This window comes from Acinetobacter dispersus (assembly GCF_009884975.1).
Classification (GTDB): domain Bacteria; phylum Pseudomonadota; class Gammaproteobacteria; order Pseudomonadales; family Moraxellaceae; genus Acinetobacter; species Acinetobacter dispersus.
The window spans coordinates 1,326,441-1,441,783 of sequence record NZ_CP041970.1 but is presented as its reverse complement, the minus strand read 5'-3'; the positions used below and the strand labels follow the sequence as shown (position 1 = coordinate 1,441,783).

General features: G+C 39.7%; 114 protein-coding genes, 1 tRNA gene, 2 pseudogenes and 1 riboswitch (2 of these 118 cut by a window edge). Of the genes and pseudogenes, 70 read left to right on the top strand and 47 right to left on the bottom strand.

What is annotated here, in order from left to right; genetic code table 11:
* The 6 genes from FPL17_RS06560 to FPL17_RS06535 all read right to left on the bottom strand — a co-directional run.
* Positions 1-637: the 5' portion of a SulP family inorganic anion transporter gene (locus FPL17_RS06560; protein ID WP_159884066.1), read on the bottom strand. The gene continues 1,064 nt to the left of window position 1, outside the view; 637 of the gene's 1,701 nt are visible here — the first part of the coding sequence; its start codon is at positions 635-637; its stop codon lies off the left edge, out of view.
* Between the two features lie 83 nt (positions 638-720).
* On the bottom strand, positions 721-1,032 hold the full coding sequence (locus FPL17_RS06555) for an ArsR/SmtB family transcription factor (protein WP_005152449.1): 312 nt from the start codon (positions 1,030-1,032) through the stop codon (positions 721-723).
* 558 nt (positions 1,033-1,590) lie between these two features.
* The gene (locus FPL17_RS06550) at positions 1,591-2,157 is read right to left on the bottom strand and encodes a TetR/AcrR family transcriptional regulator (protein ID WP_005189184.1); all 567 of its coding nucleotides are present in this window, start codon (positions 2,155-2,157) and stop codon (positions 1,591-1,593) included.
* A 478-nt stretch (positions 2,158-2,635) separates the two neighbouring features.
* Positions 2,636-3,148, bottom strand: a complete 513-nt coding sequence (locus FPL17_RS06545; RefSeq protein WP_159884064.1) for a hypothetical protein — start codon at positions 3,146-3,148, stop codon at positions 2,636-2,638.
* A gap of 36 nt (positions 3,149-3,184) precedes the next feature.
* Positions 3,185-4,240, bottom strand: coding sequence for a linear amide C-N hydrolase (locus FPL17_RS06540; RefSeq protein ID WP_159884062.1), 1,056 nt, complete (start codon positions 4,238-4,240; stop codon positions 3,185-3,187).
* A 197-nt stretch (positions 4,241-4,437) separates the two neighbouring features.
* On the bottom strand, positions 4,438-5,604 hold the full coding sequence (locus FPL17_RS06535; RefSeq protein WP_159884060.1) for a cupin domain-containing protein: 1,167 nt from the start codon (positions 5,602-5,604) through the stop codon (positions 4,438-4,440).
* Between the two features lie 202 nt (positions 5,605-5,806).
* Here FPL17_RS06535 and dnaX point away from each other — a divergent pair, with 202 nt between their 5' ends.
* Positions 5,807-7,831, top strand: a complete 2,025-nt coding sequence (gene dnaX / locus FPL17_RS06530) for a DNA polymerase III subunit gamma/tau (RefSeq protein ID WP_159884058.1) — start codon at positions 5,807-5,809, stop codon at positions 7,829-7,831.
* Between the two features lie 50 nt (positions 7,832-7,881).
* Here the strand turns inward: dnaX and FPL17_RS06525 are convergent, their stop codons facing one another.
* Both FPL17_RS06525 and FPL17_RS06520 read right to left on the bottom strand, forming a co-directional pair.
* A complete protein-coding gene (locus tag FPL17_RS06525; protein ID WP_159884056.1) occupies positions 7,882-8,325 on the bottom strand; it encodes an acyl-CoA thioesterase in 444 nt (147 codons plus the stop codon).
* Positions 8,322-9,482, bottom strand: coding sequence for an iron-containing alcohol dehydrogenase (locus FPL17_RS06520; RefSeq protein ID WP_005189168.1), 1,161 nt, complete (start codon positions 9,480-9,482; stop codon positions 8,322-8,324). The genes FPL17_RS06525 and FPL17_RS06520 overlap by 4 nt, the downstream gene beginning before the upstream one ends.
* A gap of 301 nt (positions 9,483-9,783) precedes the next feature.
* Between FPL17_RS06520 and FPL17_RS06515 the strand changes: the two genes are divergently transcribed.
* From FPL17_RS06515 to FPL17_RS06495, 5 genes are all read left to right on the top strand, one after another.
* On the top strand, positions 9,784-10,005 hold the full coding sequence (locus FPL17_RS06515; protein ID WP_005189167.1) for a hypothetical protein: 222 nt from the start codon (positions 9,784-9,786) through the stop codon (positions 10,003-10,005).
* A 77-nt stretch (positions 10,006-10,082) separates the two neighbouring features.
* Positions 10,083-10,313: a hypothetical protein gene (locus FPL17_RS06510; RefSeq protein ID WP_159884054.1), complete on the top strand. Its 231-nt coding sequence runs from the start codon at positions 10,083-10,085 to the stop codon at positions 10,311-10,313.
* 106 nt (positions 10,314-10,419) lie between these two features.
* Entirely contained in the window at positions 10,420-10,620 is a 201-nt protein-coding gene (locus FPL17_RS06505; RefSeq protein ID WP_005189164.1) for a hypothetical protein, read from the top strand.
* 277 nt (positions 10,621-10,897) lie between these two features.
* Positions 10,898-11,311: a hypothetical protein gene (locus tag FPL17_RS06500; RefSeq protein ID WP_228277596.1), complete on the top strand. Its 414-nt coding sequence runs from the start codon at positions 10,898-10,900 to the stop codon at positions 11,309-11,311.
* A 45-nt stretch (positions 11,312-11,356) separates the two neighbouring features.
* A complete protein-coding gene (locus FPL17_RS06495) occupies positions 11,357-11,530 on the top strand; it encodes a hypothetical protein (protein ID WP_159884052.1) in 174 nt (57 codons plus the stop codon).
* Positions 11,531-11,677: 147 nt separating this feature from the next.
* On the opposite strand, the gene FPL17_RS06490 is transcribed toward FPL17_RS06495, so the two are convergent.
* A complete protein-coding gene (locus tag FPL17_RS06490; protein WP_159884050.1) occupies positions 11,678-12,310 on the bottom strand; it encodes a glutathione S-transferase family protein in 633 nt (210 codons plus the stop codon).
* Between the two features lie 227 nt (positions 12,311-12,537).
* Between FPL17_RS06490 and bla the strand changes: the two genes are divergently transcribed.
* The 4 genes and pseudogenes from bla (at position 12,538) to FPL17_RS06470 (ending at position 14,415) form a co-directional block, all read left to right on the top strand.
* Entirely contained in the window at positions 12,538-13,395 is an 858-nt protein-coding gene (gene bla / locus FPL17_RS06485; protein ID WP_159884048.1) for a class A beta-lactamase, read from the top strand.
* Between the two features lie 212 nt (positions 13,396-13,607).
* Positions 13,608-13,684, top strand: a tRNA-Met gene (locus FPL17_RS06480).
* 196 nt (positions 13,685-13,880) lie between these two features.
* Positions 13,881-14,101, top strand: a pseudogene (locus FPL17_RS06475) (transposase).
* A 104-nt stretch (positions 14,102-14,205) separates the two neighbouring features.
* The gene (locus FPL17_RS06470; RefSeq protein WP_005189149.1) at positions 14,206-14,415 is read left to right on the top strand and encodes a cold-shock protein; all 210 of its coding nucleotides are present in this window, start codon (positions 14,206-14,208) and stop codon (positions 14,413-14,415) included.
* 116 nt (positions 14,416-14,531) lie between these two features.
* On the opposite strand, the gene FPL17_RS18990 is transcribed toward FPL17_RS06470, so the two are convergent.
* Positions 14,532-14,867, bottom strand: coding sequence for a hypothetical protein (locus tag FPL17_RS18990; RefSeq protein WP_005203261.1), 336 nt, complete (start codon positions 14,865-14,867; stop codon positions 14,532-14,534).
* Between the two features lie 545 nt (positions 14,868-15,412).
* Here FPL17_RS18990 and FPL17_RS06465 point away from each other — a divergent pair.
* The 9 genes from FPL17_RS06465 (at position 15,413) to FPL17_RS06420 (ending at position 22,969) form a co-directional block, all read left to right on the top strand.
* Positions 15,413-15,862, top strand: coding sequence for a BLUF domain-containing protein (locus FPL17_RS06465; RefSeq protein ID WP_159884046.1), 450 nt, complete (start codon positions 15,413-15,415; stop codon positions 15,860-15,862).
* Between the two features lie 39 nt (positions 15,863-15,901).
* Positions 15,902-16,369, top strand: coding sequence for a BLUF domain-containing protein (locus FPL17_RS06460; protein WP_005189133.1), 468 nt, complete (start codon positions 15,902-15,904; stop codon positions 16,367-16,369).
* Positions 16,370-17,205: 836 nt separating this feature from the next.
* A complete protein-coding gene (locus FPL17_RS06450; RefSeq protein WP_159884044.1) occupies positions 17,206-17,715 on the top strand; it encodes a low molecular weight protein-tyrosine-phosphatase in 510 nt (169 codons plus the stop codon).
* Between the two features lie 13 nt (positions 17,716-17,728).
* Complete coding sequence (murB, locus tag FPL17_RS06445; RefSeq protein WP_159884042.1) at positions 17,729-18,763, top strand: UDP-N-acetylmuramate dehydrogenase; 1,035 nt, start codon at positions 17,729-17,731, stop codon at positions 18,761-18,763.
* Between the two features lie 8 nt (positions 18,764-18,771).
* Positions 18,772-19,908, top strand: coding sequence for a YdcF family protein (locus FPL17_RS06440; protein WP_159884040.1), 1,137 nt, complete (start codon positions 18,772-18,774; stop codon positions 19,906-19,908).
* Positions 19,908-20,936, top strand: a complete 1,029-nt coding sequence (locus FPL17_RS06435) for an alpha/beta hydrolase (RefSeq protein ID WP_159884038.1) — start codon at positions 19,908-19,910, stop codon at positions 20,934-20,936. The genes FPL17_RS06440 and FPL17_RS06435 overlap by 1 nt, the downstream gene beginning before the upstream one ends.
* A gap of 83 nt (positions 20,937-21,019) precedes the next feature.
* Complete coding sequence (locus FPL17_RS06430; protein ID WP_159884036.1) at positions 21,020-21,538, top strand: DUF4124 domain-containing protein; 519 nt, start codon at positions 21,020-21,022, stop codon at positions 21,536-21,538.
* 49 nt (positions 21,539-21,587) lie between these two features.
* Positions 21,588-22,316, top strand: coding sequence for a hypothetical protein (locus FPL17_RS06425; protein WP_159884034.1), 729 nt, complete (start codon positions 21,588-21,590; stop codon positions 22,314-22,316).
* A 71-nt stretch (positions 22,317-22,387) separates the two neighbouring features.
* Positions 22,388-22,969, top strand: coding sequence for a hypothetical protein (locus tag FPL17_RS06420; RefSeq protein ID WP_420867268.1), 582 nt, complete (start codon positions 22,388-22,390; stop codon positions 22,967-22,969).
* Between the two features lie 51 nt (positions 22,970-23,020).
* Here the strand turns inward: FPL17_RS06420 and FPL17_RS06415 are convergent, their stop codons facing one another.
* Complete coding sequence (locus FPL17_RS06415) at positions 23,021-24,691, bottom strand: FMN-binding glutamate synthase family protein (RefSeq protein WP_159884030.1); 1,671 nt, start codon at positions 24,689-24,691, stop codon at positions 23,021-23,023.
* A 272-nt stretch (positions 24,692-24,963) separates the two neighbouring features.
* Between FPL17_RS06415 and FPL17_RS06410 the strand changes: the two genes are divergently transcribed.
* Positions 24,964-25,713 (top strand): IclR family transcriptional regulator, encoded by a 750-nt coding sequence (locus FPL17_RS06410; RefSeq protein WP_005315942.1) that lies wholly within the window; start codon positions 24,964-24,966, stop codon positions 25,711-25,713.
* A 44-nt stretch (positions 25,714-25,757) separates the two neighbouring features.
* Here the strand turns inward: FPL17_RS06410 and FPL17_RS06405 are convergent, their stop codons facing one another.
* The 4 genes from FPL17_RS06405 to FPL17_RS18930 all read right to left on the bottom strand — a co-directional run bounded on the left by FPL17_RS06405 (position 25,758) and on the right by FPL17_RS18930 (position 30,557).
* Entirely contained in the window at positions 25,758-27,254 is a 1,497-nt protein-coding gene (locus FPL17_RS06405) for a CoA-acylating methylmalonate-semialdehyde dehydrogenase (RefSeq protein ID WP_159884028.1), read from the bottom strand.
* 35 nt (positions 27,255-27,289) lie between these two features.
* Positions 27,290-28,453, bottom strand: a complete 1,164-nt coding sequence (locus FPL17_RS06400; RefSeq protein WP_159884026.1) for an iron-containing alcohol dehydrogenase — start codon at positions 28,451-28,453, stop codon at positions 27,290-27,292.
* Between the two features lie 36 nt (positions 28,454-28,489).
* Positions 28,490-29,881 carry a GntP family permease gene (locus FPL17_RS06395; protein WP_159884024.1) on the bottom strand — a complete coding sequence of 464 codons (1,392 nt, stop codon included), beginning with the start codon at positions 29,879-29,881 and terminating at the stop codon, positions 28,490-28,492.
* Positions 29,882-30,323: 442 nt separating this feature from the next.
* The gene (locus tag FPL17_RS18930) at positions 30,324-30,557 is read right to left on the bottom strand and encodes a hypothetical protein (RefSeq protein WP_005189105.1); all 234 of its coding nucleotides are present in this window, start codon (positions 30,555-30,557) and stop codon (positions 30,324-30,326) included.
* 474 nt (positions 30,558-31,031) lie between these two features.
* Here FPL17_RS18930 and hppD point away from each other — a divergent pair, with 474 nt between their 5' ends.
* Entirely contained in the window at positions 31,032-32,087 is a 1,056-nt protein-coding gene (gene hppD / locus FPL17_RS06385) for a 4-hydroxyphenylpyruvate dioxygenase (protein WP_005189102.1), read from the top strand.
* Between the two features lie 69 nt (positions 32,088-32,156).
* Here the strand turns inward: hppD and FPL17_RS06380 are convergent, their stop codons facing one another.
* From FPL17_RS06380 to fahA, 4 genes are all read right to left on the bottom strand, one after another.
* Complete coding sequence (locus tag FPL17_RS06380; protein ID WP_159884022.1) at positions 32,157-32,936, bottom strand: IclR family transcriptional regulator; 780 nt, start codon at positions 32,934-32,936, stop codon at positions 32,157-32,159.
* Positions 32,937-33,218: 282 nt separating this feature from the next.
* A complete protein-coding gene (locus FPL17_RS06375; protein WP_004653219.1) occupies positions 33,219-33,767 on the bottom strand; it encodes a VOC family protein in 549 nt (182 codons plus the stop codon).
* Between the two features lie 19 nt (positions 33,768-33,786).
* Positions 33,787-34,419 (bottom strand): maleylacetoacetate isomerase, encoded by a 633-nt coding sequence (gene maiA, locus FPL17_RS06370; RefSeq protein ID WP_005189096.1) that lies wholly within the window; start codon positions 34,417-34,419, stop codon positions 33,787-33,789.
* Positions 34,406-35,710 carry a fumarylacetoacetase gene (gene fahA, locus FPL17_RS06365; protein ID WP_159884020.1) on the bottom strand — a complete coding sequence of 435 codons (1,305 nt, stop codon included), beginning with the start codon at positions 35,708-35,710 and terminating at the stop codon, positions 34,406-34,408. Before fahA ends, maiA begins: the two co-directional genes overlap by 14 nt.
* Before the next feature lie 356 nt (positions 35,711-36,066).
* Here fahA and FPL17_RS06360 point away from each other — a divergent pair, with 356 nt between their 5' ends.
* A complete protein-coding gene (locus FPL17_RS06360) occupies positions 36,067-37,455 on the top strand; it encodes an amino acid permease (protein ID WP_005189090.1) in 1,389 nt (462 codons plus the stop codon).
* Between the two features lie 180 nt (positions 37,456-37,635).
* Positions 37,636-38,808, top strand: a complete 1,173-nt coding sequence (locus tag FPL17_RS06355; protein WP_159884018.1) for an MFS transporter — start codon at positions 37,636-37,638, stop codon at positions 38,806-38,808.
* A gap of 1 nt (position 38,809) precedes the next feature.
* Here the strand turns inward: FPL17_RS06355 and FPL17_RS06350 are convergent, their stop codons facing one another.
* The gene (locus FPL17_RS06350; protein ID WP_159884016.1) at positions 38,810-40,300 is read right to left on the bottom strand and encodes an amidase; all 1,491 of its coding nucleotides are present in this window, start codon (positions 40,298-40,300) and stop codon (positions 38,810-38,812) included.
* A gap of 204 nt (positions 40,301-40,504) precedes the next feature.
* Here FPL17_RS06350 and FPL17_RS06345 point away from each other — a divergent pair, with 204 nt between their 5' ends.
* Entirely contained in the window at positions 40,505-40,984 is a 480-nt protein-coding gene (locus FPL17_RS06345; RefSeq protein WP_005189081.1) for a hypothetical protein, read from the top strand.
* Positions 40,985-41,034: 50 nt separating this feature from the next.
* On the opposite strand, the gene accC is transcribed toward FPL17_RS06345, so the two are convergent.
* The 5 genes from accC to FPL17_RS06320 all read right to left on the bottom strand — a co-directional run bounded on the left by accC (position 41,035) and on the right by FPL17_RS06320 (position 45,664).
* The gene (accC, locus tag FPL17_RS06340) at positions 41,035-42,399 is read right to left on the bottom strand and encodes an acetyl-CoA carboxylase biotin carboxylase subunit (protein WP_005189078.1); all 1,365 of its coding nucleotides are present in this window, start codon (positions 42,397-42,399) and stop codon (positions 41,035-41,037) included.
* A gap of 17 nt (positions 42,400-42,416) precedes the next feature.
* A complete protein-coding gene (accB, locus tag FPL17_RS06335; protein ID WP_004807532.1) occupies positions 42,417-42,836 on the bottom strand; it encodes an acetyl-CoA carboxylase biotin carboxyl carrier protein in 420 nt (139 codons plus the stop codon).
* Positions 42,837-42,862: 26 nt separating this feature from the next.
* Complete coding sequence (aroQ, locus tag FPL17_RS06330) at positions 42,863-43,312, bottom strand: type II 3-dehydroquinate dehydratase (RefSeq protein WP_005189076.1); 450 nt, start codon at positions 43,310-43,312, stop codon at positions 42,863-42,865.
* 726 nt (positions 43,313-44,038) lie between these two features.
* Positions 44,039-45,073: an ABC transporter substrate-binding protein gene (locus FPL17_RS06325; protein WP_159884014.1), complete on the bottom strand. Its 1,035-nt coding sequence runs from the start codon at positions 45,071-45,073 to the stop codon at positions 44,039-44,041.
* A complete protein-coding gene (locus FPL17_RS06320; protein WP_005189070.1) occupies positions 45,074-45,664 on the bottom strand; it encodes an ANTAR domain-containing response regulator in 591 nt (196 codons plus the stop codon).
* A gap of 533 nt (positions 45,665-46,197) precedes the next feature.
* Between FPL17_RS06320 and FPL17_RS06315 the strand changes: the two genes are divergently transcribed.
* From FPL17_RS06315 to mobA, 5 genes are all read left to right on the top strand, one after another.
* A complete protein-coding gene (locus FPL17_RS06315) occupies positions 46,198-47,550 on the top strand; it encodes an MFS transporter (protein ID WP_159884012.1) in 1,353 nt (450 codons plus the stop codon).
* 28 nt (positions 47,551-47,578) lie between these two features.
* On the top strand, positions 47,579-50,125 hold the full coding sequence (nirB, locus tag FPL17_RS06310; protein WP_159884010.1) for a nitrite reductase large subunit NirB: 2,547 nt from the start codon (positions 47,579-47,581) through the stop codon (positions 50,123-50,125).
* 11 nt (positions 50,126-50,136) lie between these two features.
* A complete protein-coding gene (nirD, locus tag FPL17_RS06305; RefSeq protein ID WP_159884008.1) occupies positions 50,137-51,756 on the top strand; it encodes a nitrite reductase small subunit NirD in 1,620 nt (539 codons plus the stop codon).
* Between the two features lie 183 nt (positions 51,757-51,939).
* Positions 51,940-54,720 (top strand): nitrate reductase, encoded by a 2,781-nt coding sequence (locus tag FPL17_RS06300; protein ID WP_159884007.1) that lies wholly within the window; start codon positions 51,940-51,942, stop codon positions 54,718-54,720.
* A complete protein-coding gene (mobA, locus tag FPL17_RS06295) occupies positions 54,717-55,328 on the top strand; it encodes a molybdenum cofactor guanylyltransferase (protein WP_159884005.1) in 612 nt (203 codons plus the stop codon). The genes FPL17_RS06300 and mobA overlap by 4 nt, the downstream gene beginning before the upstream one ends.
* 19 nt (positions 55,329-55,347) lie before the next feature.
* Here mobA and FPL17_RS06290 read toward each other — a convergent pair whose 3' ends face one another.
* The 3 genes from FPL17_RS06290 to FPL17_RS19065 form a co-directional block, all read right to left on the bottom strand.
* On the bottom strand, positions 55,348-55,692 hold the full coding sequence (locus tag FPL17_RS06290) for a hypothetical protein (RefSeq protein ID WP_159884003.1): 345 nt from the start codon (positions 55,690-55,692) through the stop codon (positions 55,348-55,350).
* Positions 55,693-56,644: 952 nt separating this feature from the next.
* The gene (locus tag FPL17_RS06285; RefSeq protein ID WP_159884001.1) at positions 56,645-57,790 is read right to left on the bottom strand and encodes a YbfB/YjiJ family MFS transporter; all 1,146 of its coding nucleotides are present in this window, start codon (positions 57,788-57,790) and stop codon (positions 56,645-56,647) included.
* 19 nt (positions 57,791-57,809) lie between these two features.
* Positions 57,810-57,935: a hypothetical protein gene (locus FPL17_RS19065; RefSeq protein WP_266095743.1), complete on the bottom strand. Its 126-nt coding sequence runs from the start codon at positions 57,933-57,935 to the stop codon at positions 57,810-57,812.
* 102 nt (positions 57,936-58,037) lie between these two features.
* On the opposite strand from FPL17_RS19065, the gene FPL17_RS06280 reads away from it, so the two are divergent.
* The 8 genes from FPL17_RS06280 to FPL17_RS06245 all read left to right on the top strand — a co-directional run bounded on the left by FPL17_RS06280 (position 58,038) and on the right by FPL17_RS06245 (position 65,482).
* Complete coding sequence (locus FPL17_RS06280; protein ID WP_159883999.1) at positions 58,038-58,946, top strand: LysR family transcriptional regulator; 909 nt, start codon at positions 58,038-58,040, stop codon at positions 58,944-58,946.
* Positions 58,947-59,091: 145 nt separating this feature from the next.
* Positions 59,092-60,078 carry a quinone oxidoreductase family protein gene (locus tag FPL17_RS06275; protein WP_159883997.1) on the top strand — a complete coding sequence of 329 codons (987 nt, stop codon included), beginning with the start codon at positions 59,092-59,094 and terminating at the stop codon, positions 60,076-60,078.
* Positions 60,079-60,089: 11 nt separating this feature from the next.
* Positions 60,090-60,938: a TauD/TfdA dioxygenase family protein gene (locus tag FPL17_RS06270; RefSeq protein ID WP_159883996.1), complete on the top strand. Its 849-nt coding sequence runs from the start codon at positions 60,090-60,092 to the stop codon at positions 60,936-60,938.
* Positions 60,939-60,998: 60 nt separating this feature from the next.
* Positions 60,999-62,051 (top strand): beta-keto acid cleavage family enzyme, encoded by a 1,053-nt coding sequence (locus FPL17_RS06265; protein ID WP_159883994.1) that lies wholly within the window; start codon positions 60,999-61,001, stop codon positions 62,049-62,051.
* Between the two features lie 117 nt (positions 62,052-62,168).
* Positions 62,169-63,509 (top strand): MFS transporter, encoded by a 1,341-nt coding sequence (locus FPL17_RS06260; RefSeq protein WP_159883992.1) that lies wholly within the window; start codon positions 62,169-62,171, stop codon positions 63,507-63,509.
* Entirely contained in the window at positions 63,506-64,153 is a 648-nt protein-coding gene (locus FPL17_RS06255; RefSeq protein ID WP_159883990.1) for a DsbA family oxidoreductase, read from the top strand. The genes FPL17_RS06260 and FPL17_RS06255 overlap by 4 nt, the downstream gene beginning before the upstream one ends.
* A 5-nt stretch (positions 64,154-64,158) precedes the next feature.
* On the top strand, positions 64,159-64,485 hold the full coding sequence (locus FPL17_RS06250) for a Rieske (2Fe-2S) protein (protein ID WP_005203339.1): 327 nt from the start codon (positions 64,159-64,161) through the stop codon (positions 64,483-64,485).
* Positions 64,478-65,482 (top strand): YeiH family protein, encoded by a 1,005-nt coding sequence (locus FPL17_RS06245; protein ID WP_159883988.1) that lies wholly within the window; start codon positions 64,478-64,480, stop codon positions 65,480-65,482. Before FPL17_RS06250 ends, FPL17_RS06245 begins: the two co-directional genes overlap by 8 nt.
* Positions 65,483-65,555: 73 nt before the next feature.
* Here FPL17_RS06245 and FPL17_RS06240 read toward each other — a convergent pair whose 3' ends face one another.
* A complete protein-coding gene (locus FPL17_RS06240) occupies positions 65,556-66,572 on the bottom strand; it encodes an AraC family transcriptional regulator (RefSeq protein WP_159883986.1) in 1,017 nt (338 codons plus the stop codon).
* 300 nt (positions 66,573-66,872) lie between these two features.
* On the opposite strand from FPL17_RS06240, the gene FPL17_RS06235 reads away from it, so the two are divergent.
* Together FPL17_RS06235 and FPL17_RS06230 are read left to right on the top strand one after the other, a co-directional pair.
* Positions 66,873-67,466, top strand: a complete 594-nt coding sequence (locus tag FPL17_RS06235) for an RBBP9/YdeN family alpha/beta hydrolase (RefSeq protein ID WP_159883984.1) — start codon at positions 66,873-66,875, stop codon at positions 67,464-67,466.
* 230 nt (positions 67,467-67,696) lie between these two features.
* The gene (locus FPL17_RS06230; RefSeq protein ID WP_159883982.1) at positions 67,697-69,529 is read left to right on the top strand and encodes a DUF1302 domain-containing protein; all 1,833 of its coding nucleotides are present in this window, start codon (positions 67,697-67,699) and stop codon (positions 69,527-69,529) included.
* A 73-nt stretch (positions 69,530-69,602) separates the two neighbouring features.
* Here FPL17_RS06230 and dsdA read toward each other — a convergent pair whose 3' ends face one another.
* A complete protein-coding gene (dsdA, locus tag FPL17_RS06225) occupies positions 69,603-70,928 on the bottom strand; it encodes a D-serine ammonia-lyase (RefSeq protein WP_159883980.1) in 1,326 nt (441 codons plus the stop codon).
* Positions 70,929-71,010: 82 nt separating this feature from the next.
* On the bottom strand, positions 71,011-71,463 hold the full coding sequence (locus tag FPL17_RS06220; RefSeq protein ID WP_159883978.1) for a hypothetical protein: 453 nt from the start codon (positions 71,461-71,463) through the stop codon (positions 71,011-71,013).
* Between the two features lie 344 nt (positions 71,464-71,807).
* Here FPL17_RS06220 and FPL17_RS06215 point away from each other — a divergent pair, with 344 nt between their 5' ends.
* The 7 genes from FPL17_RS06215 to FPL17_RS06190 all read left to right on the top strand — a co-directional run bounded on the left by FPL17_RS06215 (position 71,808) and on the right by FPL17_RS06190 (position 75,662).
* Positions 71,808-72,260, top strand: a complete 453-nt coding sequence (locus FPL17_RS06215; RefSeq protein ID WP_005189051.1) for a hypothetical protein — start codon at positions 71,808-71,810, stop codon at positions 72,258-72,260.
* Positions 72,261-72,343: 83 nt separating this feature from the next.
* Positions 72,344-72,823: a hemerythrin domain-containing protein gene (locus FPL17_RS06210; RefSeq protein ID WP_159883977.1), complete on the top strand. Its 480-nt coding sequence runs from the start codon at positions 72,344-72,346 to the stop codon at positions 72,821-72,823.
* 246 nt (positions 72,824-73,069) lie between these two features.
* Positions 73,070-73,612 carry a glycine zipper domain-containing protein gene (locus tag FPL17_RS06205; RefSeq protein WP_159883975.1) on the top strand — a complete coding sequence of 181 codons (543 nt, stop codon included), beginning with the start codon at positions 73,070-73,072 and terminating at the stop codon, positions 73,610-73,612.
* 464 nt (positions 73,613-74,076) lie between these two features.
* Positions 74,077-74,238: a hypothetical protein gene (locus tag FPL17_RS18735; protein ID WP_167515358.1), complete on the top strand. Its 162-nt coding sequence runs from the start codon at positions 74,077-74,079 to the stop codon at positions 74,236-74,238.
* A 185-nt stretch (positions 74,239-74,423) separates the two neighbouring features.
* A complete protein-coding gene (locus FPL17_RS06200; protein WP_159883973.1) occupies positions 74,424-74,678 on the top strand; it encodes a hypothetical protein in 255 nt (84 codons plus the stop codon).
* A 276-nt stretch (positions 74,679-74,954) separates the two neighbouring features.
* Complete coding sequence (locus FPL17_RS06195) at positions 74,955-75,383, top strand: hypothetical protein (protein ID WP_005212095.1); 429 nt, start codon at positions 74,955-74,957, stop codon at positions 75,381-75,383.
* A 51-nt stretch (positions 75,384-75,434) separates the two neighbouring features.
* Positions 75,435-75,662, top strand: a complete 228-nt coding sequence (locus FPL17_RS06190) for a hypothetical protein (RefSeq protein WP_151716440.1) — start codon at positions 75,435-75,437, stop codon at positions 75,660-75,662.
* A 30-nt stretch (positions 75,663-75,692) separates the two neighbouring features.
* Here the strand turns inward: FPL17_RS06190 and FPL17_RS06185 are convergent, their stop codons facing one another.
* The 3 genes from FPL17_RS06185 to FPL17_RS06175 form a co-directional block, all read right to left on the bottom strand.
* Positions 75,693-76,370 (bottom strand): DUF421 domain-containing protein, encoded by a 678-nt coding sequence (locus FPL17_RS06185; RefSeq protein ID WP_159883971.1) that lies wholly within the window; start codon positions 76,368-76,370, stop codon positions 75,693-75,695.
* A gap of 102 nt (positions 76,371-76,472) precedes the next feature.
* On the bottom strand, positions 76,473-76,793 hold the full coding sequence (locus FPL17_RS06180) for a hypothetical protein (protein ID WP_005212099.1): 321 nt from the start codon (positions 76,791-76,793) through the stop codon (positions 76,473-76,475).
* Between the two features lie 93 nt (positions 76,794-76,886).
* Positions 76,887-77,069: a hypothetical protein gene (locus FPL17_RS06175; RefSeq protein WP_005189018.1), complete on the bottom strand. Its 183-nt coding sequence runs from the start codon at positions 77,067-77,069 to the stop codon at positions 76,887-76,889.
* A gap of 442 nt (positions 77,070-77,511) precedes the next feature.
* Here FPL17_RS06175 and FPL17_RS06170 point away from each other — a divergent pair, with 442 nt between their 5' ends.
* Positions 77,512-78,921 carry an iron-containing redox enzyme family protein gene (locus FPL17_RS06170; protein WP_159883969.1) on the top strand — a complete coding sequence of 470 codons (1,410 nt, stop codon included), beginning with the start codon at positions 77,512-77,514 and terminating at the stop codon, positions 78,919-78,921.
* A gap of 49 nt (positions 78,922-78,970) precedes the next feature.
* Here the strand turns inward: FPL17_RS06170 and FPL17_RS06165 are convergent, their stop codons facing one another.
* Entirely contained in the window at positions 78,971-79,849 is an 879-nt protein-coding gene (locus FPL17_RS06165) for an SDR family oxidoreductase (protein ID WP_159883967.1), read from the bottom strand.
* A gap of 390 nt (positions 79,850-80,239) precedes the next feature.
* Between FPL17_RS06165 and FPL17_RS06160 the strand changes: the two genes are divergently transcribed.
* Positions 80,240-81,583: a hypothetical protein gene (locus FPL17_RS06160; protein WP_159883965.1), complete on the top strand. Its 1,344-nt coding sequence runs from the start codon at positions 80,240-80,242 to the stop codon at positions 81,581-81,583.
* A 17-nt stretch (positions 81,584-81,600) separates the two neighbouring features.
* On the opposite strand, the gene FPL17_RS06155 is transcribed toward FPL17_RS06160, so the two are convergent.
* Positions 81,601-82,563 (bottom strand): helix-turn-helix transcriptional regulator, encoded by a 963-nt coding sequence (locus tag FPL17_RS06155; protein ID WP_228277595.1) that lies wholly within the window; start codon positions 82,561-82,563, stop codon positions 81,601-81,603.
* 364 nt (positions 82,564-82,927) lie between these two features.
* Here FPL17_RS06155 and FPL17_RS06150 point away from each other — a divergent pair, with 364 nt between their 5' ends.
* The 8 genes from FPL17_RS06150 (at position 82,928) to FPL17_RS06115 (ending at position 91,079) form a co-directional block, all read left to right on the top strand.
* Positions 82,928-83,806 carry a MaoC family dehydratase gene (locus FPL17_RS06150; protein ID WP_159883961.1) on the top strand — a complete coding sequence of 293 codons (879 nt, stop codon included), beginning with the start codon at positions 82,928-82,930 and terminating at the stop codon, positions 83,804-83,806.
* A gap of 18 nt (positions 83,807-83,824) precedes the next feature.
* On the top strand, positions 83,825-86,104 hold the full coding sequence (locus FPL17_RS06145; protein ID WP_159883959.1) for a molybdopterin-dependent oxidoreductase: 2,280 nt from the start codon (positions 83,825-83,827) through the stop codon (positions 86,102-86,104).
* Positions 86,105-86,396: 292 nt separating this feature from the next.
* Positions 86,397-87,428 carry a GTP 3',8-cyclase MoaA gene (gene moaA, locus FPL17_RS06140; protein ID WP_159883958.1) on the top strand — a complete coding sequence of 344 codons (1,032 nt, stop codon included), beginning with the start codon at positions 86,397-86,399 and terminating at the stop codon, positions 87,426-87,428.
* Between the two features lie 24 nt (positions 87,429-87,452).
* Complete coding sequence (locus tag FPL17_RS06135) at positions 87,453-87,704, top strand: MoaD/ThiS family protein (protein WP_005188996.1); 252 nt, start codon at positions 87,453-87,455, stop codon at positions 87,702-87,704.
* 2 nt (positions 87,705-87,706) lie between these two features.
* Positions 87,707-88,171 (top strand): molybdenum cofactor biosynthesis protein MoaE, encoded by a 465-nt coding sequence (locus tag FPL17_RS06130; protein WP_159883957.1) that lies wholly within the window; start codon positions 87,707-87,709, stop codon positions 88,169-88,171.
* A gap of 91 nt (positions 88,172-88,262) precedes the next feature.
* Positions 88,263-89,186, top strand: a complete 924-nt coding sequence (gene moaCB / locus FPL17_RS06125) for a bifunctional molybdenum cofactor biosynthesis protein MoaC/MoaB (RefSeq protein ID WP_159883956.1) — start codon at positions 88,263-88,265, stop codon at positions 89,184-89,186.
* On the top strand, positions 89,186-90,415 hold the full coding sequence (locus FPL17_RS06120; RefSeq protein ID WP_159883955.1) for a molybdopterin molybdotransferase MoeA: 1,230 nt from the start codon (positions 89,186-89,188) through the stop codon (positions 90,413-90,415). Before moaCB ends, FPL17_RS06120 begins: the two co-directional genes overlap by 1 nt.
* A 181-nt stretch (positions 90,416-90,596) precedes the next feature.
* Positions 90,597-91,079: a winged helix-turn-helix transcriptional regulator gene (locus FPL17_RS06115; RefSeq protein WP_005188988.1), complete on the top strand. Its 483-nt coding sequence runs from the start codon at positions 90,597-90,599 to the stop codon at positions 91,077-91,079.
* 1 nt (position 91,080) lies between these two features.
* On the opposite strand, the gene FPL17_RS06110 is transcribed toward FPL17_RS06115, so the two are convergent.
* Entirely contained in the window at positions 91,081-92,478 is a 1,398-nt protein-coding gene (locus tag FPL17_RS06110) for an aminotransferase-like domain-containing protein (RefSeq protein WP_159883954.1), read from the bottom strand.
* A 125-nt stretch (positions 92,479-92,603) separates the two neighbouring features.
* Here FPL17_RS06110 and FPL17_RS06105 point away from each other — a divergent pair, with 125 nt between their 5' ends.
* Complete coding sequence (locus tag FPL17_RS06105; protein WP_159883953.1) at positions 92,604-93,467, top strand: DMT family transporter; 864 nt, start codon at positions 92,604-92,606, stop codon at positions 93,465-93,467.
* Between the two features lie 8 nt (positions 93,468-93,475).
* Here the strand turns inward: FPL17_RS06105 and FPL17_RS06100 are convergent, their stop codons facing one another.
* From FPL17_RS06100 to tusD, 4 genes are read right to left on the bottom strand one after another with little or no spacing between them, the layout of a single operon-like run.
* Positions 93,476-93,787 carry a TusE/DsrC/DsvC family sulfur relay protein gene (locus FPL17_RS06100; RefSeq protein ID WP_005188985.1) on the bottom strand — a complete coding sequence of 104 codons (312 nt, stop codon included), beginning with the start codon at positions 93,785-93,787 and terminating at the stop codon, positions 93,476-93,478.
* A 39-nt stretch (positions 93,788-93,826) separates the two neighbouring features.
* Entirely contained in the window at positions 93,827-94,102 is a 276-nt protein-coding gene (locus FPL17_RS06095) for a hypothetical protein (RefSeq protein ID WP_005212130.1), read from the bottom strand.
* Between the two features lie 11 nt (positions 94,103-94,113).
* On the bottom strand, positions 94,114-94,464 hold the full coding sequence (locus tag FPL17_RS06090) for a hypothetical protein (protein ID WP_005188979.1): 351 nt from the start codon (positions 94,462-94,464) through the stop codon (positions 94,114-94,116).
* 43 nt (positions 94,465-94,507) lie between these two features.
* Positions 94,508-94,876, bottom strand: coding sequence for a sulfurtransferase complex subunit TusD (gene tusD, locus FPL17_RS06085; protein WP_151716454.1), 369 nt, complete (start codon positions 94,874-94,876; stop codon positions 94,508-94,510).
* Between the two features lie 68 nt (positions 94,877-94,944).
* Between tusD and FPL17_RS06080 the strand changes: the two genes are divergently transcribed.
* From FPL17_RS06080 to FPL17_RS06065, 4 genes are all read left to right on the top strand, one after another.
* Complete coding sequence (locus FPL17_RS06080) at positions 94,945-95,952, top strand: SDR family NAD(P)-dependent oxidoreductase (protein ID WP_159883952.1); 1,008 nt, start codon at positions 94,945-94,947, stop codon at positions 95,950-95,952.
* Between the two features lie 115 nt (positions 95,953-96,067).
* A complete protein-coding gene (fumC, locus tag FPL17_RS06075; RefSeq protein ID WP_159883951.1) occupies positions 96,068-97,462 on the top strand; it encodes a class II fumarate hydratase in 1,395 nt (464 codons plus the stop codon).
* Positions 97,463-97,576: 114 nt separating this feature from the next.
* Entirely contained in the window at positions 97,577-98,068 is a 492-nt protein-coding gene (locus FPL17_RS06070; RefSeq protein ID WP_159886809.1) for a hypothetical protein, read from the top strand.
* A gap of 136 nt (positions 98,069-98,204) precedes the next feature.
* A riboswitch (glycine riboswitch) is annotated at positions 98,205-98,294 on the top strand.
* A gap of 179 nt (positions 98,295-98,473) precedes the next feature.
* Complete coding sequence (locus FPL17_RS06065) at positions 98,474-99,718, top strand: D-amino acid dehydrogenase (protein ID WP_005188968.1); 1,245 nt, start codon at positions 98,474-98,476, stop codon at positions 99,716-99,718.
* Positions 99,719-99,765: 47 nt separating this feature from the next.
* Here the strand turns inward: FPL17_RS06065 and FPL17_RS06060 are convergent, their stop codons facing one another.
* Positions 99,766-100,413 (bottom strand): A1S_1983 family putative colistin resistance protein, encoded by a 648-nt coding sequence (locus FPL17_RS06060; RefSeq protein ID WP_159883949.1) that lies wholly within the window; start codon positions 100,411-100,413, stop codon positions 99,766-99,768.
* 98 nt (positions 100,414-100,511) lie between these two features.
* Here FPL17_RS06060 and ispF point away from each other — a divergent pair, with 98 nt between their 5' ends.
* The gene (gene ispF, locus FPL17_RS06055; protein WP_159883947.1) at positions 100,512-101,003 is read left to right on the top strand and encodes a 2-C-methyl-D-erythritol 2,4-cyclodiphosphate synthase; all 492 of its coding nucleotides are present in this window, start codon (positions 100,512-100,514) and stop codon (positions 101,001-101,003) included.
* Here ispF and FPL17_RS06050 read toward each other — a convergent pair.
* The 5 genes from FPL17_RS06050 to glnL form a co-directional block, all read right to left on the bottom strand.
* Complete coding sequence (locus tag FPL17_RS06050) at positions 100,991-101,515, bottom strand: protein tyrosine phosphatase family protein (protein ID WP_005188959.1); 525 nt, start codon at positions 101,513-101,515, stop codon at positions 100,991-100,993. The genes ispF and FPL17_RS06050 overlap by 13 nt on opposite strands.
* A 144-nt stretch (positions 101,516-101,659) precedes the next feature.
* Complete coding sequence (gene argF, locus FPL17_RS06045) at positions 101,660-102,580, bottom strand: ornithine carbamoyltransferase (protein WP_005152630.1); 921 nt, start codon at positions 102,578-102,580, stop codon at positions 101,660-101,662.
* Between the two features lie 111 nt (positions 102,581-102,691).
* Entirely contained in the window at positions 102,692-103,333 is a 642-nt protein-coding gene (locus FPL17_RS06040) for a TetR/AcrR family transcriptional regulator (RefSeq protein ID WP_159883945.1), read from the bottom strand.
* A gap of 144 nt (positions 103,334-103,477) precedes the next feature.
* Positions 103,478-104,971 carry a nitrogen regulation protein NR(I) gene (gene glnG / locus FPL17_RS06035; RefSeq protein WP_033133060.1) on the bottom strand — a complete coding sequence of 498 codons (1,494 nt, stop codon included), beginning with the start codon at positions 104,969-104,971 and terminating at the stop codon, positions 103,478-103,480.
* A complete protein-coding gene (gene glnL / locus FPL17_RS06030; protein ID WP_005188946.1) occupies positions 104,958-106,067 on the bottom strand; it encodes a nitrogen regulation protein NR(II) in 1,110 nt (369 codons plus the stop codon). The genes glnG and glnL overlap by 14 nt, the downstream gene beginning before the upstream one ends.
* Positions 106,068-106,395: 328 nt before the next feature.
* Here glnL and rimO point away from each other — a divergent pair, with 328 nt between their 5' ends.
* The 8 genes and pseudogenes from rimO to bamA all read left to right on the top strand — a co-directional run.
* Positions 106,396-107,739 (top strand): 30S ribosomal protein S12 methylthiotransferase RimO, encoded by a 1,344-nt coding sequence (gene rimO / locus FPL17_RS06025; protein ID WP_159883943.1) that lies wholly within the window; start codon positions 106,396-106,398, stop codon positions 107,737-107,739.
* Positions 107,740-107,790: 51 nt separating this feature from the next.
* Positions 107,791-108,519, top strand: a complete 729-nt coding sequence (pyrH, locus tag FPL17_RS06020; protein ID WP_005152641.1) for a UMP kinase — start codon at positions 107,791-107,793, stop codon at positions 108,517-108,519.
* Between the two features lie 343 nt (positions 108,520-108,862).
* Positions 108,863-109,417, top strand: coding sequence for a ribosome recycling factor (frr, locus tag FPL17_RS06015; RefSeq protein WP_004807417.1), 555 nt, complete (start codon positions 108,863-108,865; stop codon positions 109,415-109,417).
* Between the two features lie 7 nt (positions 109,418-109,424).
* On the top strand, positions 109,425-110,174 hold the full coding sequence (uppS, locus tag FPL17_RS06010; protein ID WP_159883941.1) for a polyprenyl diphosphate synthase: 750 nt from the start codon (positions 109,425-109,427) through the stop codon (positions 110,172-110,174).
* A 2-nt stretch (positions 110,175-110,176) separates the two neighbouring features.
* Complete coding sequence (locus tag FPL17_RS06005) at positions 110,177-111,001, top strand: phosphatidate cytidylyltransferase (protein ID WP_005188935.1); 825 nt, start codon at positions 110,177-110,179, stop codon at positions 110,999-111,001.
* Entirely contained in the window at positions 111,002-112,198 is a 1,197-nt protein-coding gene (ispC, locus tag FPL17_RS06000; RefSeq protein ID WP_159883939.1) for a 1-deoxy-D-xylulose-5-phosphate reductoisomerase, read from the top strand.
* Between the two features lie 5 nt (positions 112,199-112,203).
* Positions 112,204-113,558, top strand: a pseudogene (gene rseP, locus FPL17_RS05995) (RIP metalloprotease RseP).
* A gap of 34 nt (positions 113,559-113,592) precedes the next feature.
* On the top strand, positions 113,593-115,343 hold the 5' portion of the coding sequence (gene bamA / locus FPL17_RS05990) for an outer membrane protein assembly factor BamA (RefSeq protein WP_159883937.1). It continues 817 nt past the right edge of the window; only the first 1,751 of its 2,568 coding nucleotides appear in the window; the start codon lies at positions 113,593-113,595; its stop codon lies beyond the right edge, outside the window.

The window sequence follows — 115,343 nt, the reverse complement described above, 5'->3', positions numbered from 1 at the left end:
TTTTATTCAGAAAATCTGATTGGATCAATTTGGGAAGGAAAAACAGTATTAAGACTGAAATAAATCCAAAGCTGATACCGGTAAGACTAATCGCATGAAAATTTTGAGAGAAACTTATAATAAATTCAGGGATATTACTTGTTTGCAGTGGAATATCGAGCAGGAATTTAAGCTGCCCTAGGGCAATCAGCAAAGCTGAAGCAATGATAAAGCTTTGAATAACGGGGTGGCTAATCAGTTGAATTAGAAAACCAAAACGGAATAATCCTAAAAGTAGGGAAATGATACCGACTAATAGTGCTAGTAAACAGGCTGCTTCAATATAGGCTGTCGAGCCCACAGCAAATAATGGGTTGAGTGCTGCGAAGACCATCATTGAGATAATGGCGACAGGTCCAATTGAAAGGGTGCTGCTGCTGCCAGTAAATGCATAGATAATCATAGGTAATATACTGGCGTATATTCCCATAATTGGTGGTAATCCTGCCAACATAGCATAAGCCATGCCTTGAGGTACGAGCATGGCCAATACGATACAAGCTGCAATAAGGTCAGACTTGAAACTCGAAAGTTGGTAATGACCTAACCATTTTCGTGCAGGAAATAGCTTAGCTAGGTTGAGGGGCAACAATTTCATGCACAATAGTCTAAATCATAAATTTATATATATTATGCAGAAAAAATGCTAAAGAAGGTATGGTTAAAACGTTTTCTGCAATATTATGCGTGGGGGCAATAATGCTCATATAAAGTATTTAAAACTACTTTCAATTTTGGATCCAAAATCGAGTAGAAAATTTGTTTGCCATCGCGTCGGGTAGAAACGGCATGGCTCTTTCTTAACATCATCAATTGTTGAGACAACGTTGGTTGAAAAATTTGGGTCAATTCTTCAATTTGTGAAACATTAAGTTCTTGTTTAGCCAAATGACACAAAATAATTAAACGATCAGTATTTGCCAGAGATTTTAGTACATTAACAATTGTACCAGCAGACTCTCTCATTGCTTCGATCTCGAAATCCTTTTGCATGCATATACTCACTAGGTTACAGCCGTGGCTAGTATAAAGTCAGACAACGAAAAAATTGTAGTAAAACTGAATAATTGCAATGGTTTTTAATGAAAATGTATATCAGTAAAAGTGATAAAATGGTGTGATAATGTGAAATATTCTGATTTATTTTAAATTAATGTGATTATATTTGCATTATTGCTATTTTGGCAAAGTTTTATCTAGTGCTATCATCTAGCAAGGGCATTTTAGAAATTTTATTATTTAAAAATACTACATAATAAAATTAAGTAGTTAATATATTTAATGAATATAAAAAAATTAAAAAAAAGATTGCGCTTTAGAAGAAAGCATATATAATGGAAAACAAGACAGAACGATCTGTCTGCATAAGAAGGATCGGAAGTGCGAAAGTACAACCGCCAGAGGGTAATAATATTTATTATTCTTTTTTACACTCAGACGCAAGCGTGAGCCACAATAATAACTATAAATCACGCTTTATTTTTTTATTCAATTATATCCAAATTCTATTTTTAAAAAATATCCCTTTATTATTAAAGGGATATTTTGTATTTATGCGAGCTCTTTTTCAAAATTAATCAAATGTTCAACACGTTTCCAATACTCATCCATCTCGACTGAGTGTTTGTTGACATGTGCTTGAATCGTCATACCATCCAAAATGCTCACAATCAGGGTCGCAAGATGGGTTGGGTTACGAATATCTAGATTTTTAAGTAAATTTTCGATGAGAGCGGTCAACCAAATTTTATATTGGGTAGCAGGCTGCAAAGTAGAAGGATAGATTTTAATCACTTCTTCTAAAGCTTTCTGGAACATACAGCCATTGAAGTCTTCGCTGTTAAACCAAGCAGCATACCAGCCAAAAATTGCTTTGAGTTGACCAAGATAATCGTCTTCATCACATTCTGCCAAAGTTGCATTCAGTGAGGTTTGAAGATTGGTATTACGTTGTATCAGGCATTCCTCAATTAATTTTTCCTTTGATGGAAAATATTTGTAGAACGTCATTTTTGCAACACCAGATTCACTGATGATCCGATCAACACCAATTGAATTATAGCTATGCGAATTAAAAAGTCTTAATGCAGTGCTAATAATATCTTCTTTTTTTGACATACAACGCCTCGAGTTCGCCCATCGCCAAGAGCATCATGTTGCATTTCATTATGCAATTTTGGCAGGGATTTTACATGGTATTTTGAAAATATCATAGGGGGAAATAATATTATTTATTTAAATGATTCTTTAGTCCGCATTTTCAAGTGCGGGGTTTGAAAATAGTGTTCTATATCTATAGAAAATAACTATTAATTAAATCTTAAAATACGATACAAGATTAGAATAATTTAACTTTATTTGATTGGTGATTATTCATCTAATTGTTTTCAAAGGATAACTGCTTTTTGTGATGATTTGGATTTAATAATGGTTTCTATCCTGAGATTTATTCTTGTTTGCAAGTTCGGGTATATTTAAGCAATGCTGTTACTTTTAATGCTTGCTCAGGAATCTATTTTTAAGGGTTGTATAATATAAAAAGTCAGTTAGTTATAGTTAAAATAAATAACTGACTTTAATCGTATAATTTTCTGTTTTAAGACTTGTTTTGTTGGGTTGGTAAGGTTGTGATGAGTTTCACAAAGTTGTGGTAAAGCATCGATTGTTGGCTTGGGGTATAGACCGAACGTTTAATATTACCTTTGTCAGTCTCGATCGAAAGTTCAACATTTTGGGCTTTTTTCAACTCGTAAAGGAATGTGCTTGGCAGAATAAAGCTATTTGATGAACGTCTTGGAATCAGTCGGTTAATGTTTTTTTGTTGTGTTGGACCGACGGGTTTGTAGGCAAAAGTTTTGTCATCAATTAAAAAGCTAATGCCTTTGATGTCATAGTAATCATAACTACTGTTTAATACCGTTTCTACTCGTAATTGCTCTTTGTGTTGTTTGTCCCATTCAACAAAAACATTCGGGCATAGTTCGTTTGCTTTGCAGGTCAAAGAGCCTGCGGTTGCTAGATTTTCTGTTGAAGCGGCAGATGAGTCTGGTAAGGTTGAGCAACCACTCATAACAATACAAAGGCTAAGTAAACATAAAGTTTTATTCATCTTTCAACTCTCTAGTATGTATTCAATATTTCAGTGTTAATGATGTAATTGCGGACCAAGAAATTCAAATGGTTTTGATATTTTAAATTGATCGGTTGCATCACCAGCAAAAGTATTTTGCTGATCTTTGCCAAGGTCAAGTTTACGTGTTAAACCATCTTTAAAGTTAATTTTCTTTAAATCTACCCAAAATACATTGGGTGAAACTGCCGATTCAAAGAAATAGAGCTGTTGTTTGTGATCGGCAACAGTTCTCCAGCGTGTAGAGGAGATATTCGGTTCCTCCGCTGTATTCAAGCCATAGGGTACAGATGCATTTCGAATAACGCTAAAAACAGAAGCTAAAGCATCTTTAGGATTATCATTTTTAGGAATGGCATTGATATAAAACGATGCGCGGGCAAATCGATCAGCTGCACGATTGGTTCCGGGTAACATCACGGTTCCACCAATTTGTTGCCAATAGGTATTGAGTGCAAGCTGTTGGTCGAAGGTAGGTGAATTGGTCATGACTTGGTATTTCTTATTATGATGAATGACTTGTTTGCCACCAATATATTCAATAATTGCACTGTCTCCAGTTTTATCTGAAATCGAGAGATGTAATGTTGCAAGTCTTTGCTCACCTGGAACACTATCAGTAATCAGGTCAAAAGGTTCTTTTTCTAACGCGCTGACTGCCTCTGCGACAGACGCATAATTATCCAGTACATATTGAGCCCAAGCCGAAATGCTCAGTTGAGGTTTTTTTGATTGTTTGGTATCTGGATATTGTGATTCAACTAGCCATAATACATTGGCAACTAATCCTGCTTCATTCATGCCATCAGTCGTTGAAATGTCATAGCCTGTGGCAATCACACTGCCGTATTTGGCTTTCCATTTCAAAGATTTTGGCCCAGCATTACTGTCGCGAAGTACACCACTTGGTAAAATCCATAGATTGGTTCCTACATCGACTTTCCAGTCCATGGAGCGTGCGGTGATGATATGGTCATTATTGCCTAAGTAGACTGTACGGGTACAGGCATGGCTAGTTTGAAGAATGAAAGACGATGCGAGAAATGAAAGGCATAATATTTTTTTAAACACAAGTCGTACTCCTTGTTGTTGTATGGAAATGATTTCTATTAAATATTTTTATAATGACGTCGTTTTAGTCTATTAAAAAACAATTCTTATTCAAGCATTAAAATGTAATCATTACAAAAAGTAGGGTTTTGTTTGAATTCTATATTTTAGATAACTATGGATAGAGAATAATCTCTATCCATATGAGAATGAAGGTTCTAGTTTTCGTTTGGTGGTAATAACATCACAACAGCTGTATTAAGCAGTGTTGTGATATCTTCTAGAATCTCTATTTGATTAAATCGTTCATCTAGCAATAAGCTCTCACCATCTGCAATTTGCTTCAAAAATGGAATAAATGCTTCTGATACGCAAATCGTATCGCCATTTGCCCAAAACTCAAGAGACCCGTCTTGTTTTCTGTAAAGCAATCTAGAGGCGGGCTCTAAAATGATTTGGTAATCAGCACCAATCACTTCAGCTACATCATTGGCATCAACTTCTTCAGGTTCTGGAATGTTATTCGGATAACTTGCTTCACTCATGTAGGCCATGATAGCTGCATCAAATTCAGGCGCTTGCGTGAGATAGTCTAATAATTGAGTTTTTAAGTAAGCAAATTCAGTACTATTAATTTCACCCAAGTGCGCAGTTTGTTGACGTACGATATCGATCAATGGGTTTTTGAGTGAAGTGTTTTCTGAAAATTTATCACTGACTTGATCAATCATTTCTGAAAGGTTTGGCATACGGAAGCCAAACGAAAAGGTTAAGCAATCATCTTCTGCTACACCGTAATGTGCAAGGCCAGGCGGTACATAAAGTAAATCACCAGGTGCAAGTACTTCATCAAATTGCACATCTATTTCAGGCAATAGTTTTAATGGCTGATCTGGAATGAACTGAGTTGATTCATCACACATTTGACCGAGTTGCCAGCGACGGTGACCATGACCTTGAACCAAGAACACATCATAAAAATCGAAGTGTTTTCCAACTGAGCCGCCTTGAGGTGCGTAAGACACCATAATGTCATCACGACGCCATTGTGGAATAAAAGGAAACTTTTTCCAAAGCTCTGAAATATCAAAGGAATAATGATCAACTGCTTGTACTAAAAGTGTCCAAAGATTCGGTAGTTTCTGGAAATCGCCTTTGGTGAGTGGTGATGATTTTACATGCCATTCGTTTGGATTTTTATTTTTTTGACGAATTAAGCGCGCAGTAACATGTTCTTCTAAAGCCAATTCCTGAACGTCAGTTGGCTCCAATAAGCCAATAATTTCTGGCATGGCATTACGGACCAATAATGGCTTTTTCTGCCAATATTCATTAAGAAATTGTTCTGCGGTTATGCCGCCGAGTACCGCTAAAGATTGAGACATGGGAAATGAAACCAACAACATAAAAATTGGTGCGTATTGTCCCTTGAGTTGAATGTTGGCGCAAGTCTTGTGTAATAGTGATGAAATGCTGAGAAATTTCAATTAAAAGTAATGGAATGTATTTAATCTTGATCAATTAGATACGTATTCGTTCACAGCCTTTCAAAAAAACAGTATCCTTAACATGCAAAAAGGAGCATACATGTATCAAGTACTGGCAAGAAAATACCGTCCACGTAATTTCAATGAGTTAGTGGGGCAAAACCATGTTTCTCGTGCTTTAACCAGCGCGTTAGAACGTGGTCGTTTGCATCATGCTTATTTGTTTACGGGAACGCGTGGGGTCGGAAAAACCACAATTGCCCGTATTTTAGCCAAATGCTTAAACTGTGAGACTGGGGTTACTTCGACGCCGTGTGAGGTATGTGCTACCTGTAAGGCGGTGAATGAAGGTCGTTTTATTGATTTGATTGAAATTGATGCGGCATCACGAACTAAAGTTGAAGATACCCGTGAGCTACTCGACAATGTTCCTTATGCACCGACTCAAGGCCGTTTTAAAGTTTATCTGATCGATGAAGTGCACATGCTTTCAACGCATTCGTTTAATGCGTTGTTAAAGACACTGGAAGAACCACCTGAGCATGTTAAGTTTCTATTTGCGACAACGGATCCACAAAAACTTCCAATTACCGTGATCTCACGTTGTTTGCAATTTACTTTACGCCCTTTGGCTGTTGATGAAATTACAGAGCATCTCACCGCGATTTTAAATAAAGAACATATCGAAGCCGATCAAAATGCTATTTGGCAAATTGCTGAATCTGCACAGGGATCATTGCGTGATGCATTATCTTTAACAGATCAAGCGATTGCTTATGGTCAGGGTGCCGTACATCATCAAGATGTCAAAGATATGTTGGGGCTGATTGACCGAACTATTATTTATGATTTGATTTTAGCAATTCATCAAAATCAGCAAGCCCACGTCAGTCAGTTGTTATTGCAATTTAGACAGCAAGCGCTAGACGTTTCTTTAGTGCTAGATCAGTTGGTTTCAACTTTGCATGAATTGGCGCTGTTGCAATATTTGCCAGATCTTGCTTTGAAATATAGTGAAGAAATCAATCAGAAAATTTTGCAACTTTCAAAACTTATTTCTGCTCAAGATTTACAGCTTTATTATCAAATTGCCTGTAAAGGACGTACCGAGTTGCAGCTGGCGGTCACTCAAGAGCAAGGTTTTGAAATGACGGTGTTACGCTTACTTGCGTTTAGACCGATGAGCTTAAATGAAGTTACTGTAAGTGCAACACCTGTTACACAGATTGCAGCACCTGAAGTGCGCCAGCCAATACAGGATTTAAGTACAGAAAATCAGTTTGCAGTTCAGCAAGAAGCGGTTAGTGTTGAACCTGAACCTGAACCTGAACCTGAACCTGAACCTGAACCTGAACCTGAACCTGAACCTGAACCTGAACCTGAACCTGAACCTGAACCTGTTAAGCAAAACCCAGATAGTAACTTGATGGTGTTTGATGCAGAAGCTGGGCAATTGATTGGATTGGAGGTTTCTGCGCAAGTAGAAATCACTCAGTCGAGTATTACAGATTCTGAAGACGTTCTGATTTTTCCTGTCGAGCAGCAGGTTGAAGTACAAGTTCAATTAGAACAGCAGCAGATTGAGCCAAGTTTTGTTGTCGTGTCAGAGCAACATAGTTCTGTTATGGAAGAACCGATTGCAAAAGCACAAGCTGAAGCTCCAGTTGCAACCATCTCATTGGCTCAAGAACCACCAAACAATCTCATGCCACAAGATATTTTAAAGTTACCTGAGCAAGTGTTGGAAGGCGAATGGAGTTTAGAGAAGTGGGAATACTGGTTTAGAACCAGCCAGCTTTCGCCTGCGGTGCAAGAGTTGGCACAACATGGCATTATGCAAGGCCAGATCAATGGCGCATCTATCTTCCTGATTCCTCAGGAATATGAAGGCATGCTGTCACAGTTACAACATGGTTTGGAAGATGCTTTAAAAGCACAATGGCCTCAAACCCATTTTAATGTGCAATATGGGGCGGTGGATTCAAACACGCCGTTGTTAATGCAGAATCAACGTAAGCAAAAAGCATTTAATCGTGCCGTCGAATTGCTACATCAGGAACCGACCATCAAGAGCTTGGTCGAAACCTTTGATGCAGAATTGCATAATATTCAATTGAAACCTTAAGTGTTAATAAAAAGGCAAAGCTTAATCGCTTTGCCTTTTTTATATTAACTTTATTCACTCGGCAGCAAATACTGTTCAAGAACTTCTCGCATCGCTTGCGGGATAGCGGTACTTTTTCGATTTTCTCTATCTACAAATACATGCACAAAATGTCCTTGCGCAGCAGCATGTTGTTGGTCTTGTTTAAAAATTGCTAACTCATATCTGAGTGATGAATTGCCAATTTTGCCAATCGCAACGCCGACCTCGACGACTTCTGGAAAAGACAATTCCTGTAAGAAGCTACAAGCCGAATCCACTACTAAGCCAATGACTTCACTATTATGAATATCAAATCCTGTTTTTTGGATCAATAAGGAATTGGCCGCCGTATCAAAATAACTATAGTAGGTCACGTTATTGACATGGCCATAAATATCGTTGTCTGCCCAACGAGTTTGGATCGGGAAAAAGAACCTAAATTGTTCTCGTTGTTTTAAAGTCGGTTTGCTCATGCATAAATCGCCTGATAAATCTGTAAAGCGTCTTGTTCTGTCATTTCTCTTGGATTATTTTGCAACAGTCGAGTTTGTAACATGGCATCTTTGGCAAGTTGCGGTAATTTCGACTCAGGGATATCCAAATCTTTTAATTTCAAAGTGAGTCCACTTTGGTCTAAATGATTTTGCATATGGTCAATGAAGAGATCACATAAACCATCGGTACAACCTGTACTGCGTGGGTCTAACAGTTGCATTAGCTCGGCATAATGTTGTTTGGCTTTGGGTGCATTAAACTTTAACACTTCAACCAGAACTAAAGCATTGGTATGGCCGTGTGAAAGGTGGAAATGTCCACCCAGTGGATAAGCGAGGGCATGTACTGCTGCGACAGGAGCATTGGCAAATGCTTGACCTGCAAGCATTGAACCGACCAGCATATTTTGGCGAGCTTCTAGATCAGCACCGTTTTTTAATACTTTAGCTAAGTTGTGATTCAATAGTTTCAGTGCATTTTTAGCTAACATATCTGCGTAGAAGTTCTTTTTTATACTTGATGTATAGGCTTCAATTGCATGCACCATTGCATCAATACCTGTTGCAGCAGTGATATGTGCAGGCAGGCCTTGCGTAAAAGTTGCATCTAAAATGGCAACATCAGCATATAAGATTGGCGAGACCACTCCCATTTTGGTGGTTGCACCTGTGGTGACAATCGATATAGGCGTAACTTCCGAGCCTGTTCCAGCTGTGGTTGGGATAAGAATGAGTGGCAAGCGAGGTGCTTTGGCTTGGTTTACCCCGTAGATTTCACTTAAGTTTTGTTGTTGTTCAGGATGGGCGAGTAGCGCGATGATTTTGGCAACATCCATTGAGCTGCCGCCACCAAAACCGATGATCACATCAATCTTTTCTTGTTTCGCAAAATCAACTGCTTCCAACACAATGTGTTCAGGGGGATCGGCTTGAATATCCGAGTAAATAATGCTGTTGAGATTGATCTCTTCTAAAATCTTTAAGATGGGCTGATGTAGTTGATGCTGGATCATTCCTGCATCTGTCACGATAAGTACCTTATGATAGTTTTGTTGAGTTAAAACATTTTTAAGTTCTTGTATCGAACCTAGTCCCGCAATGATGTTAGGGACAGTTTGAAATTGAAACGGGTTCATACATACATCCTTATTTTTTCATAATAAATACAACATTTTTATATCAAGTGACTATAAGTTTCACTGTCTCAATAAATTAGCATAAGACGCTATTAAAAAGTGTAGCTTTGAGGTGATTATGCGGTCCAAAATGCTCTATACGCCGTTGCTTAAGACTATACAAAACAGTTTGGAAGTTGAGGTCACTCTAATTTAAGAACTCGTTATCCTGTTTAGGGTACACAAGTTTTTTTAATGACTCATGAGAAGATGGGCTTTTTGCCATTCTGTGGTAGATTGTTTTTTTTAGAGGAGATTAACAATGAATAAATTTATTGGAGGGTCTTTGGATGAGACAGATTTCCATATTGAAAATTTTGAAGATGAAACATTTCATTTAACGAATATAGATACATTGCAACAAGAAAAATATTTGAAAATAAAGATACATACGAATGGTTTAGCTTACACATTCTGGGTGTATGAGGGACTAGATGAAAGCCTTAAAGCGCAAAGGATAACAGCATATCTCGGTAATGCTTAAGTTCAAATTTCATTCCTGAAAAATAGTTTCTGACTTTATGTGTTAAGCTGCGATTCATAATTATATGGATTATTAAGATGCACATTTGTATTGGCGGTGATTTAGATGGTGAAGTGGTTGCTAGCCGCGAAAGCACTTTTTTTGATGCAAGCGTAATAGATCCTAGCAAAACATCGACTTATAATCGACAAACTTATATTGTGGGTGAAGATACTTATCATTTTTGGCTTTGCGCTGAATTGCCATATTTTGAAACTACAAAGATCGCTAACCAACATCTAGCGAAAAAACATGTATATCTTTCTTAATTTAAAACTCTGAAGACTAAGCTCATCGAATGATGGGCTTTTTTGTTGTCTTGTTATTTTCATAATAGTTTGCTTTTATGGTTGTTCAGATTAATAGGAACTCATCATGAAAGAAGCAATAGAACAATATCGCCAAGAACGAGCAACATTAGAAAATGAGATTTCAGATTTCCTTGAGAAGAAATTTGCAGAATTCAAAGACAAGACTGGAGCAGAAGTCATTCATCTTGAAGTAGAGTTTGATTCAACTGATGATGAAGATGCAGAGTTCTTTATTTCTAGTGTGTTTATTGGAACTGATCTTTAATCAAATCAAGAAATTAAAACCTCCTTCGGGAGGTTTTTTGTTATTGGGTATTTACTTTATTTGTGAAGTAAAAATACTCCAAAATGTAGATATCATTAATAGTCGAGAAGTGGGGTTATGATTTTATTGAATAATCATAAGTTTTTGTTTTTAATATTTAATTTGAAATAATTGTGAAGAAATAATAAAATATACACTTGTCTTTATTTGTTTTGTGTTGAGTGTTTTTTGTGAAAAAATAGTAATTCTTCTTATAAGTACGGTAATTTGTGGTTCGGTGTATAGTGCAGATGATATCTTCAGCAAAGATAAATCACTTTTAATTCTAAATAATGAAGAGCATCACAAAGAGATCCAAAGTGGTGAGCAATTTGATTTCTTTGAGTCGATGAAGCAACAAGAACAAGATCGTATTAATCAACGCAATTATGAATTAGAGCAAGCGCAGGTAGCACAGCAGCATACATCCAATATGAGTCCTCATGATCGATCTCAATATTATCTGGAACATAGACATTTCGATGCTTTGAATGCACAAGGACATGAGCAACAGTTCAACTCAATTTTAAAGGCAAAAAATAGAGGGTTAATGTCTGAAAAAGACTACCAGCAAAGAATTGCCAAGCATAACCCAGTGCCATTGGATCAGAGAAGTAATCAACTTAAATTTTCAATCCCAATTGGAGAATAAGATCGTTAATGGCTAAAGCCTATCGAAAGATGGGCTTTGTATTTTATGGCAAAAATTTTCCCATTATTGGTATTGCTGATTAATTTGCTTGTTGGAGTAAGAATGGGGGCAGTTTCAGGTGGGCTTGTTCGCTGCCGTGCTGTAGAGCGTGAACTGTTCTTAAAAAAAGTAATTTATCAATGCAGGCGCTCGGTGATTCCATTATTTATTAGCACCTGAGGTTGTACAGGGCATATGATTAACAACAATATCCATGTCGGTATATGCGCAAAAGCTCTCTAAGGAGAGCTTTTACAAACATTCATCAGTCTTAAAAAATTGCTTAACTATTCTTCTCTATTCAATGAATTAAGAATATCTATTCTTTTAGGTCACTTTTCCGCCTTGTTCAATTTTTTCTGCAGCTTTCCAACTTGGTAGTAAACTTAAACGCTCTACATAACTTTGAATGTGTGGGAAATTTTTACCTTGTGCCATATTATGAATTAGGGCATGAAGTCCAAATCCCATCATAAAGTCTGCACCTGTCAAACGATTGTCCACCAAGTATTCTTTATCTTTTAGATAATTATTTAAATAACCAAAAACCTTATCAAATTCAACTTGGGTGTAGTTTTCTAGAAATACCAATTGCGTACCATGTTTAGTTTCTATTGCATTAAAAGTTTTCAATAAAAAAGGCAACATGGCAGAGCTTTCCGCGAAATGAATCCATTGCAAGTAATCTGCGTAAGTTGGATCATTGATGTCAGGTGCCAAAGAGGGTGCAAACTTCTGAATTAACAACTCTACAATTGCTCCAGACTCAGCAATGATTTTACCTTGAAATTCAATCACAGGAGATTTACCTAAGGGGTGAATCTCCTTTAAGGACTCAGGTGCCAAATGCGTTTTTAAATCTCTGTAATAGCGTTGCAACTGATACGGTTGTTTGATTTCCTCGAGTAACCACAAAATTCGAAAAGAGCGTGATTGGTCTAAATGAAATAATGTAATCATAATTAATCCTGTGTTTAAATTTTTATGGGAAAATTCCCCAAGTTTTTCGTCATGGTTCGAATGATAGTGAAGTTCTACATATAAATTACAAAAGATCAACTCCGAACTTGGTCTTGAGAGTTATTGCTTTACATTTATTTGAGTGAAAAACCAACAGGAGTGAAAGCTTGCCGTTTTTTACCATGCTACGCTTAATTGCTTTAATATTTTTAATATATGGATGCAATATGAAATCGTTATTGAAATCTGCCATGGCTGTGGTTTTGTTTGGTTCTTCGGTGTCAGTTAGCATGGCTGCCACCCTCGAAGAGCAGGTCAAAACACTATCCGAAAAGGGATGGCAGATTGGTGTATCTATATTAGATATGGATGATAAATTGATTTCTATTAATGGAGATAAACGCTTTCCATTAGACAGCACGGTAAAAGCACTTGCTTGTGCGAATGTTTTAGCAAAGGTTGATGCTAAAAAACTTAGCTTAGATCATTCAAAAACGATTCAGCAAAAAGACCTTGTTACTTATTCGCCAGTCGTCAAAGATTATGTAAATAAAAAACTGACGATCAAACAGGCTTGTGAAATTACAACTGCATATAGTGATAATACGGCAGCAAACTTTGCTATAGAGGCTGGTGGAGGACCAGCAGGTCTAACTTCATTTATGCGTTCAATTGGTGATGAAGTGACAAGATCCGATAGATATGAACCAGATCTTGTCATTAATCCCGAAGGTGATATGCAAGATACAACCAGTCCCAATGCTATGAATGCCAGTATGAAAAAGTTATTGATGGGCAATGTGTTATCTAAAAGCTCAAAAGCGCAATTAAAAGATTGGATGATAGGAAATAAAGTTGCAGACAATATGTTAAGAGCTGTTTTACCTAAAGGGTGGAAAATTGCAGATCGCACAGGCGCCAGTGATTATGGCATCAGAGGTTTAACATCAATGGTATGGTCGGAAAGCCATGCGCCTGTATTTATCAGTATTTATGTGAGAAAAAGTGAAACTTCTCTAGATGAACGCTCAGAAGTAATTAAACTTTTAAGTGATCATATTGTAAAAGAGCATTTGATTAAATAAAGAAGACTATTCATTAGATCAGTCAGATAGTCCTTATTAGAGGGCTATCTATTTCAATAATTGCTTTTGTGCGAACAGGAGCTGATTCTCAAATAAAAGCATATTTTATCCTAAAAAACGGATAAATAGGTTGTAAATTGAGCGTATGTCATTATTAATCCATATTAAACTTGCTTAATTAGCATAATGAGCCTATAAAGCTAACTCATCGGTGCGGGATGGAGCAGTCTGGTAGCTCGTCGGGCTCATAACCCGAAGGTCGTTGGTTCAAATCCAGCTCCCGCTACCAACCGATTTAATTAATTTTGCTCTTTGATGTATTTAAAGTTGCTATTCTGGAAAGAACAAATAGCAATTGAAATTAGCTTATATAATCCTAAATAAAGCTAAATATTATTAAATTCTAGAAACTCAGTTATCATCTCTTATCTGTCTAGCGTATAGTAAATAAAATCAATCATTTGAGCTCTTTAAAGAGTGATTGTGTGTTAAAAATTATTAATGAATGGCGTGTAGCCAAAGCCAGCAATGGCAATGAAATCTGTGTGCAAATTATCCCACTTAAACGTCAACAAAATACGTTGGAAGGTTTTAAATGGGTTGAGGTTGGAAAAAAATACTTTTAGATTCGGGTCTGGAAATTGATTTTAATTTAGATGGAAAAAGTTTCTATACTGATGTTAATCAGCTTTATCGATTGATATAAATAATTCACACATTTGTAGTATCTTTTTTTAAAAAGATTAAATGGATCAAGTCATTACTGAAACTTTGATTTGATCTTTAAGTAAAGTATAAAAGGTTTAAAATATGTCTAATACATCTACTGGTACAGTTAAGTGGTTCAACGAAACTAAAGGTTTTGGTTTTATTCAAGCTGATTCAGGTGAAGATTTATTCGCTCATTTCAGCGAAATTCAAAGCAGTGGCTTCAAAGTTTTGAGCGAAGGCCAACGTGTTTCTTATGTGCCTGGACAAGGTAAAAAAGGGCCACAAGCAACGCTGATCACTGTTATCTAACTCGTTTAGAACAGTAAAAAAAGCCTACTTCATGTGGGCTTTTTTTTTACTCAATTGATTCGAGCTTGAGTTTTCAATGCGTCTAGCAGCCTTGTATTCGAATATTGACTAAGAAATTAAAAAGCATCAGTTTTATAAAGTGGAATGACTACATTCTTTTTTAGCTTTGGCATAAGCGTTTCAATTAAAATGAGCGTAGATAATGAAGTCAAAAGCATCAACAAAACTTCTAGAGAATGACTTAATAGAAATAGTATCGTGTAAAACACAGAAAAGCATAGAAGACTGACCAAAAAATTTTTAAAATACAGTGTGATAAATACAGAGTATAAGAGTGAGGAAAAGAATAAATTAAAGTTTTGGTTCATTCCCATCTTGTCAAACACGATTATAACTAGAGAAATAATTATTACAGAAAGAGCAAAAATAAAAAAATTCTTGATGATATTCATTGTTTTTCCTCTAATTCAAGTTGAAAAGAAAATCCCCACCTTTAAGGGCCTCATCTCAAAGGTGGGGATTTGTATGTACACCATTTTTAAAGTAAGCCTATCTATTGGTTTTGTCGTCTAAAATAATCATGGCTAGAATTTTAAACTCAATAAAAATAATGGATTATCGAAATACTGGTGTATGAGAAAATTATAGTTATTCAAAAATCTAACGGTATAATCTTTGGCTTACATGATCATAAGAAATTTCGTACATTTGATTATTATTTAATCAATAAGTAATTCGAATTAAAATTTAATATTTATTTATATCAAATGCTTAATTTTAATTACTCTGGAGTTGCCAAAATTCCATTAATATTTTTTAACAGAAGTATGGCAGAAGGCATATGTAATGAAGTAAAAAATTAAAATAGTATTAAAAAACAAATGCATGTATTGTATTAGACAGTTTTATTGTAGTCGCTGATCCTATAGACTTTTAACTTTAGTCGGTAGGTTTAGCTTTTCCCTATTATATAATTTTATAGCTGGAAGTGATCAAAATGGAGTTCGTGAGAGTTTTATACGCAAGCAAGGCCACCAATATCTATCCAGATCTTAAACAGGATTTGATAAAAATCTTGGATACAGCTGTAGATTTCAATTCTAGAAATGAAATTACAGGCGTTCTTTACTATGGGCATGGATACTTTGTTCAGTGTTTAGAAGGGCGTAAGAGTAAAATTGACGAGCTTTTCTATGAAAAAATTTTAAAAGATGATCGTCATAAAAACTGCGAAATTTTATTTTATGAAAAATGTGATTTTGGACTTTTTAAACATTGGAACATGAAGTTTGCACCAATTAATAAAAGATTAGGGGATTTCTTCTTAGAAAACCATAGAGATGATTTTAATCCTTTCTTACTTACTACAAATTCAATCCCATCATTCATTGAGCTTCTAGCTTCAGAGTATGCGACAGAGCCATATGTTTTTGAAGTAAATGGCTAGTATCCAATTTTAACCGTGCATCGTACATAAGAGAAGAAAATGAAGATTCAGTTGTGCTATGCAAGTTCACGACAAGGTCTTGCTGACGATCTGATTGATGATCTAAGCAATATCCTGACTGTAGCAAGAGACTTTAATTCCAAGAATGCTGTATTTGGAGTTTTGTATTATGCAAATAATGCATTCTTCCAATGTTTAGAAGGGGAAGACTTTATTGTTTTACCTTTATTCGAAAGTATCAAAAAAGACGCTAGACATAACAGTATTATTGAATTTGAAGTTAAAAAAATTCAGAAATATAGTTTTAAAAACTGGTCTATGAAGTATGTTCAAAAAAGCTCGAAAGTCGATATTTTCTTTAATCGGTTAGGCTGTGAAGAATTTATCCCATCTGTTTTGAATGATCAAAATTTGAATGGATTGCTTGAAGCATTATTGAATGAAAATCAAACTCGCGTTCGTAAAAGAGTGGGTCTAAATCAAAGAGGTATTCACCCATATCTTTGAAAAATTGATTGAAGCTATGAGAGGATAGATTTTAGGTAAATGTGCAGTGTTTAAGTGGTTCAGGAATATCTAATTTTACCTATAGAGTTAATTTCAATGACCTTGTAAAGCTTGTTCTTATAATGAATTACTTTATTGACGTAGGCATTGTCTAGCTCATCCCATATATCAAAGTTAAAAAACTCGGCTGTTTCAGCATAAATCCATAGCCAATTTGAGACTCTATTCTTGTGGGTTGAATCGTACACGGAGTCTTGAACTTTTTGGAGCTTATGTAACTTTAAGTCTTCATCCTGAAGAACCACTGCATTAATCTTCAAAAAAATGCCTCTTAAAAAAGATTGGTAGTGGTAATTTTATACAATTCGAGGATAGAGTCACATTTCAGAATGTAAAATAATTTTTAAGATAAATTAGAAGATGTAACTGTCTATATCGAATTCTTATTTAAGCGCAGCTTTGTACTGTAAGTCTATAATTTGAAAGATCTTAATTTTTAGGAATCTCACATTTCCTCGGTTTCCTTACATTTGAGCTTTGTATACCTAAACTTTAAAATTAAGTTTCTTTATCAATCTGATTGTTCAGTAAGGTTTCTTGCAACGGTTGTGCGTGGTACACATTGTTAATTCCAAAAAAGTACATATTCATACAGAATATTCAAAAGAGACAAACACTATTTCCTTTCAAATCAAAGCAATTTTTGACAAAATAGCTGATGTCAGAAAGGTCAATTCAGGCATAATGACATTTAATCATTTTGCGTTTATTTTGCAGGAATTTTGCATGCAATATTTTAATCTCCTTATAAAACAAAATATTGGGACTTTTCTCTGATGACAGCACAATATAAGGTGTTATGTGTCTGTTTAGGGAATATTTGCCGTTCTCCAACTGCGGAAGCGATTCTCAGACATTATTGTGATGCACATGGCCTAAATGTCATAGTCGACTCTGCTGGAACAAGCAATTACCATCCAAATAAAGCACCAGATACACGCAGTCAGGCGCATGCGGTAAAACGTGGTTATGATTTGTCTACGTTACGTGCCAGACAGATTGTTTTAGCAGACTTTGTTGAATTTGATTTGATTTTAGCAATGGATCATGAAAACTTTGATGATATTCAAACACTCATGTCAAAGGCTGTGCAACAGTTTGGTAGGCATCAGATTCGCGCCAAGTTGGCATTGATGAGTGAACATGATCCGCAGTTTAGTCAACAAGCTGTACCAGATCCTTATTATGGTGGTGCAGATGGATTTAATCGAGTACTTGATCAGTGTGAATCCAGCAGCCAAGCATGGGTCGATATTTTTAAAAAGCAAATGAAAGTAGGGCAATAGGATTTAATTTAATATGCAGCTACAAGCGCAGGTTCAGCTTAAAAACTTAAATACATTAAATTTGAATGCGATTGCTTCACATTATGTGCAAATCAATCATCCAGATGATGTGATTGCGGCATTAGCATTTGCGGAACAGCAGCATTTAAACGTTTTGGTGCTCTCGGGTGGCAGTAATGTTTTATTGCCGCAGCAAGTACAAGCCTTGGTAATGCATTTAAATATTCAGGGCATTGAAGTCCTTTCTGAAGATGAAAATACCATTACAGTTAAAGTGGGTGCTGGGCAAGTATGGCATGACTTTGTTTTGTATAGTACGCAACAGCAATGGTTTGGATTGCAAAATCTTGCTTTGATACCAGGGTTAGTCGGCGCTTCACCTGTACAGAATATTGGTGCTTATGGCGTGGAAGCGGGTGAGTTTATTGAATCGGTACAAGTTTATGATCGTGAACTAAAACAGTTTGATTCGATCTCTGCGCAAGATTGCCATTTTGCTTATCGCCATAGTATTTTCAAAGATCATCCCAATCGTTACATCATTGTCAGTGTGACTTTTAAACTATTGAAACAAGCTGAGCTTAAACTGAATTATGGTGATCTTAAGCAAGCAGTAGGCGATACATTGACCGCAGAAAACTTACAAAATCAGGTGATACAAATTCGCCAAAGTAAATTGCCAGACCCGAAAGAATTCCCAAATGTTGGAAGCTTTTTTAAGAATCCAATTTTGGCACAAGTTGAATTTGATAAAATTACTCAACAATTTCCAAACATTCCGCATTATCCGCAGGCAAATAGCAGTGTTAAAGTGGCTGCAGGCTGGTTAATTGATCAAGCAGGTTGGAAGGGTAAGCAATTAGGTTCGGTTGGAATGTTTCATAAGCAAGCTTTGGTTTTGGTGAATTATGCTGAGGCGACTCTAGCGGATGTACAAAATACCTATCAGGCTGTACAAAGTGATGTAAAACAAAAGTTTAGTATTCTATTGGAACCTGAACCTGTGTTATACAGTGAACAAGGTTTGATTCAAGCGCATAGTGGGTGAAGAAATCTATGGCGAAAGTACATTGGATGGTCAGTTTAGTACGGGTAATTACCATATTATTCGTGCTATTAGGCTGTTTTGTACTTTTTTTATATTCACCTTTTTACTCACAGTTTGTTGTAAAAGGTTTGAATCGTTTTGTCCCTGTCGATGTCAATGAAGTGGCGGCACAAAGTCAACGGCCTGCAGCTTTAAGTGAACATGAAACGCTTGAACCAGGTTCTAATTTGTGGATTGCTCGTCAGGCCTATTTGAAGCTTATGGAAAAAACCTTTCAATCTGAAAAATCAGAGGATTTAAGGTTAATTCAAGCGCGTTATAAATTGCTGCAAGAATTGATTGCTGAAGAGCAAGAAAAAGAAAACCAATATGAGAAAAAGCAACCGAATATTCCATTAATGAGTGAACAGCAGCCTGATCAGGATCAGGAGAGTTCTGCAGTTGTGATCAATACACCATTGGACTTTTTGCAATGGAATACACCTGATAATCAGGCACTCATGGGGAAGTATATTGCCTTTTTAGAAACTTATCCGATCGCATTGCCTGTGAGCGAGGATGACAAAGATCAGACCAATAAAGACTTGATTGAACTCAAAAAAAACAAAGATAGTGCGGCCGAGCAACAAAGTATTTCGCAACCAAATGCAATCGTCGTATTGGGTGGCGGCTTGACGCTTGGGGCAAATGGTAAAGATATTGTTGTGAATAACTACACTCGCTTGCGCTTGGAAAAAACATTACAAGTCGAGAAGAAATATGCATTACCAATTGTACTGAGTGGTGTTGAAGCACCTTATATGCAAGCATGGTTAAAAGAACGTGGTGTTGAAGCGAAGCTACTTGAGAATCGCAGTATGAATACTTGTGAAAACTCTCGATTCAGTTCTTTATTGCTGCAAAAGAAAGGCGGTGCACCAACAGTGATCCTCATTACTGATGAATACCACATGCCGCGTACTCGTCGTTTGTTTGCCTTGAATGGAATTGAAACGATTCCTGTGGTTGCTCCGATGCCAACAACATTAACTCAATGGCGTCCAAGTGAACAAAACTATGATCATAGCCGCCGTGCGAACTATGAAATGCTGGCAACGATACGTGATATGTTATTTGGCTCAAGTGATTGTCGAGAGATACCATAATGTCCGATCTTCCATTTTTAAATCCGACAATTTTAAAACAACTGGATTTACCTGTACCCAATCGAGAGACAACGCCACAGGTGCTTGAACCTCTGGACTTATCTAGTGTCACTGAAATCTCGAAACCATTGCAAGCCTATCGTAAATTATATGGCTTACATTTATTGGATTGTGAGCATTGGCAGGGTTATGTAGAAATGCCATTGTTTCGCTTACATGTCCAAGTATTTCAGCCGAAACAACAAAAAATCCAAGGTAGCGTGTGTTTGCTACATGGTTATTTGGAACATAGTGGTATTTACCAGCCGATTATTAAAGAGATTCTAGATCAGGGTTTTAGCATCGTCACTTACGATCTGCCTGGACATGGTTTAAGCAATGGCTCACCAGCCAGTATTCAGAATTTTGATCATTATCAGCAAGTGTTACATGCAGTTTATGATGCCGTGCGTGGTGCGAAACAATTACCAAAGCCGTGGCTAGGGATTGGACAGAGTACGGGTGGTGCTATTTGGATGCATCACTTACTTGAATATGCAGAACGTAGAGAAGATCCTATTGTTGACCGTGTATTATTGTTGTCGCCTTTGATCCGGCCTGCGAAAACGGCTTGGTGGCATAACTCAGTTGGTCTAGGCATTATTCGTCGGATCAAAAGCCAAGTACCACGACATTTCCGCCGTAATAACCATAATCCAGAGTTTCTACGTTTTGTTCGTTTAAAAGATCCTTTACAACCTCGAATGATGGGCATGGACTGGATTTTGGCGATGTCAAAATGGATGCTGGAAATGGAACAACGACCTGCATGTCGTATTCCTGTGTGGCTCGCACAAGGTGCTTTAGATCAAACTGTAGATTGGCGTTATAACATTGAATATATTCGCCGTAAGTTTAGATTGCAGACGTTATTGATGCTGGAAGAGGGCTCGCATCAATTAATTAATGAACGTGCAGATATTCGTGCGGCATTGACGGGTTTAATTCCTGCTTTCCTGCATGCAAAACCAAATCACCATTACTATTAATTGTGCTTTTTTCGTTATTATTTAAATGATAGAATTTCTCATATCTTAAAAAAATATCAATAAATTAGATGTTTGGGGTAATAATGAAAATAGATACATTAAGGGTTTTTTGTGTCTTTATTTTGTTATGTTTTTCTTTTCCTGTTTTCGCACAAGAGTTATATAAGTGCGTAACCAGTCAGGGAACAACATATCAAAGTAGACCATGTGCAACAAAGACAGCACAAAGAACAGCATGCACAGGCTCAGTTGCGGACGGCTTTTCGGGTGATTGTCGTTCTATGGAACAGCAAAGGCAGCAAGGAATGTCTTATGAAAAAAATGCTTATACACAGGATTTAGCAAATAATAAAACTAGAACAGAAACGAGACAATCCGAGTTTCAACGAGCAATTGTTGAATTCCCTGAATGTAAACAGCGCATTATGGCTTTACAAAGATTTGCTCGTTATTCTGATCGTCGCTCTCAGTTAGTTGAAAATAACAGTCGATTTTATGCCGCAAGAGTTTGTACGGATGATGGCAGCGTATATGTGAGTTGTAATGCAGCCACCAATACATTGTTGACTCAGACTAGTCCGACTTGCCCATTGAAAAGGTAGATGTTTTTAAAGACATACATTGATAAATATTAAAAAATGGTAATTAGTCGTGAAAGCAGCATTTATTGTAATTGGGGTTATTTTTGCAACTTTTTTCTTGTTAAATCGTTGTTCTCATCGCGATGCAACATCAGATCAGTCCATTAATCATAATCCAATTGAACAAAGACAACAGGCTTTAGATCAAATCTCTTTATTGCAGCCGTTAAAGCAACACTTGCCCAAGGATTATGAAACACTACAGCAAACCGCGAATGCTTCAGTACAGCCAGAAGAAATGCTTGCTGCTGTAAGTAGCACATTGTGGTGGAAATTACGTGATATTGTCGAAAAACAAGCGGATGATGAAGGGCAAAGGTTATGGACAAAAGCTTATTTACAACAGCTTTATGATGCCAAACGTAAAGGGAATTGTTTTCCAATTGCTTTCCCTCTCTATGGTAAAACCAGTATAGATGAGCGAAAGGCATTACTGAGTTCAGCTACACAGCAGCAAACTGTAGCGGCATTAACATATATTCTAATGCATCAAGGAGCTCATTCTTCCATTGATCGTATGCAAGCTCCGCAGGCATGGGGACAGATTGCTGATAAATTACGTCAAGATTATGGTCAGGATGCTGACTTACTCAATGCTGGGGAAACAGCACAAGACAAGAATAAACAGTGTGAGGTGGTCATACGGACTTTTGAATATATTTTGTCTCTCCCCCCAGAAGAACAAGCTCCTGTGATTCGTTGGATGTTAAATAGGCATATTTCAGTGAGTGTTTTTTAAATGAAGGTTTTGATAAAAAAATGTATATAAATTTAAAAAACCAATTGGGTACGTTCACACTTCTATTATTCATGATGTTTAGCTTGGCTGCGTGTGGAAAAGTAGCCCATGAGCCTAAAGTTGGTGAATACGGGGAAAGTTTAGTTAATTCCGTTCTTTTAACGTCAAGTGAAATTGATGCATTGAATAAAGCTGTTATTGAAAAGCCAAAGGACACTTTTAAAAGGCCGAACATAGGTATTAGTTTTCAAGCAGATCACAGCAAAAATCCATATCGTTTTGTTATTGTTGCAAAAGGAGCGACTCAGCAACAGGGTAAAGTCGAGTTAAAATGGATCGGGGGTGTGCAGAGTGAATCCTCTAATGGTTATCACCCTGAGGTTTTTCAAAGTGATGATAAGCACTCCTATGATTTAAATGAGTCTCTATTATTGGTCGTTAGTTCCGATCCATTCTCGGTAAATGAACAAAATAACGGCATGATCTACAGTATTCATGCGGAACTAATGGAAGCTTCAAACATTCAGTTTAAGTCCGTTGAGGTTCAGGTCTGGCAGGGTAAAGGCTCGCAATATAATTGGACCTCTTATCTCAAATTTTTAGTGATTTTAATGGTTGTGATTTTCGGTATTTATCGTCTGGTAAGTCGCTAACTTGTAGGTATTAGATTAAAAACAAGCCACCTTGTGGTGGCTTGTTTTTCATTAAAATTGATTGGCATTTGCCATTTTCCACATACGATAGTAGAAATTCTCGTCATCATTTAAATCGCTGTGCAACAATTCATTTTCTTTTAAGAAGAAGTGGATCTGTGCATAGTTTTTGATTTCACGATCATTCATCCGCTGTGCCAAATGATGTGCTTTAATGTCGGATGGATGATGCAAACCTGCAGCAGCAATCATTTCAGATAAGGCGTGTAACGTGTTTTTATGGAAATTAAACACACGTTCTGCTTTGCTTGGAACATCAATCGCTTTTTGGCGATCTTTATCCTGCGTTGCAACGCCAACAGGACATTGGTTGGTATGACAGCTTTGAGCTTGGATACAACCTACCGCAAACATAAAGCCACGTGCGGAATTGACCCAATCCGCACCTAAGGCAAAGGTGCTGGCAATATCAAAGGCACTGATCATTTTACCACTGGCACCAATTTTGACTTGATTGCGAAGTCCTGCACCCACCAGTGTATTATGTACAAAGCGCAAACCTTCTCTGAGTGGTGTACCAATATAGTCACTAAACTCGATTGGCGCTGCACCAGTTCCGCCTTCAGAGCCATCAACCACCACAAAGTCAGGCACAATTTTGGTTTCGAGCATGGCTTTGACAATGCTCATAAATTGCCATGGTTGGCCAATACATAATTTAAAGCCAACAGGTTTACCGCCTGAAAGCTCTCTGAGTTTTTGGATGAAATGCATCATTTCAATTGGGGTGTTAAAACTTGGGTGCTTAGAAGGGGAAACACAGTCATGGTCTCTGGAAATGCCACGAATACGAGCAATTTCTTCAGTGATTTTATGCTTGGGCAAAATACCGCCGTGACCTGGTTTCGCGCCTTGGGAAAGCTTGACCTCAATCATTTTAATATTCGGATTTTTGGCTTGCTGTGCAAACTTGTCTGGATCAAATAAGCCTTCAGCGGTACGGCAACCAAAATAACCACTAGCAATTTGCCAGACAATATCGCCACCATGCTCTAGATGGTAGGGGCTTAGACTACCTTCACCTGTATCGTGGTAAAAGTTGCCTAAATGTGCACCTTTGTTCAATGCGCGAATTGCATTCGCACTCAGGCTACCAAAACTCATGGCAGAGATATTCATGATCGATGCACTATAAGGCTGGCTACATTGCGCATTACCAATCAGGACGCGAAAAGATTCTGGGTTCGCAGGTGGGCAAGGGGCAATTGAATGCACAATAAAGCGATAGTTTGGATCATAGACATCAATAATTGAACCGAACGGTTTATCAGCATTTTCATTTTTTGCACGTTGATAAACAAGGCTGCGTTGCATGCGTGAAAAAGGCAGGGCATCTTGATCTGATTCTATGAAATATTGACGAATTTCAGGGCGAACATCTTCAAAAAGAAAACGAAAATGTCCCAAAATTGGATAGTTTCTTAAAATGGCATGTTTCTTTTGCAGTAAATCGCGTAAACCAACAATGCTGAGTAATCCAGTGACTAACCAAAGACCGTTTAAAAGCGTATCGGATATAAAATAATAAATAGTATGTGGGGTATAGGTAAATTTAAACCAAGTAATGGTTAAAGCAGTAAAAATACAAAGAAACCAAACAGAATGTCTTGAAAAGAAAGTGTTAAGTAATTTATGTCTTATAGCTTGCGCTGGACTAGCCATCGGCAGGAGATTCCCATAATGAAGCAACTGACAAACGATGCCAAGAAGCTCACACAAGCTCAAGTAATGAATTGTTAGATATGAGAATTATTCTCTTATAAGCCTACTTATTTGATTCTTTATTGGAAAGTAACTTTCCTGTTTACAGCGGAAGATTTACTTGAATCCATGTTCCTAACACGATTACTATCTTGAATATTGGTAACTTTCATAAATATAGATGTACTGTATTCGAAAAGAAATTAGCGATATGCAGGTTTTAGGACTTAAAAATGAATAAAAAAGGTTCATCAATTACTCGAGTTTTAGACATTATTGAGGCAATTTCAACTGCAAAACATCCACCATCACCTTTAGATCTTTCGGTAGAGTTAGATATCCCAAAGCCAAGTATCCATCGTTTATTGCAAACTTTAGAACAAGAAAAGTTTGTGAAGACGGATATGTATGGTGGTTATATTTTAGGTGATCGCACCTATAAGCTGCTGATGAATGCTTGGGAGCAGGAACCTCGAAAGATGGAACGCTTGGCAATCCTGCAAAAACTATCTGATCAGATTAATGAAACCTGTGGTATCGCAATACTCAGTGATAATCAAATGCTCTATACCGACAGGGTTCAGGCGAATTGGCCGCTACAGGTTTATTTACCCGTTGGTGCGACAGTACCTTTGTGGTGTACATCGAGTGGAAAATTATTTTTAAGTTTTCAGCCTGTGAATCGCAGGAAAAATATATTAGAACATCTCCCGATTGTGCAACTCACCAAAAATACCATTACCGATCCAGTATTACTTGAAGAAAATCTGGAGCGAATTTTTTTGAATAAACTTGGAACTGATAATGAAGAGTTTATTTCAGGTATGGTGGCGTGTTCAGTCCCGATTCAAAGAGCAGGTACCATTGTCGCATGCCTATATGTGCATGCACCCACAATAAGAAAGTCTCTTGAAGATCTAGTGGCGTATGAGCCTTTGTTACGTCAGGCGGCAAGTGATTTAAATAAACTGATCGATGTATAAAAAGAGTGAGCTGAATGCTCACTCTTTTCTAGTAAGTAAATAAATTAGTTGAGTGTCGGCATTGAAAATTGAGCGCCTTCACGAACATTGGTACTTGGCCAGCGTTGAGTAATGGTTTTACGACGTGTATAGAAACGAGCACCATCTGGTCCGTAGGCATGTAAATCACCAAACAGTGAACGCTTCCAACCGCCAAAACTATGATAAGCGACAGGGACAGGAAGCGGAATATTGATACCTACCATTCCTACTTTAATATTATCGCTAAAATAGCGTGCGGCTTCTCCATCACGGGTATAAATACAGGTGCCGTTTCCATATTCATGATTGTCGATCAGGTCCATTGCCTCCTGCATGGTTTTTACACGGATGACTTGCAGTACGGGACCAAAGATCTCTTCTTTATAGCTGGTCATATTTGGTGTTACTTGATCAATTAGCGTTGCACCAACATAAAAACCATTTTCATAGCCTTCAGGCGCTGCATTTCGACCATCGACAATCACGCTGGCGCCTTGTTGTTCTGCACTATCAATATAGTTGACTACTTTGGCTTTATGTTGCGCCGTAATCACTGGACCAAAATCATTGTCTTTATTGGAATATGGACCATATTTGAGCAAATCGATTTCTTTGGATAATTTTGCAATCATTTGATCGGCAATGTCATCACCTACCGCGACTGCGACTGAAAGTGCCATGCAGCGTTCGCCAGATGAACCAAATGCTGCACCTAATAAAGAGCTGACTACATTATCTAAATCTGCATCAGGCATGACAATGGCATGGTTTTTTGCGCCCCCCAGTGCCTGACAGCGTTTACCTGCCGCAGTCGCGGTTTGATAGATATATTCTGCAATGGGTGTAGAACCGACAAAGCTAACAGCTTGAACACGTGGATCATGCAGCAAGGTATCAACTGCTTCTTTGTCTCCATTCACGACATTCAGTACGCCATCTGGGAGTCCTGCTTCTTTGAGCAGTTGGGCAATAAACAACGTTGATGAAGGATCACGCTCGGAAGGTTTAAGCACGAAAGTGTTTCCACACACAATGGCCATTGGGAACATCCACAATGGAACCATAACTGGAAAGTTAAATGGGGTAATCCCTGCAACAACCCCTAAAGGTTGAAACTCACTCCATGAGTCGATTGCAGGTCCGACATTCTTACTAAATTCACCTTTTAAAAATTCAGGGGCACTACAAGCATACTCAACATTTTCGATGCCACGTTGTAATTCGCCTGCGGCATCATGTCCGATTTTGCCATGCTCTTCACCAATCAGCTGGCAGATTTTTTCAGCATTGTTTTCCAGCAATTCCTTAAATTTAAACATGACGCGAGCCCGTTTGATCACTGGGGTATTGCGCCATTCTGGGAAAGCCGCTTCTGCCGCTGCAATTGCTTCCTCCACGGTTGTTTTGCTGGCAAGTGCGACTTCTTTTGTTTGTATGCCTAATGACGGGTTATAGATGGCTTGCGTGCGTGTATGTGCTGTATTGATTGCACCCTGAATAAAATGTCCAATGAGTTCCATGTGAATTTTTCCTCTGTTATAAAAAATGAAAGCGTTTATGCTGACCAAAGTTGTTGATACAAGCTGACCATTTGCTCAATCGTCGGCACAATAGGGTTATTGGATGGTGAACCTGAGGCAAGTGCTTGCTCGGCCATGGTCTGAACAACTTCATCAAAATATTGTTTGTCTACACCGAACTCAGCCAATGTGGGGACTTTCAAATCTTGATTAATCGCGATTAAGGTTTTTATGAGTTTTTGATTGGCGACCTCAATCGGATCATCTGCATGTGCACAACCTATTGCCTTGGCACAATCGGCATAGCGTTCTGGTGCTGCCTGAATAGAAAACTCTGTGATAAGAGGAAGCAGCATTGCATTAGATAAGCCATGCGGAACATGAAAGAAAGCACCAATGGGTCGGCTCATACCATGTACCAGTGCAACAGAGGCGTTTGAAAAAGCGATACCTGCCAAAGTAGAGCCGAGCATCATTTTTTCTCGTGCTAGTTCATTGTTGGGTTGGTGATAAACGATCTGTAAATTTGGACCAATCAGTTTCATCGCTGCAAGCGCTTGTGCATCGCTATATGGGCTGGCTTTCTTGCTGACATAAGCTTCGATGGCATGGGTAAGCGCATCAATGCCTGTATCTGCGGTTGTACGTGGAGGCAGAGATAGGGTGAGTTCGTAGTCGATAATCGCCGCGATTGGTAGAAAACCGAGCCCAGCACACAGCATTTTCTCACTGGTTTTATCATTGGTAATAATGGTAAAACGCGTGCATTCGGAGCCTGTTCCTGCTGTGGTTGGAATGGCAATGATGGGCAGACCTAGCTCATTGACTTGTCTAGGGAATTTATAATCAGAGATGTCCCCGCCATGTTTGCTTAAGATACTAATCGCTTTGGCACTATCAATCGGGCTGCCACCGCCAATCGCAATAATGGCATCATACTGCTGCGCCTGAATATATTTTACACCTGCTTCGATGGAGCTAGAGGTCGGCTCTGGAATGGTTTCAGCAAAATAGTCACTGTCTATATGTGCTGCTTTGAGTAGGTCTTGAATCTGCTGGATATAGCCAAGTGAAACCATCATTTTATCGGTAATAATCAGTGGCTTGCTTGCACCTAAGCTTTCTAGAATCATCGGAAGCTTAGCTCTCGCATTTTTTCCAATTTCCATAATCCTTGGAAGGTGAGTTGAAAATGACATTTTAATTCTCCGTATTAAAGTCAAAATTGATTGTTTTTAAAATGAACCGAATATTGTTCCCAATGTGATCACGCCACTTAGCGCAATCAATGGAATGATGACGGCGACAATGAACATGTCGTAATAAGATTGTTTATGGGTTAAACCACACAAGGTAATAATGGTAATGACAGCACCATTGTGAGGAAGTGAATCCAGTGCACCAGAAGCCATAGAGGCAACTCGATGCATCAGTTCCAATGAAATACCATGTTGAAAGGCCAAATCCTTATAGGTTTCTCCCATTGTATTCAGCGCAATACTCAAACCACCCGAAGCAGAACCCGTGATACCTGCTAATACATTGATCACGATTGCTTCTGAGATAAGTGGGTTGTTAGGGGCAATGCCGACAAGAAAGTCTCGTAAAATAATAAAGCCTGCCAAAGACGCAATCACTGAGCCATAACCGACTTCTGAGGCGGTATTAAAAATAGGTAAAAAAGATGAGGAAACACCTTGTTGAATTGAGTTTTTGATATCAACAATAGACTTCCAGTTGAGAACAATGATGCTTAAACAAGCCAGAACCAAGGCGCATATAATTGCCCATAATCCAATCACTGAATTAAGTGAGGTATTCCCAAATTGATCCGTTGCTAAATAGGCGGTATCCAGTGAAGGTAAGATCAGTTTAGTGAGGACTAAGTTGCTCACAATCACAATGAAAATTGGAATAAACGCGACCATAAGACTTGGTTTGGCACTCGTTGGATTTTGTTCAAGATGACTTTCGAGATGGTTGCCATATCCTTCGAGACTTAAATCCGCTTTTTTAACTCGCTGATTGAGCCACCACATGCCTGTGATCAAGATAAAGATAGATGCTAAAACACCTAAACCAGGTGCAGCATAGAGATCAGTATCAAAAAAAGGCATTGGAATTGCATTCTGAATAGCGGGTGTGCCTGGTAATGCGGTCATGGTAAAGGTGAGTGCACCTAGCATAATCGCTGCGGGGATCAGGCGTTTAGGAATGCCGAGTTCTTTAAATAATGCCGAAGCAATCGGAAAAACTGCAAAACCGACAACAAAAAGTGAAACGCCTCCATAGGTTAAAATTGCACAAGACAGCACGATTGAAAGCATCGCTCTATGATGACCAAGCTTTTCAACAAAGAAATTGGCTATGGTTTGTGCTGAGCCAGAATCTTCCATTAATTTTCCAAATACTGCACCTAGTAAAAATAGAGGGAAGTATTTGATGATATAACCGCCTAAACCTGTCATAAACACTTGGGAATAAAACCCAAGTAGTTGATCGCTGAGACCGCTCCATGCGACAGCAAATAATGCCAGTAAGGGTGCAAGTACGATTACGCTAAATCCTTTATATGCTAAATACATCAACAATATTAAGGACAAGACTATTCCAATTAGTCCTACCATTTTATACACCTGTTCTTGTAGTTTTGTATAATGATACGAAACGTATCATTATTAATGTATATAATTTAATCTAACTGAAGTCAAGTATCGAAATTAGCCTAAAGTAATTGGAAGGTTGGCTGATTTTATAAAAATAATTTTCGGGAGATGATGAATAGAAAACTTAGAAAAAGATAAAAATGAACTAATCATGTTTCTTTGGTGAGTTTTAGATTGCATGCGGTTTTTTTTCTTAAAAATAAATTAAAAACAAAGCCCTATAAGAAAATTATTGAGGAATCGTGTTTTAAAACTAGGAGTAAAAGAGAGTGATCAAGACCTTAGTGCTGATATGATCTAATTCAATATTTATTATTCACCCCACAACTTTTAATTGTTGTTTTGGTGGGGTGTTATGCTTTATGAAAGAATGTAGGAAAAAGTATTTCTCAAGGCAAAAAAATTACTCTAGCTCAAGCTGATAGTCATCTTTGGTGACTTTTATTTTAATCTTTTTATACTTTCTTTTATTCGGGTTCAAAGCCGAGTCAGTGACCTCCGTGGCAAAACTCGAATTTCCCATCAAGTCATAATAGGCCTTATAACCAATCAAGATCTTTTGCGGTCTACCACCATGTTCATGGCTATAGCTTTCAATGAGTTGAGTTAACTGTTCGAAAATCGAAGTTTGCGTCATGTCTAAAATATCTCATTCGCCTTTGTAAATCACAGGTTTAAGCTAATCGAACTTTGTTAAGGAAATAAGACAAGTAGTCTAATCACAATACATTTATTCGTATCAGCTTGAGACCATGGTCTGATTTAGTGATATTGCCAATTATTCTTTAATAGCGACCTTTATTGGCAGAGCCAAACAGCAATAAAATTACACATAACATAATTTAATTATGTATTGCATAAATTTAGACTTTCTTGTAGCATGAATTTATAGCTGAGAGCCAAGATTAAGAACGATGATTTCTTCATTTGGCTGACTCATGGACGGAAAGGGCTTAAACACGGATGCTTTTACATACTTATAAAAACACCTGTCGCCTTTTCTGATAACGCATGTATAGGTTGATGCTTTTAGACAGCTTTTTAAGCAATTGAAGAATAGGACCTATGCAGAGCATTAAACGGATGAATTTATCTAAATAAGGGAAACTAGATGGACATTTTAGATAACCCATTAGAATTATGTGGTTTTGCTTTTATTGAATTTGTTTCGACGGAAAACGGATTAGATCAGATCTTTGAGACCATCGGTTTTTCTAAAGTCGCAAAGCATAAGTCTAAAAAAGTTTATTTATGGCGTCAGGGTAATATCAACATTATCTTGAACTACCAGCCTGAATCTTATGCTTCATTCTTCTTTAAAGAACATGGTCCTTCAGCCTGTGCAATGGGTTTCAGAACTCGTGATGCAGCCAAAGCATTTAGCAAAGCTGTGGAGCTTGGCGCAGAGCCAATGTATTCACAAGCTGGGCCGATGGAATTAAATATCCCTGCGATTAAAGGGATTGGAGGCATGCCAATTTTCCTTGTGGATCGTGATATCTATGAAAATGACTTCGTTTTCTTTGATGATGCAGACAGAAATCCAAAAGGTGCAGGCCTGAACGAAATCGACCATTTAACCCATAACGTCTATAAAGGACGTATGGAGTATTGGGCGAACTTCTACGAGAAAATCTTTAACTTCCAAGAAATCCGCTACTTTGATATCAAAGGCGAATATACAGGTTTAACCTCGAAAGCCTTGACTGCGCCAGATGGCATGATTCGTATTCCATTGAATGAAGATTCAGACAAAGGTAATGGTCAAATTGCAGAGTTCCTGGCAGATTTCAATGGTGAAGGCATTCAGCATATCGCGTTTATTACCGATGACTTGCTTTCAACATGGGATAAATTAAAAGGGATCGGCATGCAGTTTATGACAGCACCGCCTGAAACCTATTATGAAATGTTGAAAGAGCGTTTACCTAATCATGGTGAGCCAACGGAAGAATTGCAAAAACGCGGTATCTTGTTAGATGGCAATACCAAAGATGGTCAGAAAAAACTGTTATTACAGATTTTCTCGCAAAACATGCTTGGACCTGTGTTCTTTGAATTTATTCAACGTAAAGATGATGATGGTTTTGGTGAAGGAAACTTTAAGGCATTGTTTGAATCCATCGAACGTGACCAGATCCGCCGTGGTGTACTAGAAGCAAAATAATTCAGCTCAACGCTTGAAATTAAAAAAGCCAAGAAGTTCGCTTCTTGGCTTTTTTATATGGATGAAAAATTAACGGGTTTGAATATATTGATTGATTGCTGCAACTTCACGTTTAAACAGTTCTAAGTTCTCGCTGCCTTCATGAACCGAGAAAAACATTTCACTGTCCAATGCCACAATACAAAACTCCATTGAATGATGCGCATTAAAGATCGGTAAGCCAACCGCATTAATCCCGACCAAAAGATCACCCTGAGCAATCGACATGCCATGTTGCAGAACATTTTCTTTTAATACTAAGAACTCATCCCAATCGGTCGGTCTAATCGGGTAATGGTTATGTGCTGCTTTTTCCCATTCCGCTTGCATGAGTGGTTTGATCATTGCTTCAGGCATATAAGAAGCGAACACACGACCCGCTGCTGAATTGACCAATGGCATGATCGAACCGACTTTAGTCACAATCGATATCGGATGATTGGATTCAATCGATTGAACCACTAAAGGTCCTTTAGGCGACCATTTACTGATTTGAATACCACAGCCAATCTTGTTTTGTAATTCATAAATCAGGTGCTGAACCAGCTGTAATACATCAGTATGCTGGATACAGTTCAAGCCTAAACGCCAAGCTTGATCGCCTAATGCATACTGACCATCAGTGAGTTGCTTGGCGTAATTCATGCGAATCAGACTGACCAGATAGCGGTGTACCTTGGCAGGATGCATATCCAGTTTGCTGGATAGGTCTTTTAATATAATGGGCTTGTTATGTTCCAAAAGGGCATTGAGCACGGCTAAGCCGACCTCAAGTGATTGAACCCCACCAGATAACTTTTCTTCAATCATTCAATAACCCTTAAGCTGCGTGCTTTCACGCCGTATTTGTTGCTGTCAATCATGGACAATTTACATCCAGCACATAATGCCTGAGCATTGGGCAAAATAGAAATCATCTTTTTAAATGAATCAAATCGGTGAATTGCATAAGCATACAATTGTTTTTAGAGCGATTGCACACTATTTTGCTGAGCCTACTATGCCTTAAAAACATACAGAATGCTTTAAATTCAGACCATAAAAAAGGCATTAGCATTTTACAATGCTAATGCCAAATTCATTGATGTGGATTTATGCACCGAGTTCATCTTCGTGTAAGAAGTGGGTATGGTGCGGTGCACGTTTGGTGCGACTCCACTCATCCAGCATTTCTAATTTCATTTCTTCAGTAATTCGTGCAATTTTAGCATCGGCATGGACATCATTATAGGTCAATTCCAGACGGTGACCATTTGGATCGAAGAAGTAAATCGAATGGAAGATACCATGGTTGGTGACTCCTAATACCTTCACATCATTGGCTTCGAGATGTGCTTTTGCTGCCATCAGTGCATCTAAGTCTTCTACTTCAAAAGCAATATGTTGCACCCATTGCGGTGTGTTTTCATCACGGCCCATATCTGGTTGAGTCGGCAGTTCAAAAAATGCCAATACATTGCCTTGGCCCGCATCTAAAAACAAATGCATGTACGGATCAAAGGCTTTGGTGGATGGCACATGGTCTTCTGCAAAGGCCAGAATGAAATCCATATGCAGCATTTTTTTGTACCATTCGACGGTTTCTTTAGCATCTTTACAGCGATAAGCCACATGATGAATTTTTTTAATTGCAAAGCTCATGATAAAACTCCTTTTATCTCTATTCCCAATCTGGTTGTTGTTCTGGGGTCGCATTTAAGAATGCGGGAAGGGTTAAGCAATGTTGATATATCGACTCAATCTTCGGAAAAGCACTTAAATCAATTTTAAAGCGCTTGGCGTTGTAGACTTGAGGAATCAAACAGCAGTCTGCAAAAGTCGGCTGTGAGCCAAAACAGAATTGCCCATTGGAATGCTGTAATTGCATTTCTAAGCTGTGAAAGCCTTCTAAAATCCAGTGTCGGTACCACAGCGTTTTTTGCTCGTTACTGATCGCAAGATCATTTTGCAGGTACTTCAACACTCTCAGGTTATTGATCGGATGAATATCGCAGGCAATGCTTTGTGCAAAGGCACGGACTTTGGCACGTTCAACTAGATCTTTAGGTAGCAGCGCTTTGGCTGGATAACGTTCTTCCAGATATTCCAAAATACTAAGCGACTGAGTAAAGGTCTGATCTTGGTCAAGCAGCGTTGGCACCAACTGACTTGGATTGAGGGCACGATAACTTGCCAGTTGCTGCTCATTTTTAACGAGATGCACTGCTTCAGTTTCATAGGGCAATGTTTTCAGGTTAAGTGCAATACGTACCCGATAAGCCGCGGAGCTACGAAAGTAACTATACAGTTTCATAGCGTTCGTCCTTTTGTTCATTAAAACGAAAGTGACGTGCTGGTAAAATGGTATTGGCAACTTCACCAAAGCCAACGCGAATTCCATCTTTTTCACAGTAGCCTTTCATCACAACACGGTCACCATCTTCCAAGAAGCCACGCTTTTCGCCGTTGGAAAGGTTGAGCGGTTTGGTGGTATTCCAAGTCAGTTCCAGTAAGCTGCCATAAGAGTCTTCAGTTGGGCCTGAAATCGTGCCTGAACCCATTAAATCACCCACTTGAACATTACAGCCTGCGATGGTGTGGTGAGTCAGTTGCTGTGACATTGACCAATACATATATTTGAAGTTGGTTTGGCAAATCACATCGGCTTGTTCTGACTGAGGTGTTTGCACTTCAACACTAAGGTGAATGTCATAGCTGTTTGCAGTGTTTTCTTGTAGGTAGCCCAATGGTTTTGGTTGTTGCTCTGGACCTTTAACTTTAAATGGTTCGAGTGCCTCCATCGTCACTACCCATGGTGAAATGGCACTAGCAAAAGTTTTGGCGTTGAAAGGGCCTAAAGGGACATATTCCCATTGTTGAATATCACGAGCTGACCAATCATTCAGCAACACCATGCCAAAGATATGTTCCCATGCGTTTTCAATGGCAATCGGCTCGCCCAATTCAGTTGCTTTACCCACTACAAAAGCGGTTTCTAATTCGAAGTCGAGTTTACGGGTTGCCGAGAACACAGGACGTTCTTCATTGGGTAATTTGATTTGGCCTGACGGGCGCACAATGTCTTTACCACTCACAATCACAGAACTGGCACGACCGTTATAGCCTACAGGAAGTTCACTCCAGTTCGGCAATAGCGCATTTTTAGGATCTCTAAACATGGTACCGACATTGGTGGCATGTTCTTTAGATGAATAGAAGTCGGTATAGCCAGGAACATGAATCGGTAAATGTAAAACTACATCTTTTTGTTTAAACAACACTTGCTGACGTAAATCGGCATGATCACGTAAGGTCGGGTTTTCTGCGGACAATAAGCTTTGCAAAGTGCTGCGAACCGTATGCCAATTCTGTTTGCCTGTTTTGATGAATTTATTCAGTGTTGGCTGATTAAAGCAGTTCGCTGTTGTGAGCTGTAATAAGCCTTTTTGTTCTAATGCCGCAAGGTCAAGCACCCATTCACCAATTGCAACGCCAACGCGTTTTTCACCTTGTGCGGTCTCGCTGAAAATGCCGTATGGCAAATTATGTATTGTGAAATCTGATTGGGCATCAATCTCAAGAAAAGAAGTTAAATGATGTGCCATGATTCGCTTTCCTTGTCTTTAATTCTGTTGGTCTAATCTGGTTGTTTAGGGATTATTTTATCTAAGCGATTGAAAGATAAAATGATGTATAGGTTTTTATCGGCCAATTCTAGTTTGCTTAGAGCAAAAATCCCTGTGTCTTAATTTCTATCATACTGAAAATAATTAATTACGCAATACATAATTTAATTACATTATTCATAATATTTGTTATTTATTGAATTTTCTGTTTATATGCGCGGTTATTCGAAAAGTGAATTAATTATTTTTCGAGTTAGATATAGGCATTTGTGATTAACTTATGATATACGTAATTTTAGACAGAAAAATTACGCGACACGGATGAGAATAATCATATGTCAAAACAGGAGCAAGGAAACCTGAACCCAGGTTTAAGCAATCGGCATATCCAGCTTATTGCGCTAGGTGGTGCGATTGGCACAGGTTTGTTTCTAGGTATCTCACAATCGATTAAGCTGGCGGGCCCATCGGTCATTCTAGGTTATGCGATTGCAGGGCTTATTGCATTTTTAATGATGCGACAGCTAGGCGAAATGGTGGTACAAGAGCCAGTCAGTGGTTCATTTAGCCATTTTGCTTACAAATACTGGGGCTCATTTGCAGGTTTCATGTCAGGTTGGAACTATTGGGTACTCAATGTGCTGGTCTGTATGGCTGAGCTCACAGCGATTGGGTTATATATTCAATACTGGTGGCCTGAAATCCCGACATGGGTTTCGGCATTGGCCTTTTTTATCTTAATTAACGGTATCAACCTTTTGCATGTCAAGTTTTTTGGTGAAATGGAGTTTTGGTTCTCTATCATCAAAATTTTAGCAATCTTGGCCATGATTGGTTTTGGTTCGTATTTACTTGCAACAGGAACAGCAGGGCCACAGGCTGGTATCAGTAACCTTTGGGCATTGGGTGGATTCTTTCCATTTGGTGTAGAAGGTCTGGTCATGGCAATGGCGGTGATCATCTTTGCTTTTGGTGGCATCGAGTTATTTGGTATTACTGCGGCAGAAGCACGTGATCCTGATAAAACTTTGCCGAAAGCAGTGAATCAAATTATCTATCGTATTTTGATTTTCTATATTGCAACGCTTTTCATCTTATTCGCACTGTTCCCTTGGAACCAAATGGCGCAAGGTGGTAGCCCATTCGTGATGGTCTTCGCATCATTGGATAGCCAAGGCGTGGCAACAATGTTGAACTTTGTGATCTTAACTGCGGCTGTATCTGTTTATAACGGAACCAGCTATTGCAGTAGCCGTATGTTATTGGGCTTGGCTCAACAAGGTAATGCACCTAAGTTCCTTAAGAAAATCAATAAACGTGGTATTCCAACCAATGCGGTTTATATATCTGCATTTGTCACTGTACTGTGTGTGTTGTTGAACTATGCATTCCCTGAGAAAGCATTTGGTTTGTTAATGATGCTGGTAGTTGCTGCGATTGTGATTAACTGGGTGGTGATTTCATGGACGCATTTAAAGTTCCGTAAAGCCATGCAAGCACAAGGGCTAACCACCAAATTCCCAAGTATTGCTTATCCATTCAGTAATTATCTATGCATTATTTTTATGCTTAGTATTCTTGTGGTGATGTCAATGACTGCAGATATGCGTATCGCAGTCATGATGATTCCTGCATGGATTCTGTGTTTGATGCTGGCCTATTTTTTGAAACAGCGAAAATTAAGAAATGCTCAGCCGAGTGTAGCTTTAAATACGGATGTTTAACCTTCAAAGCGATATTTAAAAACAGGGCTGAATTTTCAGCCCTGTTTTTTACATATCGGCTTTGATATTCATGCTGATATTTGGCGAATTGTTTGGTGAAATGAGCTAAAATTCACTTATATCAATCGAGTTTCCTTTCTCTGTTTATTCTTATTTGACACCTTAAAAAAGGCATTTGAATTGCTTCAATCATTAAGTATCCAAACACGATTGGGTGGTTTCTACCTGTTCTACTATGCCATAGTTGGAACTTTCATGCCGTATTGGAACCTGTATCTACAAGATCAGGGGTTCAATTACCAAGAGATCGGCATTCTTTCGTCAATTGCGATTATCACGCGTTTTTTTGCACCGCTGATTTGGGGCTGGATTGCCGATAAATCAGGTAAACGAATGCTTTTGGTTCGAATTGCAACATGGATGGAAGCCTGTATCTGGTTCGCCATCTTCGTCATTCCGAATAGTTTCCAATCGGTGGCTTTACTGATGCTGATTTTTAGCTTTTTCCAAAATGCTATCTTGGCGCAATTTGAGGGCGTGACTTTATTTTGGCTAGGTGAAAAGCGTGCGGAACTCTATGGCAAAGTGCGTAAATGGGGATCTGTTGGTTTTATTGTCGGTGTATTTGTAATTGGGGCTTTGTTGGAGGTTATTCCAATTTCAATGCTGCCAATCTTACTTCTCTCTGTTTCATTTTTGGCTTTTCTTTGGTCATTTAGTATTAAAGAACCTGAACACGCACCGAGCTCTCAGAAAAGGCTTGAACCGCTACTCCCGATTTTAAAACGGCCCATCGTTGCTGCATTTTTTAGTATTGAATTTATTTTGCTGTTTTCATTGGCTCCGTTTTATAGCTTCTATAGTAACTTCCTTAAAGAGATTGGATTTAGTACCACACAAATCGGTAGTTTATGGGCAATGGGAGTGATTGCTGAAATCGTCATGTTTGCTGTGGCACAAAAGCTATTCTTCACTCGCTTTTCATGGCGAACATTGGTGGTGATTTGCTTAGTCTTGACCAGTTTACGTTGGTTCTTGGTTGGTATCTTAGAAACCAATTACATTGGACAGTTGCTTGCTCAGTGTTTACATGCTTTTAGTTTTGGCCTGTTCCACCTGATTGCCATGAAAGTGATTTTCCAAAACTTTACACCAGAGCAGCAAGGCCGAGGACAGGCATTGTATAGCACCATGTGGGGCTTGGGGGTGGCATCTGGAAGTTTGTTGGCAGGGCACTATTGGCAAGTTTTTTCAGGTGCGACCATTTTTTACTGTGCCAGTGTGGTGGTCTTGTTTGGTTTATTACTGGTGCTATGGCTGCCGAATCAAGTGGAAACAGCAGCCAAAACTTAGACTAGATTTGGATGTGTTTATATTGCGGCAACCATGGTTGTGCTTGTTCAAGTTGAGCCGCAAGTTGCAACAAACGATCCTCACGTCCAAACGGTGCAATAAACTGGCTACCGAGTGGCATACCATGTTTGTTCCAATAAAGTGGCACCGACATGGCAGGTAGGCCCGTTACATTGGCCAATTGGGTAAATGGTACCCAGCTTAAATTGTCCTGTACCATTTTTTCAACTAACTTGCCTTGCGCTAAATAATGCGCTTTACCAACTTTTAACAAGCCTTTTAGGATTGGCTTCTGCCAAGCAGGTGTAGCAACTTCACCATTTTTAGGCGCGACTGAGGCCGTGGTTGGGGTGAGGTATAAGTCATATTTTTCAAAGAAAATATTCATCTGGGTGCTGTACAGCCCCCAATTATTGAGCGTATGAATATATTCTGTCGCGGTGGTCTTCGCTCCAAAGGCAGCCAAAGCAATTGAATCGAGTTCGAAATCACCATCTGTTGCACCCGCCATTTGTTTGATTTGTGCCTGCATATAAGAGAATTGGCTAAACCATGTGGTGACAAAATCTTTTGCCAGTTCGAGGCCATCAATTTTAGGTCGGTCTTCAACCACGATATGACCCAATGACTCCAATAGCTTCGCGGTTTGTTGCACAGCTTGGATAGCATCTTTAGAAATTTTGGTACCAATTGGTGATTGGGTACTGAAGGCAATGCGGAGTTTTTTCGGAGTCTGTTGAATCACGTCTAAATAGTTTTGTTCAGGAGCTTCAATACGAAATAGTGAGGTTTGTTCAGGACCTTGTACGGCATCAAGCATTGCTGCACTATCCCGAACGGTTTTGGTCAATACGTGTTGCATCGCTGCGCCGTGCATGGCTTCGCTAAATTGTGGTCCCCATGGTGTACGCCCACGACTCGGTTTAAGCCCAAATAGACCACAATAGGAGGCAGGAATACGAATTGATCCACCACCATCACCAGCACCAGCAATCGGGACTAAGCCGCCTGCAACAGCTGAAGCAGAACCGCCTGAAGATCCACCGCTGTTATATTTTAAATTCCAAGGATTATGGCATGCTCCCCAAGCGTCAGGCTCAGTAATCCCTTTAATACCAAATTCAGGCGTGTTGGTACGACCAAAGGTGACAATACCAGTTTGTTCCCAGCGATTGACAATTTCTGCATTAAAGTCTGGCGTGTAATTGATTTTCTTTAATGCTTGACTGCCATAAGAGGTTGGTACACCGCGGTATTCTTGGAATAGATCTTTGACTAAGAATGGAACACCAGCGAATGGACCTGATAAAGCGTGTTGAGCGCGTTGTTTGGCTTGCTCATACATTGGGATAATGATGGCATTTAGCTTTGGATTGACCTGATTGCTTCGTTCTAATGCGATTTCGAGTAACTCTGATGGGTGAACTTCTTTGTTTTTGACTAACTCAGCTAACCCCAAACCATCGTACTGTACGTATTCTGAAAATTTCATGGCTTTTATCCCTAAAGCGAAAATCTTTATAAAGTAAAAAGTTAAATACAATTTGAAAAATAGGATACCTGAAAAAGTGGCAAAACAAGCAATTAAATTACATGGTAAAAATATTGTGTTTATATGGTTATGAATGCATGCTTTTATCAAAAAATATGCTAATTTAAGCCTATGCACCGTTAAGATGACGACTTAATTAAATCTATGAAAAATATTTATATTATTGGATTATTATGGGCTTGCTCAACATGGACTATGGCAGAGACGGTCGTAAATGACAAAGCAGCAGTAACACCTCAACAAATAGCTAAAGCCAATGCGATTCGGGTCACAACTCGCCCTGAAATTATGGGTCTGTGGGGAATGGAAATTCCGAACAATAAGAAGTGTGTCGAATACTATAACTTCCGTGGTGCAAGTGATGTGGTGATTAAAAGTGGTCAAGAATGGTCGTATGGTTTATATGATTATCAGCCATCAGAAGATCATAAAGAGCGTTTGCCTGCATTGGTTCTGCAAATCAAATATGACAATAATGAAATGGACTGTTCAGGTCAAAAGCAGGATCAAACGGGTGAAGTTTCCCAATACTTTGTAAAATGGGCCAATGATTCAACCATCGATTTTTGTGCCAGCGAGAAAGGTGATAAGTGTTTTGCGACTTTGCGTCGTGTTTTACCTTAATAAGATTGAGTTAGACATAAAAAAGCCTCTTGAGTAAGAGGCTTTTTTATTTATGCTGTTTCAGCTTTTGGTTCAAGCTGCTTTAGCAAATGTTTTTCAAGATAATGAATATCCATTGCCTGTTCACAGAAATTTTTGTCTTTTAAGATCAAATCTTTATGCAAAGGAATATTGGTTTTGATCCCTGTCAAAATCATTTCATCTAATGCTTGGCGCATGCGAGCTAATGATGTTTCACGGTCTTTACCATGAGAAATCAATTTTGCAATCATTGAGTCATAGTAAGGCGGGATGTTATAGCCCTGATAGATGTGTGAATCCAAACGGATACCTGCACCGCCTGGCGCATAGAAACTTTCAATTTTGCCTGGAGAAGGCAAGAACGTGGTTGGATCTTCAGCATTGATACGGCATTCAATCGCATGACCTTTAACTTCGATCTGCTCTTGTTCAAGTTCAAGACCTAAACCAGCTGCAATACGAAGTTGCTGTTCAATGATATCAACCCCAGTCACCATTTCAGTGACAGGATGTTCAACTTGCACACGAGTATTCATTTCGATGAAGAAGAATTCACCATCTTCAAATAAGAACTCAAATGTACCCGCACCACGATACTGCATCAACTTACAAGCATTCACACACGCTTCTAAAATATCAGCGCGCGCTTGTTCAGGTAGGTTTGGGGCAGGTGCTTCTTCTAATACCTTTTGATGGCGACGTTGTAAAGAACAGTCACGATCATAGAGGTGAATCGCATGGCCATTACCATCACCAAGAACCTGTACTTCGACATGGCGAGGCTTTTGTAAGAAACGTTCCATATAAACGGTATCGTCACCGAACCACATTTCAGCATCACGCTGAGCAGCTTGAACAGATTCAAGTAGGGTGTCGACACGTTCTACAATACGCATACCACGACCGCCGCCGCCAGAAGCAGCTTTCACGATCAATGGAAAGCCGATTTCTTTTGCTTCCGCAAGCGCATTGTTAATGGTTACTGCATGGTCACAGCCCGGTACTGTTGGTACGCCTGATTTTTTCATGGCAATAATCGCTGATACTTTATTCCCCATCAGGCGAATATGTTCAGGGCGAGGGCCAATAAAAATAAAGCCAGAACTTTCTACAATTTCCGCAAATTCCGCATTCTCGGACAAGAAACCATAGCCAGGATGGATTGCATCTGCACCTGTGATTTCTGCAGCAGTAATAATTGCAGGAATATTTAAATAGCTTTCGCTACTTGCACCCGGTCCGATACACACTGCTTCATCAACGAAGCGTAAGTGCATTAAGTCTTTATCAGCATCTGAATAGATACCAACTGTTTTAATGCCAAGAGTTTTACAAGCCCGAGTAATTCGTAAAGCGATTTCGCCACGGTTTGCAATTAATACTTTTTGCAACATAGGAATCCCCAAACTGATTAAGCACGGTAGCGGAAAAGTGGTTGACCGAATTGGATCACTTCACCATTTTTCACTAGAATTTCTTCAATTACGCCGCTTTTTGTTGCTTCAATTGGGTTCATGATTTTCATTGCCTCAATGATCCCCAATGTTTCACCCGCAGATACTGTTTGACCTACATTTACAAATGGTGCTTCACCTGGACTTGGCGCTGCATAGAACACACCAACCATTGGTGATGATTCAACTGCACCACGTGGTGTTTTTGCTGCTGGTGCTGGAGCAGCAACCGTTGGAGCTGCAGCTACAGCAGCCGCGGCATAAACAGGAGTAGGGCGAGTTAATGAGATGGATTGGTCGCCTTCCTTAACTTCAATCGCTTGTAAGTCAGATTCAATCATCAAGTCGATGAGCTTCTTGATTTTACGGATATCCATGAGTGAGCATTCCTAAAAAGTCTAAATTAGTTAGAAGATTGAATTTTTTCGATAGCGTAATCGAGAGCAAAGGAATAACCCTTTGCACCTAAGCCACAAATTACGCCAATGGCTTTATCTGATAAATATGAGTGATGACGGAATGATTCACGAGCGTGAACATTTGACAAATGAACCTCAATAAATGGAATGGCAACACCAAGTAAAGCATCGCGTAAAGCAACTGAGGTATGGGTCAAGGCAGCAGGGTTGATAATGATAAATTTCACACCCTCGTTTTGTGCTTGATGGATACGATCGACAATCGCACCTTCCCAGTTGCTTTGAAAAGTATCTAGTGTATGTGATGCATGTTGGGCTTGAGCGATGAGTTGCTGGTTAACATCATCTAGCGTCAGATAACCATATACCTCTGGTTCGCGTTTTCCTAGCAAGTTCAAATTCGGTCCATGAATTACCAAAATGGTTGAGCTCATTCAGCCTGCTCCAATTCTAAATCTGCAAAAGTTTTTTGCAAGATGTCTGCAAAGTTTGCTTATTATGGCACAAAATTCTGCAATTTTTTTATAATTTGTTTTAATCGATGAAGAAATTTGCATGCCAAGCATGGTGCATATAATGAAAACTTTGCAAGGAATTGGCAATGTTAAAATATGACAAAATTTAGCGTAATTTTATTTTTAAACATTCTAAACTGAATTACCCCATTTCGTTCATGGGATTTGTGTAACTCAGCAGTCAAACTATATATATTTTCGTATTTTAGCGCGATTTAAATCCTTAGAAAGGAATCGATTAGAGCGTATTTTGATGAGACTCATTAGGGTAATGGTTTTATACTAACATATTGTTTTTATGTGCTTAAATTATTATTTGTGAAGATCTTAAACCTGTAGTTGCTAAAATATAAATATTGAACATTTTCTGATGCTACTTGGTGATTGCGTGACATTGTGAAGCGCTTGATAACAGCAATGTAAGATGATTAGAGATTGAACACTGTTATCGCTTATTCAGTTGGCAGAAATGATAAAAATTCGCATTCTAGATGGCAGTTAATGACATAAAAATGTCCGAAAAAGATATCTCTGCTTTCAATATGATAGTTATTACTTAAGGGGTTACTTTTGATTGGCGTAATCCCTTTTGGGTCTTTCAAAAGCTGTCTTGATACTTAAAGACAGCTTTTTTTGTCCTTTGTTTTATGTGGGATTCGCAGCAGCTTTATAGGTTTCAAGCAGTAGGCAATTCTGTGCTTGAGTCATATAAGTGTCTCGTTCAAGTTCTACAGCATTCCATTTATGCATTTGTTGAAATAGCCATTCAAAATCTTGGGCTTTCGGTTCAGCATTGTTCTGTACAAAATTACGAATGATATTCTGGATGGTAAAGTATTTTTCAACATGAATGTCTGGCGAGCAATGGAACTGAATCACATCAAATTCAATCAGAAGTTGCCATACAGGTGCAAAATCTTCGAGTTGACGTAATTCTTGTTGCGCTTTGAGAATGGCACTGGTTAAGGCAATCAAGCTGTGTGGATGTTGTTGCGCCCATTCTTGCGTGACCGCTAAGACTTTGTCGGCAACATTCGGGATAATGTGCTGACTTGAACAGACAATTTGGCTTAGACCTTGTAACTCAGCTTGAGTATTCCAAGGTTCTCCGACACAAAACCCATCTATTAAATGATTACTGATCGCTTCAACCATATAGGGAGGTGGCAGGGTTTTCATTTGAATGGATTGCGCTAGTTGAGGGTCGGCCAAAGCAAGCCATTCTCTTAAGCAATAGTGATGAATTGAGTGTTGAAACACATGCGCCAAAGAGATGTTTTGATCTTGCTGGATATAATTCGTCAGTTTCTTGGCTGAACTTTCTGCAGTATCTTGTTTTTGAATATTCAGCGCATAACAGAGCTTTTGGCTTAAGCTAATAAAGGCTCGATTTTCACTCAGCACGAGAGGGGTTTGTAGTGGAATGCCAATTTGATCTGTGCCGGCCGCTGCTGCTGGCAGCATAGCAGACAGGCAATGTGCAGCATCGAGTGAGCCAAAAGCTAAACGATCACGTAAACTGGCCCAAGAAGCTTCCTTGACTAAATTGACATTTAAACCGACTTCTTCAAAAAAACCACGCTGTTTTGCCCAGAGTAATGCGACACAATCAAGTAAGGGAATATAGCCCAGTTGTAATTCGGTTTTTTCTACTTTTGCTAATTCGACTAAATGGCTCATCTATTCATCCTTTAGTTGATTATTTAAAAGTTGTTGGGCATCCAGTAAGCGCCGTGCCATTTCTCCAATGGTCATGCGATGGCTCATGGCATTTTTTCTGAGTAATTGAAACGCAGTGTCTTCAGTTAAGCCATGCAGTTGCATCAGCAACACTTTGGCTTTTTCGACATCTTTACGATCTGCAAGCTTTGTCTTGGCATCTTTCAGGTCACATTCCAGTTTTTTATGCTTTTTATACTGCTCAATCGAAATATCTAAAATTGTGTGTAAGCGGCTTGGGTCGATACCATCAACGATATAGGCGGTAATCCCTGCATCGATGGCTTGTTTGATGGTGTCTTTATCGGTGTTCTTGGTAAATAAGACCGTAGGCAGATCAAAATTACTGACACAACTTTCAATCACATCGCGATGTGGATGATCCATATCAAGCAGAATGACATCGGCTTGAAGATGTTCGAGTTTAAAAATATTGAGATGATCGAGGGTAAAACAAGCCACTACATCAAAGTCATGTTCAATCAAACAGGTTTTTATGTATTCAGCCCGAGCCTGGTCGTCATCAATAAGTGCGATCTTGAGTTTCGGCATAAGTATATAGGTCAAACGGTGGGGTTATGCACAGAGATTAAAGTGCTGTGCGTATTGTTTTTGAAGCAAAAATAGTGCCAGTGAAGCTATTTTGATTTCTTATTCGGTGCAATCGCTCCATGGGGCGTATTGTTTATGCGCTTTATTGTATCGCTGTGACCAAGTAGAAGAAATGAAAAATTTGAATTATATCCTCTAGAATAAAAACTGCACTTTTTAAGTGCATAAAAAGAGTTGTTTTGAAGCAGTACGAATTATGCTTTAAAACAGGTCGTTGTACTGAACTTGCTCTCTTCAAATGAAGTGGTATTTATTTAAAGTAAAGAATAAGTTAATAAAATCAATATAAAACAATAACTAATGTTTTGTTGGTGTGATTGTGATTAGAACTTGGCATAACATTTGCTAACTATTCCTTGAGTCAAAGATGACTTGCAAAATTGTAAGACGGCCAACGATGTCCGATCTGATCGGTTTGTTGATACAGCGTGCTGTATGAACAACACATGATACGTTCAGTATGGGAGATGGCAATGTCTTTAGATTTATCGGCGAAAAAAGCCACATCAATTAAGTTATTCAACTTTTCTGCACCAGCGATGCGGGCATTCCACATGAGTTGGCTTGCTTTCTTCGTTTGTTTCTTTGCTTGGTTTGCTTGTGCACCGTTAATGCCAGTGATCGCAGGCGAGTTCCATCTCACCAAAGATCAGATCGCCAATATCAATATTGCTGCTGTTGCAATCACGATTGTGGTTCGATTAATCGTTGGCCCACTGTGTGATAAATATGGCCCACGTAAAACGTATACTGCATTGTTATTGCTGGGCAGTATTCCTGTATTTGGTGTTGCTGCAGCCAATAGTTATGAATCCTTCCTATTTTTCCGTTTATTGATAGGTGCAATTGGCGCCAGCTTTGTGATCACGCAATACCATACCAGCATTATGTTTGCGCCAAATGTTGTAGGCACCGCCAATGCCGCTTCAGCGGGTTGGGGGAATGCAGGTGGTGGTGCAACACAAGCCTTGATGCCTTTACTGTTGTCTGCCTTGGTGATGTTCGGTGTTGAACAAGCCATGGGGTGGAGAATTGCATTGCTTGTACCTGGTGTGATGATGCTGATCGTGGGTGTGCTTTATTGGAAGCTGACTCAAGACTGCCCGCAAGGTGATTTTAAAGAACTGCGTGCCCAAGGTGTTGTAGTTGGAAGCGACAAAAAAGGTGGCTTAGCCATCCTAATGCACGCAGCGCGTAACTATCGGGTCTGGATTCTATTCTGCTCTTATGCGGCATGTTTCGGCATTGAAATCTTCATGCACAACATCATTGCGATGTATTACGTCGAGCACTTTAACTTTGGTTTAAAAGAAGCAGGACTGGCAGCAGGGGTTTTTGGTTTGCTGGCACTGTTTGCCCGTGCGCTTGGCGGGATTGTTTCAGACAAAGTGGCGCTGAAAAAAGGTTTGGATGGTCGTACCAAAATCTTGTTTCTGTTGATCTTGGGTGAAGGACTGTTCCTGATGTTATTCGCGCATATGAATAGTGCCGTTCTTGCAATCCTCAGTATGACCATCTTCGCACTGTTTACCCATATGGCATGTGGTGCGACCTATGCATTGGTTCCATTTATTGATCGTGAAGCACTCGGTGGTGTGGCAGGCATTATTGGTGCAGGTGGCAATGTCGGGGCAGTCGCAGCAGGATTCTTGCTGAAAGGAATGGTCGATTTTCAAACTTGTTTAATGGTTTTAGGTGGCTTGGTAGTGATTGCTGCAAGCTCAGTAATGCTTATCCGATTCTCGGTGGAGCATAAAGAAAAAGAACAACAGCTGTTCGAACAAGCCATGTTGGAACGTAGCTCAGAACAAAGTAGCGCAGCTTAATCAAAGATTCGATTTGAGGAGAAACACAATGAAATTAGTGATGATTGGTCACGGTATGGTAGGGCATAAATTCATCGAAGCCATCTTGGAGAAAGCTGATGATGAATTAGAAATTACCATCCTTGCAGAAGAACCACGTATTGCCTATGACCGCGTACATTTGACTGAATACTTCTCTGGTAAAACAGCAAAAGACTTATCACTGGCTCGCTTTGATTTTGCAGACGCGCACGGTATTGATTTAAGACTGAATACCAAAGCGGTAGAAATTAATGCAGCTGAGCAAACGGTGACCACCAACTTTGGCGATGTGATTCATTATGACAAATTGGTCTTAGCAACAGGGTCGTATGCCTTTGTTCCGCCAATCTCAGGCAATGATCGTGAAAACTGTTTTGTCTATCGAACCATTGAAGATTTAGATGCCATCCGTGCTGCAAGCTTAAATGCCAAAACAGGTGTGGTGATTGGTGGCGGCTTATTAGGTTTGGAAGCGGCTAAAGCATTGCGAGATTTAAATCTGGAAACGCATGTGGTGGAGTTTGCACCACGTTTGATGGCGGTACAGATTGATGATCTTGGTGGCAAGGTATTGCGCCGTAAAATTGAAAATCTTGGGGTGAAAGTCCACACCCAAAAAGCCACACAATGTATTGAAGCCGGTGATAACACAACGCACATCATGAAGTTTGCTGATGGTAGCGAGCTGGAAACAGATATCATTTTATTCTCTGCGGGGATTCGTCCACGTGATGAATTAGCGCGGGTGAGTGGTTTAGCGTTGGGTGAGCGTGGCGGGATTAAAATCAACGATTATTGCCAAACCTCAGATCAACATATCTATGCGATTGGTGAATGTGCGCTGTGGGATAACAAAATCTACGGTCTGGTCGCGCCCGGTTATGACATGGCACGTATTGCCGCAAAACATATCTTAGCCGAAGAAACCCATTGTTTCGCGGGTGCAGATATGAGCACCAAGTTGAAGTTGATGGGCGTTGATGTGGCATCAGTCGGTGATGCGCATGGGATGACACCAAACTCACTTAGCTATTTTTATGCCGATGAAGATAGCCTTGTGTATAAAAAGATCGTGGTCGATGCAGATAAAACCAAGTTGCTCGGTGCGGTCTTGGTCGGTGATGCCAAAGAATATAACGACCTGCTACAAATGATGTTGAACGGTCTGGCATTACCAGAAACGCCTGAAAGTTTGATCATGCCAGGTTTTGCCGATTCAGGTGCCAAAGCTGGTGGCAGCGGTGTCGATTTACTACCTGATAGTGCAACCATTTGTTCATGTAATAACGTGTCTAAAGCCGATATTTGCCAAGCAATTTGTGATGGTTCAACCTCACTCGGTGCTTTGAAAAAATGTACCAAAGCGGCGACAGCCTGTGGTGGTTGTGCACCTTTAGTCACGCAAGTGTTGAAGTCTGAACTACAACGCCAAGGCGTAACGGTCAATAACCATGTGTGTGAGCACTTCCCGTACTCACGCCAAGAAATTTATCACTTGGTTCGTGTCAATGAAATCAAGACCTTTGATGATTTGATTCACCAACATGGTCATGGTCTAGGCTGTGATATTTGTAAGCCGATGGCGGCCAATATTTTGGCATCCTGCTGGAATGATTTCGTACTAGAACCTAGCCATGCAGGCCTACAAGACAGTAACGATTACTACTTAGGTAATATCCAAAAAGATGGTTCTTACTCGGTTGTGCCGCGTATGGCAGGTGGTGAAGTCACACCAGATGGCTTAATTGCTGTCGGTCAAATTGCCAAAAAATATAACCTGTATACCAAAATTACCGGTGGACAACGTGTCGACTTATTTGGTGCGCAAATCCATCAACTCCCGTTTATCTGGGAAGAGCTCAACGCAGCAGGTTTTGAATCAGGTCATGCTTACGGGAAATCTTTGCGTACCGTGAAATCATGTGTTGGTAGTACATGGTGCCGTTATGGAGTGGACGATTCTGTTGGCTTGGCGATTGAACTTGAGAACCGCTATAAAGGCTTACGTTCGCCACATAAATTGAAAATGGCGGTGTCGGGCTGTACCCGTGAATGTGCCGAAGCGCAAGGTAAAGATGTTGGGGTAATTGCAACTGAGAAAGGCTGGAACTTATATGTCTGTGGAAATGGCGGTATGAAACCACGCCATGCAGAATTATTGGCTTCTGACCTCAATACTGAAACCTTGATTCGTTATATTGACCGTTTCTTTATGTTCTATATCCAAACGGCAGATCGTTTACAACGTACCAGCGTATGGCGTGACAATATGGAAGGTGGTTTGGATTATCTCAAATCAGTGATTGTCGATGATTCTCTAGGGCTAGCTGAAGAGCTTGAAAGCCGTATGAGCCATGTGATTGGCACTTATCAAGATGAATGGCGTACTGCGGTTGAAGACCCTGAGATTCGTAAACGTTTCCAAACCTATATCAATGCCCGTGCGGAAGAGCAAGCTGACCCACATATTCAATTTACCCAAGTACGTGATCAGATTCGTCCTTTGAATGACGCTGAACGTTCAGTCGATCGTATCCCAATGGTTGAAGCATAAGGAGAACTCAAATGACCAGTTTAAAGAACATCGATATGCTGCCAGAAAATCAATGGGTCGAGGTGTGTGCTTTGGAAGACATCACACCAAATACGGGTGTGGGCGCACTGATCGAAGGTCAATCCGTTGCACTGTTTCGTGTCGGTTATGAAAAGCGGATCTATGCCTTAAGTAATAAAGATCCATTCAGCCAAGCCAATGTGATGTGTCGCGGCATCATTGGCGATTTACAAGGTGAGCGCGTGATCGCATCGCCGATTTATAAACAGCATTTTAGTTTAGCGACGGGTCGTTGTTTGGAAGATAAAGATCAAAAGCTCTTGGTTTTTCCAACCAAAATTGAAAATGGTCGGGTGTGGGTCGGGTCTGTTCCGCAAAAGACTTATATTACCAACAATGGCGCTGCGCAAGAAAAGCTGAAACTGGTGCTGATTGGCAATGGTCTGGCGGGGATGCGTTGTCTTGAGGACTTACTGGATATGGCCCCAGATCGTTATGACGTCACCGTAATCGGAGAGGAGCCATGGGGCAATTACAACCGAATCATGTTGTCGCCAGTACTTTCAGGTGAAAAAACCATTGATGACATCATGTTGCATCCACATGCGTGGTATCGCGATAAAGGGATTCAATTTATTGCTGATGATCCTGCGATCAAGATTGATCGTACCCGTAAAGTGGTGCATACCGAGAAAGGCGAAAGTGTTGATTATGATCGATTGATCATCGCAACAGGCTCATCACCATTTATTCCACCTGTTCAAGGTGTAGATCTAAAAGGTGTGATCAGCTTCCGTGATATTTATGATGTAAACACCATGATCAAATATTGCGAAACCAAAAAGAATGCGGTGGTGATTGGTGGCGGTTTGTTGGGTTTGGAAGCGGCCTACGGACTGAAACAACGTGGTATGAATGTCACGGTTCTGCACCTGATGGATCGAATTATGGAGCGTCAGTTGGATGGACGTGCCAGCCGCATGTTGCGTCATAGTATCGAACAAAAGGGGATCAATATTATTACCGAGGCCAATACTGAAGCGTTGATTGGCGAAGAGGGGCATGTCAGTCAAGTCCGTCTTAAAGATGGAACGGTACTGGACGCGGATTTAGTGATTTTTGCGGTCGGGATTCGCCCAAATATTGCTTTAGCTCAAAGTGCTGGACTGCGTTGTAACCGAGGTATTTTAGTTAATGACACCATGCAAACTTTTGATCCAAGTATCTATGCGGTTGGTGAATGCATCGAACATCGTAATCAAACCTTTGGTCTAGTTGAACCACTTTGGGGACAAGCCTTCATCTGTGCAACGCATTTGGCTGAACATGGCAGCTTAACCTTTAAATCACCGACCGTACCAACACAGTTAAAAGTCAGTGGGGTTGATGTATTCTCAGCTGGGAACTTTGAACCAAAAGAAGATTATGAAGACATCATTCTCAATGATGATAAACGTCAGATTTACAAACGTATCATTATCCAGAAAGACAAAGTGATTGGTGCGGTTCTATTTGGTGATACGGAAGATGGGATGTGGTATGCCGAGTTGATTGCAGATCAAACGCCTGTTTCTACTTTTAGAAATAAGCTGTTATTTGGTAAGGATTTTGCAATGAAAAAGGCAGGGTGATGAATCTCCCCCTAACCCCCTCTTTATGAAAGCGGGGGAATGCCACGAATTTAAGCAATGACGATGGTTCGTGGCTTCCTTCCTATATGAAAGAGGGACTGTTTTTCAATTATATTTAAGATATGAATTCGCGCTACTCCTCCCTTGATAAAGGGAGGCTGGGTGGGATTCAAAGGGGCAGTCATGAACAGTATTCAAAATTTAGAACACAGTCGCTCCGATCAAGCAGAAACAATCATTACAAAAACAACATGTCCTTATTGTGGCGTGGGTTGTGGCGTTGATGTTAGTGTCCAACATAAAGCGCATGGTACAACGGTAAAAGTTGCAGGAGATCTGGATCATCCTTCAAACTTTGGACGACTCTGCATTAAAGGCAGTAATTTAGCCGATACTTTAGGCTTGGAAACTCGAGTCTTGCATCCGATGTTTGGCCGTAAAAACCATCGTCAAGTCACGACATGGGATCAGGCGATTGAGAAAATTGCAGACCAGTTTCAAGCCTGTATTGATCAATATGGCGCTGACAGCGTTGCATTTTATGTCTCAGGACAGTTGCTGACTGAAGACTACTATGTGGTGAATAAGTTTGTAAAAGGCTATTTAGGCACTGCCAATATTGATACCAATTCACGCCTATGTATGTCATCTGCGGTTGCTGCGCATAAACGTGCCTTCGGTGAAGATATCGTACCTGCCAGTTATGAAGACTTTGAACATACCGATATGGTGATTCTCGTTGGCTCTAATACAGCATGGTGTCATCCCGTATTGTATCAACGTATCATGCAAGCCAAGAGCAAGAATCCAGATTTATTTGTAGTGGTGGTCGATCCTCGTTTTACCAGTACCTGCGAGCAAGCGGATTTACATTTGCCGATCTTACCCGGTCAGGATGTGGCTTTATTTAATGGTCTGTTTCAGTATCTTTACCATCATGATTATATCGACCATCATTTTGTAGAGACCTATACCGAAGGTTTAGCAGCACTGTTAGCTGCGAGTGAAAGCGAGCAAGATTTTAATACTTTGGTGAAACGTACAGGAATTTCTGCAGAAAAATTACAACTGTTTTTTGATAAGTTTGCTCAAACAGAAAAAGTAATCACCTTGTTTTCGATGGGGGTTAATCAATCCTCTCAAGGTGTAAATAAAGCCAATAGTATTATCAACTGCCATTTACTCACTGGAAAAATTGGCAAATTAGGTGCAGCACCATTTTCAATGACGGGTCAACCCAATGCCATGGGCGGTCGTGAGGTGGGTGGATTGGCCAATATGCTGGCAGCACATCTGGATTTAGATAATCCGTCACATCAACATCTGGTGCAAAGCTTTTGGAACAGTCCTGTGATTGCCAAGCAAGCAGGTTTAAAAGCAGTTGATTTATTCCAAGCGGTGGAAAGCGGCAAAATCAAAGCCATCTGGATTATGGCAACCAATCCTGTAGTGAGTTTGCCCGATGCAGATCAAGTCAAACGCGCCTTGGAAAAATGTGAATTTGTGGTGGTTTCTGATATTTGTGCGGATACTGATACCACAGCCTATGCAGATGTGTTGTTGCCTGCATTAGGTTGGGGAGAGAAAGATGGTACGGTCACCAATTCTGAACGCCGTATTTCACGGCAACGTGCCTTTTTAAATTCGCCAAAGCAAGCCAAAGCGGATTGGTGGGCGGTGGCAGAGGTTGCAAAAAAACTCGGCTTTACTGGTTTTGATTTTAATCATGCCTGTGATATTTTTAATGAACACGCGGCTTTATCGGCCTATCAAAATGCCAGTATTGATCAACGTGATCATGTTGAAAATTTCCGTTATTTCAATTTAAAAGGGCTAATGAATTTAAGTCTGGATGAATATAACCATTTACGCCCAACTCAATGGCCTGTGTGGGAGAAAGGGCAAAGTATTGCTGTTGAACGGTTATTTGATCGTGGCAGTTTTAGCCATAAAAACAAAAAAGCCAAGCTGATTCCTACCATTGCCATTGATCCAGTGCATGCCATCTCTGAAGATTATCCATTGGTGTTGAATACAGGACGTATCCGTGATCAATGGCATACCATGACTCGTACGGGTTTATCGGCAAACCTCACCACGCATCGTGCTGAACCATTTTGTGAGATTCATCCGAATGATGCATTAAAATTTGGTATCCGTGATAAAGCTTTGGTGGAAGTCCGCTCACAATGGGGGCGTTGTATATTGCGTGTGACGCTGGCACAAGGTGTGCGTCGTGGCCAAATCTTTGCACCGATTCACTGGACTGAGCAAGTCGCTTCTGATGCGCGGATTGGTAAAGTGGTTAATCCAGTGGTGGATGCGATCTCAGGCGAACCTGAATTTAAACATACACCCGTTGCGATTCAGCCATTCCATACCACTTGGCAAGGCGTGCTTTATGTACGTGAAGGCTTTGAACATCATATCAAAACATCTTTACAAAGTTGTGCATGGTGGACCAAGATCAAAACCGCAAAAGCGATGCGTTATGAAATTGCCGATCGTCATAGTATTGATGAGACCCAAAAGAATCTGAAAAGCTTCCTGCCTTTTGTCGATGAAACCTATGAATGGTTAAGTCTTGAAGATATTTCATCACAGCTCAGCCATAGTGTAATTTTAAAAGATGGTATCCTGATTGCCAGTTTATATATTGCACCTGTCGATTTATTGCCAAATCGCGATTGGGTAGCGAGTCTGTTTAAACGTGAACGACTAAGTGCTTTGCATCGTAAAGCTTTGCTGGCAGGGATGCCAATGTCTGCTGCAAATAACGATGGACCTCTGGTTTGTAGTTGTTTTAAAGTGGGTAAGAATAAAATTATCGAAGCCATCAAAACGCAAAATATCACCCATGAAAAACAAGTCACGGCTTGTTTAAAAGCAGGTGGCAATTGTGGTTCTTGTTTACCTGAGATTCGTGGTCTGATTAAAACCTGTCAATTGGAGGCAGAAGCATGAATACAGAATATCCCGCTACAGATCTAGTGATCTTGGCGGGAGGGCAAGCGCGTCGTATGAACGGGACCAACAAACTGCTACAACAGTTTGATGACCAGATTCAGCTGTCAAAAATATGTGAAAGTTTTAAGGCCCAGGTTCAACACATTTGGGTGAATAGCCACCGTGATAACTCGATCTATAAACAGATTGAACCTGATATTCGATGCTATGCAGATGATCAAAATGGTTTCCTTGGCCCGTTGATGGGGATGAAGAGTGCTTGGTCACATCTGCAAGCTGACTATGCTTTATTTATTCCCTGTGATGTGACTTATATTCCTAGTCAGGTTGTGCTTAAACTGCATCGCGCTTTGCAAAAGCAGCCGTTGGCGCAAGTGGCTTATGTCAATATCAATGGTGAAGCTTTATATCCATTTTGTTTACTTAAGCGAGAAAGTTTATCTGTGTTGGAGCAAGCGATTGCTGAGAATAAACTGAGTTTGCGAGATTGTTTTAAACAATTGGATGCACAGGTGGTGGCATTTCAAAAGCAAGGCCTGTTTTGTCATAGTATTAACTCATTAGATGAACTGCAACAATACAAGCAGATGAAGGTTTGTAGATAAGCATTATTCGTATATATTTTTAATTAAAATCTTGAAAAATATATAGAATCTCTTTTTGCCCATCTGTTGCGCAATCAGTTTTTACACGAATAGTTATTGGCTTGTTTGAGATTGCAGCGGATAATACTAATGCATAATATGATTTGGCTAGAGGATTCGTGGCTGAAAACGTATAATATTCGTTTTTTGCGTTTTTTGCGCAAGTATCAGGTCCCTGTAAACGAATAAAGTAGTTATCACCAAAAAGATAAATACGCTGAACTAAACCAATCGCATCTTGATTAGTATTTTGCGCAGCAAAAACATTTGAGATACTTGTTAGAATCAAAAGATTGATTAAGATGATTTTTTTTAATCTTTGCATACTGGTATCCTACTAATATAACGATTGTAACTATTATGGGGAATAATATTCTACATTAAAAAATAAGATCATCGCTACACAAATGATCAAATGGTTTTTATAACTGTTAATACGGCTGAAAAGTACGCTTTTCTAAAAAAAGCGGTTTTAGATGATGGAGCAAGTGATAGCCGAGAAAAAACTGAGTTTGCGAGATTGTTTTAAACAATTGAATGTAGAGAAGACGGAGGTATTTCAAAAGTAAAACCTGTTTTGTCATAGTATTCATTAGATGAACTGCAAAAATACAAGCAGATGAAGGTTTGTAGATAAGCATTATTCGTATATCTTTTAAATTAAGATATTGAAAAATATATAGAATCTCTTTTTGCGCATCTGTTGCGCAATCAGTTTTTACACGAATAGTTATTGGCTTGTTTGAGATTGCAGCGGATAATACTAATGCATAATATGATTTGGCTAGAGGAGTTGGGGCTGAGAAAGAATAATATTCGTTATAGCCATTTGTACTTTTAGCGCATGTGTCTGGGCCTTGCAAACGGATAAAATAGTTGTCACCTGAAAGAATAAATACGTTGAACTAAGCCAGTAGTTGATTGATTAGTATTTTGTGCAGCAAAGATATTTGGAATTCATGTTAAAAAAATGAGGTTTATTACAATAAATTTTTTTAACGAAAGCATTTAAATATTCTAACTCACACTACAATAAGAGAAGTAAGATTTTATACTAAAAATTAGAATATCATTTAAATATATATGATTTATGGATGTTTAAAGTATATTTAACACCCAAATTATTAGTTTTTTACTTCAATTTCTCACATTAAATATAAATATTTATTTTGTGATTTCCTCTGTATCTAACTTTTATAAAATTAGGATAATTCAATGCGGATGAACAACTGAAAATTTCTAGTATATTTGACAAGTATCTAAGTAAAAACAAAAAATTAGGTTGATTTCAGACTAATCACTGCTGCAATTAATAATGCTGTAGCCGCGGTAATCAGTGAGCTATTGAGCGTATGATAGATCGTGAATAGGGCATTCACTACGATTGGGCCGATGATCTGACCTAGGCCATATACCACGGTCATTATGGCAATTAAATTACTTTTGCTTTGACCTGCGATTTGCTGTGCAACTGGCATTGCAATGGTCACTGTTCCCATAAAGGTTGCACCGACCAACAATGCACTGAGCAAATAACACAAAGTTGTTGGCAGAGGGATCGGTAATACAACACCGAAAGCCTGTAAACCTAAATTAGAGGATAAGGCGACTTGTGTGCCGAAGCTGCGGTGGATACGATGCCAGAAAAAACACGAAGGAATCGCACCTAAACCAAAGATTGCCCAGATCTGTGCCGCATCAATATTCGGTAAGGCCTGTTTCACCAATAAAGGTAAATAGGTTGCGGTAATGATGTAGCCAAAACCTGCCAAGGCATAAATCAGAATCAGGGCGTAGGCATGGGGAGCTTTGCGATTTGTGCTTGATATCTCATGAGTTGAAACAGCATTTGGTTGAGCTTGCGATAAACCAAACATTGCAATGCAACCAAGGACTAGACTGGATAGACCGAGTGATAACCAAAGCATTTTGCTGTGCCAACTGAGATGCGTACCGAAAACCAAAAGCTCGGCAGAGAGCGCAATCCCGAGACCAACGCCTGCATACAAGATAGGGGCTTGTTGCGTTTGTTTCTGCTGTTCAAGCAGCCATAATGAAGCAGATACCATGGCAAAAGCACTAAAAACCCCAGCGAAACCCCGAATCAAGATGATCAGGCCAATCGTGTTAATACAACTGAGCAGGATCAGACAAAGTATGGTACCCACAGTGGCAACAATACTACCGAGATAACTCTGCTGGGATTTCATCTTGATCGCAAATAAAGCACCCAACAGATAGCCCGCATAGTTTGCAGAAGCAGCCAAACTGGCATGCTGTAGATTGATGATGCCTTCATCAATCATATGTGGGTAGACAGCAGTAAATGCAAAGCGTCCGAAACCCATGCCAATTGCCATAATCAAGGTGGCACTGATCGCTGATTGCATGGCGTTGTTGCTGTTTTTTGCTAGCTCAGTCATGGCCTGTTCACTCCAACAATTAGTCGCTATGACTCATATGTGCGAGAGGTTGTGCTTTGGCAATAAATTTGTAGTCAAATAAATAAAGTGCATAGCTGAAGAAGCTTAAAATACAGATTAAAAATAACAGCTTAGTACCAGACATTGTTTGAACCATCTTTGGGTGTTGAAATATGAATAAGTATTTAAGCAAGCACTATTAATCATGTAAAATGATTTGAATTGATACAAACTATCTCTAATAGTGATGGTGATGCAGATTAAGTCTTTAGAAATTTTTATGATGGTTGTGAAGTTAAGAAGTTTTTCCGAGGCGGCAAAAACGCTCTATACCGTACAATCCAATGTCACCAGTCATATCAAAAAACTGGAAACAGAATTGAATGTCGAATTGCTACATCGGCAGAATCCAATTCAACCGACCAGAGCTGGGGTGCAGTTGTATGGTTATGCTGAAAAAATGCTGCATCTACAAAAAGAGCTGTTAGACACGTTTTCCCATAGTCAGCTGACAGCCAATTTCTCTTTAGAGATTGGTAGTATGGAAACTACGGCTGCAGTTCGACTGCCATCGTTGTTCCGCGATTTACAACAGCATAGCCCGGATTTTCCTTTTGCGTTATCGACAGCACCCACACGAGATTTAATTGATTTAGTCCATGCATCCAAGCTGGATTGTGCATTTGTAGCACATCATGCACCAATCGACGGGATGTTTAATTTACATGTCTGGACTGAGCAATTGGTACTTATTTCTTCAAAGCATGTGCCTGAACGACTTACAAATGACGATCTGATTCAAAAGAAATTTATTGCTTTTAAGCAAGGCTGTAGTTACCGCAAAGCCATTGATCAGTTTTTATCTGCCCATCATTTACCCGCAGCCAACGTGATTGAAATGGGCAGCCTAGATGGCATTATCAGCTGTGTCAGTTTAGATGTTGGCCTTGCAATTTTGCCGATGAGCTATGTACAGCAATCTCATTTTGCCCAAAGTGTGAAGATTCATCCCATTGACTCGGCTACAGCGCAGATCAATACCTATCTGATTGCACATCGTGATATGAGCACATGGGCAACCAATATGCATCATTTTGTTGAGCATGTGAAAGGTATGAATCAGCAGCTTGAGGAGGAATCCAGCGGCCTTATGTAATCCTATAAAACAATTATGCCGATTGTGTATTTGTCGCCAAAGGTGATGTGCGTGTCGTGTTAAGTAAAGTCGACATTCTCCTGAGTATTGTATTTTTTAGTCATATTGCTTCGGCACTGAATAAAAATACAAGATGGACAGGAAAATGACGTTGAATAAAGCGATACGGTTCTACAGAACAGGGACACCAGAGGTGATGCGTTATGAGGATATCGAAGTCGGCGCACCTGCGGTTGGACAAGTACGTCTACGCCACGTAGCGGTGGGTCTCAATTATGCAGATACCTATTTCCGCGATGGGACTTATCCGATTACATTACCGAATGGAATGGGTGTCGAAGCCTCTGGCATTATCGAAGCGGTGGGTGATGGCGTAACCGATTTTGTGGTGGGTGATCGCGTCACCTATACAGGATTTCTGAATACGCTTGGCGCTTATAGCACCGAACGCCTTATAGCCGCAGATGCATTAATCAAACTCCCTGAAGATATTTCCTGTGAAACTGCGGCTGCAATGACCATGCGTGGTTTAACTGCAGCGTATCTGATGCGTCGTATCTATGACTTTAAAGCAGGCGATCACATTTTATTACATGCAGCCGCAGGTGGTGTGGGGCTGATTGTATCGCAGTGGGCCAAATTGTTGGGCCTAACTGTGATTGGGACCACCTCGACGGATGAAAAAGCAGCCGTCGCACGTGCCTATGGCTGTGATCATGTGATTAATTATAGCCATGAGAATGTGGCTGAACGGGTGCGTGAGTTGACCGATGGTATCGGGGTCAACGTGGTCTTTGATAGTGTGGGTAAAAATACCTTTATGGCCTCATTAGACTCGCTCAAACGCCGTGGCTTATTGGTTTGTGTAGGTACCGCATCAGGGCCAATTCCTGACTTTAACCCTGTGTTACTGGCAATGAAAGGTTCTTTGTTTATCACCCGCCCAGCTTTAGCCGATTATATTGCCGATCCAGAAGAAAAAAGAGCTTTAGCCAAGGAACTGTTTGATCATGTGAGCAGTGGACGCATCAAGATCGAGATCAATCATCGCTATGCACTTGAAGATGCCGTACAAGCACATCGTGATCTGGAAGCACGTAAAACCATAGGTTCATCCATTTTTGTAATTTGAAGGGATTTCTGATGCAAATTGAACAGCTAACTTGCAATATTGGCGCAGAACTGCGTGGTGTCCACTTAGCCGATGCGATTCATGATGACGGGTTATTCGCGGAAATTCGGATGCAATTGCTTAAGCACCGCGTGGTGTTCTTGCGTAATCAGCAGATGACGCGGGCTGAACATGTGGCTTTTGCCGAACGCTTTGGGCCGTTGGAGGATCATCCTGCGGTGGGGAGTCATCCAGATCATCCAGGCTTGGTGCAAATTTATAAACATCCTGACAGTCCGATTGACCGGTATGAAAATGCGTGGCATAGCGATGCCAGCTGGCGCAAAATTCCACCGATGGGATGTGTACTGCGTTGTGTGGAATGTCCACCTGTTGGCGGCGATACCATGTGGACCAATATGGTGATGGCCTATGAAAATCTGCCTGAAGATATCAAGGAAAAGATTGCGCCTTTACGTGCCTATCACAGTATCGAAGCCAGTTTTGGCGCTGCCATGCCTATCGAAAAACGTTTGGCATTGAAGGCACAGTTTCCAGATGCTGAACATCCTGTCGTACGAACACATCCAGAGACAGGTGAGCAGATTCTCTACGTCAATGCATTCACTACCCATTTTAGTAATTACCACACCAAAGACCGCGTACGGTTTGGGCAAGATGCCAATCCAGGTGCAGGAGATCTACTGCGTTACTTAATCACCCAAGCTGCGATTCCTGAATATCAGGTGCGTTGGAGTTGGGAGCCGAATAGCATCGCTATTTGGGATAATCGAAGTACCCAACATTATGCAGTGATGGATTACCCGCCATGCCATCGCAAAATGGAGCGGGCAGGTATCGTCGGTGATGCAACCTATTAAATTCCAAATCCAAGCTTTTTAATTCAATACCGTTTTATAAAATACAAACAGGAGATGCACATGCAATTCTTTGACGATTCTTTGCACCCAGAAAATATGGAAAAAGTGGTCATTACCGTTGCGCCCTATGGCCCAGAGTGGATGCCAGAAGACTTTCCCGAGGATATTCCAGTGACCATGGATGAGCAGATTCAGAAAGCGGTGGAATGCTATGAGGCTGGTGCAACAGTGCTGCATTTGCATGTGCGTGAACTGGATGGTAAGGGTTCTAAACGGTTGTCCAAGTTTAATGAACTGATTGCAGGGGTGCGTGAAGCCGTACCCGAGATGATCATTCAAGTCGGTGGCTCGATCTCCTTTGCACCTGAAAGCGAAGGTGAGGCAGCTTTGTGGCTGAGTGATGATACCCGTCATATGCTGGCTGAATTAACACCAAAACCTGATCAGGTCACGGTCGCAATTAACACCACACAAATGAATATTATGGAGTTGCTCTATCCAGAATATTTGGAAGGCACATCTTTGGCACATCCTGCAATTCAGGAAGCTTATGCTGAAATGACGGTTCCGGCTGGACCTGCGTGGGTTACAGAGCATTTAAAACGTCTTTGCCAAAATAATATTCAACCGCATTTTCAACTGACTGGAATGCATGGCCTAGAGACCCTAGAACGGATGGTACGTAAGGGCCTATACATGGGGCCACTGAATTTGACTTGGATTGGAATTGGCGGCGGATTCGATGGGCCAAATCCATTTAATTTCTTTAATTTTATTCATCGTGTACCAGATGGTTGCACCCTGACTTCGGAGTCATTGCTTAAAAATGTATTGCCATTCAATACCATGTCGATGGCGATGGGTTTTCATGCACGGGTTGGTAATGAAGATACCATTATCGATCATCGTGGTCAGCGCTTCTCATCTGTACAACAAATTCAGCAAACTGTACGTATTGCACATGAATTAGGTCGTGAAGTGGCAACAGGCCCAGAGGCACGAGAAATCTATCGGATTGGTGTGCAATATCAAAGTATTGAAGAAACTTTGCAGGCTAATGGTATGTCACCAAACCGCCAACCAAAACAAAAAGGTGTACCTCAGCGCCATTAAGTCTGAGCAGCAATGGATTGAATGTCACAATAAATGCAGTACGCAGCAAGCGTATTCAAATAGCAAGCCACGTACTGCAATCAAAAATATAAATCATAACAATACAAGGAGGTTGCTATGGGTGCTCATCCATATACCGTACATACGGATCATGTTGATACCTCAACGAATGTCCCGCGCAGTTATGCGTGGCTGGTATTTGCACTGACATTTGGCTTGTTGATTTCAGACTATATGTCTCGGCAAGTGTTAAATGCCGTATTTCCATTGATTAAAACTGAATGGGCCTTGACCGATAGTCAGCTCGGCTTATTAAGCGGTATTGTCGCGCTGATGGTCGGGATATTAACTTTGCCCTTATCCTTACTGGCCGACCGTTTTGGACGCGTGAAAAGCCTAGTCATTATGGCGGTGCTATGGAGTTTAGCGACTTTGGGTTGTGCTGTTGCTGAAAACTATCAGCAAATGTTTGTGGCCCGTTTTATGGTCGGTGTGGGTGAGGCTGCTTATGGCAGTGTTGGCATTGCAGTGGTAGTGGCGATTTTTCCACGCGAAATGCGAGCTACGCTGGCCAGTGCATTTATGGCAGGTGGGGTATTCGGCTCATTTCTCGGGATGGCACTGGGCGGTGTGATGGCAGAGCATTTTGGCTGGCGTTGGGCATTTGGTGGTATGGCATTGTTTGGTTTGATCTTGGCTTTGCTCTATCCCATGGTGGTTAAAGAAAAAAGAGTCAATCTAAGCAGCAAAACATCCCACAACACTCAGAAACAGCAACAGAGCAAACAATGTTTAAGCACGATTTATTCAAGTCGATCAGTGATCGCAACCTATATCGGTAGTGGCTTTCAACTGTTTGTTGGCGGCACCGTCATTGTGTGGATGCCGAGTTATTTAAATCGTTATTACGGCATGAATACTGATTCTGCAGGTGTGCTAGCCGCCGTGATTGTACTGTGTAGTGCGGTCGGGAGCATTCTATGCGGCATGCTCAGTGATCGCTTTGGTCAAAACTGCCCAGACCGTAAGGTGAGTTTAGCAATTGGCTACTGTCTCGGGAGTTGCGTACTACTTTCGATTGCGTTTGCAATGCCTGCAGGAAAATCCCAATTGTTGCTGATATGCATGGGGATGTTTATTGCGCTGGGAACCAATGGCCCATCCAGTGCAATGGTGGCCAATCTCACCCATAACAGCGTCCACAGTACAGCTTTCGCGACCTTAACCTTAGCCAATAATTTGTTGGGATTGGCACTTGGCCCTCTAGTTATAGGCAAGCTCTCCGATGTGATTGGTTTAGATCATGCCTTTCAATGGATGCCTTTGGTCAGTATGGTCGCAGCAGCCGTGTTTCTCTATGCCAAAAACTACTACCACCAAGATATTGCACGGTTAACTGAGCAAGCAGTTTTACCCAATCTAGACAGCACTGGTTCAAGTGGTGCGGAAGAAAAATGATGATGCGTGAATTAAATATCGATGTCTTTTTTGATTTTATTTGTCCGTGGTGCCTAATCGGAAAACGTCAGTTACAGGCTGCAATTGCGCAATTACAGCAAAGTGATCCTGAAGTTGAAGTCATTGTACATTGGCATGGTATGCAGTTACTCCCTGAGATTCCGATAGCGGGTGTCGATTTCAAACTGTTCTATGAAAAACGATTGGGCAGTTTAGACGCTGTAAAACAACGCCAAACCCAAGTGCGTCAGGCAGCCAAGACAGTTAGTGTCGAGCTGCATTTTGAAAAAATCAAATGGATGCCAAATACGGCTCAAGCGCATCATCTGTTTCAAAGCGTTTTAAAACTGGGAACAGCGCAGCAAGCAGAGCATTTATTGGAACAGCTTTTTGCTGCCTATTTTGAAGCAGGTGAAAACTTGGGAGATAGCGCTGTGTTGCAAAGGATTCTCAAGCAATGTGGTTACTCGGTGAATGAACAGGGCCGTGGATGGTCGGAAGTCAACCCGTCTTTTCAGTCGACCTATACAGGAGCAAATGGCGTGCCTTATTTTATTTTTGATGGTTACCTGAACTTGGCTGGTGCACATTCAGTCGATGTGCTCTATCAAGCCATGTTAGAAGCCTTGGTGGTACAAGGATAAGGGCAATGACTATTCGTTTTCAGGTTCCACAAGAAAAAATCCCTGTATCAGGTGCGAGAGCTTTTCTCCAAATTGAGGGGAAAAATATTGCACTGTTTCATATTGGTACACAGTTTTATGCGATTGAGGATCGCTGCCCACATCAAGGTGCGTCTTTATTTAGCGGCAAATTAGAAGGGCAAGCGATTCGTTGTTGTGCCCATGGTTTGGTTTTTGATCTGGCGACGGGATATATGTTGAATTCAAAGCATTTAAAAGTGGCGACCTATCCGGTTGAAGTCGATGCAGCGCAGCTATTTATCCTGATAGATACAGGAGAAAACAATGACTAAATTCATGGATTTTCGTCTGCGTACCCGTGAGTTGATGCCAGGTCTTATTGTCAGTACCGTTGTTGCAGCAGCAGCCTGTTTTCTTTCAGAGCATTATGGTGCACCTGTGATGTTATTTGCTTTGCTGTTGGGAATGGGTTTGAACTTTCTTTCTAGTGAAAGTCAATGTAAAGCAGGCATCGAATTTACGGCACGAACAGTGTTACGCATCGGGATTGCCTTGTTGGGGATGCGGATTACGCTAGGACAAATTACCGCGTTGGGCTGGCAACCGATTGTACTGGTAATGACATTGGTGATCGTTACGATTTCAGTTTCAGTGATCACGGCTAAAATTCTAGGTTTTAAAAAACTTTTTGGAATGCTGACCGGCGGTGCAACTGCAATTTGTGGTGCATCAGCAGCCTTGGCGCTTTCCGCTGCATTTCCTCAACATCCTCAAAAAGAAAAAGCCACTTTATTCACTGTCATTGGTGTTTCTGCATTGTCCACTTTGGCTATGATTGTTTATCCGATGATTGCACGATGGTTAGAACTATCGCCACAGCAGGCAGGTGTGTTTTTAGGGGCAACTATCCATGACGTCGCACAAGTTGTAGGCGCGGGTTATAGCATGTCGCCAGAAACAGGTGATACTGCAACTGTAGTTAAATTGATGCGGGTTGCCATGTTATTGCCTGTCATTATTTGTGCGGCAATGATCACGCGTATGCAAGGTGGAGACGCTACAGGCAAACATCCACCTTTATTGCCTTGGTTTGCCGTTGGTTTTTTAGTTCTTGCCTGTATCAATAGCACGGGTTGGGTTCCAAGCATGCTACAGCAAGGGGTGAATGAATTATCGAAATGGTGTTTAGTGATTGCAATTAGTGCCTTAGGCATGAAAACACAACTGAAGGAACTGGCTTCTGTTGGAATCAAGCCGATTTTACTGATGCTGGGTGAAACCATTTTCTTGGTGGTATTGGTCTTACTATTGATGCATTGGATGTTTTAGAGGGCAATACCTCATCATCATATGCTGTCGAGATCAAAGACAAGTAGTCGGCTTTGATCTCTAAACCTTGTGTTTAGGACTTCATAACTGTCTTGTTATTATTCCGCCAAGTGGTGGGTGACATACCAAATTCGCTGCTAAACCAACGGGTAAATGAACTTGGCATTGAATAACCTAAAATATCCGAGACCTGTCCTAGAGAGTAATTCAGGTTTTTTAGATAGCGAAAAACCAAATTACGACGTACATCGTTGATCAACACACTGAAGTTGGTATGTGCAGCTTCCAGTCGGCGCTGTAGGGTACGGACGTTGATGCCATGAGTATGGGCGACTTGATCAATCGTGGCCCGTCCCATCGGTAACAGCAGATGAATACTTTTACGAATATCAAAAATAATTGAAGATTCACTTTCACGATGCAATAGATCCGTTTCAAGAAAACGTTTGGCATGTGCCAGCATCGTGGTATTGGCATGTGGATTGGTTTTATCTAATTCTGTTGCATTGCAAACAATACCGTTAAATTCGCTGCCAAACTCTAACGAACAACCAAACATACGTTGATGCATCGCCGTATCATGCGGGGCATCATGGGTAAAATGAATACTCAAAGGATGCCATTTCTGCAAAAAAGCAGCACAGAAGCGGTGGGTGATGCCTAAAGCAAGCTCGATGGCTTGACGACTGTACTCTGTTGCTGTCGTAATCACCTCGACTCGAATAATGACGGTATGACCGACTTCTTCAATATACATTTCCAATGCGTTATTGATTAGATTTCGATACTGCACAAGGGTGTATAAGCCATCACGCAAGGTATGTTGATAACTCAATAATAAACTCAGCTCACCAAAATCTGCGAGTTGGCGTTGTTCTGCCATATGTAACCCGAAGTATTCACAACCACTTAACTGTGCTGATTGTTCCAGTAGCGTCACCGCTTTGTCTACGGGAATACGCTGTGCACTATCTTGTAGCTGTGCAGGATAGATGCCTGCATCGGACAACAGTTGGTATGGATTCAGGTCTAATTGCTGGCTGACAGCTAAATAATTTTTAAGCACAGCAGTATGGGCGAGTGGCACCATGCTGATCTCCCGATTTTTTAAAATAACCTTCCTAGTTATGCATTATTTATAACTAAAATATGCTGTTTAGAAAAGCACTAAGGCTTATATAAATTGATGTTGGCATGATGATTATTGTTTTTGAAGCGACTTTTTCTGCTAAGCATATTGATATATATGAGATCGTTTGAAGCGTGCTGTCATCAAATGAAAAGTGCCTGTCGTGCCATGTATATCGGACATTCTATTGGCCCTCTATGTTGAATATGACGTGATGCGTCCCCGTTATTTTTATCAAAACAAGGGTTGATTGGTGTAAAGATGGAAAAAATACAAACAGAGGCGACGGTTTTAATTATCCCTGGTTTGCGTGACCATATGGCTTCGCATTGGCAAACCATTTTAGAAACACGCTTAGCCAAGGTCCGTTCAGTGCCTCCTTTGCAAGAAGATAAGCTCAACTGTGCAAAACGTGTTGCTGCGATACAGGCTGAACTGGAAAAAATACAAGGTCCAGTGATTCTGGTGGCGCATAGCGCAGGGGTACTGATGGCGATACATTGGGCCGCGCGATATCAACACGCTATTCAAGGGGCATTGTTGGTGACACCACCTGACTTGAATGACGTTTGGCCAGAACATTATCCTTCGCCCAAAATGCTCAGACAAGCAGGATGGTCGCCATTGCCTAATCAAGTGCTGCCATTTCCAAGTATTGTGGCTGCTAGTGTTAATGATCCATTAGCGCATTTTAATGCCGTGGCGGCAATGGCGAAAACATGGGGCAGTGTATTGATTAATTTAGGTTCTGTCGGGCATCTCAATCCTGTATCTGGGTTTGGTCCATGGCCTCAGGCAGAACAATTAATTCAGCAACTGGATTGTAAGGTCGATCAACCGAGCCTGATTGCATAATTAATCTTGCTACAAATCAACCTAAAACATTGTCTTATGCCGAACCATGTTTGGCTAGATTTTCTTGATTTCGTATGTAAGTACAGCACGCCTTAAAGCATAAAGACCCATCGGAAGGCGGGGTTTTAGCTTGTGTGCTTAAAACAAAAATAGAATGACCTGAAATGATTGCATTTTGCTGAATGGGTCAGGTGTCAATTATTCATACATCATATCGATATGGAGATGATATGGTTTGTCATGTTAAACATTCAAATGAACAAATAATCGCCAGTGTCTTAGCCCCAATAACTGTGTTGCTGGGACTGCTGTGTTCACTTTCAGATGCTTCAGCAGCCAGTTATCAAATCAATGAAGACTGGCGTTTAGAGAGTAATACCACGATTGCTCTGGGGGCAAGTTGGAGTACCCAAGCGCCATCAGCTGCATTGTTATATAAACCCGATGCCAATCATATTGGCAAAAATGGCATGAGTGTAGATATTAACGGTGATGATGGACGTGCCAACTTCGATCGCGGTGATGCCATTTCACAAATGGTTAAAGGTTTAACCGAATTGCGTTTAAACGGAGCGCAGCAAGGTGCGGTGTTGAGCGTGAAATACTGGTATGACCATGCCTATGAAACTGGGGAAGGTGATTTAAAGCCTTTCGATGATGCTGAGTGGCCTAGTCTGGTTAAGTTTAAGGGGATTGAACTATGGGATGCCTATCTCTGGAAAAATATCGAATTTGATTCCAAGCAGTCTCTCAACCTAAAACTGGGTAAACATCGCTTGAATTGGGGGAAATCCCAATTTTTCCAAAATGGCTTGAACTCGGTCAGCGCCTTTGATTTTGCAGCCATCAATCGACCTGCCAGTGAAGCCAAGGAACGGGTGATTCCGGTCGAGATGTTGTCTTTTGAAGCCGTGATTCAGCCGAACTTAAAATTAGAAGGATTCTATCAATTCAAATTTAGACCGTCGGTGGTAGATGGCTGTGGGACGTTTTTTGCAATTTCAGATTTTGTTCCCGAAAATTGTGGACCGATTATGTTAACCGTGACACCGGGTGACAAGTTAACTGAAACTGCTGCCAAGGCGCAAACTTATATCCCTCGTTCAGCCAGTCATTATGCAAAAGACAGTGGGCAATATGGTGTTGCACTGAAACGAAATTTATCGAGCCTGAATCAAGCTGAATTGGGTGTTTATTTCGCCAATTATCATCATCGTAATGCAAACTTCAATGGGACCGCCGTGACTGCTGCTGGCGTTGATAACTTTAAAACGGCACGGTTTTTCTCTATTTATCCTGAAAATATCAAAATGTACGGTCTAAGCCTGAGTGGAAAAGTAGGCACAACGCAGCTGTTTGGTGAATTGAGCTACAAGCCCAATCAACCCTTACAGCTGAATGGAACTGATATTGTCTATGCTCAGGTACTCTCAAAAGAAACGCCACTCAAACCTGCGGGTGTTGCTGCTGAATTGGGCGAGTATTTGCAAGGTTATGTACGGCTGCCTGTCACACAATTCTCCATCGGCGCCAGTGATTCTATGACAGATATTTTAAAAGCAAATCGCTTGTCTTGGAGTGCTGAATTTGCTGTGAATCATATCGCCAATATTGGCAATCATCGTTTTGGGCGGGTTGGGGTTTTTGGTCGCAGTGAGCTATCAACAGGCTCTTATGATCCGGAAACAGGAAACTTTAAGTGTACGCCTTATGGAACAGCAAACCTGCCTAATGGTGCAGTTGATCGTTTGAATGAACGTTATTGTAATAAAGACGGTTTTTTTAGTGAATGGTCCTATGGTTATCGCCTACGCGCGGCCTTAAGTTATCAAGACCTTTTACCTGCAACAGTAATTAGCCCCAGTTTAACTTTCCGCCATGATCTATCTGGCTATAGCCAGAACTTTCAGCAAGGGCAAATGAGTCTGGCAGCGGCAGTCTCAGCCAATTTTCGACAAAAATATTCAGCAGAAGTGATCTATCAAAACTTTTTTGGCTCAAATGAGTTTAGTACCATTGATGATAGAGACTTTATATCGCTTGCCTTTAAATATAGTTTTTAATTCATTTAAATAGATCATATCAGGATTCCAACAACGCGGCTTTTCACGCTGTTGGAATGCTTTAAAGAGGGCTCTAAGCCTTTGCCAGATAATTTTGCATTTCTTCTGCGGGTACCATCCCGCCACCTGTTCCCCATACAATATGATTAGCGTGCTGTAACTGCTGTTCAGTCAATTGATGTAGATTCTTATAATCTTGATACTTACTGACTAAAACTGGCCCTAGCATACCTGCCAGTGCAGACGGTTCAAGTTTTAGGTTTTCGGACTGGTTAAGCATGCCGAGTAAGCGATACATAGTTTGATCATCCAGCGTATAAAAACCATCTAACAATCGTTGCATGGCACGGCCGACAAAGCCTGACGCACGGCCCACTGCGAGACCATCTGCCGCAGTAATATTGTCAATGCCAATATCCTGAACTGAAATTTCATCGTGTAGGCCAGTCGCGACACCAAGTAACATACACGGAGAATGGGTAGGTTCAGCAAAGATACAATGGACATGATCGCCAAAGGCCATTTTTAGACCAAATGCAACACCACCAGGCCCGCCACCCACACCACAAGGCAAATAAACAAATAAAGGATGATCTTCATCCACAACAATACGCTGTTGATCCAACTGTTTCTTTAAACGTTCACCTGCAACGGCATAACCTAAGAACAGGGTTTTAGAGTTTTCATCATCAATAAAAAAGCACTTTGGATTTCCTAATGCTGCTTTTCGGCCTGCTTCTACTGCAACACCATAGTCTTGCTCGTACTCAATGACCGTTACGCCATGAGCACGTAACTTATCTTTCTTCCATTGTCTTGCATCCGCTGACATATGCACGGTCACATCAAAGCCGAGCTTTGCACTCATGATACCAATCGAGAGGCCGAGATTACCTGTTGAGCCGACCGCGATGCTGTATTGACTAAAAAACTTTCTAAATTCTGGGCTATTCAGTTTGGAGTAATCATCGTGAATACTGAGCAGATTGGCTTGTAGAGCAAGTTGCTCGGCTCGAAAAAGCACTTCATAGATACCACCACGGGCCTTAATTGATCCAGAAATGGGGAGATGGCTGTCTTTTTTCAACCATAGTTTGCCTGTGATTTTCTGATAGAAGCGCGTTTCAAGTGCCTGCTGCATATTCGGAATATCGATCAGCTCTGATTCGATAATGCCTTTGCTTACACTCGTTTCTGGGAAAACCGCCATGAGGTAGGGTGCAAAACGCTGTAAACGGTCCCGTGCATCATCAATATCGGCTTGTGTCAGCCTAACATAGGGCAAGCCTTGCTCAAGTGTAGTGAATGACGGGTTAAACCAGATCGTCTCTTTTAGTTCAATTAAGTCTTTAACAATAGGATATTCTGCTGCAAGTTGTTTGATCTGTTCATATTGCATAAGCGTACTCAAAAAAACTAAAGAAAGTTAATGCTTGACGATATACAGCCTAAAGTAATTTGTCTTTTGGATGTACTGTTTTTCACACTTTAGCCTGTAAAACTTTTATAACCTGCTTGTAAATAGATTCCAAATAATCATTCAATGGCACCAGTGTTTGACCAGACTTACTACGGACGTACTTAAAATAAGGAATCAGGGGATATTCATTACTTTCACATACAATCACTTTGGCAAACCACTCTTGATGAAATTGGTCAGCAGTAATATCAACTATAATGCCATTCACAAGCAGATAGCAGTGAGCAATTTCAGGCGTTTGAGGTGAAATTTGAACCTTGCCAACCCGATAGTCTGATTTGATCGCGTGAACATTGAGTAAGTAGTACTGCAAGAGATCACAAGCATCTGCGCCGCATTCTTTTGGAAACTTGTTAAATGCTCCAGTGATAAAACCATGAGTGACCTGATCTAAAGCTTCGCGAAATGCATGGGCAATATTTGTCAGGGTTTGAATATCATTTTGATAAGCCATTTGCTTTAATTCTTTGCTAATAAGTATTCTTTCAAGTTAATGGTATTAAATGTAAGATTTAACTTAATTTATTTACTGAATTGTTAAAATTATTAGCTGATGTAAGCTAAAATTGTTTTAATTAAATGATTGTTTTACAAATGAAATTTTAGGTGTATTTTTTGTTGTTTGTCGAGTCGAAAATCTGGAATTTAAAAGAGAGTTGCTGATCGTTTATTATTACGAAATGTTAAAAAATTGCATAATGATCATACTTTTTACAAGTTTAAAGTGAATCATTACAAATAAGAATAATTTCCATTTCATAATAAAACTAAGTACATAACTTGAGAGGATGGAAAGAAATGCCTCAATATCTGAAAATTGCTGAAAACATCTATCGAAAATTTGAGCAAAATGATCAGTTTATGATTGATAAACAAGACTGTTTAAATCTGATCATTAAGCAAATTCGTAAAGAGTTGATCGATACGGATCTAAAGTTGATTTATAACTACATCGATTTTGTTGATGGATTTAAAGAACCTGTTAAAGATGGGCGGATCAGTCTAGATATTAGTCTTATTCCTAGTTATAAGCACAAGGATGAGTTTGTTCTATGGCTTGCTGGATTTATTGAAAAAATAACAGAAGGTGGGGTGAAGCGTTTACCACCTATACATAAGGATATCCCTCCAGAATTTACTTTTCAAAGTGACCCAAATGTTATTTTGGATATGCGAAATGAGCATAGCGGGGAAAGAATTATTTCTTACTTTAGAAGTGATGATTTTGCTGATGAAATTAAAGGTATTTGAAATCTATAAAAGATTTCATTACGACTTAACTAAAAACTATCTTAATGAGAAGAAAAAACGTCTTTCAAATCAAGGTGTAGGATATGCCAAAGAGCGATAATGCATTGACAATATTTGATGTTTTACGTGAGAGCCATGAAAAACAAAGAAGTTTTTCAGAAAAGTTAATTAAAACCTCAGGTGATAGCCCAGAAAGAAGAGAACTTTTTGAGCGTCTGAAAAATGAGCTGTTCGCCCATGCTGTCGCAGAAGATCGATATTTATACATTCCATTGATGATGTCAGATGCTGGATTGAATATTACGCGGCATGCTTTGTCAGAGCATCATGAAATGGATGAGCTGCTGGAAAAACTTACAGAAACGGAATTTAGTCATACTGGCTGGTTGAGTATCGCTAAAAAGTTATCACATGTCGTTCATCATCATTTAGAGGAAGAAGAGCATCGTTTTTTTCAACAAGCAGGAAAAATTTTACCTGATCAGCAGAAAAAAGAATTAGCTCAACAGTATCATGCAGAATATATAAAATATTTAAATAAAGACAAAGACAGTCTTACTTAAATCATCAAAGTTTATAAAAATATTCACCCTTCAATATGAGGGGTTTTTATTTTAAAAGGTTCGAAAATTTATCCTATTTCAAAATATTTCTCTATTTACCATAAGTGATAAACATTAACTTAAAAAAATTTGTTATCACTGTTTTTAACAAGAAACTTGCTTATGGTGGAAGTACACAATTCATTTATTCAAATTCCGATCGAGAATTATGTTTCGAGTGAATTATTTTTTTAAAGGAGAATAAAGATGATAAACAATGATGATTATGATCGTGAACGTATTAGAAATGCACCAGATGAAGTTAAACAAGATCTAAATGCAGATCCCATTACAGGAGAGCCTGGTTCACATCCTATTGGGACTGGCATTGGAGCTGCGGGTGGTGCAGCAACAGGTGCTGTAGTAGGGAGTGTAGGTGGTCCAGTGGGTACTTTGGTTGGTGGTGCCGTAGGTGCAGTTGTAGGTGGTCTCGCTGGAAAGGCTGTAGGAGAAGCAATAGACCCTACCATTGAAGATGCCTACTGGCGTGAAAACTACCTGAATCAGCCTTATTATCGCGATGCAAACACCAAATATCCAAATCTAGATTATGATCGAGATTATCGTGATGCCTATAGAGTGGGTTATGAAAAACGTTATGGTTATGACCCAGATGTGGCGTTTGAAGAGGTTGAACCAGAATTGAGAACCAACTGGGAACAGGCTAAAGCTGAATCACGCTTATCTTGGGATGAGGCGAGACATGCTTCACGTGATGCTTGGGATAGAAATCGAAAGCATAGCAAATAGAGATTGCTATTCCTAATACTTGGAACCCTATTCTAAAATGAATAGGGTTTTTTTATGGAAGGGATATTCGCTGTTATTTGTTTTTCTAGAGGCTGATCGTTTTGATAAAGCCAAATAAACCGAATATGAATTTTACCTTCATCTTGTAGTAGATATTTTATTTTAATGAGTGAGATTTAAAATCTATGTCAAAGTCTATGAGTGAAAATGGTTGCACTTTAAGTTTAATACACGTTAATCGCTTGGTTTTTATTTAGATTGAACTTGTTTCCAGATGTTTGTTAAGAAATGTGTTAAAAATATAAGGCCTTATTTTTAAAGCCGTTGCTTCTTTTTTGTTGTGTTTAAGTTTTTAAATTAATTACATAAAATTTCATTATTTAAGAAAATTAAAATAAATGGAAGAGAATGTTACATGAAAAATGGGCAGTATAGGGTTTTTGAAATATATTATGAGGTGTCACATGTTAAAGACAATTATTACTTTAGGAACAGGTGTTGCTTTAGGCTGCTATTATAAGTCTCATAAGGATAAAACTAAATTGTCTGATGAGAAAAGAGAAGAGGATATTCATGTTGCTGATGATGTGAAAGGTAAAAAGGTACTGAGTAAGTTTCTCAAATAGATTAGAAAAAAGAAGCTTGGTTACAAGCTTCTTTTATACTAGCCATAGCCATGCAATATAAATAAATGGAACTAAGCAGAGATAATCGAAAAAATAGTGATGAAATAGCATCAAATAATAATTTTGATGGCGCATAATTTTCTATCTATTTTAGTGAAATCTTAAAAAAGCGAGAGGTAATGAAAATGAAGAATTTACTTTTGAAAAGTATAGCATTAAGTTTTGTTTTCACACTTGCAGCATGTGAAAAGAACAAAACAGCAGATAATTCAGCGCTTAGACAGGAAACAACAACACCTCATTCGATGGAAGCTGAACCTGTGCCAAACAGTAATCAGTTACACGATGATATGCAGCATAATGCTTCAGCACCTGTAACAAACGAACATGGCACATCCGATGCACATACTGGCAGCGCTACCACGCAGCAAACCCCTTAACTGTTAATACTCAATACAAAAGTCTATAGGAAAAGGTTGAAGTTTTGACAATAACTTCAGCTTTTTCAGTCGTTTTAGGCAAAAAAATATAAAGCTAAATTTTGTTTTTTGTGACATGGTTCTCATTATTTCTTATAACCGATATTCTTGGCACTTATCTTGTAATTTTTATGTATACAAATTTTTATTTTAGTAGCATAAGTCAAAACAATATTAACAATTGATTACTTTAAATAGAGCAAAATCGCATAATAGAAAAATTAAAGGAATAATCTCATGCCTCAATATTTAAAATTAGCAGAAAAAATATATTTGAATGTTAAAAATTCAAAAGGCTTTGTAGATGAACCTTTAGAAGATCTAAATAATTTAATGATTGAACTACGGATTGAAATAAAAGAAACAGATTTTAAGATACTTTATAATTATATAAATTTTGAAGATCTACTCATGAATTCAAAAGACTTACCTTTGAGCTTGGATATTAGTATTTTACCGAAAAGTAAAAATAGAACCGAATATATTCTATGGCTTGCCAGTTTTATTGAGAAAGTAACAATATCCAAGAATAAAAAAGCAGCTCACTTAAACAGTAAAGTGATTGTGCCAGACTACCACTATGATGACGTTGGAAACATTGTGAATCGATCAAAAAATAATGGTGAAGCAATTGTTTCATATTTTAAGGATAAGCAGTCAGTCTGATATATGAAATTTTACCCAAACTTTACTAATTTATATTGAAGGGGTTTAAAAATGGGAAAACAATATATGTTGAAAGAAGTCGATGCCAGAAGTGACACAGGTGATAAAATTATTGTCGAGCAAATTTATGAAAAGGAACCTGATACTGATTTAGAAATCAGCAACTTATCATGGTCACCATTGTCAAAAGTGGTCATTAGAGATACGGTGATTCAACTCAATGATGACTTAACATTTATCCATCCACGCACTGGAAAAATTTTTAAAATAGGAACTTAAAGGTGTAGTCGTGAGTGGATCAAATGAGATTTAGCTCGTGTGTGGTGTATGCAGTGATTCAGCCCAGTTTTTGCTTTTGCAACGAGCGCATTCTTGCTCTAAATGATGTAAATGCTCAGTCATACCACAATACATGCAAGAGTATAAAAGCTGAGAATTTAATTTTTCTGCTTTTTGATAATGTTGAGGAAATAAGGGTAAGCCCCATTTGGTTTCTTCTTTGTTATAAAACAGAATACTTAAACAACCATCGGTTTCTAGTAAGGCAACTTTAACTTGCCCCAAATGTTCAACACTTTTCTGACGCATTTCAGCAAAGAATTCATCGTGTGAATATTTTTCTTTCTGCATATCTTGTATCACTAATAACCCATTTTCTACGATGCACAGGGGTTTTCCCTCCAAAAGGATTTCCACGCTTTTACTCTTCATCATTGCCCAAGTGACAAAGCGATATAAAATAATGATTGTGCACATCACTACAAAAGCTTGAGCAATCGGCGCATCATCAATAAACATAGGGTCGCCAGCTGCACTACCAAGACTAAGAATGATGGCAACTTCAAAGATTGATAATTGTCTAATCCCGCGCTTACCAGAAAGTTTTAGAAAAATCAGGATTAGGAGGAACATCACACAACATCGAATGATTATTTCAAGAACCAGAGTCCATGTTGTGTCGTGGAGGAAAATACCTATTAAATCCATTAATTAGATACTCTTTATTATATTTGGTAAGTCTATATATTCTACGCAATAAAAATGAGCTTATGTTTCCAATAAGCTCATTTTTTTGTCGCATTATTGACTTTATATTCGGTCCCAAGCATCTTTGATGGCTTGCTTCGCCTGTTCCCATTTCAATCTCGATTCGGCTTTCAGTTCTTCCCAAGATTCTTTGAGGCTTCCTTCAACATCTTCAAACTGAGTGTTACGGTCGTGTTCAGAACGTGCACGACTGCCCAGCTCATAAGCCTTAGAAAAATCTCGATCATAATCAAGGTCTGGTGTATCAAGTGAAGCTTCTTGATAATAAGGGCGGGTTACATAACTTTGGCGCCAATGATCATTGGGATCGATATTTACACGCGAAGCTTGAGTATTCGTATTGGTTAAATTGGGGTTTGTCATGATAACTCTCCAGCTAACTTTGCAGATTAGATAAAATTTAGGAGAATATTGTTATTATTCTCCTAAATATCTGTGGATCAAAATAATCAGAAGTTATTTCTGTTGATTATTTTGGTTTGATCCTTGGCTGTTAGAATCTTTTTGATGAGATCCTTGTTGCTGACGATTGTCATTTTGCTGTTGTTGCTGCTGTTGACGATTGTCATTGTTTTGGTTCTGCTGTTGTTGCTGTGGATTATTACGCTCATCATTGCGTTGATTATTTGTATTACTCATGATCGTACACCTCATTTGGTTTTAGATATTATCTGAGTAAATCAGATGATTTAATTAAAACATATTTTTTTATTTTAAGAAGAGCTGGGCTGTTTCACTATATTTAAATGTAACTTAATTAAAGTTGGTAGATATTGTTTTTTAAGAACTTATCTTGGTTTTTATTTTTAAATTAAAACAGTATTAATATAACTTTATATATTAATTACATGTTGCAACAGATTGGTTTTATTTATCGTTATTTTAGATATTTTATGATTTATTTTTAAATGATTAATTCAAAACATGAGAATGTAAAGCGTTGCAAAAGATATGGTGTTGATATGGATGGTTTTTTTAGAAAAAATGCTGTTGCAATATTAACCGAAATTAACAAAATTAAAGTAGGAGTAAGGGGGGGAGAAGGTAATGTGATTTTATATTTTCGATTCGGAGAAGGAAAATGCCAGTCGTCGTAAAGAAAAGATTACTTGATTTATTACAGGACGATCATAAAAATTATTACGATTTTGTTAGTTTCTTTTTGGATGGAGATATATCTAATTTTGAAAAAGAAAAGAAAGCCGTTAACTTTTTAACTCATGAATTAGAAGCGGTTAACGTAAATAAATCACAGATACCCAATAATATTGAGGAAATAAAAAATTGGTATCAATCTGAAAATAGAAAAGTATGTCAAAGCTATCAAGAATATTTATCTAAGAGAAAGTCTGGAGAAGAACGTCAGTACTTTAAAAATATAGGACAGGCTTTTGAGTTTCTGGTTAAAGTGGCACCGACCAAAAAAGTAGATGGTTCTTGGTTATATAGTATAGTCAATTATTGGAATGATCCGATATTTCATGATCTTATTGTGATTTATTTGGAAGAATTAGGGCTAGGGCAGGCGAGATCAAATCATGTGTGTATATATGATGATTTGCTTCGTAATTTAGGTTTAGATGACTTTGAATTTTTTCTTCATGATGAATATTACCATCAAGCCGCAATTCAATTGGCTTTAGGATACGCACCACCTGAGTATATTCCTGAGATCATTGGGTTTAATCTAGGATATGAACAACTCCCTTTGCATCTTTTAATTAGCAATTATGAACTCAAAGAGTTAGCTATCGATGCCAAATACTTCAATTTGCACATTACGATTGATAATCTCGCCAATGGTCATGCGTATAAATCCTTGAATATATTGGAAAATATCTATAGGAAATATAAAGATAAAACGTTTTTTATGGAAAAGGTGAAACGTGGTTATGCCTTAAATCAAAATGGCATTTCATCCACACAGGTCATTCAAAATCTGGATCTAGAAAGCTTCGTTCATAAAATCTTAAAGCACAAAGCAATAATTGGCCAATTGGTGCATAACCAGAAGCAATTGTTCGGATGTAAGTCTATTAATCAGTGGTTAGCAAATCCACAGGAAATTAGTCAATTTATTCAGCAACTGGTTGAGAAAAAATGGATTAAATTCGACCTTGATCCTGAAGAAAGTATATTTTGGCGAATGATTAGTCATGAAGATGGAAAGATGTACGGTGTTTTTACTCCCGCAGAAAGACAGATTATTCATGATTGGATTGCTGGCGATCAATACTCGACAACGGTTCTTCCTTATCATCAGAGTATAAATAAAGATCAACCTTTACATGATTTTCTATTTAGCTATGTTTCAGATGGTGAGCTGGAAAATCTACAGAAAATGATCAATCAAACAGATAATTTGGGACTGAAGTTGTGTAAGTTGGCTCCATTCTTGGCACCAGAATCTCATCATAAAAGTATTGGTTTGTGGAGTACCCAAAAATACGTAGAGTTGCTATTTCCCTATTTAAAAAACGCTTTCCCTTAGCCAGTTTTGACCAAAATAAAAAACCTCCTTTTGGAGGCTTTTTATTTGCTTATCCATTGACAATTTCACCGCCATTGACATGAATAACCTGTCCTGTGATGTAACTGGCATCATCAGAGGCCAAAAATAAATATGCCGGAGCAACTTCACTTGGTTGTCCCATTCTGCCCATAGGTGTGTCTTGACCAAATTTGGCGACGGTTTCAGCATCAAAACTACTTGGAATCAAAGGTGTCCAAATTGGACCTGGGGCCACACCATTTACACGAATTCCTTTTTTTTGCTTCATGAGATTATTGGATAAACTACGGGTAAATGTCGTGATTGCACCCTTTGTACTGGCGTAATCGATTAGTTCATCGTGGCCGTGATAACTGGTAATACTTGTCGTATTAATAATATTGTCGCCTTCTTTTAAATGGGGAAGCACAGCTTTAGTTAAATAGAATATGGAGAAGATATTTGTTTGAAAGGTTTTTTCGAGTTGTTCCGTACTGATATTTACAATTTCTTTTTGCTGAAATTGCACAGCAACATTATTGATCAAAATATTAATCTTTTCAAAAGCTTTTATTGTTTCTTCAGCACACTTTTTTGCCACTTTGGGATCGGTAATATCGTGTTTTAACAGTAAACATTGTTGGCCTTCTTGTTCTACAAGCTGTTTGGTTGTTTTAGCATCTTCATCTTCTTCTAAATAGATAATAGCGATATCCGCACCTTCACGCGCAAAGAGTACAGCGATAGAGCGACCTATACCGCTATCTCCTCCACTAATTAGGGCAACTTTATTCTTGAGTTTGTTGCTCCCTTGATGCGTGCTCTTAATAATTTCAGGTTCTGGATGCATTACTGCTTGGCAGCCAGGTTGGTGCTGTTGATGTTGCGCTGGAGCGGAAGTAGGATAATGATTCAATTTATTGTTCATTTTTTAGCGTCCTTTAAACTTAAACACAATAAGTTCAATCATCTTTTAAAAACTTGTTAACTTGAGTAAGGACTATGTTCTGATTGGTTTTATTTGTATTTTTTAGGTAGAGGAAGTAAAGCAGTATAAATTTTCTGGTTATAAAGTTGAGCACAACTTATTAATAAAAAATCTTTATATAATAATCTGCATAATTAAAAATTTTTGATTCATTGCAGCATGTTTTACTGGTTCTCATTTGCTCCCTCAAAATATCTAAAAATGTTTAAGCCTTATTATTTTGTCGTTAAATGCGACCTTAACAAGGAAAAGTGTCGTCAATAACGTCTTATCTACAAAATGTGCCGCTTTATCATTGCTTAGGTCGATAGCAAAATGTTAGGAGGACATATGTTTAAGACCATTAATTTTATTGCATGCCTTAGTTTGATGACATTTGGTTTAAGTGCTTGTGGAAATAACTCAAATGAAGAAGTTGGATTGGTCACGCCACCAGTTGCAGAAACAAGTGACTGTTTTTGGCAAGGACCTTATGTCATAGAAAATCCTGAAACGAATTTTGCTTATCCTGATACGGGAAGCAGCTATTGGAGTGCAAAATACACCCTACCTGAAGGTGCCACGCTTAGAATCAAAGGCGATTTCCCTTATGCACGATATATGTCGATTAACAGCTATAAAACAGATGCATCACCAGCCGATGCGATTAGCGATAGCAGCATTATTCCAAATAAAAATGCAGTAAATCCATTTGTTGATGGGAATATCAGAAATAGTCCAAATCGCGCATATACTTTAACTATTGCTGCAGGTGATGTACCCACAACTCGAACAGCCAATACACTTTATGATGCAGCAAAAGACGGTGAGGCGGCAGTGCTAGCATATCGTGTATATGTACCCAACAAAGGGAAAGATCTTCTCGGTGGAGTGAGTTTACCTAAAATTGAACTTACCACCAGACAAGGGCAAGTCCTAAATGGTGAAGCTGCATGTATGGCATTAAATACCGAGAATAAAATACTCATTATTCCGCTGGTTCCAGCAGATACCTATGCTCAAGCCAGAAAGAACAACCCTGCGAAAGAAATTCCAATTTGGCGATCAAGTTATAATATGGCATATACCTTGCAGTGTGACTTTTACGGTATTTGTGATACCAACCCTGTTCGTAGAGTAGCTTTTTATGCAAATCTTGATAATCAATATATCGCCACTTTCTTAGATCGTAGTATTAAACCGATTGTTGTCATTCGCGGTAAAATTCCTACTGTACCAAAGACATTAAATGGAGAGGAACGTTTTGATAGTAAAAATACGCAGCTTCGTTATTGGTCGATGTGTCAGAATGAGTTCTATTCGCAGAAAGTAACAGATTGTTTGTATGATGAAAATATTACGATTAATCCTGATGGTAAATATACTATTGTGACGGGTTTAGAACGTGATCGTCCAAGTAATGCAACAAAAGCATGTGGTGTTGAATTCTTAAAATGGCCTGAGAATGGTGATGGTTTTTCTATAGTTCAAGGTCATACGGATCATAAAAATGATGCCCGAGTGATTGTTCGCAATATGTTGTCATCAAGTCATTTTCACAATGCAGTTCAAAATACTCAAACACCTGGAGATGAGCAGGCAATCATGGGTGAATATTTACCGCAGGCACAATATTACACTCAAGCAGAATTCGAAGCACTGGGTTGTAATCCGTATCAAAAATTAAATTTCTGATGCGATAAAAAAACGAATTATGGGGTGGGGTTACATAGCCTCGCCCTATATTGTTTTGGAGTCATTCCAAACCAGACTTGAAATGCTCTTAAAAATTGGCTTTTTGCCTTATAACCCAATAGTGCACTGATTTGCTGTGAGGTAAATTGTTGTACTACAAGATATTCAATCACTCGCTTTTTACGGACCTCGAGCAAGATATCATTGAAGGTCGTATTTTCACTGTTTAATCGCCTTTGTAAGGTTTTAACACTCATACTCAATGAGTTTGCTATGGTTTTTATGTTCGGATTCAGGAAACCTAGTGTCGTACAAATGACGAGGTTTATTTTCTCTTTATAAGAGATTTCAGGAAATTGTTTTTCAATAGAATTGATGAACGGATTGATTAAGATGGTTGCATCTAAGGCTGTATATTCAGTGCAATTGTAGATTAATTGATTATTTGCTTGCTCAAAAAGTGGATAAGTCCTAAATGTTTTTAAATAAATTCCAAGATCAATAAGATCAGGCTTATGCTCAAACTCAATTTGATTCGGCCAATGGTTTTGTAAATGGGCGATCATGCGTGTAACGGCAAGCATTGCGCCTTCAACTTGGTGGTAACTGAAAAGCTCGGGGAGGTTTGGTCTAAAAATAATGTGAATACTATGTCCTGTTTCTTGTAGATCAATATCGACAACTTCGGTCAAGATTTTGAAATAATGAACAATTAGTCGTATTAAAAAAGCACTAGGTAAAGGAATATTTTTATTTAAAGCTGGCCCTAAAGAAAGTGTGACGATTTTATAAAAAGGTGAGAGCTTAATATCACCACTATCGATGACTTTCAGACCTAAGTTTGGCTCATTAGCAAGAGTAACAATGGTTTTAATTTCTTGGCTTACAATTTCAAGTGGGATGCGTTCTCCTGAAAAATTTTCGAGTACGACCCAATCTTTTGAAATTGACTCATACAGTGCTAGTTGATCATTTTTCATCGCCCATAAATAGAATCCCTTTCTATTATTCAAAACAACATATTTATGAACGCTAAATCCCTTTTTCATTTTTTGAATATATTTTGGCTAAAAAAGATATATTAGCGATTAAGGGAATTAAAGAGAAGGCATATCAGTTTTCTTTATCAAATTGCTTTTTCAATAGATCTAGCTAACAACGGAATAGAAGTTCTAGGCATCTATTTATTGTTAAATTTATGATGGGTGCACTTGACCTTTATTAAAATGAGTTCTATTTTGGAACTTAATTGATTTTCGACCATGTCAGGCTTGTCTAATCAAGACTCGAATTAACCCAGCTATGGTTTGAAACTGAGAAAAATAAAAGGAACAGGAGTTTCATATGTTTGCGATTCGTTACCAACAGATTCCATTGCAATTTTTATTTGAACATCAGGCAACTTTAACAGGGCTTGGGAAAATCTGTTTGCGTAGTCTCAAAAAGCATAAGCACACGCAACAAGCCGATTGGCACTCATTAGCATCGATGAATGAAGTGATTGACCCACCAAGCCTTGAATTGATAGACCATTATGTACGTTGGAGTGGTGCTGAACTGACTAAATATCAAGACACCATCCCACCACATATGGTGTCACAATGGGGACTGTCATTTGCAACACGATTATTGCTCCAAACTCATTACCCATTGAGTCAAGTCATCAATCAAGGCGTCAGCCTGAAAATTCATGGCAAGCTTCCACGAGATCAAAAGTTGCTGATCCAAGCCAAGATTGCCAATGTCGATGAACGTAATGGACTAGCACGTGTTTCTGTGCAAATTACCACAGGTATAATCACACAACCTGAGTTAGTCGAAACAGTGCTGCATATGGCATTTATTCTGCCGCATTTTGAGAAAACTAAACGTGTAGAAACAGTAGATCATAAAACTTGGCAGCATTTAGGTGAATGGTCTGCGACAGCAGATGATGGTTTTAAGTTTGCCTTATTAACAGGTGACTTTAATCCGATTCATTGGATTACACCATTAGCTAAATTATCAAGCTTTGGTCAAAAAGTGCTGCATGGCTTTGGCGTATTCGCACGTAGTTTTGAATTACTGCCAGAACCAATTCAGCAAATCGATGTCCGATTCCTAAAACCTGTCAAACTTCCTTCAGAACATAATCGAGTGGAAACCTGTACTGAGCAGATGCAAAAGTATGTCCGTGTTGTCGGCTCGGCAGGGCAAATCTGTTTAATGGGTCAATATTCATAAAATAATAAGGTGAGAAAAATGACGACTGCCACAGCAATCAAACAGGATGTAACCGCTTGTATTCTATGTTCACGTAATTGTGGACTCAGTGTAGAAATTGAAGACAATCAGTTCAAGAAAATTAAAGGCGATGAACATCATCCTTTCTCGCAGGGATATATCTGTCAAAAAGCCGCACGTTTACAGCATTACCAACAACATGCTGATCGTTTAACTTCACCGTTAAAACGTCAGTCAGATGGTTCCTATCAAGAGATTAGTTGGGATCAAGCTATTCAGGAAATTGCTGAGCAGCTTGTACAGATTCGAAATACCCATGGTGGAACTGCATTTGCATCGGTTGGTGGTGGTGGACAGGGCAATCACTTGGGTGCAGCCTATGGCCGTCAGTTGCTCTACGCTATGAAAAGCTTCTATGCCTACAACTCTTTGGCGCAGGAAAAAACAGGTGATTTCTGGGTGAATGGACGTCTGTTTGGCAGTCAAGCTTGTCATACCACCGAAGATGTGGAATATGCAGATTATGTGTTGTTTATCGGAACCAATCCTTTTCAGGCGCACGGTATTCCAAATGCCAGAGATACCTTAAAACATATCAAAAAAGATTCAAACCGAACCATGGTGGTGTTTGATCCACGCGTGACCGAAACGGCTAAACAAGCCGATATTCATGTGCAATTAAAACCAGGTACGGATGCTTATCTGATGTCGGCTATGATCGCGATCATGCTGCAAGAAGGGTTATACGATCAACAATTTATTCAGCAGCATACCCATGGTTTCGATCAGGTTAAACAAGCTTTCTTGGCTGTTCCAATTGACGAATATATTCAAAAAGCCGATGTTTCAGTTGAACTGATATACCAGATTGTCCGCGATTTTGCTCAAGCGCAACATGCTTGTGTCCGGATTGACCTTGGTATTCAACACACCTTAAACACCACTTTAAATGGTTATTTGGAAAAGCTTTTATATTTGCTGACAGGAAATTTTGGTAAACAGGGTGGCAATAATCTACATACCATGTTTATTCCGATTTTGACCAACACTGATGAGCGCAACCCAAAGTATCGCCGTACGGTTTATCATAAAATGTTCCCGATTTCGGGTTTCTTTCCACCGAATATCTTGCCCGATGAAATTCTAAAAGCAGGGGAAAAGCGAATTCGTGCGGTGTTTGTGGACAGCTGTAATCCTTTGTTGACCTATCCAGATACCGCAGCATATGAGCAAGCATTCCAGTCGCTTGAGCTATTGGTGGTGGTCGATGTGGCAATGACTGAAACAGCACGTTTAGCGCATTATGTGTTACCTGCACATAGCCAATTTGAAAAGTGGGAATTCACAGGGTTTAATTTGGAATTTCCTAAAAATGGTTTTCACTTACGCCATCCACTTTTCAAAGCCCAAGGCAATAGTTTACCTGAGGCCGAGATCTACACACGTTTGCTTGAAGCTATGCAAGTGATGCCGAAACAGTTTCCTATCCTAAGTAAAATTGCAGAAAAAGATTCGGCCAATACCGCGTATCTTGCTTATTTTGCTGCACTTGGTGCAAACTTTGCGAAAAATAAAAAGCTAATTCCTTATGCGGCATCGATTGTATATCGCACCTTGGGTAAGACTTTGCCAAATGATGCAGCCTCTACAGCCTTATTACTTCCATTGTGTATGCAATATGCGGTTCAGCACTATAAAGCGGTTAAGCAAGCAGGATACGAAGGTAATCGATTTAATCTAGGCGTTAAGTTATTCCAGACCATTTTGCAGCGACGGTCGGGTGTGGTGTTGTCGCAACATGACTATGCTGATGTGTGGAGCCTGATTGCTTATAAAGACAAAAAAATTCGGTTGGCAATTCCTGAAATGTTTATCGAGTTAGCACAGTTAAAACAACAGTCTTTGACCTTAACCGATGCCTATCCCTTTATTTTGCTTGCAGGCGAGCGCCGTAGTTATAACGCCAATCAAATTTATCGTGATCCTGCATGGCGTAAAGTTGATGCCGAAGGTCGCTTGAGAATGAATCCTGATGATGCATTGAGTTTTGGCGTTGAAACAGGTCATGTGCTGCAATGTATTTCTGAGCATGGCAAGATTCAGGTCACGGTTGAACTCGATGAAGGAATGCGCAAGGGCGTGGTGTCTTTACCACATGGTTATGGCTTACGTTATCGCGGTGGCGAGCCAATAGGGCCGCAATTGAATCGTCTAACCTCTACCCAGCATTGTGATCCTCTGTCAAAGACGCCATATCATAAATATGTACCCGTTCGATTGGAACGCTTGAGTACTTAGACGATCGGTGGGTTGATTTAATCAGATATTTGCACCATCTTATTGCATATGAAATAAAACATGCCATGGGATGGTGCAAAGTAATTTGAACAAAAATACTCAGGACAAAACCTATTTTTGTTTATAGATTGAAAGAGTTGCTTGTTTTATTGAATAAGCAGCATCGGCAACACGGATAGGGTAAAACTGGAATAATTATTGCTGTAATAAAAACAATTCACTGTGATGAGTAAAACAAGGACGCACAGAACTTGTGCTAAACCCAGTTCAAAGATTCACAATATGAGTGCATATGATGAAGCATGAAATAGACGACACGAGTATAGCGATCTTACAAGATCAGTATGGTCGTATTAAGCGCAAGTTACGGATTTCCGTGACGGACCGTTGCAATTTCAAATGCATTTACTGTATGCCTGAACATCCTGAATGGATGAAAAAACAAGATCTACTCAGTTTCGAGGCATTGTTTGTTTTCTGTCAATATATGGTTGGACAGGGCATTGAAAATATCCGTATCACCGGTGGTGAGCCTTTGATGCGTCAAGGTGTGGTGCATTTTATCCGTGATTTGCAAAGTTTAAGAGCTTTGGGGCTAAAACGTATTTCAATCACAACCAATGGTCATTATTTGGCGAAGTATGCTGAGCCATTGAAGCAGGCAGGTTTGGATGATCTCAATATTAGTTTGGATAGCCTTGATCCGCTTCAATTTAAACAACTGACTAAAAAAGAGCTTGCCCCTGTATTTGCTGGTATTGAAGCCGCAACAAAAGTTGGTCTGCCATTCAAAATTAATTGTGTACTGATGCAAGGTCAGAATGATGACCAAATTGTGCCGATGGTGAAATGGGCCAAACAGCATAATATTCCGTTGCGTTTTATCGAATTTATGCCGCTGGATGGTGATCAGCACTGGACAGATCAAGCCGTGGTCAGTGAAGCGGAAATCTTAAAGCAGCTCTCAGCGCATTATGATATTCAGGTCTTAGAACAACAGCATGAACCTGCACGCCTTTATCAGCTTGATGGCCAATATAAACTCGGTATTATTTCAACCATTACCCATTCATTTTGTGGGGACTGTGACCGAATTCGATTGACGGCTCAAGGTGAGTTATATAATTGTTTATTTGCAAGACAAGGTCTAAATATAAAACCTGATCTGCAACAGGCAATCAAACAAAAAGCTGAACTCAAGCCGTTAGCATTTCATCAACTTGATCAAAAAATTAAGCCTTATATTTGGAATAAGGCGCAGGGTTATCAGGCAATACAACATCAGCAAGCACGTAAAATTAGTATGCATATGCTTGGTGGTTAGTGAGGAAAGTTGTTTGGAGAAAATATGCAAACCATTGAGATAAAAATAGAAGCCTTTGGCGCAATTGAACGGTTATTACCCAAGGCGCTGGCATTTGAGTTTGCAAAAGATCAAATGGTCAAAGATGTACTGTCACATATTACCAATCTTTATCCAGATGCCAGCCCAGCGATGGAAAAATGTGCTTGTGCGATTGGTGAGGATATCGTGACACGTCAAACCGCATTAGAAACATCCTGTACTTTAGTTTTGTTGTCACCAGTGGCGGGAGGATAAATATGCGTGAATTTGCCCGCGTCCAAGATCAGGCTTTAAGCCTCGATCACTTTGATCCGATTCAATCATTTCCTGAATGCGGTGGGGTTGATATTTTTATTGGAACTGTGCGTAATCACCACGAAGGAAAAGCGGTTAAAGCACTGAAATATACCTCTTATACGCCTGTCGCAGAAAAGATGATTCGCGCAATTGAACAGGAAATCAAAGATAAATATCAGGTTTCTTATGTACGTGTCATGCATCGGATAGGTTACTTGGATGTCAGTGAAACCGCGATTATCGCGATTGCCTATGCAGCACATCGCCGTGAAGCCTTTCAAGCCTGTGAAGAGGCAGTAGAGCGGGTCAAACATGAAGTGCCGATCTGGAAAGAAGAGTTTTTTATGGATGGCACCAGTCAATATGTAGAAGGCTGTTGTATTCGTAAAGATCAAACCGATGATGTTCAAGCGACCCCCCCCTAAGTCCCCCTTTATTAAAGAGGGATTTACCCGTGCATCACCATGAAAATTGTAGCCATGAGCATACACACGAATAAAGCGTCAGGAAGTTAAAATGAAAAATGTTGGGATGAAACCCGAGAGTTATCGTGTTGCAGAAGCGCAAGCGATTTTACATGCACCCGCACATTGCATTCAGTTATTGCGAGACGGTAATACCGAAAAAGGTGATGCTTTAAAAACTGCACGTATCGCAGGTATTTTAGCCGCTAAACGTACCGATGAGCTGATTCCACTCTGCCATCCATTACCGATTTATCGTGCCGATGTCGATTATGATCTACATGACGACCATGTGGTGATTCTGACCACAGTTGAAACCATTGGCCCAACAGGTGTGGAAATGGAAGCTCTAACGGCTGCGAGCTTAGCGGGCTTAACCTTATATGACATGCTTAAACCGCATTGTGAGCCAGAAGAGCTGTGTTTAGATCAGTGTAAATTGCTGAAGAAGAAGGGTGGAAAATCACACTTTAAACGTACTTTACGCCAACCTGTTTCAGCGGCTGTAATTGTACTGTCAGATACAGTTGCAGCGGGACGTAAACCCGATACCGCAGGTAAGTCCGTGGTTGAGACTTTGACTGAAGCAGGCTTTGATCCGATTCATTATCAAATTTTGCCCGATGAAGCTGATCAGCTCAAAGATTTAGTCTTAGAGCTGACCAAATCTTATGCATGCATTATGACGGTCGGAGGTACTGGTATTGGTCAGCGTGATATCACTGTGGATACCCTGGAACCACTATTAGAACGCAAACTCGACGGCTTAATGGAAGCGGCACGTTCATTTGGACAAAAACGCACGCCATATGCAGCCATGTCACGCGGTGTTGCAGGCTTTATTGACCGTTCATTGCTGGTGACCTTACCGGGAAGCCGTGGTGGTGCGAGCGAATCGATGGCGGCAATCCTACCAGCCTTAGTTCATATTTTTGATGTCTGTCGTGATTTACCACATCCGGGAGGTTATGAATAATGTCAGGGTGTGGTGCTGAAAAAGGCTTGATCAGTATTGATGAGGCATTAGCGTTGGTGCAAACCCAACCGAAAGCTTTAAAAGTTGAGACATTGGCTTTATCCGATGGTCTGAATCGCTATTTAGCCAAAGCTGTCTGTTCAAATGTGGATCTACCGAGTTTTTCACAAAGTGCCGTCGATGGTTATGCACTGAATAGTGCTGCTGATCAACTGCAAGATGCAGTCTTTGACGTGATTGGTGAAATTAAAGCGGGTAGTGAATCTGAATATCAGCTCAAAGATGGGCAAGCGATTCGTATTTTTACAGGCGGGAAAACACCTGAGGGCACAACGCATGTTGCTCGACAAGAAATTGTCGTCGTTGAAGCCAATCAAACCATTCGCTTGACTGAACACATTCAGCCTCAAGCGGATATTCGTTTTGTCGGTGAGGAAGTGCAACGGGGGCAGCAATTGGCGGATGTTGGACAAAGAATCAATATTGGTGCACTGGCAGCCCTAAGTATGGCGGGTGTGCAAAGTATTGATGTTTTTCAATTACCTAAAGTGGTTGTGGTCATTACAGGGGATGAAGTTGCTGAAACCCCTGAGGACTTGCAGGCAGGGAAAGTTTTTGATGCCAATGGCCCATTACTGAAAGCTTGGTTGCAAGACTATGGCATAGATGCGGAAATCTTACATATCGCAGATCAAGCTGCTGAGGTGACGCAGTGTTTTGAGCGCTTAAAACAACAATATGATCTGATCATAACCACGGGTGGTGTTTCCGTCGGTGATTATGATTTTGTTCGTCCATGTGCATTTGAAACAGGTTTTGAGCAAATCTTTTGGAAGGTAAAACAAAAACCCGGCAAGCCATTATTCTTTGCCGAATACACACAGCAAGATCATCGTTGCTATTTGTTAGGCTTACCCGGTAATCCTGCCGCCGTGTATGTGTGTATGCAAGTCTATGGCAAAGCTTTGCTTGATGCCTTGCAGAACCAACGCCAACCTTTGCAGTGGTTGAGTGGCGTACTGACCCATGATTTAAAATCGGATGCACGTGAACGTTTCTTAAGAATGCAGGCTTATTTTGATCAAGGGCAGCTCAAGCTACAAAGCTTGGCGAAGCAGCAATCGCATATGCTGAGCAATTTAATGCAAGCAGATAGTCTGGTACGTATCCCAGCCAATACAAAATTGGAAGCAGGACAAATCCTTTCTGGGCTATTCATTTACAACTAAATTGTTTTGATGAATTTATGTAAAATGACTGAATATTGGTATTTTTAGCCAAGTGCCAATATTGCATCTGATGGATAAGGTAGTTTAGTGTATATTTTATATTGTTTAGGTTCTAAACATGACGGTTCAAGACATAGATGTCTTTTAAATAAAACTTTAAAAAAATGACTAGGTGATAATAATGAAATGGGACGAAATTGGCGACCAGCCATGTTCAGTGGCGAGGACGCTTTCAGTATTAGGTGATCGTTGGACAATGCTCATCTTACGTAACGCATTTATGGGTATACGCCGTTTTGATGATTTTCAGCGTAGTTTAGGGCTTACACGCCATGTACTTTCAGAGCGTTTAAAGCGTTTGGTTGAGCATGGAATTTTGACTAAAGTGCCGTATGTTGATCGTCAGGAGCGTTTTGAATATCAACTGACCGATAAAGGTTTAGATCTCTATCCAATCATTCTCTCAATGGTGCAATGGGCCGATAAATGGATGGATTTAGGACTAGGTAAACCTGTTGAATTTACCCATAAAAGTTGTGGTCGGAAAATCAATCCCAAAGTGGTGTGTTCTGAGTGTGATGAACCAATCAAAGCCAAAGATGTTCGTGTCGCGGCTGGGCCCGGTTATTTCGCTTTTATCGAGCAAAAAAAGCAAAGTGCCTGAGTTATAAATTTTGTTGTTCTGTCTCTTGTTGAATGGCATGAGATAGAACCTCAAAAACTTTGGGTTGCAGTGATTGCGCTACATTAAAACGAATAAAGTTTTTGAAATTTTGGCTCTGGCTAAATGCATTTCCTGGCGCCAAAATCACGCCATTGTCTAAGCAGCGTTGTGCAATACGCGCTGTATCGAAGTGGTGCGGTAATTCACACCATACAAATACCCCAGCAGTGGGCTTAACCCAGATTTTGATTTCCAGCTTTTCAAGTTGTTTGATTGTTGCATCCATTGCTTTAGATAAACGGACTTTCAATTCTTCTAGGTATTTACGATAATTTCCATCAGTTAATGCAGCATACAAAATTTCTGAAGATAAATTACTCCCTCCAAAGCAAGTCGCGATTTTGATATCCGTTAAATCCTCAATCCATTCTGTTTTGGTTGCAATATATCCTGTACGGACTGAGCCAGATAAAGTTTTAGAAAAACTGCCGATGTGAATGACACGAGATAAACCATCCAAAGCTGCGAGACGCGGGGCACTATGCAGTTCTAAATCTGCAAAAATATCATCTTCAATCACGATCAAATTAGATTGCTCAACCAGTTTTAACACCTGATAAGCCGTTGATGCCGTTAACACAGCACCAGTCGGGTTATGAATGCCTGAGTTGGTAATGTAGAGGCGTGGATTGTAGTTTTGGATCGCCTGCGAAAATGCTTCAAGATCAGGTCCAGTCGGCGTATAAGGGACACCGATGATTTGTATCTGATGAACTTTGAGTAGGGCATGAAAGTTGAAATAACATGGATCATCAACCAGAACCACATCGTTCGGTTTAAGAAAATAACGACAAATTAAATCGATCGCCTGCGTACCTGAATCTGTCAATAAGATCTGATTTGGACGCGCTTCAATGCCTTTGCTCAAGATTCTTCTTGAAAGTAATTCACGTAGAGGTGCTAGTCCTAAAGGTGTTGAGTAATCAGTCAAAATGTTGGAAGGGGCTTTAGATACCTTGCGAATGGCTTTGCGGATATTTTCGTGTGGCATCCAGTCATCAGGTAACCAACCACATCCTGGTTTTAAAACATCTGGCTTTGCTTCCAAGGCTTGTCTAGAAATCCAGAGTGGATCAATACTGCGATCAATCTTTGGGTGGATTTCAGAGATAGACAAGGGTGCAAGTGGTCCTGCAACAAAAAAGCCCGAACCTGTTTTGGCTTCAATAATCCCTTGAGAGGCAAGACGTTCATAAGCTTCAACAATGGTTGAAATAGATAAATGCAGCAAGCCAGCTAAAGCGCGAACTGAAGGTAGACGAGAACCTGGCAGTAAAGAGCGGGTTTTGATTTGTTCATGAATGTGCTGGATCACGAAATCAATTTTTGTACTTTTCATCTCGATCTATCTTTAAACTGTATGGGTTAGTAAGCCAATACAGTTATTTAGAATTGTACTGTACTGTGTATGGTGCTTAAACCATAGCACAGTTTAAATTCTTCATATAGATTTGGAGAATTTAAATGAAAACTTTCAGTAGTGGTTGGATGAATGGTTTGATCGGTGTGATTATTTTTGCCGGTTCACTACCAGCCACACGCGTTGCGGTTATGGATTTCAGCCCTACCTTTTTAACTGCTGCTCGTGCCGCAATAGCGGGTCTTCTTGGTTTGGCTTTGATTCTATTATCACGTCAGCAATTACCAACGAGAAAAGATTGGTTGCCCTTATTTTATGTTGCGATAGGGGTTGTAGTTGGCTTTCCGCTATTTACAGCCTTAGCACTTCAATATGTCAGTGCTGCACACACTATTGTCTTTGTCGGTTTATTGCCTTTGGCGACTGCTATTTTTGGTGTGCTACGAGGTGGAGAAAGACCGAATTCAGTTTTTTGGTTATTCGCAGTTTTAGGTGCTTCACTGGTTTTTGGGTATATGTTAGTCCAAACGGGGAGTTGGGCCTTTAACTATGGTGATATTTTCATGTTATTGGCCATTATATTCTGTGGTTTTGGTTATGCCGAAGGTGGAAAACTCTCCAAGCATTTGGGAGGTTGGCAGGTGATTTGCTGGGCATTGATTATTACATTGCCGATCATGCTGCTCATTTCATATCTATATATGCCTGTGAGCTTTGATCAAATTTCAACATCGGCAAAACTTGGTCTGGCTTATGTGTCTTTATTTAGTATGCTGATTGGTTTTTTCTTTTGGTATAAGGGCTTGGCACAAGGCGGGATTGCAACAGTTGGGCAACTCCAGCTATTGCAACCAATCTTTGGTTTGGCGATTGCCGCAGTCTTATTACATGAACAAGTAAGCCCAGCCATGTTTGGCGTCACAATTGCAGTGATTGCCTGTGTTGCTTGTGCCAAGAAATTTGCGTAAATAAAAAATTATAAACAATTTGCTGGTTTAGGTACGCCAGCTAAACGACTTAAATGGCGAGCGACTAAACCTGTATTAAATTTCTGCTGCAATGTTGCATTATCAATTTCAGGACTAACGGTTTTCATTAAAAACTTAATCAGTGGCCGTGTTGCTGGTGAATGTCCAAACTGTTGGTAAAACTGGCGGACAGCATGCAGAATTTCAAAATGCCAATCTGTTAACTGTAAATCTAGAGAATTTGCTAACTCCTGAGCAACATCTTGATTCCAAATGGTGTAATCAACCAAATGGCCGTCTTGGTCTAACTCTAACTGCATAAAATAGCCTAACAAAATTTTAGATGAACCGAATAAATATTATTTCAATGAAATACAACGCTTAAATTTTAAGACTAAATCTGCAAATTGCGTATAGTTAATTGCTTGAATCTGATCTTTAACTTCATCGGGAAGAAGACTGTATTCATTGGTTAAACAATAAATGTTGTGATAAACCTTGGTAAGGGATGTCGGTACATGAATCGCTGCTTCACCCATAATTACGATACAGTCATCAGATTGTGCCATTTTTGCTAGCTCAGACCAAATCAGATCAGCTGTAGATTGAACTAAAATGAGTGTTGTTTTTTCCATAGCGAGACACCTTACCAATACAGAATATGATCAAATGATTGAATAAACTCAGGATTCATATCAATAAATTCAATGTCCTGATCGGTATTTTTAACTATGCTAAGTTCTTGATTTTTAGATTCAATTAGAATTGGAGTTAAATCGTAGAACTCGAAACTTTCGACCATATTGGCTGCAATTTTGAACTCGTGTTTAAATTGATCAAATTCTAAATTATTGTTTAATAAGCTAAGAGCCGCAGACTTTAATAATACTTTGACAGAAATACCAAAGGTTGCTAAAACCATAGTTGCGGACAAGCTTTCATTGACTTGCAAACTTGTTAAGTTAGGTTGCGTTAGGATGACGAGTACAGATTTCACACAATTTACCTTTTCAAAGCAACACTCTAGTAAAGAACTTTAATTAAAATTGAATTAATCGAGAACAGCTTTGCACTGCGTCAGCAAGCTCTCCGAGACCAACCAATTCAAAACTATTGGCTAAGTTGTGCTGTTGGAGTGAATGACGTTTTGCATTGTCCGCATCAGTGATTCCCCGAGCAAGGGCAGCACTGACACAGACAGGGAGTCGGATGCCAAGCTTTTGCCATTCTTGTTTTAGATTGCGTTGATCATCAGGAAACCACTGTAAGTCATTCGCGACCTGAACACCATCTTGGTAAAAGAAGACACGAAATTCTTCATGCTTACTTTGTAAAGCTTGAGCTAAACCAAAAGCATGCCAAGCCATAATGGATGTAGGCGCAGAAGTAATTAGCAGTAGTGTACTCATGGAATATTCACTATGGTCATAATTGGCAAAAATGATGATGGACAGATTTAAGGGAAGGTAAGTATACAATGATTTTGGTGACAGGTGGTTTAGGCTTTATCGGTTCACACATTGCTTTGAGTTTATTGGCTCATGGGCAAGAGATTGTCATTGTAGATAACTTAGCCAATTCCACCTTGCAGACCTTGGAACGTCTGGAATATATTTCAGGAATGTATATCCCATTCGCGAAGCTTGATGTTCGTAATACACCAGCCCTGAATAAAGTGTTTGAGCAGTATTCAATTGATACTGTTATCCATACCGCCAGTTTTAAATCATTAGAAGAATCGGCTCTAAAACCTCTTGAATATTATAATGATAATGTTAGCAGCATCATGAGCTTATTAAGAGCAATGCAACGCATGGGAGTCAGACAGTTAATCAATTTGTCTAGTTTAGCGGTTTATGGCCAATCAAGTGCTGAACTTAAGGAAGAGACTGAGTTTAATTATAAATACTCCAATCCTTACGTTCGATCTCAGCAAATGGTTGAAGATATTATTGCAGATACATATCGTGTGGATCCCGAGTGGAGGATTGTAAATTTGCGGTTGTCCAACATTGTTGGTGCATTTGAGCATGGTGTATTAGGCGAATTTGTTACTCAACTGCCTAAGAATATCGTGCCATTGGCTTTACAAGTTGCCGCTATGCAGCGTGAATGTATTGAATTGCAGAATCAGGCTCCGACTATTGATGGAACTGTTGAAAGAAGCTTTCTGCATGTTTTAGATGCATGTGATGCCATTTTAATGACCCTAAATTGGATAAGTTCCCAGAACAACTGTATGGAGTCATTTAATATTGCACATTCACAACTGACCTCGATTCAAAACTTATTAAATGAAATTGAGAAAGTGACTCAGGCGAAAGTGCATGTTCAGCCCGCAGTATTTCAGCATGATGAGATTGCCCAATTAGGTGCAATCATTGATAAGGCAGAGAAAATTCTTAACTGGTCGCCTAAACGACCTTTAGCGCAGATGATTGAAGATGAATGGCGCTTTTATCTAAATACCTTAAAAGGTAATTAGGATAATGATTCTTATTTACAATTATATCTGCTTTGATTAGGATAACGGCAACTAGCCAAAGCATCACTTTGCTTCAGCCCGTGAGAACTTTAACCAAATAGAGTAGAGGTTGTTTATGCAAATGCGAATTGAACACGACACAATGGGTGACATTGAGGTCCCGAATGAAGCCTTATGGGGTGCGCAAACGCAACGAAGTTTACAAAACTTTAAGATTGGTCAAGAACGCTTGCCACGTGCCATGATTCGAGCAATGGGTTTGGTGAAAAAAGCTGCTGCTATTACCAATGCTGAATTAAAACAACTTCCTGAAGATTTAAGCCAATATATCGTTGGTGCTGCTGAAGAAGTGATTGCTGGACAATGGGATTCGCAATTTCCATTAGTGGTTTGGCAAACTGGTTCTGGTACGCAAAGCAATATGAACTGTAATGAAGTGATTGCCAATATTGCCAATCAGAAATTAGGCCAAGTATTGGGTGCACAAAAACCAGTTCATCCAAATGATCATGTCAATCGCGCACAATCAACCAATGACTCATTCCCAACCGCAATCCATGTGGCTGCAAGTATTCAAATTAATGAATTACTCATTCCAGCTGTTGCGAAGCTAAAACATACATTACAGCGTAAGTCAGAAGAATTTGATGATATCGTCAAAATTGGCCGTACCCATTTACAAGATGCGACACCTTTGACTTTGGGCCAAGAATTTAGTGGTTATGTTTCACAATTAGAGCATGGCTTGAAGCGTTTACAGCAAGCACTGTCTGGTTTATATGAATTGCCTTTGGGTGGGACAGCGGTTGGTACTGGATTAAATGCACATCCAGATTATGCGGTTAAAGCAGCGGAGCAATTAGCTGAATTAACTGGTCTGCCATTCGTGACAGCACCGAATAAATTTGAAGCATTGGCTGGGCGCGATGCTGCTGTGTTTGCATCAGGTGCATTAAAAACACTTGCTGTAAGCTTAAATAAAATTGCCAACGATATTCGTTGGCTGGCAAGTGGTCCACGCTGTGGATTCGGTGAAATACGTATTCCGGAAAATGAACCTGGTTCAAGCATCATGCCAGGTAAAGTTAATCCGACTCAAAGTGAAGCGATGACGATGGTTGTTGCTCAAGTTTTGGGAAATGACACAACTATTAATGTTGCAGGTGCATCTGGTAACTTTGAGCTCAATGTATTTATGCCCGTGATTGCTTATAACTTACTGCAATCGATTCAGTTGTTGGGCGATGCATGCAATAGCTTTAACGATCACTGTGCAGTGGGTATTGAGCCAAATCGTGACAAGATCGATCACTTCTTACATAACTCATTGATGTTGGTCACTGCATTGAATCCTGTGATTGGCTATGAAAACTCTGCCAAAGTTGCGAAAACGGCTTATAAGGAAAATAAAACCTTAAAGCAAGTCGCGGTTGAACTGGGTTTAGTGACTGCTGAACAATTTGATGAAGTGGTTAAGCCTGAAAATATGGTGTCACCGAATAGTAAGTAAGCTTTATAGATGAAGTAAAAAATCCTTCTGTTGATAGAGGGATTTTTTATGAGTAGTTTTTATAAAGTGAACTGCGTACAATATAGTTTTGATTTACCTGATTGTTGCTTCATTATGCTGAATATTTATTTAACAGATACCCAAACCAACATCCAATTTTCTGATCTTCCTAATGAAAATCCTGTTAAGTTTCTGTTGAATTTAAAGAAAATCTTTCCGAGCACTGCAGATTTATTATTGCCCGTACTACCTGAGGACAGTAATTTAGAAAATGTAACATGGGAAGCAACATCAAAAGACTTTGAGACATTTAAAAAATTATTGGAAGGTTGGGGAATTATCGAGCTGCGTTTAAGTGCGATCACCACCTATAAAGACAAAAACTTTGCCAATGAACTAGTAAAAAAAGCACAAGTTAGACGTAAGCAAATTACCCAAAGTCAGCCGCAATTATCACTTATTGCTTTGGATTATGTGTTGATGCATGAAATTCATGCGCTGATTGATGCAGAGTTGGTGATGATTGGGGAAAAATTCTATTTACCAACATTGCGTGAACTTTGGAAAGGACAGTTTTCTGAGCAAATTTTGCAATGTAAATTTTAATATTTGCAAGCAGACTTTGAGTCTGCTTTTTTATTGCTTAAGTAACTTGAAATAGAACACTTCTTCACCTACAAACAATTACAAGAATTTAGTGTCGGTATTTTTAGGCGGCATATATATTGCTTATAAGGATATAAATATTATTGCGGGAGAGAAGTTCTTCAATGAACTCGCCGAAGGAGCAACGACCCCGGAAACTCTCAGGCAGAAGGACTGTAATAATAGAAATACAATCTGGAGAGCAGTGCTCAACTTGTAGAAATTAACAATATTTTTCTTCTATGATAAACACTCACCGAAGGGGAAGGCTTAATGATTAATTGGTAATCATCTGCCAAAACTCTCAGGTACCATGACAGATGGGGCTATGCATTGAGAAATGTTATGCATTTCTAGGAGTTTGCTATGCCACATGTTGTTGTCATTGGTGCGGGGATTACGGGTGTAACGTCTGCCTATGAATTAAATAAATTAGGCTATGAGGTGACGGTGATTGATCGTCATCTCTTTCCAGCCATGGAAACGTCTTTTGCCAATGGCGGGCAGTTGTCTGCCTGTAACGCCGAGGTTTGGAATCAAAAGGCAACCGTACTTAAAGGTATTAAATGGATGAGTAAAAAGGATGCACCTTTATTGCTCAATCCATCCTTTAGTGCACATAAATATCGCTGGTTGATTGAGTTCTTAACGCATATTAAAAACTATAAAGCCAATACCATTGAGACCGTACGTTTGGCGCTTTTGGCGAGACAACGCTTGTTTGAGATTGCAGAAAAAGAAAGTATCTCGTTTGATTTGGAAAAGCGCGGCATTTTACATATGTATCACACCAAGGAAGACTATGAGATTGCCAAAAAGGTCAATGATGTGTTGGTTGAAGGAAAGCTTGAACGAAATGCGATTACACCTGACGAAATGAGAGCCATTGAACCCACACTAACAGGTGATTATTTTGGGGGGTATTACACGGCTGGGGATGCAACAGGAGATATTCATAAATTCTCTGTTGGCTTGGCTGAAAAAACTCAGCAAAATGGTGTGAAATATCGTTTTGGCTTAGATGTTGTTGATGTCAAATTTACGCAAGACAAAGCGGTTGTCCACTGCAAAAACAGTTCCGAAAATGTTAATCCAAGCTCGGATGGAATCACTGAAATTATTGCCGATTTAGTTTTGGTTTGTGGTGGTGTAGGAAGTTACCAATTAGCCGATATGCTCGGTGATAGTGTGAATGTTTATCCTGTCAAAGGCTATTCAATTACCGTGCAGCTGAAAGATGAGCGTAGTGTAAAAAATGCGCCGTGGGTGAGCTTACTTGATGAAAGTGCCAAGATTGTGACCTCTCGCCTCGGTGCTGATCGTTTACGTATTGCAGGTACCGCTGAGTTTAATGGATATAACCGAGATATTCGTGCAGATCGTATCCAGCCTTTAATTAATTGGGTCAACCAAAACTTTGATATTTCAACTGAGCATGTTGTGCCGTGGGCAGGTTTGCGTCCAATGATGCCGAACATGCTGCCTGTGGTAAAACAGGGTAAGCAACCACGAGTGTTTTATAACACTGGACATGGACATTTGGGCTGGACTTTGTCTGCGGCAACAGCGGTATTGATTAGCCAAGAGATTGCAGAAAAATTCCCAAGCTGAATCAAAAAAGCCGATGTGAAAACATCGGCTTTTAAATGTTAAGAGCATTAATCGTAGAGGCGGTAGATACCTGTAAATCTGCCACAATCTTTTTGTGCAGATTTAATAATCAATAAGGTTTTTTGAAAATCAAACTGATATTGGCATTTTTTTTCATTATCAATGATTTGGTCTTTTTGTTCAGGCGTACTATATGCCAATAAAGACAAGGTTTGAGTTTCTAGACGATTATTGGGATTGCGGTATGCAGTGCCTTCTATTTTGAGTTTATCCTTATCCAATTGATGGATCTGTAAATGCACAGGTTGAGCTGCTAGTTTACCGTGCTCATATTTCAAATAATGCTGTGTCAAGGTTTGGTTCATTGAGGTATAAAAATTCAAATCATCCAAACGTGCATCAAATTGCTGCTGATAACAGCTTTTGCTTTTGCACTGCTGTACTTGATTCAGCCACAGAGTTTGGGTGTCATGTAATAACTGTAATGGGGCATCGGTCACCAAATAAGCGGTTAAAAATTTGGCGTTGAGCTTCAGACGCTGCTCTTTATATTGCTTAGAGCAGATTTTTTGCGCTTCCAAATCCTTGCTTGTACAGTCAATTGATTCCGCATAGGCAAATGTTGAGCAAAAACAACTCAATGTGATGATGTAGCCAGATTTCTTTAATTGATTTCTTACAGTGTTAAACAGCATAATCACTTATACTTTCAGTCTAATTTGCTCAACGTACTATAGCGAAATAGAAAGCCTGAATACAAGATTTGTTCGGTATATTGTAAAAGGAAAATCATATGGTTGCTCAAATTCGGATTGGACAAGGGATGGATGTGCATGCGTTCGAAGGAGGTGATTTTGTTACTTTGGCAGGTGTCCAAATTCCACATACGCATGGTTTAAAGGCACATTCGGATGGGGATGTGGTATTACATGCGCTGAGTGATGCCTTGTTGGGCGCGTTAGCACTCGGTGATATTGGTCAGCATTTTCCAGATACAGACCCTGAATACAAAGGTGCAGATAGTCGTTTGTTACTCAAACATGTCTATCAATTGATTTTAGATCGTGGCTATCAGCTGAATAATGCAGACATTACGGTGGCTTGTGAACGCCCTAAATTAGCGAAGCATAATTTAGAAATGCGTCAAAGTATTGCGGATGTATTAGATGTGGATGTGACTCAAATTAGCATTAAAGCCACAACAACTGAAAAATTAGGATTTACTGGTCGCCAAGAAGGGATCTTGGCAACGGCAACGGTGTTAATTTCGCATCAAGCAAAATGATTGCTGTTTATTAATGACTGTTCAAGTTCTTGTGTTGCTTTACGACCTTGCAGTTGTAAAGTAATGCTATGAATTAAGCCTGTCCAAGTTTCGTTCGGTTCCCAAATTTGGTGTAAAAGTTCTTGGGCGGTTGGTAGGTCGATATTCATATAGAATTGGCGATAGAGATACATCAAACTACTGACACGCATATTATCGTCGCAATGTAGCCAAATAATTTCATTTTGAACTAGATGATCAATGAGATCTAAAACAAAAAGACATTGTTCAGAGCAAGGTACATCCCAGCCGATTGGAATATGAATGTAGTTTAATCCCAAGTCTAAACAAATTTGATCTTGCTCAGATAGATGGTTATCTGATTTGCTGGTCGCAAGATTAATGACAGTACTGCAACCATATTCTTTGATCTGTTGCAGTTGCTCAGCAGTCGGTTGAGCAGAGCTAAACAGATGCTCATGCACCAAAGAAAAGCTTGGTATTTGAGATAAGGCTTGTTCGAGTGAAGTCATAACATCCGCTGTGTGTTGAGTGAAGTTCTCATATCATGAGAAACTTAATCTAATGGGCTTGTCTTACTATAAGTGTTTTTATTCGGGTGTTCAATTTAGAACACACAAATAAAAACAGCATCGAATGATGCTGTTTTTTAAAACTTAGTCTTTTTTCAGATTCTCATTCAGTAAGAATTCCATCAACGCTTTTTGAGCATGCAAACGGTTTTCTGCTTCGTCCCAAACCACAGCATTTTTGTGGTCTAACATATTTTCTGAAATCTCTTCACCACGGTGCGCAGGCAAGCAGTGCATGAATAAGCAATCAGGGTGTGCCAAGTCCATAAGTTTTTCATTAACTTGGAAATCTGAGAATGCTTTTTCACGTAACTTCTGTTCTTCTTCCTGACCCATGCTAGCCCAAACATCCGTCACGATGAGATCTGCATTGACAGCTGCATCTTCAGCTTTATTGAAGACTTCTACGCAATCAGCAAACTCAGTGAGGAATCTTGCTTGTGGTTCATAACCTTCAGGTGATGCGATTTTAAGCTTAAAGCCCATCATATGTGCCGCTTCAATATATGAGTTACACATATTGTTACCGTCACCAATCCATGCAACGGTTTTACCTTCAATGCTGCCTCGGTGTTCTTGGAAGGTTTGCAAATCAGCAAGCAACTGACAAGGGTGGTGATCATCAGTCAGACCATTGATGACCGGTACCGTCGAGTAAGATGCAAAACGCTCTACAATATCGTGACCGAAAGTACGAATCATGACGATATCGAGCATGCTCGAAATGACACGTGCAGAATCTTCAATCGGTTCACCACGCCCTAATTGCGTGTCGCGTGGTGAAAGAAAAATTGCGTTACCACCAAACTGGCAAATACCTGCTTCAAAAGAAATACGCGTACGTGTGCTCGATTTCTCGAAAATCATTCCCAAAACTTTACCAGCAAAAGGTTGATAGACCGTATTGCTATGTTGCATGCGTTTAAGTTCTTGTGCGCGATCTAAAATACGCTGCAATTCTAAAGAGGATAGGTCTCGTAAAGTAAGAAAATGCCGAAGCGCCATATTTGCTCCCCCAATAATTATTGAATAAAAACAATAATTAAGTGATGATTAATGGGTGTGAAAAAAAAGGAATTGAATACTATACTATACGCGCAAAAAAAAGCAAAAGAATTAGACCTTTTGGTGGGCTTTTAAAAATAAATCTACAGAATAGTTAATATAATCAATGATTTCAGCATCATCTGCTGGTACATCTAAACCCATTAGATTACGCCACTCGACATCACGTAAAATGCCAAAATACATGGTTGAGGAGAATTGGGGTTTCGTACAATAAATCTCACCGCTGTTATGGGCATGCTCTAGTGCAAAAGCAATGGTATTTTGAATGTTGAGTGCACATTGATCATAAAAATAATGCGCGAGCTGTGCATCTTTTTGGGTTTGCTCGGTAAACATCCGCATGAAGGCAATATTTTCAGGTTGAATAATGTGGTGATAAAAACGTTGCAGGGTTTGTGTGAGATAACTTCTTAAATCAGGTTTTTCAGGTGTATAAGGAAAACAAACGCCTTTAAAGAAAACTTCTCTACGATAATCACAAATTGCAGTAAATAGGCCTTCTTTATTGCCAAAATATTTATAAATAGATGTTTTTGAACCACCTGCATGGTTGACGATATCATCCAAAGAGACTGCCTCATAACCTTTTTCTAGGAATAAATCGGTTGCGCACAATAATAGTGCGAGACGACGTTCTTCTCCGCGGCGAGTTTGAGGTTTAGCACAGCTTGGATAGCAAATATCAGACATTATCTACTTTGGGGTGGTTGGGGTGATTCTAGTATAACAAAAACCATATCCATTGTATGGTTATGGAATTGATGAGTGTTCCAAAATTTCTCAATTCAAATAAAAAAGCGAGTAACGTGTACTCGCTTTTTTATAGTCTTTTAATTAAGCAGAACGAATTTCTTCGTCATCATCATCATCGGTAGAATCCATACCGAGCTCTTTGAGTTTGCGGGTAAGGGTATTACGACCCCAACCTAAAAGCTCAGCGGCATGGCGTTTACGTCCACGCGTTTGTTGTAGCGCGGCATTAATCAGCGTGCGCTCAAACATAGGCGTTGCGATGTCTAAAAGCTTCATTTCACCATTTTTAAGCTTTTGGATCGCCCATTGTGCCAATAACTCATCCCAATGATGAACGGCAATGCGTTCAACCAAAGCAGGGCTGGTATTAGACGCAGCTTGAGCATCATTGTTCTTATGCACAGAGGCTTGCTTAAGCTCAGCAGGCAGATCTTCTGGGTAGACTTCACGACCTGTGATCATCACTGTTAACCAGCGACAAGTATTTTCCAGCTGACGCACATTACCCGGCCAAGGCAGTTGTTGCATATAGTCTGTGGTTTCAGTGCGTAAGATTTTAGGACTGACTCCAAGTTCTTTGCCTGCACGTGCCAAGAAATGCTGCGCTAACATCGGAATGTCTTCGCTACGATGAGATAGCTTTGGAATATGAATACGAATGACGTTTAGACGGTGATATAAGTCTTCACGGAAACGTCCTTCATTCACCAGTTTTTCCAAATCTTGATGGGTTGCAGCCACGATACGTACATCAACCTTGACTGGGATATGACCACCGACACGGTAGAACTCACCATCTGCTAAAACACGAAGCAAACGTGTTTGTGTTTCAAATGGCATATCACCGATTTCATCAAGAAATAAAGTACCGCCATTGGCTTGTTCAAAACGGCCTTGATGCTGTGTGTTTGCACCAGTAAATGCGCCTTTTTCATGACCAAATAACTCGGTTTCAATCAAGTCTTTTGGAATGGCTGCCATGTTTAATGCGATAAAAGGTTTGGCGCGACGAGGTGAGTGTTTATGCAGTGCATGGGCAACCAGCTCTTTACCTGTACCAGATTCACCATTAATCAATACAGTAATGTGTGATTGTGATAAGCGACCAATTGCACGGAATACTTCCTGCATTGCAGGTGATTCACCAATAATTTCGGTCGATTGCAATGGTGAAGCAGTTTTGGTTGCTTCTTGTTGTTGCAATTTATTGATATGCAAAATCGCACGATTAACCAAAGCCAATGCTTCATCGATATCGAATGGTTTCGGTAAATACTCAAAAGCACCTGTTTGATAACTCGAAACAGCTGACTCTAAGTCAGAGTGTGCGGTCATGATGATGACAGGCAGATCTGGATGCGTATTTTTAACTTTAGATAAGAAGGTTAAACCATCAATCCCTGGCATACGGATATCGGTTAAAATTACATCGGGCGCATCATCATGTAAACGCTCAAGCGCAGTCTGTGCCTCTTCAAAGTTGGTGACATCAAAACCCTCTTCTTTAAAGGTTTTTTCCAGTACCCAACGCATGGCACGATCGTCATCTATTACCCAAATTTTATTTCGTGACATGGTTTAACTCCCAAGGTAGATATAGGCTAAATACGGTTTTTCCTGGAACTGATTGACACTCAATCATTCCGTTATGTTGATGCATAATATTCTGAGCGATACTGAGACCCAGTCCTGTGCCTTTGGCACGGCCAGTGACTAGCGGATAGAAAACGGACTCCAAGATGCTCTCTGGAACACCGGGGCCATTGTCTTCAATGTCAATGCGAACTGTTGAGCGATTCAGCACACCATTAATGGTGACAAGGCGTTGTATTCGGGTTCTTAAAACCAGCTCTGGTTCTGAGTCGGTAAAGAAGTCTTTATTCTCAGTCATGGCCTGTACAGCATTGACACTGATGTTGAGCATGACTTGAATCAATTGGTCCCGATCGGCCATAACGTCGGGTAAAGAAAGGTCATAGTCGCGTGTGATCTTAATTTTTTTCTTGGTTTGATTTGCAATGAGGGAGCGAACGCGTTCTAAAGGTTCATGCACATTGACATGTTCGTAGCTTGGTAATTGACGTGAACCGAGCATGGTGTCCGCAAGATTGGTCAAACGATCAACTTCACTAATAATAATGTCGGTAAATTCACGATAGTTATCATCACCCAGACTACGGGCAAGTAGTTGTGTTGCGCCACGAATACCTGCTAAGGGGTTTTTAATTTCATGTGCTACGCCGCGAACTAACTGACGAGCCACTTGATGTTGTTGAACTAGGTTTTCTTCTTTCGAAATTTTCAACATACGGTCAATTGGATTGAGTTCAATTAACAGGAGTGGATGATAGCTTTTGCCTGCATTGAGTTGTGATACCGTGTAATCGACATGAATCGGTTTGAAATTCACATTGATCACGGCTTCACGACGGGTATAGTGTTGCCCACTTTCTAAAGTGTTTAATAATGCTTCATGTGTATTAAACGAATCATCATGTGCATGTAGTAAATTTAATACAGGTTGACCCGAAGCACGGAGCAAGCTGATATCAAATAATGCTTCACAAGCAGAATTTAAATAAAAAATATTAAGCTTACTATCGACCAATAAAATGGCAGTGCTCAGATTATCTACTAAGAGTCGATAGTCGATAGTGTTCTGTTGATCCATTTGTGAATCATCCTGTTTTAAAATGGCGCAATAAATATAAATTTTAATGAATAGCCATTAACTTCTAAAATGTACTTTATGCAAAATACAAGCCAACTTTGTATTAACTAAATTTCAATCACTTAAATCTGAAAGAATCGATTTATACGGTATTTTTCACATACATCCGCTTATTTCAATATTTTATTATGTTCCAAATTGGTGCGTTGTTGGATTTTATTTAAAATTTTGGTTGTATTTTGGTGCATTACACAAAGAGATGGCTTTGCAGCTATGCGTAAGCAAAGAAAAGTCATACAATACGCCGATTCTAGTGGAGCGCAGATTCATGAAGACCCCCAAAGTCGGTTTTGTATCTTTAGGTTGTCCTAAGGCATTGGTAGATTCTGAACGAATTTTAACTCAGTTAAAGACTGAAGGTTATCAAGTCGCATCAGATTATGACGGTGCAGATTTGGTTGTTGTTAATACCTGTGGTTTTATTGAATCTGCAGTACAAGAGTCTTTAGACGCCATTGGCGAAGCCATGAGTGAAAATGGTCGAGTAATCGTTACTGGCTGTTTAGGTAAAGACGAAGACAAAATTCGCCAGATGCACCCAAATGTTCTTAAAGTAACAGGTGCAGCAGCCTATCAAGATGTAATGGAAGCAGTACATGAATATGTACCAGCACCGCCAAAACATAACCCGTTTATTGATTTAGTCCCAGAGCAAGGTGTTCGTTTAACACCGAAGCATTATGCTTATTTAAAAATCTCGGAAGGGTGTAATCACCGTTGTACATTCTGCATTATCCCTAGCATGCGTGGCGACCTTGTGTCTCGTCCTGTTGGGAAAGTGATGGATGAAGCAGCTGCACTTAAGCGTGCGGGAGTAAAAGAGATTCTGGTGATCTCTCAGGATACTTCTGCCTATGGTGTGGATACCAAGTACAAGTTAGATTTTTGGAATGGCCAGCCAGTTAAAACCAAATTCTATGATATGTGTGAAGCACTTGGTCAGTTAGGTATTTGGGTACGTTTACATTACGTTTATCCATATCCGCATGTGGATGCTGCGATTGATTTGATGGCTCAGGGCAAAATCCTGCCTTATTTAGATATTCCTTTTCAGCACGCCAGTCCGCGCATCTTAAAATTGATGAAGCGACCAGCTCATAGTGAAAATACTTTAGAGCGCCTGAAACTATGGCGTGAAAAATGCCCTGAATTGGTGATTCGCTCAACTTTCGTTGTTGGTTTCCCAGGTGAAACGGAAGAAGATTTCCAAATGTTGTTGGAATGGTTAAAAGAAGCGCAATTAGATCGCGTTGGCTGTTTTACCTATTCACCTGTTGAGGGTGCAACAGCAAATGATCTTCCAGACCATGTGCCAGAAGAGATCAAGCAAGAGCGTTATGAACGCTTCATGGAAGTGCAGCAAGCAATTTCAGCAGCTAAATTGCAAAAACGTATTGGTCAGAGAATGACGGTATTGGTTGATAGCTTGGAAGAAGAATTCCCTGTGGCCGTTGCGCGCTCATATGCAGACGCACCTGAAATTGATGGTAACGTTTTTGTTGAAGATATTGATAAGAGTCTGATTAAAGCAGGTAACTTGCTTGAAGTTGAAATTACGGATGCGGATGAGTATGACTTGTTTGCAAAGTTAATTCAGATTAAATCAGCTTGATGTTGAATTAAATTTAAGAAAGTTTTGAGATTGGTCGGTTTGGAGAAAAGTATGTCAGCTTCTAAGAATCCACGTTATGCACGTATTTTGCTAAAGCTTTCAGGTGAAGCTTTAGCAGGCAATAAAGATATGGGTATTGATGCCCAAGTATTAGATCAAATGTCACTTTCAATCGCTCACTTGGTTGGTTTAGGCGTTCAAGTTGGTATTGTTGTTGGTGGTGGTAATTTGTATCGCGGTAGCCAATTGCAAAAAGATGGTTTGGTTGGTCGTGTTACGGGTGACCAAATGGGTATGTTGGCAACGGTAATGAATGGTTTGGCACTGCGTGATGCATTGGTACGCCGTAATATCAAAACGCGTTTAATGTCAGCTTTGTCGATTGGTACCGTGGTTGAGCCATATTCAAGCCGTGATGCGATTCGTCACTTAAGCCAAGGCGAAGTTTGTGTATTTGTTGCGGGTACAGGTAACCCATTCTTTACTACGGACACAGCTGCTTGCCTGCGTGGTATTGAGATCGAATCAAACTTGATTTTAAAAGCAACTAAAGTTGATGGAGTTTATAATAAAGATCCAAGTAAGTACGATGATGCGGTTAAATATGATCATTTAACTTTTGATCAGGTTTTAGATGAGAAGCTTGGTGTAATGGATCTTACGGCAATTTGTTTATGTCGTGACCACAATGTTCCATTGCAAGTTTTTGATATGAACAAATCTGGTGCGTTACTTTCTGTTGTAATGGGCGAAAAAGAGGGTACTCACGTTACTAATTAGGGTTTGTTAATATTTCACCATGCATTGCGTTATAGACTAAAACAACACAAACTAGGCATGAAGCGAAAATAATGGCGATACCCTTATTGAGTTTCATAACGACGTTTGTGGCAGTTTTAGTCATAACCCAGAGGGGCAGGAATCTTTTTTGGCGCTACTGCGTTATGTTTAATTTATTTAGAATGGCTAAATTTCATAAAACATGCCTTGTATCGCCTAAAAAACATTCTCTGTCGCAATCATCTGTGAAATGTTAATAAACCCTCATGTACGTGAGCCATAAAGCTCTTTATACTAATGTCTAAATATTTTGTAATACCTATGAATAAGTAAGGAAGATCATATGATTAACGATCTCAAACAAGATGGCGAACAGCGTATGCAGAAGTCGCTTGACTCGTTAGAGTTAGGCTTTGCTAAAGTTCGTACAGGTCGTGCGCACCCATCTATTTTAAATGGTGTGATGGTTTCTTACTATGGCTCTGATGTTCCATTGAATCAAGTGGCAAACGTTGGACTTGAAGATTCACGTACACTATTGGTTCAACCATTTGAGCGTTCGATGGTTGCTGCGATTGATAAAGCGATTCGTGAAGCAGGTTTGGGATTGAACCCAATTACTGCTGATGCAATCCGTGTACCAATGGCGGCATTAACTGAAGAAACTCGTCGTGACATGCAGAAGGTTGCTCGTTCAGAAGCTGAAAATGCCAAAGTTGCGATTCGTAATATTCGTCGTGATGTGTTAGGTGATATCAAAGCATTGTTGAAAGAAAAAGAAATTTCTGAAGATGATGATCGCCGTGCATCAGATGAAATCCAGAAAATGACTGATAAATATGTTGCAGAAGTTGATAAGCGTCTTGCAGCGAAAGAAGCAGAGTTGATGAAGGTCTGATATTACTATGACCTTGCAAGAAGAACCGCTTCTTCCTCAACATGTTGCCATCATCATGGATGGCAACAATCGTTTTGCCAAAAAAAAGCAAATGCAAAAAGGCGATGGGCATCGAGAAGGCAAGAATGTCTTGGATCCTATTGTTGAGCATTGTAAAAAAGAAGGTGTTCGTGCATTAACGGTTTTTGCATTCTCAAGCGAAAACTGGAATCGACCACAGTATGAAGTTGATCTGTTAATGAGATTGTTAGAAGAAACAATTCATGAGCAGCTGCCTCGTATGGAGAAATTCAATATCGCGCTTCGTTTCATTGGAGACCGTTCTCGGTTATCGAATGAGTTGCGTGATTTAATGCGATATGCAGAGCAGAAAACAGCAGTTTTTGATTCAATGACACTCACCATTGCCATTAGTTATGGTGGCATGTGGGATATGGCTCAGGCCGCAAAAGTCATTGCTCAAGATGTGCTTGCTGGAAAACTTCAAGCAGATCAGATAAATGTTGATTTATTTGATAAATATGTCAGTCTAAATGATCTTCCTGCTGTCGATTTGTTAATTCGTACAGGCGGTGACTATCGTTTGTCTAACTTTTTACTGTGGCAAGCTGCGTATGCCGAATTGTATTTTACCGATACTTTATGGCCCGAGTTTACAGTGAAAGAGTTAGATCACGCATTTCGTGTTTTTTCAGGACGTGAAAGACGCTTTGGTAAAACCTCAGAACAGATTCAACAAGCGAAAATAGAGAATTAATAATGTTAGAGCGGATTATTACCGCATTGGTGTTAGTTGCTGTTGTTTTAAGTTGCATGTTTGCAACGCAATCACATTATCCAATGTTTATGCTTATGATTTTAGCTGCGGGGGTTGCAGGTTATGAGTGGTTTAAGCTTATGCCTCGTGCAGTCGCGCCTGTGTCAAAACCTAAAGCGTGGGTATATGGTGGATGTGTTGCAGCAATATCAACACTGGCATTATTCTTTGATGATGTCGCACTTTTACTGTGGGCAGCATCTATTCTTACGTGGTTAGGCAGTATTTATTGGGTTAAAAATTTCCCTGAATCAGATAGTTGGTACAACGTATCCTTATATGTAGTTGGCTTTATTCTGATATCTGCTGCTGTTACCGCACTTTATGCCGTTTGGCATAGTTCGCCATGGTGGTTGATGTATTTGTTCCTGTTAGTATGGGGTGCGGATAGTGGTGCATATTTCGTTGGGCGTAAATTTGGTAAGAAAAAACTCGCACCATTTGTAAGCCCAAATAAATCTGTTGAAGGTTTATATGGCGGCATTGCAACTACAATTATCATTATGTTGGTTGTACAATATTTCTATTTAAATTTAAGTGTTGTACAGCTTATTTTATTTTTAATCCTTTCAATAGTTACCGTGTTTGCATCTGTGTTAGGTGATTTGTTTGAATCTATGATTAAGCGTCGTGCGGGAATCAAAGATTCAGGTCGTGTTCTTCCTGGGCATGGTGGTGTATTAGATCGTATAGATTCTTTACTTGCTGCTGCACCGATTTTTGCGACAGGTATGTATATATTAAAACTTATTGGTGTAGATCTTTAAATGACTCAAGCTGTTTGTATATTGGGTGTTACGGGTTCAATTGGACAAAGTACTTTAAAAGTATTGGAACAACACCCAGATCAATACACTGTATTTGCAGTCTCTGCATATAGTCGTTTAGATGAACTTTTAGAAATTTGTAAAAAATATCATCCGAAAATTGTTGTTGTACCAAATGAAAAAGCATTTGAGTTGCAGCAACGTTTCAATCAAGAAAATCTAAAACAGATTGAAATTTTAACGGATGAAGCAGGTTTGATCACAATTGCTGAACATGTTGATGTCGATATTGTGATGGCAGCGATTGTGGGTGCGGCTGGACTGTTGCCCACACTTGCTGCTGTAAAAGCAGGTAAGCGTGTTCTATTAGCGAATAAAGAATCATTGGTGATGTCAGGCGACATCATGATGCAAGCTGCAAAAGATAATAATGCGCTGTTATTGCCTGTGGACTCTGAGCACAATGCAATCTTTCAATCTTTACCTCATAATTATTTAAATGCAGAAAGAACAGGCCAGCCACAATTGGGTGTTTCGCAAATTCTTTTAACTGCATCGGGTGGTCCTTTTCTGAATCACACCTTAGAACAATTGCATGATGTAACACCGCAACAAGCATGTAAGCATCCAAACTGGTCTATGGGGCAGAAAATTTCGGTTGATTCAGCAACTTTAATGAATAAAGGCTTAGAATTGATCGAAGCTTGTCATTTGTTTTCAATATCAGAACATTTTGTTACAGTTGTTGTTCATCCACAAAGTATTATTCATTCCATGGTGCAATACGTGGATGGTTCAACTTTGGCACAAATGGGTAATCCTGATATGTGTACGCCGATTGCACATGCATTGGCATGGCCAAAACGTTTGGCAACACATGTTCCTGCTTTAAATTTATTTGAAACAGCTCAATTAAATTTCCAATCACCTGATCTTGTTAAATTTCCAGCATTGGATTTAGCACGTCAGGCAATGCGTGCGGGTGGTTTAGCGCCAACCATTTTAAATGCGGCTAATGAAATTGCGGTTGCAGCATTTTTGCAGCAAAGGATTCGATTTACTCAGATTGCTCAAGTGGTCGAAAATACTTTGCAAACTGTACAAAATGCTAAAGCAGAAAACATAGACATCATTTTGCAGACTGATATGATCGCAAGACGGATTGCAGAAAAGTATATTGTGAGTATAGGAGGCTAAATCGTATGAATGCACTATTTATGATTGTTGCAGCGATTTTATTGCTTGGCCCTCTGATCGCAATTCATGAATTTGGTCATTATTGGGTTGCACGTAGATTAGGTGTCAAAGTGTTGGTTTATTCCATCGGCTTTGGTCCAACTTTATTGAAATGGCAATCTAAAAAATCAGGGATTCAATATCAGCTTTCGGCATTACCTCTAGGTGGTTATGTCAAAATGTTGGATGAGCGAGAAGGTAATGTTGCTGAGCAAGATTTGCCTTATGCATTTAACCGTCAATCTCCGTGGAAGCGGATTGCAATTGTCGCTGCTGGTCCTCTGATTAACCTGATTTTTGCAGTGTTTCTGTTCTGGATTTTATTTTTACCAGCACAAGAGCAGTTGAATACTCGTATTGGTAAAGTGATACCAAATACGCCAGCCGCTCAGGTTGATTTAAAAGTGGGCGATAAGATTATCAATGTTGACGGACAAACAACGCCAACATGGGAAAGCTAAATTATGCTTTAGTCAATCGTGTTGGTGAAACTGGGCAAGTCTCGATCATTGTTGATCGTGCTGGAACTGAAAAACAATTTAGTTTACCTATTAAAGAATTTTTAAAAGATCAAAGTCAGTCGCCTTTGGATGTACTGGGTTTTCTACCATATCGTCCTCAGATTCCTGCAGTGGTTAAAGAATTAAGCACTGATGGTGCTGCAATACGCCAAGGTATGAAAGCTGGCGACCAAATTGTTGCAATTGATAACGTAGCAATGAAAGATTGGTTTGATGTAGTTGCGGTTGTTCAAAGTTCGCCAGAAAAGCTTTTAAATATTGATGTGATGCGTCAAGGTCAACTTGTCCATTTGCAAGTGATGCCTCAAGGGCAGCGCGATAATATGGGTAATACGACGGGAATGCTTGGTGTGAAAAGTGATGCAGGTAAAATCACAATTCCGAATGATTATAAGCAAACCATTCAATATTCACCTATAGAAGCTTTGGTTGTTGCATTTGAAAAGACCACACAGCTTTCGGGCATGATTTTTAACTCTATTATCAAAATGGTACGTGGTTTAATTGGTTTGGATAATTTATCTGGTCCAATCACCATAGCAAAAGTCGCTGGCCAAAGTGCTGAAATGGGTTGGCAAACCTTTATTTCATTTATGGCTTTGATGAGTGTGAGCTTGGGAATTCTAAATTTATTACCCATTCCGATGCTTGATGGTGGTCACTTAGTTTATTACTTCATCGAAGCAATTCGTGGTAAACCTGTTTCTGAACAAATACAGATGTTTGGTCTAAAAGTTGGTATGGTACTGCTCGGTAGCATGATGCTTTTGGCTTTATTTAACGACTTCATGCGTTTATAACAACGCAAATGGAATTTAACTTACTGGAAAATATATGGGCATGCGTCACACACATTTATTAATGCCTTTGGCACTGGTTAGTGCGATGGCAGTGGTACAACAAGCATACGCAGCAGATGAGTTTCTTGCACGAGATATACGAATTGATGGCTTAGTGCGTTTAACACCTGCAAGTATCTATTCTATGTTACCAATAAATAGTGGCGATAGAGTAAGTGACCCAATGATTGCTGAGTCAATCCGCACTTTATATGCCTCAGGTTTATTTGACGATATTAAAACCTATAAAGAAAATGATGTTTTAGTCTTTAAAGTTGTTGAACGTCCAATTATTTCGAAATTGGAATTTAAAGGTAATAAACTTATTCCGAAAGAAGCTTTAGAACAAGGCTTAAAGAAGATGGGTATTGCCGAAGGTGAAGTATTTAAGAAGTCTGCATTGCAGACCATTGAAACTGAGCTTGAGCAACAATACACCCAGCAAGGTCGTTATGATGCAGATGTAACGGTTGAAACGGTGGCTCGTCCGAATAACCGTGTTGAGTTAAAACTTAACTTTAATGAAGGTACGGCAGCGAAAGTATTCGATATCAATATTATTGGTAATACGGTCTTTAGCGATAGCGATATCAAGCAAGCCTTTGCGGTGAAGGAAAGCGGTTGGGCTTCTATTGTTACCCGTAATGACCGCTATGCACGTGAAAAAATGGCTGCAAGTTTGGAAGCTTTACGTGCCTTATATTTAAACAAAGGTTATATCAACTTTAATATCATCAACTCTCAATTAAATATCAGTGAAGATAAAAAACATATCTTTATTGAGGTTTCAGTTGATGAGGGTAGCCAGTTTAAGTTTGGTGAAACAAAGTTCTTAGGTGATGCACTTTATAAACCTGAAGAGTTGCAAGCACTTAAATTGTATAAAGATGGCGAAACGTATTCGCAAGAAAAAGTGAATGCAGTCAAGCAATTGTTATTGCGTAAGTATGGTAATGCAGGCTATTACTATGCTGAAGTGAATGTTGTACCTGATATTAATAATGAAACAGGTATTGTTGGTTTAAACTATTATATCAATCCAGGTCAACAGGTTACGGTACGTCGTATTAATTTCACCGGCAACAGTAAAACTGCTGATGAAGTATTGCGTCGTGAAATGCGCCAAATGGAAGGTGCATTGGCAAGTAATGAAAAAATTGACTTATCTAAAGTTCGTTTAGAGCGTACAGGCTTCTTTAAAACAGTTGATGTTAAACCTGTTCGTGTTCCAAACTCTCCAGATGAAGTTGATTTGAATGTGAATGTTGAAGAGCAACATTCAGGTACAACCACGCTGGCTGTAGGTTATTCGCAAAATGGTGGTGTAACCTTCCAAGCCGGTTTAAGTCAAACCAACTTTATGGGTACGGGTAATCGTGTTGCGATCGATTTATCTCGTTCAGAAACTCAAGATTACTATAACTTAAGTGTGACTGACCCATACTTCACCATTGATGGTGTCAGCCGTGGTTATAACGTTTACTATCGTAAAACCAAGTTAAACAAAGACTATAACGTTAATAACTATGTAACTGATAGTATCGGCGGTAGTTTAAGTTTTGGTTATCCGATTGATGAAAACCAAAGTTTGAGTGCCTCTATTGGTATAGATCAAACTAAGGTAAGAACAGGTCCAAGTGTTTCAACTTATATCCGTGATTATTTATTGGCGAACGGTGGTAAGCAAACCTCTACAAGCTCTTACTGTTCAGGTACTTATAAGTCACAAAAAGATATTGATGCAGA

What these genes read in the sequence shown, in the direction of transcription:
- FPL17_RS06555 (WP_005152449.1), bottom strand. Translation starts at nt 1,032, where the DNA reads ATGCAAAAGGATTTCGAGATCGAAGCAATGAGAGAGTCTGCTGGTACA.
- FPL17_RS06550 (WP_005189184.1), bottom strand. Translation starts at nt 2,157, where the DNA reads ATGTCAAAAAAAGAAGATATTATTAGCACTGCATTAAGACTTTTTAAT.
- FPL17_RS06545 (WP_159884064.1), bottom strand. Translation starts at nt 3,148, where the DNA reads ATGAATAAAACTTTATGTTTACTTAGCCTTTGTATTGTTATGAGTGGT.
- FPL17_RS06535 (WP_159884060.1), bottom strand. Translation starts at nt 5,604, where the DNA reads ATGTCTCAATCTTTAGCGGTACTCGGCGGCATAACCGCAGAACAATTT.
- dnaX (WP_159884058.1), top strand. Translation starts at nt 5,807, where the DNA reads ATGTATCAAGTACTGGCAAGAAAATACCGTCCACGTAATTTCAATGAG.
- FPL17_RS06525 (WP_159884056.1), bottom strand. Translation starts at nt 8,325, where the DNA reads ATGAGCAAACCGACTTTAAAACAACGAGAACAATTTAGGTTCTTTTTC.
- FPL17_RS06520 (WP_005189168.1), bottom strand. Translation starts at nt 9,482, where the DNA reads ATGAACCCGTTTCAATTTCAAACTGTCCCTAACATCATTGCGGGACTA.
- FPL17_RS06515 (WP_005189167.1), top strand. Translation starts at nt 9,784, where the DNA reads ATGAATAAATTTATTGGAGGGTCTTTGGATGAGACAGATTTCCATATT.
- FPL17_RS06510 (WP_159884054.1), top strand. Translation starts at nt 10,083, where the DNA reads ATGCACATTTGTATTGGCGGTGATTTAGATGGTGAAGTGGTTGCTAGC.
- FPL17_RS06505 (WP_005189164.1), top strand. Translation starts at nt 10,420, where the DNA reads ATGAAAGAAGCAATAGAACAATATCGCCAAGAACGAGCAACATTAGAA.
- FPL17_RS06495 (WP_159884052.1), top strand. Translation starts at nt 11,357, where the DNA reads ATGGCAAAAATTTTCCCATTATTGGTATTGCTGATTAATTTGCTTGTT.
- FPL17_RS06490 (WP_159884050.1), bottom strand. Translation starts at nt 12,310, where the DNA reads ATGATTACATTATTTCATTTAGACCAATCACGCTCTTTTCGAATTTTG.
- bla (WP_159884048.1), top strand. Translation starts at nt 12,538, where the DNA reads ATGAAATCGTTATTGAAATCTGCCATGGCTGTGGTTTTGTTTGGTTCT.
- FPL17_RS06470 (WP_005189149.1), top strand. Translation starts at nt 14,206, where the DNA reads ATGTCTAATACATCTACTGGTACAGTTAAGTGGTTCAACGAAACTAAA.
- FPL17_RS18990 (WP_005203261.1), bottom strand. Translation starts at nt 14,867, where the DNA reads ATGAATATCATCAAGAATTTTTTTATTTTTGCTCTTTCTGTAATAATT.
- FPL17_RS06465 (WP_159884046.1), top strand. Translation starts at nt 15,413, where the DNA reads ATGGAGTTCGTGAGAGTTTTATACGCAAGCAAGGCCACCAATATCTAT.
- FPL17_RS06460 (WP_005189133.1), top strand. Translation starts at nt 15,902, where the DNA reads ATGAAGATTCAGTTGTGCTATGCAAGTTCACGACAAGGTCTTGCTGAC.
- FPL17_RS06450 (WP_159884044.1), top strand. Translation starts at nt 17,206, where the DNA reads ATGACAGCACAATATAAGGTGTTATGTGTCTGTTTAGGGAATATTTGC.
- murB (WP_159884042.1), top strand. Translation starts at nt 17,729, where the DNA reads ATGCAGCTACAAGCGCAGGTTCAGCTTAAAAACTTAAATACATTAAAT.
- FPL17_RS06440 (WP_159884040.1), top strand. Translation starts at nt 18,772, where the DNA reads ATGGCGAAAGTACATTGGATGGTCAGTTTAGTACGGGTAATTACCATA.
- FPL17_RS06435 (WP_159884038.1), top strand. Translation starts at nt 19,908, where the DNA reads ATGTCCGATCTTCCATTTTTAAATCCGACAATTTTAAAACAACTGGAT.
- FPL17_RS06430 (WP_159884036.1), top strand. Translation starts at nt 21,020, where the DNA reads ATGAAAATAGATACATTAAGGGTTTTTTGTGTCTTTATTTTGTTATGT.
- FPL17_RS06420 (WP_420867268.1), top strand. Translation starts at nt 22,388, where the DNA reads ATGATGTTTAGCTTGGCTGCGTGTGGAAAAGTAGCCCATGAGCCTAAA.
- FPL17_RS06415 (WP_159884030.1), bottom strand. Translation starts at nt 24,691, where the DNA reads ATGGCTAGTCCAGCGCAAGCTATAAGACATAAATTACTTAACACTTTC.
- FPL17_RS06410 (WP_005315942.1), top strand. Translation starts at nt 24,964, where the DNA reads ATGAATAAAAAAGGTTCATCAATTACTCGAGTTTTAGACATTATTGAG.
- FPL17_RS06405 (WP_159884028.1), bottom strand. Translation starts at nt 27,254, where the DNA reads ATGGAACTCATTGGACATTTTATTCAGGGTGCAATCAATACAGCACAT.
- FPL17_RS06400 (WP_159884026.1), bottom strand. Translation starts at nt 28,453, where the DNA reads ATGTCATTTTCAACTCACCTTCCAAGGATTATGGAAATTGGAAAAAAT.
- FPL17_RS06395 (WP_159884024.1), bottom strand. Translation starts at nt 29,881, where the DNA reads ATGGTAGGACTAATTGGAATAGTCTTGTCCTTAATATTGTTGATGTAT.
- FPL17_RS18930 (WP_005189105.1), bottom strand. Translation starts at nt 30,557, where the DNA reads ATGACGCAAACTTCGATTTTCGAACAGTTAACTCAACTCATTGAAAGC.
- hppD (WP_005189102.1), top strand. Translation starts at nt 31,032, where the DNA reads ATGGACATTTTAGATAACCCATTAGAATTATGTGGTTTTGCTTTTATT.
- FPL17_RS06380 (WP_159884022.1), bottom strand. Translation starts at nt 32,936, where the DNA reads ATGATTGAAGAAAAGTTATCTGGTGGGGTTCAATCACTTGAGGTCGGC.
- FPL17_RS06375 (WP_004653219.1), bottom strand. Translation starts at nt 33,767, where the DNA reads ATGAGCTTTGCAATTAAAAAAATTCATCATGTGGCTTATCGCTGTAAA.
- maiA (WP_005189096.1), bottom strand. Translation starts at nt 34,419, where the DNA reads ATGAAACTGTATAGTTACTTTCGTAGCTCCGCGGCTTATCGGGTACGT.
- fahA (WP_159884020.1), bottom strand. Translation starts at nt 35,710, where the DNA reads ATGGCACATCATTTAACTTCTTTTCTTGAGATTGATGCCCAATCAGAT.
- FPL17_RS06360 (WP_005189090.1), top strand. Translation starts at nt 36,067, where the DNA reads ATGTCAAAACAGGAGCAAGGAAACCTGAACCCAGGTTTAAGCAATCGG.
- FPL17_RS06350 (WP_159884016.1), bottom strand. Translation starts at nt 40,300, where the DNA reads ATGAAATTTTCAGAATACGTACAGTACGATGGTTTGGGGTTAGCTGAG.
- FPL17_RS06345 (WP_005189081.1), top strand. Translation starts at nt 40,505, where the DNA reads ATGAAAAATATTTATATTATTGGATTATTATGGGCTTGCTCAACATGG.
- accC (WP_005189078.1), bottom strand. Translation starts at nt 42,399, where the DNA reads ATGTTGCAAAAAGTATTAATTGCAAACCGTGGCGAAATCGCTTTACGA.
- accB (WP_004807532.1), bottom strand. Translation starts at nt 42,836, where the DNA reads ATGGATATCCGTAAAATCAAGAAGCTCATCGACTTGATGATTGAATCT.
- aroQ (WP_005189076.1), bottom strand. Translation starts at nt 43,312, where the DNA reads ATGAGCTCAACCATTTTGGTAATTCATGGACCGAATTTGAACTTGCTA.
- FPL17_RS06325 (WP_159884014.1), bottom strand. Translation starts at nt 45,073, where the DNA reads ATGAGCCATTTAGTCGAATTAGCAAAAGTAGAAAAAACCGAATTACAA.
- FPL17_RS06320 (WP_005189070.1), bottom strand. Translation starts at nt 45,664, where the DNA reads ATGCCGAAACTCAAGATCGCACTTATTGATGACGACCAGGCTCGGGCT.
- FPL17_RS06315 (WP_159884012.1), top strand. Translation starts at nt 46,198, where the DNA reads ATGTCTTTAGATTTATCGGCGAAAAAAGCCACATCAATTAAGTTATTC.
- nirB (WP_159884010.1), top strand. Translation starts at nt 47,579, where the DNA reads ATGAAATTAGTGATGATTGGTCACGGTATGGTAGGGCATAAATTCATC.
- nirD (WP_159884008.1), top strand. Translation starts at nt 50,137, where the DNA reads ATGACCAGTTTAAAGAACATCGATATGCTGCCAGAAAATCAATGGGTC.
- FPL17_RS06300 (WP_159884007.1), top strand. Translation starts at nt 51,940, where the DNA reads ATGAACAGTATTCAAAATTTAGAACACAGTCGCTCCGATCAAGCAGAA.
- mobA (WP_159884005.1), top strand. Translation starts at nt 54,717, where the DNA reads ATGAATACAGAATATCCCGCTACAGATCTAGTGATCTTGGCGGGAGGG.
- FPL17_RS06290 (WP_159884003.1), bottom strand. Translation starts at nt 55,692, where the DNA reads ATGCAAAGATTAAAAAAAATCATCTTAATCAATCTTTTGATTCTAACA.
- FPL17_RS06285 (WP_159884001.1), bottom strand. Translation starts at nt 57,790, where the DNA reads ATGACTGAGCTAGCAAAAAACAGCAACAACGCCATGCAATCAGCGATC.
- FPL17_RS19065 (WP_266095743.1), bottom strand. Translation starts at nt 57,935, where the DNA reads ATGTCTGGTACTAAGCTGTTATTTTTAATCTGTATTTTAAGCTTCTTC.
- FPL17_RS06280 (WP_159883999.1), top strand. Translation starts at nt 58,038, where the DNA reads ATGGTGATGCAGATTAAGTCTTTAGAAATTTTTATGATGGTTGTGAAG.
- FPL17_RS06275 (WP_159883997.1), top strand. Translation starts at nt 59,092, where the DNA reads ATGACGTTGAATAAAGCGATACGGTTCTACAGAACAGGGACACCAGAG.
- FPL17_RS06270 (WP_159883996.1), top strand. Translation starts at nt 60,090, where the DNA reads ATGCAAATTGAACAGCTAACTTGCAATATTGGCGCAGAACTGCGTGGT.
- FPL17_RS06265 (WP_159883994.1), top strand. Translation starts at nt 60,999, where the DNA reads ATGCAATTCTTTGACGATTCTTTGCACCCAGAAAATATGGAAAAAGTG.
- FPL17_RS06260 (WP_159883992.1), top strand. Translation starts at nt 62,169, where the DNA reads ATGGGTGCTCATCCATATACCGTACATACGGATCATGTTGATACCTCA.
- FPL17_RS06255 (WP_159883990.1), top strand. Translation starts at nt 63,506, where the DNA reads ATGATGATGCGTGAATTAAATATCGATGTCTTTTTTGATTTTATTTGT.
- FPL17_RS06250 (WP_005203339.1), top strand. Translation starts at nt 64,159, where the DNA reads ATGACTATTCGTTTTCAGGTTCCACAAGAAAAAATCCCTGTATCAGGT.
- FPL17_RS06245 (WP_159883988.1), top strand. Translation starts at nt 64,478, where the DNA reads ATGACTAAATTCATGGATTTTCGTCTGCGTACCCGTGAGTTGATGCCA.
- FPL17_RS06240 (WP_159883986.1), bottom strand. Translation starts at nt 66,572, where the DNA reads ATGGTGCCACTCGCCCATACTGCTGTGCTTAAAAATTATTTAGCTGTC.
- FPL17_RS06235 (WP_159883984.1), top strand. Translation starts at nt 66,873, where the DNA reads ATGGAAAAAATACAAACAGAGGCGACGGTTTTAATTATCCCTGGTTTG.
- FPL17_RS06230 (WP_159883982.1), top strand. Translation starts at nt 67,697, where the DNA reads ATGGTTTGTCATGTTAAACATTCAAATGAACAAATAATCGCCAGTGTC.
- dsdA (WP_159883980.1), bottom strand. Translation starts at nt 70,928, where the DNA reads ATGCAATATGAACAGATCAAACAACTTGCAGCAGAATATCCTATTGTT.
- FPL17_RS06220 (WP_159883978.1), bottom strand. Translation starts at nt 71,463, where the DNA reads ATGGCTTATCAAAATGATATTCAAACCCTGACAAATATTGCCCATGCA.
- FPL17_RS06215 (WP_005189051.1), top strand. Translation starts at nt 71,808, where the DNA reads ATGCCTCAATATCTGAAAATTGCTGAAAACATCTATCGAAAATTTGAG.
- FPL17_RS06210 (WP_159883977.1), top strand. Translation starts at nt 72,344, where the DNA reads ATGCCAAAGAGCGATAATGCATTGACAATATTTGATGTTTTACGTGAG.
- FPL17_RS06205 (WP_159883975.1), top strand. Translation starts at nt 73,070, where the DNA reads ATGATAAACAATGATGATTATGATCGTGAACGTATTAGAAATGCACCA.
- FPL17_RS18735 (WP_167515358.1), top strand. Translation starts at nt 74,077, where the DNA reads ATGTTAAAGACAATTATTACTTTAGGAACAGGTGTTGCTTTAGGCTGC.
- FPL17_RS06200 (WP_159883973.1), top strand. Translation starts at nt 74,424, where the DNA reads ATGAAGAATTTACTTTTGAAAAGTATAGCATTAAGTTTTGTTTTCACA.
- FPL17_RS06195 (WP_005212095.1), top strand. Translation starts at nt 74,955, where the DNA reads ATGCCTCAATATTTAAAATTAGCAGAAAAAATATATTTGAATGTTAAA.
- FPL17_RS06190 (WP_151716440.1), top strand. Translation starts at nt 75,435, where the DNA reads ATGGGAAAACAATATATGTTGAAAGAAGTCGATGCCAGAAGTGACACA.
- FPL17_RS06185 (WP_159883971.1), bottom strand. Translation starts at nt 76,370, where the DNA reads ATGGATTTAATAGGTATTTTCCTCCACGACACAACATGGACTCTGGTT.
- FPL17_RS06180 (WP_005212099.1), bottom strand. Translation starts at nt 76,793, where the DNA reads ATGACAAACCCCAATTTAACCAATACGAATACTCAAGCTTCGCGTGTA.
- FPL17_RS06175 (WP_005189018.1), bottom strand. Translation starts at nt 77,069, where the DNA reads ATGAGTAATACAAATAATCAACGCAATGATGAGCGTAATAATCCACAG.
- FPL17_RS06170 (WP_159883969.1), top strand. Translation starts at nt 77,512, where the DNA reads ATGCCAGTCGTCGTAAAGAAAAGATTACTTGATTTATTACAGGACGAT.
- FPL17_RS06165 (WP_159883967.1), bottom strand. Translation starts at nt 79,849, where the DNA reads ATGAACAATAAATTGAATCATTATCCTACTTCCGCTCCAGCGCAACAT.
- FPL17_RS06160 (WP_159883965.1), top strand. Translation starts at nt 80,240, where the DNA reads ATGTTTAAGACCATTAATTTTATTGCATGCCTTAGTTTGATGACATTT.
- FPL17_RS06155 (WP_228277595.1), bottom strand. Translation starts at nt 82,563, where the DNA reads ATGAAAAATGATCAACTAGCACTGTATGAGTCAATTTCAAAAGATTGG.
- FPL17_RS06150 (WP_159883961.1), top strand. Translation starts at nt 82,928, where the DNA reads ATGTTTGCGATTCGTTACCAACAGATTCCATTGCAATTTTTATTTGAA.
- FPL17_RS06145 (WP_159883959.1), top strand. Translation starts at nt 83,825, where the DNA reads ATGACGACTGCCACAGCAATCAAACAGGATGTAACCGCTTGTATTCTA.
- moaA (WP_159883958.1), top strand. Translation starts at nt 86,397, where the DNA reads ATGATGAAGCATGAAATAGACGACACGAGTATAGCGATCTTACAAGAT.
- FPL17_RS06135 (WP_005188996.1), top strand. Translation starts at nt 87,453, where the DNA reads ATGCAAACCATTGAGATAAAAATAGAAGCCTTTGGCGCAATTGAACGG.
- FPL17_RS06130 (WP_159883957.1), top strand. Translation starts at nt 87,707, where the DNA reads ATGCGTGAATTTGCCCGCGTCCAAGATCAGGCTTTAAGCCTCGATCAC.
- moaCB (WP_159883956.1), top strand. Translation starts at nt 88,263, where the DNA reads ATGAAAAATGTTGGGATGAAACCCGAGAGTTATCGTGTTGCAGAAGCG.
- FPL17_RS06120 (WP_159883955.1), top strand. Translation starts at nt 89,186, where the DNA reads ATGTCAGGGTGTGGTGCTGAAAAAGGCTTGATCAGTATTGATGAGGCA.
- FPL17_RS06115 (WP_005188988.1), top strand. Translation starts at nt 90,597, where the DNA reads ATGAAATGGGACGAAATTGGCGACCAGCCATGTTCAGTGGCGAGGACG.
- FPL17_RS06110 (WP_159883954.1), bottom strand. Translation starts at nt 92,478, where the DNA reads ATGAAAAGTACAAAAATTGATTTCGTGATCCAGCACATTCATGAACAA.
- FPL17_RS06105 (WP_159883953.1), top strand. Translation starts at nt 92,604, where the DNA reads ATGAAAACTTTCAGTAGTGGTTGGATGAATGGTTTGATCGGTGTGATT.
- FPL17_RS06100 (WP_005188985.1), bottom strand. Translation starts at nt 93,787, where the DNA reads ATGCAGTTAGAGTTAGACCAAGACGGCCATTTGGTTGATTACACCATT.
- FPL17_RS06095 (WP_005212130.1), bottom strand. Translation starts at nt 94,102, where the DNA reads ATGGAAAAAACAACACTCATTTTAGTTCAATCTACAGCTGATCTGATT.
- tusD (WP_151716454.1), bottom strand. Translation starts at nt 94,876, where the DNA reads ATGAGTACACTACTGCTAATTACTTCTGCGCCTACATCCATTATGGCT.
- FPL17_RS06080 (WP_159883952.1), top strand. Translation starts at nt 94,945, where the DNA reads ATGATTTTGGTGACAGGTGGTTTAGGCTTTATCGGTTCACACATTGCT.
- fumC (WP_159883951.1), top strand. Translation starts at nt 96,068, where the DNA reads ATGCAAATGCGAATTGAACACGACACAATGGGTGACATTGAGGTCCCG.
- FPL17_RS06070 (WP_159886809.1), top strand. Translation starts at nt 97,577, where the DNA reads ATGCTGAATATTTATTTAACAGATACCCAAACCAACATCCAATTTTCT.
- FPL17_RS06065 (WP_005188968.1), top strand. Translation starts at nt 98,474, where the DNA reads ATGCCACATGTTGTTGTCATTGGTGCGGGGATTACGGGTGTAACGTCT.
- FPL17_RS06060 (WP_159883949.1), bottom strand. Translation starts at nt 100,413, where the DNA reads ATGCTGTTTAACACTGTAAGAAATCAATTAAAGAAATCTGGCTACATC.
- ispF (WP_159883947.1), top strand. Translation starts at nt 100,512, where the DNA reads ATGGTTGCTCAAATTCGGATTGGACAAGGGATGGATGTGCATGCGTTC.
- FPL17_RS06050 (WP_005188959.1), bottom strand. Translation starts at nt 101,515, where the DNA reads ATGACTTCACTCGAACAAGCCTTATCTCAAATACCAAGCTTTTCTTTG.
- argF (WP_005152630.1), bottom strand. Translation starts at nt 102,580, where the DNA reads ATGGCGCTTCGGCATTTTCTTACTTTACGAGACCTATCCTCTTTAGAA.
- FPL17_RS06040 (WP_159883945.1), bottom strand. Translation starts at nt 103,333, where the DNA reads ATGTCTGATATTTGCTATCCAAGCTGTGCTAAACCTCAAACTCGCCGC.
- glnG (WP_033133060.1), bottom strand. Translation starts at nt 104,971, where the DNA reads ATGTCACGAAATAAAATTTGGGTAATAGATGACGATCGTGCCATGCGT.
- glnL (WP_005188946.1), bottom strand. Translation starts at nt 106,067, where the DNA reads ATGGATCAACAGAACACTATCGACTATCGACTCTTAGTAGATAATCTG.
- rimO (WP_159883943.1), top strand. Translation starts at nt 106,396, where the DNA reads ATGAAGACCCCCAAAGTCGGTTTTGTATCTTTAGGTTGTCCTAAGGCA.
- pyrH (WP_005152641.1), top strand. Translation starts at nt 107,791, where the DNA reads ATGTCAGCTTCTAAGAATCCACGTTATGCACGTATTTTGCTAAAGCTT.
- frr (WP_004807417.1), top strand. Translation starts at nt 108,863, where the DNA reads ATGATTAACGATCTCAAACAAGATGGCGAACAGCGTATGCAGAAGTCG.
- uppS (WP_159883941.1), top strand. Translation starts at nt 109,425, where the DNA reads ATGACCTTGCAAGAAGAACCGCTTCTTCCTCAACATGTTGCCATCATC.
- FPL17_RS06005 (WP_005188935.1), top strand. Translation starts at nt 110,177, where the DNA reads ATGTTAGAGCGGATTATTACCGCATTGGTGTTAGTTGCTGTTGTTTTA.
- ispC (WP_159883939.1), top strand. Translation starts at nt 111,002, where the DNA reads ATGACTCAAGCTGTTTGTATATTGGGTGTTACGGGTTCAATTGGACAA.